This window comes from Nitrincola salilacus, from assembly GCF_046271865.1.
Taxonomy (GTDB): Bacteria; Pseudomonadota; Gammaproteobacteria; order Pseudomonadales; family Balneatricaceae; genus Nitrincola; species Nitrincola salilacus.
This window is the reverse complement of record NZ_CP176580.1, coordinates 2993770-3109112: the sequence shown is the minus strand read 5'-3', so window position 1 is coordinate 3109112 and position 115343 is coordinate 2993770. Positions and strand designations below refer to the sequence as shown.

General features: G+C 52.2%; 99 protein-coding genes and 1 pseudogene (1 of these 100 running past the window's edge). 68 read left to right on the top strand and 32 right to left on the bottom strand.

Annotated elements, in window-relative coordinates:
* Positions 1 to 277 precede the first annotated feature (277 nt).
* From ACK3CJ_RS14480 to ribA, 3 genes are all read right to left on the bottom strand, one after another.
* Positions 278 to 1975: a WD40 repeat domain-containing protein gene (locus tag ACK3CJ_RS14480; protein WP_409522927.1), complete on the bottom strand. Its 1698-nt coding sequence runs from the start codon at positions 1973 to 1975 to the stop codon at positions 278 to 280.
* Positions 1976 to 2195: 220 nt separating this feature from the next.
* Entirely contained in the window at positions 2196 to 3632 is a 1437-nt protein-coding gene (gene tnpC / locus ACK3CJ_RS14475) for an IS66 family transposase (protein ID WP_409522926.1), read from the bottom strand.
* Between the two features lie 238 nt (positions 3633 to 3870).
* Positions 3871 to 4389, bottom strand: a complete 519-nt coding sequence (gene ribA, locus ACK3CJ_RS14470) for a GTP cyclohydrolase II RibA (RefSeq protein ID WP_409522925.1) — start codon at positions 4387 to 4389, stop codon at positions 3871 to 3873.
* A 375-nt stretch (positions 4390 to 4764) separates the two neighbouring features.
* On the opposite strand from ribA, the pseudogene ACK3CJ_RS14465 reads away from it, so the two are divergent.
* A pseudogene (locus ACK3CJ_RS14465) lies at positions 4765 to 6097 on the top strand (IS1380 family transposase).
* Between the two features lie 280 nt (positions 6098 to 6377).
* Here the strand turns inward: ACK3CJ_RS14465 and ACK3CJ_RS14460 are convergent.
* Positions 6378 to 6890, bottom strand: a complete 513-nt coding sequence (locus ACK3CJ_RS14460) for a DinB family protein (RefSeq protein ID WP_409522924.1) — start codon at positions 6888 to 6890, stop codon at positions 6378 to 6380.
* 221 nt (positions 6891 to 7111) lie between these two features.
* On the opposite strand from ACK3CJ_RS14460, the gene ttcA reads away from it, so the two are divergent.
* From ttcA to ACK3CJ_RS14410, 10 genes are all read left to right on the top strand, one after another.
* Positions 7112 to 8113, top strand: coding sequence for a tRNA 2-thiocytidine(32) synthetase TtcA (ttcA, locus tag ACK3CJ_RS14455; RefSeq protein ID WP_409522923.1), 1002 nt, complete (start codon positions 7112 to 7114; stop codon positions 8111 to 8113).
* 108 nt (positions 8114 to 8221) lie between these two features.
* Positions 8222 to 8680: a thiosulfate oxidation carrier protein SoxY gene (gene soxY, locus ACK3CJ_RS14450; protein ID WP_409522922.1), complete on the top strand. Its 459-nt coding sequence runs from the start codon at positions 8222 to 8224 to the stop codon at positions 8678 to 8680.
* A 30-nt stretch (positions 8681 to 8710) separates the two neighbouring features.
* Positions 8711 to 9019, top strand: a complete 309-nt coding sequence (gene soxZ, locus ACK3CJ_RS14445) for a thiosulfate oxidation carrier complex protein SoxZ (RefSeq protein ID WP_409522921.1) — start codon at positions 8711 to 8713, stop codon at positions 9017 to 9019.
* 28 nt (positions 9020 to 9047) lie between these two features.
* Complete coding sequence (locus ACK3CJ_RS14440) at positions 9048 to 9845, top strand: hypothetical protein (protein ID WP_409522920.1); 798 nt, start codon at positions 9048 to 9050, stop codon at positions 9843 to 9845.
* Positions 9845 to 10369: an elongation factor P hydroxylase gene (locus tag ACK3CJ_RS14435; RefSeq protein ID WP_409522918.1), complete on the top strand. Its 525-nt coding sequence runs from the start codon at positions 9845 to 9847 to the stop codon at positions 10367 to 10369. Before ACK3CJ_RS14440 ends, ACK3CJ_RS14435 begins: the two co-directional genes overlap by 1 nt.
* The gene (gene zapE / locus ACK3CJ_RS14430) at positions 10369 to 11523 is read left to right on the top strand and encodes a cell division protein ZapE (protein WP_409522916.1); all 1155 of its coding nucleotides are present in this window, start codon (positions 10369 to 10371) and stop codon (positions 11521 to 11523) included. The genes ACK3CJ_RS14435 and zapE overlap by 1 nt, the downstream gene beginning before the upstream one ends.
* A gap of 311 nt (positions 11524 to 11834) precedes the next feature.
* Positions 11835 to 14015: a type I secretion system permease/ATPase gene (locus ACK3CJ_RS14425; protein ID WP_409522862.1), complete on the top strand. Its 2181-nt coding sequence runs from the start codon at positions 11835 to 11837 to the stop codon at positions 14013 to 14015.
* Positions 14012 to 15370 carry an HlyD family type I secretion periplasmic adaptor subunit gene (locus tag ACK3CJ_RS14420; RefSeq protein WP_409522861.1) on the top strand — a complete coding sequence of 453 codons (1359 nt, stop codon included), beginning with the start codon at positions 14012 to 14014 and terminating at the stop codon, positions 15368 to 15370. The genes ACK3CJ_RS14425 and ACK3CJ_RS14420 overlap by 4 nt, the downstream gene beginning before the upstream one ends.
* A gap of 45 nt (positions 15371 to 15415) precedes the next feature.
* Positions 15416 to 16111, top strand: coding sequence for a hypothetical protein (locus tag ACK3CJ_RS14415; RefSeq protein WP_409522915.1), 696 nt, complete (start codon positions 15416 to 15418; stop codon positions 16109 to 16111).
* A gap of 281 nt (positions 16112 to 16392) precedes the next feature.
* Positions 16393 to 24048 (top strand): calcium-binding protein, encoded by a 7656-nt coding sequence (locus ACK3CJ_RS14410; RefSeq protein WP_409522914.1) that lies wholly within the window; start codon positions 16393 to 16395, stop codon positions 24046 to 24048.
* Positions 24049 to 24138: 90 nt separating this feature from the next.
* Here ACK3CJ_RS14410 and ACK3CJ_RS14405 read toward each other — a convergent pair whose 3' ends face one another.
* Together ACK3CJ_RS14405 and ACK3CJ_RS14400 are read right to left on the bottom strand one after the other, a co-directional pair.
* The gene (locus ACK3CJ_RS14405) at positions 24139 to 24876 is read right to left on the bottom strand and encodes an SIMPL domain-containing protein (RefSeq protein ID WP_409522913.1); all 738 of its coding nucleotides are present in this window, start codon (positions 24874 to 24876) and stop codon (positions 24139 to 24141) included.
* Positions 24877 to 25013: 137 nt separating this feature from the next.
* The gene (locus ACK3CJ_RS14400; protein WP_409522912.1) at positions 25014 to 25760 is read right to left on the bottom strand and encodes a spermidine synthase; all 747 of its coding nucleotides are present in this window, start codon (positions 25758 to 25760) and stop codon (positions 25014 to 25016) included.
* Between the two features lie 145 nt (positions 25761 to 25905).
* Between ACK3CJ_RS14400 and ACK3CJ_RS14395 the strand changes: the two genes are divergently transcribed.
* From ACK3CJ_RS14395 to ACK3CJ_RS14365, 7 genes are all read left to right on the top strand, one after another.
* Positions 25906 to 27546, top strand: a complete 1641-nt coding sequence (locus ACK3CJ_RS14395) for a thiamine pyrophosphate-binding protein (protein ID WP_409522911.1) — start codon at positions 25906 to 25908, stop codon at positions 27544 to 27546.
* 65 nt (positions 27547 to 27611) lie between these two features.
* Entirely contained in the window at positions 27612 to 28913 is a 1302-nt protein-coding gene (locus ACK3CJ_RS14390; RefSeq protein WP_409522910.1) for an NAD(P)/FAD-dependent oxidoreductase, read from the top strand.
* Between the two features lie 110 nt (positions 28914 to 29023).
* A complete protein-coding gene (locus ACK3CJ_RS14385) occupies positions 29024 to 29476 on the top strand; it encodes an excisionase family DNA-binding protein (protein WP_409522909.1) in 453 nt (150 codons plus the stop codon).
* Positions 29476 to 30054, top strand: coding sequence for a PIN domain-containing protein (locus ACK3CJ_RS14380; RefSeq protein ID WP_409522908.1), 579 nt, complete (start codon positions 29476 to 29478; stop codon positions 30052 to 30054). The genes ACK3CJ_RS14385 and ACK3CJ_RS14380 overlap by 1 nt, the downstream gene beginning before the upstream one ends.
* Before the next feature lie 167 nt (positions 30055 to 30221).
* Positions 30222 to 30374: a hypothetical protein gene (locus ACK3CJ_RS14375; RefSeq protein ID WP_409522907.1), complete on the top strand. Its 153-nt coding sequence runs from the start codon at positions 30222 to 30224 to the stop codon at positions 30372 to 30374.
* 317 nt (positions 30375 to 30691) lie between these two features.
* A complete protein-coding gene (locus ACK3CJ_RS14370) occupies positions 30692 to 31243 on the top strand; it encodes a hypothetical protein (protein WP_409522906.1) in 552 nt (183 codons plus the stop codon).
* A 2-nt stretch (positions 31244 to 31245) separates the two neighbouring features.
* Positions 31246 to 31827 (top strand): hypothetical protein, encoded by a 582-nt coding sequence (locus ACK3CJ_RS14365; protein WP_409522905.1) that lies wholly within the window; start codon positions 31246 to 31248, stop codon positions 31825 to 31827.
* A gap of 48 nt (positions 31828 to 31875) precedes the next feature.
* Here the strand turns inward: ACK3CJ_RS14365 and ACK3CJ_RS14360 are convergent, their stop codons facing one another.
* From ACK3CJ_RS14360 to ACK3CJ_RS14350, 3 genes are all read right to left on the bottom strand, one after another.
* Positions 31876 to 32775 carry a DMT family transporter gene (locus ACK3CJ_RS14360; protein WP_409522904.1) on the bottom strand — a complete coding sequence of 300 codons (900 nt, stop codon included), beginning with the start codon at positions 32773 to 32775 and terminating at the stop codon, positions 31876 to 31878.
* 65 nt (positions 32776 to 32840) lie between these two features.
* The gene (locus ACK3CJ_RS14355) at positions 32841 to 33437 is read right to left on the bottom strand and encodes an SCO family protein (protein ID WP_409522903.1); all 597 of its coding nucleotides are present in this window, start codon (positions 33435 to 33437) and stop codon (positions 32841 to 32843) included.
* Between the two features lie 5 nt (positions 33438 to 33442).
* Positions 33443 to 33976, bottom strand: a complete 534-nt coding sequence (locus ACK3CJ_RS14350) for a hypothetical protein (RefSeq protein WP_409522902.1) — start codon at positions 33974 to 33976, stop codon at positions 33443 to 33445.
* A 185-nt stretch (positions 33977 to 34161) separates the two neighbouring features.
* On the opposite strand from ACK3CJ_RS14350, the gene pdxB reads away from it, so the two are divergent.
* Genes pdxB through ACK3CJ_RS14335 form a run of 3 tightly spaced genes read left to right on the top strand, consistent with a single transcriptional unit; the run spans position 34162 to position 37198 of the window.
* Positions 34162 to 35322, top strand: a complete 1161-nt coding sequence (gene pdxB / locus ACK3CJ_RS14345) for a 4-phosphoerythronate dehydrogenase PdxB (protein ID WP_409522901.1) — start codon at positions 34162 to 34164, stop codon at positions 35320 to 35322.
* 24 nt (positions 35323 to 35346) lie between these two features.
* Positions 35347 to 36057 (top strand): flagellar brake protein, encoded by a 711-nt coding sequence (locus tag ACK3CJ_RS14340; protein WP_409522900.1) that lies wholly within the window; start codon positions 35347 to 35349, stop codon positions 36055 to 36057.
* 31 nt (positions 36058 to 36088) lie between these two features.
* Positions 36089 to 37198 (top strand): ATP-NAD kinase family protein, encoded by a 1110-nt coding sequence (locus tag ACK3CJ_RS14335; protein WP_409522899.1) that lies wholly within the window; start codon positions 36089 to 36091, stop codon positions 37196 to 37198.
* A gap of 15 nt (positions 37199 to 37213) precedes the next feature.
* Here ACK3CJ_RS14335 and ACK3CJ_RS14330 read toward each other — a convergent pair whose 3' ends face one another.
* On the bottom strand, positions 37214 to 37696 hold the full coding sequence (locus ACK3CJ_RS14330; RefSeq protein ID WP_409522898.1) for an Lrp/AsnC family transcriptional regulator: 483 nt from the start codon (positions 37694 to 37696) through the stop codon (positions 37214 to 37216).
* Between the two features lie 310 nt (positions 37697 to 38006).
* On the opposite strand from ACK3CJ_RS14330, the gene hppD reads away from it, so the two are divergent.
* The gene (gene hppD / locus ACK3CJ_RS14325) at positions 38007 to 39101 is read left to right on the top strand and encodes a 4-hydroxyphenylpyruvate dioxygenase (RefSeq protein WP_409522897.1); all 1095 of its coding nucleotides are present in this window, start codon (positions 38007 to 38009) and stop codon (positions 39099 to 39101) included.
* Positions 39102 to 39215: 114 nt separating this feature from the next.
* Positions 39216 to 39818, top strand: coding sequence for a DUF938 domain-containing protein (locus ACK3CJ_RS14320; protein WP_409522896.1), 603 nt, complete (start codon positions 39216 to 39218; stop codon positions 39816 to 39818).
* Positions 39819 to 39854: 36 nt separating this feature from the next.
* On the opposite strand, the gene ACK3CJ_RS14315 is transcribed toward ACK3CJ_RS14320, so the two are convergent.
* On the bottom strand, positions 39855 to 41012 hold the full coding sequence (locus ACK3CJ_RS14315) for a benzoate/H(+) symporter BenE family transporter (RefSeq protein ID WP_409522895.1): 1158 nt from the start codon (positions 41010 to 41012) through the stop codon (positions 39855 to 39857).
* Positions 41013 to 41195: 183 nt separating this feature from the next.
* Between ACK3CJ_RS14315 and ACK3CJ_RS14310 the strand changes: the two genes are divergently transcribed.
* Together ACK3CJ_RS14310 and ACK3CJ_RS14305 are read left to right on the top strand one after the other, a co-directional pair.
* Entirely contained in the window at positions 41196 to 41783 is a 588-nt protein-coding gene (locus tag ACK3CJ_RS14310; protein ID WP_409522894.1) for a helix-turn-helix domain-containing protein, read from the top strand.
* Between the two features lie 208 nt (positions 41784 to 41991).
* Complete coding sequence (locus ACK3CJ_RS14305; RefSeq protein ID WP_409522893.1) at positions 41992 to 44037, top strand: methyl-accepting chemotaxis protein; 2046 nt, start codon at positions 41992 to 41994, stop codon at positions 44035 to 44037.
* Positions 44038 to 44090: 53 nt separating this feature from the next.
* Here ACK3CJ_RS14305 and ACK3CJ_RS14300 read toward each other — a convergent pair whose 3' ends face one another.
* The 8 genes from ACK3CJ_RS14300 to ACK3CJ_RS14265 all read right to left on the bottom strand — a co-directional run bounded on the left by ACK3CJ_RS14300 (position 44091) and on the right by ACK3CJ_RS14265 (position 51390).
* Positions 44091 to 46070: a methyl-accepting chemotaxis protein gene (locus ACK3CJ_RS14300; protein WP_409522892.1), complete on the bottom strand. Its 1980-nt coding sequence runs from the start codon at positions 46068 to 46070 to the stop codon at positions 44091 to 44093.
* Positions 46071 to 46222: 152 nt separating this feature from the next.
* Entirely contained in the window at positions 46223 to 46768 is a 546-nt protein-coding gene (locus ACK3CJ_RS14295; RefSeq protein ID WP_409522891.1) for a DUF2231 domain-containing protein, read from the bottom strand.
* Positions 46765 to 48192 carry an ethylbenzene dehydrogenase-related protein gene (locus tag ACK3CJ_RS14290; RefSeq protein ID WP_409522890.1) on the bottom strand — a complete coding sequence of 476 codons (1428 nt, stop codon included), beginning with the start codon at positions 48190 to 48192 and terminating at the stop codon, positions 46765 to 46767. The genes ACK3CJ_RS14295 and ACK3CJ_RS14290 overlap by 4 nt, the downstream gene beginning before the upstream one ends.
* A 106-nt stretch (positions 48193 to 48298) precedes the next feature.
* The gene (locus ACK3CJ_RS14285) at positions 48299 to 48496 is read right to left on the bottom strand and encodes a YgaP family membrane protein (protein ID WP_409522889.1); all 198 of its coding nucleotides are present in this window, start codon (positions 48494 to 48496) and stop codon (positions 48299 to 48301) included.
* On the bottom strand, positions 48493 to 50214 hold the full coding sequence (locus ACK3CJ_RS14280; protein WP_409522888.1) for a SulP family inorganic anion transporter: 1722 nt from the start codon (positions 50212 to 50214) through the stop codon (positions 48493 to 48495). The genes ACK3CJ_RS14285 and ACK3CJ_RS14280 overlap by 4 nt, the downstream gene beginning before the upstream one ends.
* On the bottom strand, positions 50211 to 50633 hold the full coding sequence (locus ACK3CJ_RS14275; RefSeq protein ID WP_409522887.1) for a DUF6691 family protein: 423 nt from the start codon (positions 50631 to 50633) through the stop codon (positions 50211 to 50213). Before ACK3CJ_RS14275 ends, ACK3CJ_RS14280 begins: the two co-directional genes overlap by 4 nt.
* A 2-nt stretch (positions 50634 to 50635) precedes the next feature.
* Complete coding sequence (locus tag ACK3CJ_RS14270) at positions 50636 to 51070, bottom strand: YeeE/YedE family protein (RefSeq protein ID WP_409522886.1); 435 nt, start codon at positions 51068 to 51070, stop codon at positions 50636 to 50638.
* Positions 51067 to 51390: an ArsR/SmtB family transcription factor gene (locus ACK3CJ_RS14265; RefSeq protein ID WP_409522885.1), complete on the bottom strand. Its 324-nt coding sequence runs from the start codon at positions 51388 to 51390 to the stop codon at positions 51067 to 51069. Before ACK3CJ_RS14265 ends, ACK3CJ_RS14270 begins: the two co-directional genes overlap by 4 nt.
* Positions 51391 to 51499: 109 nt before the next feature.
* On the opposite strand from ACK3CJ_RS14265, the gene ACK3CJ_RS14260 reads away from it, so the two are divergent.
* The 4 genes from ACK3CJ_RS14260 (at position 51500) to ACK3CJ_RS14245 (ending at position 56917) form a co-directional block, all read left to right on the top strand.
* Positions 51500 to 52360, top strand: coding sequence for an MBL fold metallo-hydrolase (locus tag ACK3CJ_RS14260; RefSeq protein WP_409522884.1), 861 nt, complete (start codon positions 51500 to 51502; stop codon positions 52358 to 52360).
* A 201-nt stretch (positions 52361 to 52561) separates the two neighbouring features.
* A complete protein-coding gene (locus tag ACK3CJ_RS14255; protein ID WP_409522883.1) occupies positions 52562 to 54640 on the top strand; it encodes a putative bifunctional diguanylate cyclase/phosphodiesterase in 2079 nt (692 codons plus the stop codon).
* A 182-nt stretch (positions 54641 to 54822) separates the two neighbouring features.
* Entirely contained in the window at positions 54823 to 56409 is a 1587-nt protein-coding gene (locus ACK3CJ_RS14250; RefSeq protein WP_409522882.1) for a methyl-accepting chemotaxis protein, read from the top strand.
* 76 nt (positions 56410 to 56485) lie between these two features.
* Positions 56486 to 56917, top strand: a complete 432-nt coding sequence (locus ACK3CJ_RS14245) for a DUF3135 domain-containing protein (protein ID WP_409522881.1) — start codon at positions 56486 to 56488, stop codon at positions 56915 to 56917.
* Positions 56918 to 56970: 53 nt separating this feature from the next.
* On the opposite strand, the gene ACK3CJ_RS14240 is transcribed toward ACK3CJ_RS14245, so the two are convergent.
* From ACK3CJ_RS14240 to ACK3CJ_RS14230, 3 genes are all read right to left on the bottom strand, one after another.
* Positions 56971 to 57279: a hypothetical protein gene (locus tag ACK3CJ_RS14240; protein ID WP_409522880.1), complete on the bottom strand. Its 309-nt coding sequence runs from the start codon at positions 57277 to 57279 to the stop codon at positions 56971 to 56973.
* 176 nt (positions 57280 to 57455) lie between these two features.
* Positions 57456 to 58391: a substrate-binding domain-containing protein gene (locus ACK3CJ_RS14235; protein WP_409522879.1), complete on the bottom strand. Its 936-nt coding sequence runs from the start codon at positions 58389 to 58391 to the stop codon at positions 57456 to 57458.
* Positions 58384 to 59244 carry a formate dehydrogenase accessory sulfurtransferase FdhD gene (locus ACK3CJ_RS14230; RefSeq protein WP_409522878.1) on the bottom strand — a complete coding sequence of 287 codons (861 nt, stop codon included), beginning with the start codon at positions 59242 to 59244 and terminating at the stop codon, positions 58384 to 58386. The genes ACK3CJ_RS14235 and ACK3CJ_RS14230 overlap by 8 nt, the downstream gene beginning before the upstream one ends.
* A 353-nt stretch (positions 59245 to 59597) precedes the next feature.
* On the opposite strand from ACK3CJ_RS14230, the gene ACK3CJ_RS14225 reads away from it, so the two are divergent.
* The 8 genes from ACK3CJ_RS14225 to ACK3CJ_RS14190 all read left to right on the top strand — a co-directional run bounded on the left by ACK3CJ_RS14225 (position 59598) and on the right by ACK3CJ_RS14190 (position 68178).
* Positions 59598 to 60062, top strand: a complete 465-nt coding sequence (locus ACK3CJ_RS14225) for a DUF3305 domain-containing protein (protein ID WP_409522877.1) — start codon at positions 59598 to 59600, stop codon at positions 60060 to 60062.
* The gene (locus ACK3CJ_RS14220; RefSeq protein WP_409522876.1) at positions 60055 to 60690 is read left to right on the top strand and encodes a DUF3306 domain-containing protein; all 636 of its coding nucleotides are present in this window, start codon (positions 60055 to 60057) and stop codon (positions 60688 to 60690) included. The genes ACK3CJ_RS14225 and ACK3CJ_RS14220 overlap by 8 nt, the downstream gene beginning before the upstream one ends.
* A 168-nt stretch (positions 60691 to 60858) precedes the next feature.
* Positions 60859 to 62637 carry a 4Fe-4S binding protein gene (locus ACK3CJ_RS14215; protein ID WP_409522875.1) on the top strand — a complete coding sequence of 593 codons (1779 nt, stop codon included), beginning with the start codon at positions 60859 to 60861 and terminating at the stop codon, positions 62635 to 62637.
* Between the two features lie 17 nt (positions 62638 to 62654).
* Positions 62655 to 63290: a TorD/DmsD family molecular chaperone gene (locus ACK3CJ_RS14210; protein WP_409522874.1), complete on the top strand. Its 636-nt coding sequence runs from the start codon at positions 62655 to 62657 to the stop codon at positions 63288 to 63290.
* A 12-nt stretch (positions 63291 to 63302) separates the two neighbouring features.
* Complete coding sequence (locus ACK3CJ_RS14205; RefSeq protein ID WP_409522873.1) at positions 63303 to 63521, top strand: twin-arginine translocation signal domain-containing protein; 219 nt, start codon at positions 63303 to 63305, stop codon at positions 63519 to 63521.
* 23 nt (positions 63522 to 63544) lie between these two features.
* Complete coding sequence (locus ACK3CJ_RS14200) at positions 63545 to 66403, top strand: molybdopterin-dependent oxidoreductase (protein WP_409522872.1); 2859 nt, start codon at positions 63545 to 63547, stop codon at positions 66401 to 66403.
* A 57-nt stretch (positions 66404 to 66460) separates the two neighbouring features.
* Positions 66461 to 67105, top strand: coding sequence for a formate dehydrogenase FDH3 subunit beta (gene fdh3B, locus ACK3CJ_RS14195; RefSeq protein ID WP_409522871.1), 645 nt, complete (start codon positions 66461 to 66463; stop codon positions 67103 to 67105).
* A gap of 23 nt (positions 67106 to 67128) precedes the next feature.
* Complete coding sequence (locus tag ACK3CJ_RS14190) at positions 67129 to 68178, top strand: formate dehydrogenase subunit gamma (RefSeq protein ID WP_409522870.1); 1050 nt, start codon at positions 67129 to 67131, stop codon at positions 68176 to 68178.
* A gap of 93 nt (positions 68179 to 68271) precedes the next feature.
* Here ACK3CJ_RS14190 and ACK3CJ_RS14185 read toward each other — a convergent pair whose 3' ends face one another.
* Genes ACK3CJ_RS14185 through ACK3CJ_RS14170 form a run of 4 tightly spaced genes read right to left on the bottom strand, consistent with a single transcriptional unit; the run spans position 68272 to position 73008 of the window.
* Positions 68272 to 69729 (bottom strand): ABC transporter ATP-binding protein, encoded by a 1458-nt coding sequence (locus ACK3CJ_RS14185; RefSeq protein WP_409522869.1) that lies wholly within the window; start codon positions 69727 to 69729, stop codon positions 68272 to 68274.
* Positions 69726 to 70523, bottom strand: coding sequence for an ABC transporter permease (locus ACK3CJ_RS14180; protein ID WP_409522868.1), 798 nt, complete (start codon positions 70521 to 70523; stop codon positions 69726 to 69728). Before ACK3CJ_RS14180 ends, ACK3CJ_RS14185 begins: the two co-directional genes overlap by 4 nt.
* Positions 70520 to 71467, bottom strand: a complete 948-nt coding sequence (locus ACK3CJ_RS14175; RefSeq protein ID WP_409522867.1) for an ABC transporter permease — start codon at positions 71465 to 71467, stop codon at positions 70520 to 70522. Before ACK3CJ_RS14175 ends, ACK3CJ_RS14180 begins: the two co-directional genes overlap by 4 nt.
* Positions 71464 to 73008, bottom strand: a complete 1545-nt coding sequence (locus ACK3CJ_RS14170; protein ID WP_409522866.1) for an ABC transporter substrate-binding protein — start codon at positions 73006 to 73008, stop codon at positions 71464 to 71466. The genes ACK3CJ_RS14175 and ACK3CJ_RS14170 overlap by 4 nt, the downstream gene beginning before the upstream one ends.
* Positions 73009 to 73237: 229 nt before the next feature.
* On the opposite strand from ACK3CJ_RS14170, the gene ACK3CJ_RS14165 reads away from it, so the two are divergent.
* From ACK3CJ_RS14165 to ACK3CJ_RS14090, 16 genes are all read left to right on the top strand, one after another.
* The gene (locus ACK3CJ_RS14165; protein ID WP_409522865.1) at positions 73238 to 73561 is read left to right on the top strand and encodes a DUF1244 domain-containing protein; all 324 of its coding nucleotides are present in this window, start codon (positions 73238 to 73240) and stop codon (positions 73559 to 73561) included.
* Positions 73558 to 74079: a molybdenum cofactor biosynthesis protein B gene (gene moaB / locus ACK3CJ_RS14160; RefSeq protein WP_409522864.1), complete on the top strand. Its 522-nt coding sequence runs from the start codon at positions 73558 to 73560 to the stop codon at positions 74077 to 74079. The genes ACK3CJ_RS14165 and moaB overlap by 4 nt, the downstream gene beginning before the upstream one ends.
* Positions 74080 to 74087: 8 nt before the next feature.
* Complete coding sequence (gene glp, locus ACK3CJ_RS14155) at positions 74088 to 75302, top strand: gephyrin-like molybdotransferase Glp (protein ID WP_409522863.1); 1215 nt, start codon at positions 74088 to 74090, stop codon at positions 75300 to 75302.
* 290 nt (positions 75303 to 75592) lie between these two features.
* On the top strand, positions 75593 to 77773 hold the full coding sequence (locus tag ACK3CJ_RS14150; RefSeq protein ID WP_409522862.1) for a type I secretion system permease/ATPase: 2181 nt from the start codon (positions 75593 to 75595) through the stop codon (positions 77771 to 77773).
* A complete protein-coding gene (locus ACK3CJ_RS14145) occupies positions 77770 to 79128 on the top strand; it encodes an HlyD family type I secretion periplasmic adaptor subunit (RefSeq protein ID WP_409522861.1) in 1359 nt (452 codons plus the stop codon). Before ACK3CJ_RS14150 ends, ACK3CJ_RS14145 begins: the two co-directional genes overlap by 4 nt.
* Positions 79128 to 79565, top strand: coding sequence for a hypothetical protein (locus ACK3CJ_RS14140; RefSeq protein WP_409522860.1), 438 nt, complete (start codon positions 79128 to 79130; stop codon positions 79563 to 79565). Before ACK3CJ_RS14145 ends, ACK3CJ_RS14140 begins: the two co-directional genes overlap by 1 nt.
* Entirely contained in the window at positions 79565 to 80104 is a 540-nt protein-coding gene (locus tag ACK3CJ_RS14135; RefSeq protein WP_409522859.1) for a hypothetical protein, read from the top strand. The genes ACK3CJ_RS14140 and ACK3CJ_RS14135 overlap by 1 nt, the downstream gene beginning before the upstream one ends.
* A gap of 89 nt (positions 80105 to 80193) precedes the next feature.
* Positions 80194 to 81444, top strand: a complete 1251-nt coding sequence (locus ACK3CJ_RS14130; protein ID WP_409522858.1) for an IS256 family transposase — start codon at positions 80194 to 80196, stop codon at positions 81442 to 81444.
* Positions 81441 to 82307 (top strand): hypothetical protein, encoded by an 867-nt coding sequence (locus ACK3CJ_RS14125; protein ID WP_409522857.1) that lies wholly within the window; start codon positions 81441 to 81443, stop codon positions 82305 to 82307. Before ACK3CJ_RS14130 ends, ACK3CJ_RS14125 begins: the two co-directional genes overlap by 4 nt.
* Positions 82308 to 82310: 3 nt before the next feature.
* On the top strand, positions 82311 to 83126 hold the full coding sequence (locus tag ACK3CJ_RS14120; protein WP_409522856.1) for a hypothetical protein: 816 nt from the start codon (positions 82311 to 82313) through the stop codon (positions 83124 to 83126).
* Positions 83127 to 83136: 10 nt separating this feature from the next.
* Entirely contained in the window at positions 83137 to 84771 is a 1635-nt protein-coding gene (locus ACK3CJ_RS14115; RefSeq protein WP_409522855.1) for a hypothetical protein, read from the top strand.
* Positions 84772 to 84774: 3 nt separating this feature from the next.
* On the top strand, positions 84775 to 85590 hold the full coding sequence (locus ACK3CJ_RS14110) for a hypothetical protein (RefSeq protein WP_409522854.1): 816 nt from the start codon (positions 84775 to 84777) through the stop codon (positions 85588 to 85590).
* A gap of 82 nt (positions 85591 to 85672) precedes the next feature.
* A complete protein-coding gene (locus ACK3CJ_RS14105; RefSeq protein ID WP_409522853.1) occupies positions 85673 to 92548 on the top strand; it encodes a calcium-binding protein in 6876 nt (2291 codons plus the stop codon).
* A gap of 250 nt (positions 92549 to 92798) precedes the next feature.
* On the top strand, positions 92799 to 93926 hold the full coding sequence (locus tag ACK3CJ_RS14100; protein WP_409522852.1) for a Fic family protein: 1128 nt from the start codon (positions 92799 to 92801) through the stop codon (positions 93924 to 93926).
* Positions 93927 to 94014: 88 nt separating this feature from the next.
* Positions 94015 to 95157 carry a helix-turn-helix domain-containing protein gene (locus tag ACK3CJ_RS14095; RefSeq protein WP_409522851.1) on the top strand — a complete coding sequence of 381 codons (1143 nt, stop codon included), beginning with the start codon at positions 94015 to 94017 and terminating at the stop codon, positions 95155 to 95157.
* Positions 95154 to 95642: a DUF4411 family protein gene (locus ACK3CJ_RS14090; protein ID WP_409522850.1), complete on the top strand. Its 489-nt coding sequence runs from the start codon at positions 95154 to 95156 to the stop codon at positions 95640 to 95642. Before ACK3CJ_RS14095 ends, ACK3CJ_RS14090 begins: the two co-directional genes overlap by 4 nt.
* Positions 95643 to 95690: 48 nt before the next feature.
* On the opposite strand, the gene ACK3CJ_RS14085 is transcribed toward ACK3CJ_RS14090, so the two are convergent.
* Positions 95691 to 97778 carry a sensor histidine kinase gene (locus ACK3CJ_RS14085; RefSeq protein WP_409522849.1) on the bottom strand — a complete coding sequence of 696 codons (2088 nt, stop codon included), beginning with the start codon at positions 97776 to 97778 and terminating at the stop codon, positions 95691 to 95693.
* 1 nt (position 97779) lies between these two features.
* A complete protein-coding gene (locus tag ACK3CJ_RS14080) occupies positions 97780 to 99168 on the bottom strand; it encodes a sigma-54-dependent transcriptional regulator (RefSeq protein WP_409522848.1) in 1389 nt (462 codons plus the stop codon).
* Between the two features lie 241 nt (positions 99169 to 99409).
* On the opposite strand from ACK3CJ_RS14080, the gene ACK3CJ_RS14075 reads away from it, so the two are divergent.
* From ACK3CJ_RS14075 to ACK3CJ_RS14015, 13 genes are all read left to right on the top strand, one after another.
* On the top strand, positions 99410 to 100237 hold the full coding sequence (locus ACK3CJ_RS14075) for a substrate-binding domain-containing protein (protein WP_409522847.1): 828 nt from the start codon (positions 99410 to 99412) through the stop codon (positions 100235 to 100237).
* 146 nt (positions 100238 to 100383) lie between these two features.
* Positions 100384 to 101013, top strand: coding sequence for an ABC transporter permease (locus ACK3CJ_RS14070; protein ID WP_409522846.1), 630 nt, complete (start codon positions 100384 to 100386; stop codon positions 101011 to 101013).
* Positions 101014 to 101023: 10 nt separating this feature from the next.
* Entirely contained in the window at positions 101024 to 101650 is a 627-nt protein-coding gene (locus ACK3CJ_RS14065) for an ABC transporter ATP-binding protein (RefSeq protein ID WP_409522845.1), read from the top strand.
* 15 nt (positions 101651 to 101665) lie between these two features.
* Positions 101666 to 102235: a molybdenum cofactor guanylyltransferase MobA gene (gene mobA, locus ACK3CJ_RS14060; protein ID WP_409522844.1), complete on the top strand. Its 570-nt coding sequence runs from the start codon at positions 101666 to 101668 to the stop codon at positions 102233 to 102235.
* Positions 102236 to 102259: 24 nt separating this feature from the next.
* On the top strand, positions 102260 to 102823 hold the full coding sequence (gene mobB / locus ACK3CJ_RS14055; RefSeq protein WP_409522843.1) for a molybdopterin-guanine dinucleotide biosynthesis protein MobB: 564 nt from the start codon (positions 102260 to 102262) through the stop codon (positions 102821 to 102823).
* Positions 102824 to 102835: 12 nt separating this feature from the next.
* On the top strand, positions 102836 to 104137 hold the full coding sequence (glp, locus tag ACK3CJ_RS14050) for a gephyrin-like molybdotransferase Glp (RefSeq protein ID WP_409522842.1): 1302 nt from the start codon (positions 102836 to 102838) through the stop codon (positions 104135 to 104137).
* A 15-nt stretch (positions 104138 to 104152) separates the two neighbouring features.
* Positions 104153 to 104938, top strand: a complete 786-nt coding sequence (gene moaC, locus ACK3CJ_RS14045; RefSeq protein ID WP_409522841.1) for a cyclic pyranopterin monophosphate synthase MoaC — start codon at positions 104153 to 104155, stop codon at positions 104936 to 104938.
* A 2-nt stretch (positions 104939 to 104940) separates the two neighbouring features.
* A complete protein-coding gene (moaE, locus tag ACK3CJ_RS14040) occupies positions 104941 to 105399 on the top strand; it encodes a molybdopterin synthase catalytic subunit MoaE (RefSeq protein ID WP_409526594.1) in 459 nt (152 codons plus the stop codon).
* Between the two features lie 2 nt (positions 105400 to 105401).
* A complete protein-coding gene (gene moaA, locus ACK3CJ_RS14035; protein WP_409522840.1) occupies positions 105402 to 106409 on the top strand; it encodes a GTP 3',8-cyclase MoaA in 1008 nt (335 codons plus the stop codon).
* A gap of 89 nt (positions 106410 to 106498) precedes the next feature.
* Positions 106499 to 109132 carry a mechanosensitive ion channel domain-containing protein gene (locus tag ACK3CJ_RS14030; protein ID WP_409522839.1) on the top strand — a complete coding sequence of 878 codons (2634 nt, stop codon included), beginning with the start codon at positions 106499 to 106501 and terminating at the stop codon, positions 109130 to 109132.
* A complete protein-coding gene (locus tag ACK3CJ_RS14025; protein WP_409522838.1) occupies positions 109117 to 109749 on the top strand; it encodes a response regulator in 633 nt (210 codons plus the stop codon). The genes ACK3CJ_RS14030 and ACK3CJ_RS14025 overlap by 16 nt, the downstream gene beginning before the upstream one ends.
* Before the next feature lie 236 nt (positions 109750 to 109985).
* Complete coding sequence (locus ACK3CJ_RS14020) at positions 109986 to 110561, top strand: hypothetical protein (RefSeq protein ID WP_409522837.1); 576 nt, start codon at positions 109986 to 109988, stop codon at positions 110559 to 110561.
* 2 nt (positions 110562 to 110563) lie between these two features.
* On the top strand, positions 110564 to 111001 hold the full coding sequence (locus ACK3CJ_RS14015) for a DUF3135 domain-containing protein (RefSeq protein ID WP_409522836.1): 438 nt from the start codon (positions 110564 to 110566) through the stop codon (positions 110999 to 111001).
* A gap of 8 nt (positions 111002 to 111009) precedes the next feature.
* On the opposite strand, the gene ACK3CJ_RS14010 is transcribed toward ACK3CJ_RS14015, so the two are convergent.
* Together ACK3CJ_RS14010 and htpX are read right to left on the bottom strand one after the other, a co-directional pair.
* Positions 111010 to 111804, bottom strand: coding sequence for a substrate-binding periplasmic protein (locus ACK3CJ_RS14010; RefSeq protein ID WP_409522835.1), 795 nt, complete (start codon positions 111802 to 111804; stop codon positions 111010 to 111012).
* Positions 111805 to 111870: 66 nt separating this feature from the next.
* The gene (htpX, locus tag ACK3CJ_RS14005) at positions 111871 to 112761 is read right to left on the bottom strand and encodes a protease HtpX (RefSeq protein WP_409526593.1); all 891 of its coding nucleotides are present in this window, start codon (positions 112759 to 112761) and stop codon (positions 111871 to 111873) included.
* Positions 112762 to 112853: 92 nt separating this feature from the next.
* On the opposite strand from htpX, the gene ACK3CJ_RS14000 reads away from it, so the two are divergent.
* A complete protein-coding gene (locus ACK3CJ_RS14000; protein ID WP_409522834.1) occupies positions 112854 to 113336 on the top strand; it encodes a hypothetical protein in 483 nt (160 codons plus the stop codon).
* Between the two features lie 25 nt (positions 113337 to 113361).
* Here the strand turns inward: ACK3CJ_RS14000 and ACK3CJ_RS13995 are convergent, their stop codons facing one another.
* Together ACK3CJ_RS13995 and ACK3CJ_RS13990 are read right to left on the bottom strand one after the other, a co-directional pair.
* Positions 113362 to 113730 carry a hypothetical protein gene (locus ACK3CJ_RS13995; RefSeq protein WP_409522833.1) on the bottom strand — a complete coding sequence of 123 codons (369 nt, stop codon included), beginning with the start codon at positions 113728 to 113730 and terminating at the stop codon, positions 113362 to 113364.
* A 95-nt stretch (positions 113731 to 113825) separates the two neighbouring features.
* Positions 113826 to 115040 (bottom strand): pyridoxal phosphate-dependent aminotransferase, encoded by a 1215-nt coding sequence (locus tag ACK3CJ_RS13990; protein ID WP_409522832.1) that lies wholly within the window; start codon positions 115038 to 115040, stop codon positions 113826 to 113828.
* A gap of 151 nt (positions 115041 to 115191) precedes the next feature.
* Between ACK3CJ_RS13990 and msrB the strand changes: the two genes are divergently transcribed.
* Positions 115192 to 115343 carry the 5' end (the start) of a peptide-methionine (R)-S-oxide reductase MsrB gene (gene msrB / locus ACK3CJ_RS13985; RefSeq protein ID WP_409522831.1) on the top strand. The gene runs 244 nt beyond the window's last position, so 152 of the gene's 396 nt are visible here — the first part of the coding sequence; its start codon is at positions 115192 to 115194; its stop codon lies beyond the right edge, outside the window.

Here is a 115343-nt window from a genome sequence, read left to right as displayed (position 1 = left end):
GCTTGGTTTGTGACAGCACCAGTACCGGCGTCTCGCCTTTCCGGTTTCATCATCTTCTAGGAAAGACCCTGTGGGTCGGAAGAATAATCTATTCTGATGATTTACGGACTTTTAGCACTGCTGCCGACATCGCGGCAATGTCACTATTCTGGTGGTCTCTCTTGTACGTGCGTACGGTCGCCCGCCTGATCTCATTGCGTGCCTCGGCAGACAAAGTTCTGAGAACTATGTTTTCCATCCGTGAAATCTACCCAAGTCTCGGTATTTTGTTACCAGGTTAATAATTCGGTATCTCTAATCGATATACCTGACCATCATATGAACTAGCCAAAAAACAACGAAAATGCTTACTATAGGTTAGTGATGAAATCCCAGCCGTTGTAAGGCGTTTCTTATTCAACCAACGTCGTGCATGCACGTCAAAAACAGCACATGACCCGTGGTAACTTCCAGTTACGATATAATGGCCATCTTTAGAAGCTGCTACACATTTTATAGAATGTCTGTGTGGAGATGGAAATTCTTCAATATTTCCTTCTGAGTCAATAAGTCTTAGGGACATATCTCTACTAACGGTCGCAACACCAATCCCATTTACGCTTGTACAACCGTTAGCTATTTTCCTATGAGCGGACTCTATTAATTTTATATTATCGAAATCTTTAATACTAATGATTGCGGCTGCACCATTTGCATCAACCGCAAACAAGTAATCATCAAAGACACATATTCCTTTGATCGCATTGTCAAGAATTTTATGAGTGCTGTGGTAATCTAATCGATCGTTTCCAATTGCTTCGAGTAGTATTACTTCACCAGTATAGGTTCCGATCAAAAAAAACCGTTTTTCATCTTGCTTATAGAAAGTTCCACAATTTAGTGGAGATCTATGTTGGTGTATCATTTCCTGGTTTTTAACAGATAAAATCTCTCCTGCCTGACCACCTGTCAGGATAATATTTTCATCAGCAACTAAAAAATTACATAGGCTTCCAAACGCAGCTATTTTTTCCTTGTCCTTATATACAAATCCAGCGTCGCCTACAGAATATATGGAGCCGTTTATTTCTGCTAAACTATTAATGCCGAATGTGGGCTTTACACTACTAGCATCCCATTTATCTTCATTTATGTAGTATGTGGCGTAGCTTGTTCCGAAAGTTCCACAAACTAGACGATTTTGGTCAGCTATAGATACTGAACGAGGCCAAACTACAGGTGGTATATCTGTACTACTAATCAAAGTTAGCATACCATCAGCGCTTGCGTTCCATAGTTTTATGGTTCTATCGTAGCTTAAGCTAACCAGTAACTCATATTCCTTAGAATATGCTATCCGTTTAATTCCGGCTTCATGGGCATTAGTTGAAAGATTCTCATCACCATTAATGGAAATAATTTCGCCCGCATCATTTCCAGCGAATATCACACCGCTTGGGCTAAATGCAATCGTATCTGTTTCAATCCCTCCAAAATTTATATCTCTAATTAAATCACCATTATCTGCGTTCCATATTTTTACAGTTCCATCATCACTACTTGATGCCAATTGCATGCTGTCTCCTAACCAGCTAATAGCTATAACATCATTACAATGACCAGTAATTTTACGCAATAGAGTTCCGTAAATATCAAAGATCCTGATTTCTTTATCCCTGGAGCAAGTTGCAACGAATGGGTGTGTAGGGTGGAACTCAGCCATCTCCACGTCATCTTGATGCCCATTACAAACAGCATGTAACTTCATCTCAGGAACTGTCCATATTCTTGCGGAATAGTCACTTCCTGCACTAACTAAGAATTTCCCACATTTACTGAATGCGCATTGATTAGCAAGGTGATCGTGCCATCCTCGTGCAATTGCATCACCGGTTTTGGCATCCCAGAGAATAACCTGATTATCATATCCGGCAGTTGATACATACTCATCGGAGAAAACAGATACACCACTTATTGGAGATTTATGATAAATCATATAAAAATTCCTTTTTAGACCTAATTAATCACGCATATGATTATTAATCCGTTAAGTTTATATGTTTTGGATCAAAGTCGTGATTTGCAATCTTATATTTTGCTTGAAGATACGCTGCATTATGTTCTGTCACGAAAGCACCAGTCTTTACGGCTTCTACTATCTCAATTCCATACTCTAAAAGTTGCGTAACTATTCAGCCATTATAGACCCAGCAGGTTTATTTATTATCATCGGCAGCATTCATAAAAGGTAACAGCTCTCCTTTAAAAAGTGATGCCATAGCCTGCGAGCCGCTGACTCCTTGCTTGCGTGCAGTCGATAAATAACTCCGGACACGACAGAAGATATGAGCACCTTCCAGCGACCGGAAGCACCCTGATATTTTCTGTTGCACCTTGAGCATCCGAATATCCCGTTCACCTTGGTTGTTGGTAAAGGGTACATTGGGATCCTCTAAAAACCGCAGCACATCGTCTTCGAAGCTCCTCAGCCTTTCAAGTAAATTTCGCGCCGGTGTACGTTTAAGGCGACCGCGTTTACCGTCTCGTTTTGCTTCATCGGGAGGTGGGCATTCGAGATCGGCTTTCTTCAAGCAGTCTCGGTACGCTTTACGCCAACCTTCTGCTTTATCGGCCGGTAAAGACCCACCAGCATTGATGACGGCATCATTCATCGTACAGAGCAATGTCTGCATCCGCTGTGCCCACGCCTGTTTATCCTGCTCCCAGGCACGCTCAAGTTCGCGCAAGTGATGGGCATTGCAGAGTGCATGCTGGCAACCGGTATAACGATAATAAGGTTTCCAGTGATCATGACACAGGACGCCATTAAAATGGGGCAAGATCCCGATCTCATCCATGGCATCATGACCGCGTTGTTGATGAGGCGCCAGCCAGGTGAGTGACTCATTGGATGCACAGTGAAGCCAGTGGCGTTTTCCGCCGATATTGATGCCGGTTTCATCGGCATGAACCAAGTCAGATTGAATCAGATAGTGTTTGACCCAAGCCTCAAAGCCTGCAGCCTTATCGAAGGCCTCTTTATTGAAGTTGAACAAAGAGCCGACGCTTAATGGGATGCCGACTTGATCTTCAAAGTACTCGCGCACGCGATCATACGGCAGTAACTGATACAGGGATAAGTAAACCGCATGAGCCTTTAATACAGGGCCATATTGAACTGACGATTTCACACCCTCTGGAAAGGGCGCGGTGACACGATTACCCTGTTCATCTTCAAGGATTTCAGCACGGTACTCTGTGACGAGACGACTGATATCGATATCAAAGACCTGCCGAGTCTCATAGCCAGCGAACGTGTAAGTGCTCCCCTTGGGCAAGGTGCGACGATCGATTTTAACAACGTTGATCTCATCTGGATCATCCACGGGTTGTAATGTTTTCCCGATACGCCCCTGTTGGCCGCCGGGTTTACGATCACTTTTAGCGCGTTCTTTTTTAACGCGATCAGGATCCTGAGACGGGGGTTTGCTGCTATTGCGACTGTTGGTGTTGACGCGTCCTAGCAGGATTGGAATGATTAACAGGAGTATCTCAAACGTTGATCGTAACGATGGAGAAATAGATGCATCATCTTTAAGTTGCTGCCTTGCATTCGCTATGATCGCGTCGACATCAATATCACTGATCTTCATGAGATAGACCTGAATCCTGCTGTTTGATGGCTTATTATCGCACGCTTTTTTCAGATCGGATTTTTCGCTCTGTGATGCGTTCTAAGCGGTTTTAAGCATTCATCCTCGCAGGGAGTGATATCGTCTGATCTGTAACGACTGCGGGGCTAAATGGTGCGCTTGGTAAGTACATATGATAAAAGCCAGGGCGGCGATGAGATCTGGACGTTTTTAGCCAAAAACACTGTCAAGTACTTTTTTAGTTATTTTGGGCTGAATAGATACAAAGTTGCTTTGATTTTTCTGGATTGTTAGATAATAGTCTAATTTTTTTATACCCTAGAGCTAAAAGCATTTGTGCAGCTGCAGCGTAATTCCTAGCATCACTGGGATGGCCGAGCAAACGATTAGCAGCGAAAGTGTCGAATCCTTCCTTCTGTAGCTTATATGCATCAAGCTTGTTGTAAAGTCCTATACCCCGTCCCTCTTGACGTAAGTATAAAAGCACTCCACCTTCTTGGGCTATCCTAGTTAATGACTCATCCAGCTGTGCTCCGCAGTCACACATTTTAGAGCCGAAGATATCTCCTGTGAGACACTCTGAGTGCAGCCGAACTAAAGGGACTTTTTGTGGGTCATTTCCACTATATAAAAGCGCCACATGCTCTTTAGCGTCACACAAATTATGAAAGCTCACAAATGAAGCAGGTTTACTTCCTCGAACGACAGGAACTTTCACCATATTTCGTATGGTGGCTTCCATTTTTATTTCAAGCATACTTTCCTCCCTAAAGTAAACTTATAATAGGAATATTATCTTTATAATACTCCTATTGATATATTAAATTTATATATCAGAGTGGTTATAGTTTGGCTCATAATTTAGTAACTTACTCATCTTGAGTCCGAATTCACAGCTTTGCAGTTTATTCTAATCTGAGTAAATTTTTACTATTTACTAGATAAAATAATTATATTTTTTTAATTATTCAACAGGATTTTTTCTTAAATACATCTTAAATTTCAGCTATCCGCGAATAGCTGAAGCCTGAATCCGTGACTTCAAAACAACAATCCATACTGTAATCATATGATCTACAATGTCTTTTTGGTAAAATACCCGTCCGACAAAAACTCACTTTCCAGGTGAATCATGCGCAATTTCATGATCGAGCAGTCCACCTCCGAGATCTACACTTCCGCCGCTGGTCTGGCACTGGGCGGGCTCTGCCTGAACAAGCACACCCCACTGGTCAAATCCTCACGCAGCCTCGCCAAGCGCCACGGAATCGCCAACATTGACCTGATCCGTACCTACCTGGGGCTGATATTGACCGGCAAAAGCGATTTCGAAGCCGTTGATCTGGTTCCGCCGCGATCCCTTTTTCAAGGAGGCCATGGGCATCAAGCAGAGCCCGTCCGCCTCTCGCCTGCGTCAACGGTTCGATGAGGATGCCAAGGCGTTGATTCCCCTGATGGATGAAGCCAGCATCGGGTTCCTTCAGTCAGTGAAGGCCCCCATTACGACACTGGCAACCGGTCATGTCCCGCTAGATATGGATGTGTTTCCTCAGGATAACGGGAGAACCAAAAAAGAGGGGGTGTCGCGCACCTACAAGGACAATATCGACGGCTATGCGCCCATCGCCGCCTATCTGGGCAACGAGGGCTGGTGCGTCGCCTGTGAGTTGCGCCCTGGCGCGCAACATTCCCAGAAGGAGTTCGGTTATACTCTGGACCGTGTCCTGCCCCGGGTGAGAGCTCTGACGAGCGCACCGATCCTGATTCGCCTGGACAGTGCTCACGACGCCCAGGACAACCGGGATCGCTTCCGGGTGGAGAAGATGGACTACCTGACCAAGTGGAACCCCCGCAAACAGTCCCCGTTAGAGTGGTATGACCTGGCCAAAGAGCAGGACGCCGACTGGAGTGATCCCCGTCCCGGCAAGCGAGTGGCAGTCTTCAGCGTCACCCGTTACGACGGCAAGCCGGACGAGGAGAAGCGGCCCTACCGCTTGGTGGTACGTCTGATCATCCGGCTGTCTGATCGACACGGACAGCTTTTTCTGGAACCACAATTCGAGCTGGAAGGCTGGACCACCTCGTTGGCGGAACAGGACTATGACAACAAAACGATCATCCAGCTTTACCGGGATCATGCCACCTGCGAACAGTTCCACAGCGAGTTCAAGACCGATCTGGATCTGGAGCGGTTGCCTTCGGGCAAATTCGACACCAATGATCTGGTCATGACCTTCGGCGTGCTGGCCTATAACATCCTGCGCTGGATGGGGATCAAGGCTTTGCTGGGGATGGATTCACCGGTGCGCCATCCGGCCAAGCGTCGAAGATTGCGGACGGTGATGCAGGAGATCATTGGCGTGGCGGGACGAATGATGGAGCGTAGCCGGCGGCTGGTGCTGCGCTTTGGTCAACATTGCCCAGGCTTCAAGGCGTACGGACAGCTCCACCTGTTGTTGAGCTGAGCCGATCAGGCTTGAGCGATTCACCTGAGACCGATGGCGAGAGCAAGCGGGGCTCCCGCTCGGGCAAAACGTGGAAATTGATCAACAAATGATCAGCAACAACTCAAAAGGAGTACTGAATGAACCCTGATCGCGGGTAAAGTCAGCCATTTTAAAGAGCGCAGTCGGAAAATTTAAACAGAGAATTTCCGGTAATACCGTGTGACGGAGTCAGTCACGGATTCGGGTAGTTCCTTATCTGTTGTAGGGGACTGGGTTATAGAAGCCTCCGGTTACCCGATTAGGTTGTATTTCGCTCTACTATTTCAGGAAGCCAAATAAGATCAGTAACGCCTAAATCCTGTCCAAATTGGCTCAGGAGTGTGGTGATCTGGCCTCGATGGTGTGTTTGGTGATTGAAGAAATGCGCAACTGCAATCCACATCTCATACGTGCGTGGAGTCGGATTTACAATGCTTGTATATTCTAGAGTGACAGCCAATTCGGTATCCGTGAGTGCGCTTGCCCATTCTATAATGACTTCATCTGTAGCGGAACGATCCTCCCAAAGCCTTTCAAACTCACCATGTAGCTCTTCATCAAGGCCTGATACCTGTAATGGTTTACCTAAGAAGCGTCCTAACCAGATTTTATCGCCAAGCAGAAGGTGGTTGAGAGTGCCATGAATCGATTTAAAAAAAGCACCACAGTTTTTCTTGCGCTCACTATCAGAAAGCTTTGCACACACGGTATACATTCGCTGATTCATCCAGCGGTTGTATGAAGCCATAGTTTTTGCTTGAGCTGCGAACATGTAATGCTCTCCTTCCAGAGCGCTAAGGGTTGCTCCTGAGCACTGAATCCAATGATTTAACTTATACGCCACAATGATATGTCGATCAACGTCACATGCCAAAACGTGCATCTGCTCCCAATGCGAGAGGATTCGTGACCCTTCATCCAGTGGCTAAAGATGTGTAAACGTCCAGTTTCCGCTATAATCTCACCCCTTTGAACTCCTATCGGCCGGACCAGATGAACGCGCACATTCAGGACATCGCAAACAGCTCGGATCAGCACTCACAAGAGAGTCTTGATCAAAGCTCTGATAACAATAGCCATAACGACAGCCATAACGACAGTCATAACGACAGCCCAGACAAGAAACAGAAGACACGTCTTAACAAGCTGCAAAAGCGGCTGCGTCGTGAGATGGGGCAGGCGATCGAAGCCTTCAATATGATTGAAGATGGCGATCGTGTGATGGTGTGCCTGTCTGGGGGTAAGGACTCCTATGCGATGCTGGATATCCTGATGAATCTGCAGAAGAGCGCGCCGATCCATTTTGAGCTGATAGCCGTAAATCTGGATCAGAAACAGCCCGGTTTTCCGGAGCATGTGTTGCCTGCCTATCTGGAAACGCTGGGCGTGCCTTTCCATATTGTGGAGCGTGATACCTACTCCGTGGTCAAGGAGCTGGTACCGGAGGGTAAGACCACCTGCGCACTCTGTTCGCGCTTGCGCCGTGGTACTCTGTATGGCTTTGCCGAGGAGATAGGGGCCAACAAGATCGCGCTGGGGCATCATCGTGATGATATTCTGGAGACCTTTTTCCTGAATATGTTCTATGGTGGAAAGCTGAAGTCGATGCCACCGAAGCTGGTATCGGATGATGGCCGTAACATGGTGATCAGGCCGCTGGCCTATTCGCGTGAGAAGGATATCGCCGCCTATGCCGAGCTGCGCGAATTTCCGATCATTCCCTGCAACCTGTGTGGCTCGCAGGATAATCTGCAGCGCCAGGTGATCAAGGAGATGCTGCAGTCTTGGGATAAGCAACATCCCGGGCGTATCGAAACCATGTTCCGTTCGCTGTGCAATGTTGTGCCTTCGCATCTGGCGGATCCTGAGCTGTTCGACTTCAAAGGGCTGCAGCGAGGTTACGCACACGGTATTGTACCGGGTTCTGAGTCTGCGCAGGTTGCTGAAGTCGCAGGTGTTCAGATGCAGGACCGTATTGATATCTTGTCGCTCTGATAAACTGTGTCAGACGGCACTCGGAGCCACGGGTGTGGTCCAAATGGCAGCGAACATTCAGTATTGTCAGGTGCCGATGAGTGTAAAGATGAGTTGTGAGGAGAAATGATGAGCTTAACCCGTCGTAGTCTGATCCAATCTCTGGCCGCCACGGCCGGGCTGTTCAGCCTGGCTATGGTGATGCCGCGCGCGGTGCTGGCCTGGGCCGAGAGTGCTTTTCGTGCGACGGCCGAGCCAGATGCGATGCAGGCGCTGTTCGGTGATCTGCCGATCGAAGAGTCGGATCAGGTGACCATCAGAATGGCGGATATTGCCGAGAATGGCGCCGTGGTACCTGTAACGCTGATCTCCACCTTGCCGGGTACTGAGTCCATCTCGTTGTTTGTCGAGAACAACCCCTTGCCGCTGGTGGCTCAGTTCATGATTATGGACGGGACAGAGGCGGATATCTCCACCCGGATACGCATGGAGGAGACTTCTAAGGTGACGGCAGTGGTTAAGGTTGGTGACAAGCTTTACAGCAACAGCCGTGTGGTTTCGGTCACCGTGGGTGGATGCGGTGTGTAACTGGCAGCTGGCTGGCGAGGAGAGGTTGCGATGAGTATTTTTCGGGTACGAGCACAAAGCCGGGGCGGCAAAACGAATGTCCGCCTGCTGGCAGATCATCAGATGGAGTCAGGCTTGCGGGTGGATGAGCAGGGTAATTCGATACCGGCCAATTATCTGCAGGAGATCACGGTAACCCATCAGGGCAAAAAGGTGTTTCATGTCAATATGGGGCCGGCATTGACGCATAATCCCTATCTGGCATTCAGTTTTAATGGTGGCGCAAGGGGTGAAGAGCTGGAAATCAGCTGGAAGTCCAACACCGGTAATGCCGCTACCGAGAGTGCCAAAATCGAGTAAATCAGCGTTTTTAACGTCAGGATGCACCATGAAATCGCATTATACTGCCTTGCCCGTGTTGCTGTTGTCTGTTTTGCTGGTGGGTTGTCAGGATGCCAATGTACAGCCAGCCGCGCCTGCAGCGCCTGCTGAATCTGCCGGCGCTGCATCTGATATACCTGAGTTGCATGAACTGAATCAGGATAATATGCCTGAGCCGATATCCCGTCTTGAAACCGCCGATGGCTCATCCGGGATGTCTGGTTTCGGTGATCAGTCTTCGCAGCCACCATCTGCACCACCATCTATCAGCTCGCAGCTGGATCAACTGACTGGTCGTCTTACTCTGTTGCAGGAGCAGGTGATTCAGGTGCGCTCAGGCACGCAGCAACTGATGGAACAGAATCAGATTCTCCTGTCGCGTTTGCAGATGCTGACAGAAAGCCGTTCGCTGGCGCAGTCGTCGGGCGGGGCTGGAATGGATGAGGATATGGCAGAGCAACTGGTGCAGGATATCGATGCGGCGATCAGTCAGTTGATGCAGGTGGCTAATATGCAGTCGCCTGAAGCGATCGTGTCAGGGCCTTATCGTATTGCGAGCGCCTATACTCGCAGTGGTGACTGGATCGTGCTGCGCTACCACACCGAAAGTGGCGAGAGTTGGCTGGCAGAGCAGGGCGGCTGGGTGTCACTGAAGGAGAGTGGCAACCCGAGCAGCTCATCCTTTGAAATATCGGTGCAGCGTGCCGATCAGGATATGAAAGGTTATGTGGCAACCCGTATTGATCGTCGCAGCGGCAGAAGCTGGTGGCTGAACGGCGATACCTGGCAGGCGTTCGATCTCTGATGCAACACGATTACCATGAGCTGATTGAACTGTTCAATCAGCAGTTTCTGATACCTTTCAATACGGTGCTGGTGGCTGGTGATGACGAGCCGATCTATCTACCAGCCGATGATACGTCGCCGCACAACCGAGTGATCTTTGCGCATGGATTCTATTCCAGTGCGCTGCATGAGATCGCTCACTGGTGTGTGGCGGGGGAAGAGCGGCGCAAGCAGGTGGATTTCGGCTACTGGTATAAGCCGGATGGCCGGACTGAGCTGGAGCAGGAGGAGTTTGAACGTGTGGAGGTTCGGCCTCAGGCGTTCGAATGGCTGCTGGCAGAGGCAGCCGGACATCGCTTCCACTTCAGCGCGGATAATCTCAGCAGTGGACTTGGTGCCAGCGATACCTTCAAGCAGAAGGTGCGGAACACGGTGCTGGAACTGCTGGAAAAGGGTTTTCCGCTACGTGTTGGTCAACTGGTCGAGGCACTTCAACGCCATTATCAAACACCTCCTTTGACACCCGACAGGTTCAGTATCTGATGTCGGGTCTATCCCCGCGTGCCGCTTATGAAAAGGTGCTGCAGCAAGGGCGGTTTGTCCCGGATGCAGCACAGGATCATGCCGTTGATCAGCTTGAAACGTTATATCAGCAGGTGCGGAGCGGGCGTGCTCAGGCTGGCGGTGTCTATCTCTGGGGCCCGGTAGGCCGTGGTAAAACCTGGCTGATGGATCACTTCCATGCCAGCTTGAGTGTTCCGGCACGGCGACAACACTTTCATCACTTCATGCGCTGGGTACATCAGCGCCTGTTCCAACTCAGCGGCACAGCCGACCCCATCAGTAAACTGGCAGCCGAACTGGCTCGTGATACGCGGGTGCTGTGTCTGGACGAGTTTTTTGTCAGCGATATCGGTGATGCGATGCTGCTGGGGCGTCTGGTACAACATCTGTTTGAACACAAGATATTGCTGGTGATGACCTCGAATCAGCCACCCGAGGGGTTGTATGCTGATGGCTTTCATCATGACAGATTTCTGCCGGCCGTGAGAGCGATTCAGCAGCATATGCAGGTGGTTAATCTGGATGGCGAACAGGATCATCGCTTGCACCCCGGTGTGGCGCATCAGCGTTACTGGGTCAGGACGGCAGGTGAAGGGCAACTGCTGGGTGCTGTGTTTGAGCAGCTGTGCCGGGGGCAGGCTCCAACTTATGAGTCAGCCTATGAATCAGTTTGTGAACCAGTCAGTGAACCTGTCGAGCTTGGCCATCGACAGATTCAGGTGGTAAAGCGCTGTGCGGATCTGGTCTGGTTTCGCTATGCCGACCTTTGTGAGCAACCTCTCGCGGCGATGGATTTTATCCATCTCTGTGATCAGTTCGGCACGATCCTGTTGAGTGATGTGCCATGCCTCAGTGCCGAACAGCATGCATCCCGGATTGCGCGCGGCACCGAAGATGCTGCTGAACAGGTCGAGACGGGTGATCGTGAACTGCCTCGACTGTCACGTCAGGATGATGGTGTGCGGCGTTTTATCGCGCTGGTAGATGAGTGCTATGACCGACAGGTGCCACTGTATCTGGAAGCCACAGTACCGCTGGATCAGCTTTATCCGCATGGCCATCTGGCCTTCCCCTTTCGTCGGACACTGAGCCGACTTACTGAGATGCAGCTGGCACGCTTTGGTCAGGGGTGAGTTTTTATTTCTTTAGGGCTCAGTTATCAGATTAACTCTTGATGTATAGCTCAATACATAAACAGTAGCGATTTCTATTTTAAGTAAATTAAACGGGTGTATGAAGTAAGACTATTTATTTAGTTTATCTACGAATTTCAGATAACATAACTCGGAGCTCCAGACCTAAGAGTATCAAACATACGTTTGATATAAAATATATTCAACTTTCCTTATAAAAATGGCATAAATTTATTGCTTGACAGAATAGAAAAGTATTTTATTATTCCCGTGCATAAAATGATGGAATTCATTCTCACTGAGATATCACCATGCAAGGAAGCTGCTTTGGCCCCGAAGCGCTGACGCTGATCGCGCGCTTTCATGGCGTAACCGCCGATGCCAATCAAATCCGCCATGAATCCGGCCTGGGCGAACAGCCTTTTTCAGATGCCGACCTTATTCGGGCTGCCCGGACGCTGGGTCTGAAGTCCCGTTCTGTCAAAGCCTCTGGCGATCGCCTTCAGCATCTTCCATTACCTGCCCTTGCCCGCCATCAGGATGGACACTTTGTGTTGCTGGCCCGTGTGGAGGGTGATTCTGCCCTGCTGCACGATGTCCGCAACGGTCGACCACTGAAGCTGTCACTGGCAGAGCTGGAACAGCATCTGACCGGTGAGCTGATATTGGTGACCCTGAAGGGACGTTTCACCCTCTTTGATACACAGCAGCGCTTCAGTCTGCGCTGGTTTATTCCGGTTATCATCAGGCATAAAAAGCTACTCAGCGAAGTGCTGATAGCCTCTTTGTTTATTCAGCTGTTCGCGCTGATCACCCCGCTGTTTTTTCAGGTCATGATCGATAAGGTGCTGGTGCATGAGGGGCGTACTACGCTGCATGTGCTCGCGATAGGTCTGCTGGCGGTGTCATTCTTTGATGTGATGCTGAATGGCTTGCGTACCTATGTCTTCTCGCACACCACCAGCCGTATTGATGTCGTGCTGGGATCTCAACTGTTCAACCACCTGCTGCATCTGCCGATCAGCTACTTCAAAGCACGGCGGGTCGGGGATACCGTGGCGCGTATTCGCGAACTGGATACTATTCGTGAATTTATCACGGGCTCCTCTGTCACGCTGGTTATCGATCTGCTGTTCACGGTCATCTTCTTTGCGGTGCTGTTTATCTACAACACCACGCTGGCACTCGTGGTGCTGGCCTCAGTGCCCTGCTATATCCTGTTATCCGTGGTTATCACCCCATCATTGCGCGCCCGCATAGAAGAGAAGTTCCGTCGCGGGGCAGAGAATCAGGCATTTATCGTCGAGTCCATCACCGGCATGGACACCCTGAAAAGCATGGCGGTAGAGCCGCAGATGCAGCGTCGTTGGGAGGACTATATTGCCGCCTATGTCACCGCGTCCTTCAAAGCGATGCATCTGGGTAATATTGCCGGTCAGGCCGCATCCTTTATCAATAAGGTCACGACAGTACTGATTCTGTGGATCGGCGCCGGGTTAGTGATGAATGGCGCGATGACTATCGGTATGCTCGTGGCCTTCAATATGATTGCTGGGCGTATCAGTGGCCCGATACTGCGTCTGGTGCAGCTGTGGCAGGATTTTCAGCAAGCGGGTATCTCCCTGCAGCGCCTGGGTGATGTGCTGAACTCACCGGCTGAACCCGGCCATGACCCCAACCGTGCCTCACTGCCGGATCTGAAAGGGGAGATCCGTTTTGATCATGTGAACTTCAGCTACCATCATGACCGCCCACCCGTCTTGCGCAGTGTGGACCTGACCGTGCGGGCCGGTGAAGTGATCGGTATTGTCGGCCGGTCAGGCTCCGGTAAGAGTACCCTGACCCGACTGGTCCAGCGCCTGTATGTGCCGGATGCCGGACGAGTGCTGGTGGATGGTGTCGATCTGGCACTGGTGGATCCCGCCTGGCTGAGGCGTCAGGTGGGGGTGGTGCTGCAGGACAGCTTCCTGTTCAACCGCTCCATCCGCGATAACATCGCGCTGGCCGATCCCGGTGCGCCAATGAATCGGGTCGTGGAAGCCGCTACCCAGGCGGGTGCCCATGATTTCATTCTGGAACTGCCACAAGGGTACGATACCGTCGTCGGCGAACAGGCCAGCCTGCTGTCGGGTGGACAGAAACAGCGCGTCGCCATCGCCAGAGCCCTGCTCAGCAATCCCCGCATTCTGATTCTGGATGAAGCCACGAGTGCACTGGATTATGAGTCCGAGGCGATCATTCAGCGCAACATGGCAGCCATCTGTGAGGGGCGAACCGTGCTGATCATTGCCCATCGTCTGTCAACGGTGCGCCATACGGATCGCATCGTCGTCATGGAGGCCGGGCGTATCGTCGAGTCAGGCCCACATGCTGAGCTACTGAAAGAGCAGGGGATCTATGCCCGTCTGCATAGCCTGCAAAGTGGCGAGGCGATGGCTGACTCAAGAACTGACTCAATCAATCATGGCCCCTCGCGCGAGGTGCAGTCATGACTCAATCCTCTGGTCAGCTTGTCAGCCTCAAGCCTCGTCGTGAAGAGCTCACCATCCGCCGCGAATTCATGCCGGTGGCGATGGAACTCGAAGCCACACCGGCCAGTCCTCTGGGGCGGTTCCTGCTCTGGTTCATCGTCAGCATGTTTGTCTTTGCCGTCGTTTGGGCCAGTATCGGTAAGGTGGATGTGATCGCAGTGGCAGAAGGACATATCCTGCCCAGTGGCAAGGCCCGCACCTTGCAGCCCTCCACGCTGGGAGTGGTGAGCACCATTCAGGTTCGCAATGGTGATCAGGTGGAACAGGGCCAGCCATTGATCGTGCTGGACAATGCCCTGACACGGGCGGAACTGATACGGCTGGAAGAGACCATCAGCAAGCGTGAGAAACGTCTGGCACGGCTGCAGGCCTACAGTGACTGGATAGACGCGCCTGCATCCGCAGACGAACAGACGGATAACCCTCTTCAGCAATTGCAGGACCCACTGCTGAAAAGCCAGGCCGAAGCCTTCCACAGTACCGAGCAGATGTTGCGCGAGCAGCAACGGGCCCGCGAAAGCGAGCGGGCCTATGCCCAGTCCGTGGTCAGTCGTTTGCAGCAGGTGCTGCCCCTGATAGAAGAGCGTGCCAATGCGGTGAAAAGTCTGCAGGACCAACGCATGGCCGCCCGCATGCAGTGGCTGGAACTGGAGCAGCATGCGATAGAGTTGCGGGGGCAATTGCAGGCTGAACATAACCGCGTGATTCAACTGCAGGCAGAAGTGCGGGAACTGGAACAGCGCCGTTTGCAACTGAGGCATGAAACGCTACGCGATACGCTGACCGAAATGGAAGTGTTGCAAAGCGAGCTGGCCGAGTTGGCGCAGGAGTGGGCCAAAGCGCAGGTACTGGAGCAACAGCAGGTGCTTATGTCTCCGGTACGTGGCACGGTGCACGAACTGCAGATCAACAACCCCGGAGCTGTCGTGCAACCGGCGCAGGTGCTGCTGGAGATCATACCCGATGACGAAGAGCTGCTGGTGGAAGCCTGGATCCTCAACCGTGATATCGGCTTTGTCCGCGAAGGACTGAGCGCCTCAGTGAAGGTGCATACCTTCCAGTTCACCAAATACGGCTCGGTGCCTGCCACCTTGATCAGTATTTCGCGCGATGCAGTGGTCGACGAACGCGAAGGTCCCCGCTATCTGGCAAGACTCAAACTGGAACGCGACTGGATGGATATCAATGGGCAACGAATCAATCTGACACCGGGTATGACCGTGAGTACTGAAATCGCTACGGGACAAAGGCGATTGATAGAGTTTTTTGCGGCACCGGTGCTTTCAGCGCTGGATGAGGCGGGGCGGGAGAGGTAAATTTCTTGCTCAAATGTTTATAACGCACAATAAATAGAGGTTTTCATGCAGTTGGTTAAAAAAATTTTTATATTTTTATTTGTTGCTATTCTTATATTTTTTGCGCTGATTATTTTTCTTTACCTGATCAATAGTAAAGGAAAAGATGAGTCTTATTGGATATATGAGCAAACAAGTCATCTAAAAGAAATGCCTGATTCAGATGGGGCTGTTTTTATTGAGTCAGAATTTATGCATCTTTATGTTCCTGCTGCTATGGGTGATATTAAAGATGATGATGTGAAGTTGTTGATGGCTAATTATTGCTATGAAGAGTTGATTGAATGTGTTGAAATTAATTTGATTATGGCGAATATGTTCTTAAGCAATAAGAGTAAAAATGCTAAAAAGAGCGTGGATAGGGCCAAGGATGCTTTAGACTTGGCTTATGCTTTTTATAAGAATAATCCTGATTATAATCCAGTTTTATTTGAGGCGACAGCTTCTTTTTATGAATTATATAAGGCTAGAAATGGTTTTGCCTCGATCGAAGATATTGATTTCTATTTATCATATGTGAGGGATAATTTAAAATTCTCAGATTTGAATATTGGCGGTGGCTTTTTTTATAGTAGTTATCATGAGGATATTTGTCAATTTAGAATGGCGGTTGTGGCTAATATGATGGAGTATAATAGGGATTACTTTGGGTTTATATATTTATTTTCTTTCGTGTTAGATTCAAAATATAAAAACATTTAAATTATAGGGAATTATGTATGGCAAGCACTGAAACTGCTCCATGGACAGCGGATGAAATGCAACGTCAAGCTGATGCTGCAAGAGCTATCATTAAATATACTGCTGAATTTATTGGGCATCTTGAGGATGGAACTCTTGATAAATGGGAAAGAGATGAGTTGTTGCGTAGTAGTATGGATATGATAGCAACTGCTACAATGCCGAAGCAAATTTCTGTTCCATTATCAAGAATAATTGATTTTGTTAGATTTGCTGAGCAGCCAACTTTTAAGCCAGAGGAAATGCAGGAAAGAGAACGTGAGTTCACTAGATATTTGATTGAATTTGTCACCTCTGTAAATATTTTCTTTGGGAAGCTTGGCGTCCCAGGTTTTAATAGTGATCTATATGAAAATACTTTCTTTCAGATTATTTCAAATGAGTGGACTGTATTTAAGGATGGTTTAATTAGTGATTTTAATAACCTGTTTAATAGTGCCCAGCGCCAAGCATCGCCCATCATCCTCGACCTCGATGGCAACGGCGTCAGCACCACGGGTATCACTGAGGGTGTCTATTTCGATCACAATGGCGATGGTTTTGCACAACTGACAGGCTGGGTGGATGCCAACGATGGGTTGCTGGTCTGGGATCGCAACAATAACGGGGTTATTGATAACGGCACTGAGTTGTTCGGCGACAACACCGTCATGCTCAACGGTCAGAATGCCGTGAATGGCTTTGCTGCACTGGCTGAACATGACACCAATGATGATGGCGTGATAGATGCCAACGATGCAATCTGGTCAGAGTTGCGTATCTGGCGTGATCTGTCACAAGACGGCATAACGCGTGAAGGCGAGTTGGTCACTCTGGATGCCTTGGGTATCACATCGATCAATCTTAGTTACACTGATTCAGATCATGTGGATCAGCACGGTAATGCACATAAGCAAGTTGGTAGCTTCACCTGGGCAGATGGAACCACTGGGACGGCCACTGATGTCTGGTTTGCAGTCGATCCCGCACTGACGCAGGAACAGGATCTGGTTGAGGTGCAGGAGACAGTGATGGAACTGCCGGATCTGCAAGGTTTCGGTAATGTTCGCAGCTTGCATCAGGCCATGGCCCGAGATGAAAGTGGCGAGCTACAGGCGTTATTGACGCAGTTTGTGACTGAAACGGATGCGAATGTTCGCAAAGATTTGACTCAGCAGATCATTTTTCATTGGACTGGCAGTGCAGAGGTGTCTGCCGGTAGCCGAGGCGGCTTGATTGATGCCAGAAAGTTGGTAGCGCTGGAAGCATTTATGGGGCAGGCGTTCAGTCAAAGTGGGTCGTCGAGTCCCAGAACTCAGGCTGCAAATCTGCTTAATCAGGCTTTCGATCTACTACAAAAGACTGTTTATGATTATCTGATAGTTCAAACAGACTTTAAACCCTATTTGGATGCTATCACTATCAACTTTGATGAAAATGGACTCGTTTTTGATTTTTCCGATGTTGAGGTGAAACTGGATGAGTTGCGTGATCTGGATAGTCAATCGGCAATAAAATTTCTGATGGAGTTCAATACCTTTACTGGGTCAAATCTCGCTGAATTGGGATGGTCGGGTGCGGATAAGCTGATTTCATGGATAAAAGAAGAGAGTGCTATTGATCCTGAATTGTCTCATCTCAATCATCCGGATATTTTGACTGGCTCAGGTGTGCTGCGCGGAACCAGCGCCAACAACATTATTCTTGGCCGCGAAACTGATGACGATCTGCATGGTGTGGGTGGTGACAATATTCTGATGTCTGGGGGTGGTAATAATCGCTTTTATGGAGGCACAGGCAATAACCTTTTCGTGCTGGGTAGCGGCACGGACCTAGCCTATTCGACCGGTACCGGTTCGAATGACACCTACCGCTTCGGTCGGGGTAACGGCAGTAACACGATCTGGGACCATGGCGGTACTGACCGTATTGAGCTGGGAGAGGGGATTGGTGAAGAGCAGGTGGTACTGCGTCGGGTGACGGGTAATCGCTCGGGTCATTACAGTGGCTTCCGTGACGATCTGCGTCTGACGCTGGACACGGGCGAGAGCCTGCTGATCAAGGATGTGTTCCATTACCAGACAGGTGCGATCTATACGGATCGGATCATCGAGGCGATCCGCTTTGCGGATGGTACGGAGTGGGATGTTGCACGTATCCAGCAAGAACTGGTCCGGATTACCGAAGAGGGTGTGACCCTGAGTGGCAGTAACAGCAGTGACGTGATTGAGGTGATCGGCGGTAATAACGTGCTGTATGGTGGCTCCGGTAATGACACGCTGATCGGTGGTGAGGGGAATGACAAACTGTATGGTCAGTACGGCAGTAATACCCTGATTGCCGGAGGCGGCAACAACCAGTTACACGGCGGTACGGGGCATAACACCTTTATTCTGGGCAGCGGCACAGACCTGGCCTACTCAACCGGCACCAGTTCGAATGACACCTACCGATTCGGTCGGGGTAACGGCAGTAACACGATCTGGGATCATGGCGGTACTGACCGTATTGAGCTGGGAGAGGGGATTGGTGAAGAGCAGGTGGTACTGCGTCGGGTGACGGGTAATCGCTCGGGTCATTACAGTGGCTTCCGTGACGATCTGCGTCTGACGCTGGACACGGGCGAGAGCCTGCTGATCAAGGATGTGTTCCATTACCAGACAGGTGCGATCTATACGGATCGGATCATCGAGGCGATCCGCTTTGCGGATGGTACGGAGTGGGATGTTGCACGTATCCAGCAAGAACTGGTCCGGATTACCGAAGAGGGTGTGACCCTGAGTGGCAGTAACAGCAGTGACGTGATTGAGGTGATCGGCGGTAATAACGTGCTGTATGGTGGCTCCGGTAATGACACGCTGATCGGTGGTGAGGGGAATGACAAACTGTATGGTCAGTACGGCAGTAATACCCTGATTGCCGGAGGCGGCAACAACCAGTTACACGGCGGTACGGGGCATAACACCTTTATTCTGGGCAGCGGCACAGACCTGGCCTACTCAACCGGCACCAGTTCGAATGACACCTACCGCTTCGGTCGGGGTAACGGCAGTAACACGATCTGGGACCACGGCGGTACTGACCGTATTGAGCTGGGAGAGGGGATTGGTGAAGAGCAGGTGGTACTGCGTCGGGTGACGGGTAATCGCTCGGGTCATTACAGTGGCTTCCGTGACGATCTGCGTCTGACGCTGGACACGGGCGAGAGCCTGCTGATCAAGGATGTGTTCCATTACCAGACAGGTGCGATCTATACGGATCGGATCATCGAGGCGATCCGCTTTGCGGATGGTACGGAGTGGGATGTTGCACGTATCCAGCAAGAACTGGTCCGGATTACCGAAGAGGGTGTGACCCTGAGTGGCAGTAACAGCAGTGACGTGATTGAGGTGATCGGCGGTAATAACGTGCTGTATGGTGGCTCCGGTAATGACACGCTGATCGGTGGTGAGGGGAATGACAAACTGTATGGTCAGTACGGCAGTAATACCCTGATTGCCGGAGGCGGCAACAACCAGTTACACGGCGGTACGGGGCATAACACCTTTATTCTGGGCAGCGGCACAGACCTGGCCTACTCAACCGGCACCAGTTCGAATGACACCTACCGATTCGGTCGGGGTAACGGCAGTAACACGATCTGGGATCATGGCGGTACTGACCGTATTGAGCTGGGAGAGGGGATTGGTGAAGAGCAGGTGGTACTGCGTCGGGTGACGGGTAATCGCTCGGGTCATTACAGTGGCTTCCGTGACGATCTGCGTCTGACGCTGGACACGGGCGAGAGCCTGCTGATCAAGGATGTGTTCCATTACCAGACAGGTGCGATCTATACGGATCGGATCATCGAGGCGATCCGCTTTGCGGATGGTACGGAGTGGGATGTTGCACGTATCCAGCAAGAACTGGTCCGGATTACCGAAGAGGGTGTGACCCTGAGTGGCAGTAACAGCAGTGACGTGATTGAGGTGATCGGCGGTAATAACGTGCTGTATGGTGGCTCCGGTAATGACACGCTGATCGGTGGTGAGGGGAATGACAAACTGTATGGTCAGTACGGCAGTAATACCCTGATTGCCGGAGGCGGCAACAACCAGTTACACGGCGGTACGGGGCATAACACCTTTATTCTGGGCAGCGGCACAGACCTGGCCTACTCAACCGGCACCAGTTCGAATGACACCTACCGATTCGGTCGGGGTAACGGCAGTAACACGATCTGGGATCATGGCGGTAGTGACCGTATTGAGCTGGGAGAGGGGATTGGTGAAGAGCAGGTGGTCCTACGTCGGGTGACGGGTAATCGCTCGGGTCATTACAGTGGCTTCCGTGACGATCTGCGTCTGACGCTGGACACGGGCGAGAGCCTGCTGATCAAGGATGTGTTCCATTACCAGACAGGTGCGATCTATACGGATCGGATCATCGAGGCGATCCGCTTTGCGGATGGTACGGAGTGGGATGTTGCACGTATCCAGCAAGAACTGGTCCGGATTACCGAAGAGGGTGTGACCCTGAGTGGCAGTAACAGCAGTGACGTGATTGAGGTGATCGGCGGTAATAACGTGCTGTATGGTGGCTCCGGTAATGACACGCTGATCGGTGGTGAGGGGAATGACAAACTGTATGGTCAGTACGGCAGTAATACCCTGATTGCCGGAGGCGGCAACAACCAGTTACACGGCGGTACGGGGCATAACACCTTTATTCTGGGCAGCGGCACAGACCTGGCCTACTCAACCGGCACCAGTTCGAATGACACCTACCGATTCGGTCGGGGTAACGGCAGTAACACGATCTGGGATCATGGCGGTAGTGACCGTATTGAGCTGGGAGAGGGGATTGGTGAAGAGCAGGTGGTCCTACGTCGGGTGACGGGTAATCGCTCGGGTCATTACAGTGGCTTCCGTGACGATCTGCGTCTGACGCTGGACACGGGCGAGAGCCTGCTGATCAAGGATGTGTTCCATTACCAGACAGGTGCGATCTATACGGATCGGATCATCGAGGCGATCCGCTTTGCGGATGGTACGGAGTGGGATGTTGCACGTATCCAGCAAGAACTGGTCCGGATTACCGAAGAGGGTGTGACCCTGAGTGGCAGTAACAGCAGTGACGTGATTGAGGTGATCGGCGGTAATAACGTGCTGTATGGTGGCTCCGGTAATGACACGCTGATCGGTGGTGAGGGGAATGACAAACTGTATGGTCAGTACGGCAGTAATACCCTGATTGCCGGAGGCGGCAACAACCAGTTACACGGCGGTACGGGGCATAACACCTTTATTCTGGGCAGCGGCACAGACCTGGCCTACTCAACCGGCACCAGTTCGAATGACACCTACCGATTCGGTCGGGGTAACGGCAGTAACACGATCTGGGATCATGGCGGTACTGACCGTATTGAGCTGGGAGAGGGGATTGGTGAAGAGCAGGTGGTCCTACGTCGGGTGACGGGTAATCGCTCGGGTCATTACAGTGGCTTCCGTGACGATCTGCGTCTGACGCTGGACACGGGCGAGAGCCTGCTGATCAAGGATGTGTTCCATTACCAGACAGGTGCGATCTATACGGATCGGATCATCGAGGCGATCCGCTTTGCGGATGGTACGGAGTGGGATGTTGCACGTATCCAGCAAGAACTGGTCCGGATTACCGAAGAGGGTGTGACCCTGAGTGGCAGTAACAGCAGTGACGTGATTGAGGTGATCGGCGGTAATAACGTGCTGTATGGTGGCTCCGGTAATGACACGCTGATCGGTGGTGAGGGGAATGACAAACTGTATGGTCAGTACGGCAGTAATACCCTGATTGCCGGAGGCGGCAACAACCAGTTACACGGCGGTACGGGGCATAACACCTTTATTCTGGGCAGCGGCACAGACCTGGCCTACTCAACCGGCACCAGTTCGAATGACACCTACCGATTCGGTCGGGGTAACGGCAGTAACACGATCTGGGATCATGGCGGTAGTGACCGTATTGAGCTGGGAGAGGGGATTGGTGAAGAGCAGGTGGTCCTACGTCGGGTGACGGGTAATCGCTCGGGTCATTACAGTGGCTTCCGTGACGATCTGCGTCTGACGCTGGACACGGGCGAGAGCCTGCTGATCAAGGATGTGTTCCATTACCAGACAGGTGCGATCTATACGGATCGGATCATCGAGGCGATCCGCTTTGCGGATGGTACGGAGTGGGATGTTGCACGTATCCAGCAAGAACTGGTCCGGATTACCGAAGAGGGTGTGACCCTGAGTGGCAGTAACAGCAGTGACGTGATTGAGGTGATCGGCGGTAATAACGTGCTGTATGGTGGCTCCGGTAATGACACGCTGATCGGTGGTGAGGGGAATGACAAACTGTATGGTCAGTACGGCAGTAATACCCTGATTGCCGGAGGCGGCAACAACCAGTTACACGGCGGTACGGGGCATAACACCTTTATTCTGGGCAGCGGCACAGACCTGGCCTACTCAACCGGCACCAGTTCGAATGACACCTACCGCTTCGGTCGGGGTAACGGCAGTAACACGATCTGGGACCACGGCGGTACTGACCGTATTGAGCTGGGAGAGGGGATTGGTGAAGAGCAGGTGGTACTGCGTCGGGTGACGGGTAATCGCTCGGGTCATTACAGTGGCTTCCGTGACGATCTGCGTCTGACGCTGGACACGGGCGAGAGCCTGCTGATCAAGGATGTGTTCCATTACCAGACAGGTGCGATCTATACGGATCGGATCATCGAGGCGATCCGCTTTGCGGATGGTACGGAGTGGGATGTTGCACGTATCCAGCAAGAACTGGTCCGGATTACCGAAGAGGGTGTGACCCTGAGTGGCAGTAACAGCAGTGACGTGATTGAGGTGATCGGCGGTAATAACGTGCTGTATGGTGGCTCCGGTAATGACACGCTGATCGGTGGTGAGGGGAATGACAAACTGTATGGTCAGTACGGCAGTAATACCCTGATTGCCGGAGGCGGCAACAACCAGTTACACGGCGGTACGGGGCATAACACCTTTATTCTGGGCAGCGGCACAGACCTGGCCTACTCAACCGGCACCAGTTCGAATGACACCTACCGCTTCGGTCGGGGTAACGGCAGTAACACGATCTGGGACCACGGCGGTACTGACCGTATTGAGCTGGGAGAGGGGATTGGTGAAGAGCAGGTGGTCCTACGTCGGGTGACGGGTAATCGCTCGGGTCATTACAGTGGCTTCCGTGACGATCTGCGTCTGACGCTGGACACGGGCGAGAGCCTGCTGATCAAGGATGTGTTCCATTACCAGACAGGTGCGATCTATACGGATCGGATCATCGAGGCGATCCGCTTTGCGGATGGTACCGAGTGGGGGCTGGAGCAGATCAAGGAAGAGCTGGTAAAAATTAAGACTCCTGTAGCACCAGTCAATGAGGACTCTGAAAATGGTGTTTCTGAAACTGTAGTTGAAGCAGAGGCAGAGACAGAGGCTGCTGCGGATGATGTAAGTGCCGAGTCTAGCAGTGAGGAGCCTGAGAGTGCAGTTGTCACTGACAGCATCAACACAGGTGACGATACCTATGCCGCTGGATTGAATACCGGCAATCTCTCAATTGAGGATCATGGAGGAGAGGATACGCTCGAATTCAGTGACAATATTGTCAGTGATGGACTCTGGTTCAGCCGCTCGGGAGAGGATCTTCTGGTGGATGTGTTGGCGTCCGATACCAGAATTACTATTCAAAACTGGTATAAAGATGAGCAATATCAGATTGAAGAGTTCAAAGCGGCTGATGGTAAGGTGCTTATGAACAATCAGGTAGAAGCGTTGGTGTCGGCCATGGCTGAATTCTCACCACCATCTGAACACTCTGCGACGATACCCGATAGCTATCGGGACTCACTTTCCTCTGTTATCACGGCCAGTTGGCAGTAGTAGCTGGAGGACATTGGAGCGGGAACTCCTCCGACAGCACACCCAGTCATACCGGGTGTGCTGTCCTTTTTGCGGATGCCAGTCAAGCCCTTACTCCAACCGAAACGCAACACTGGTCACCACTCTGACTCGTTTAATCTCAGGTGTGTAATTGTCCAGATCTTCGATGCTGAACAGCCCTTGTGTGGCTTGCAGGATGGCACCGACCTGGCTGTCTGAATCCTCGGCAAACTGCTCTGCAGCCCGGCGCGCGTCGCGTGTAGCTTCGGCGACCATCTCCGGTTTGATCGATTCGAGCTCAGTGAACAGGAAGCGTGGCATATGCTCGTAGCTCTGAGCCAGGCTGATACCTGCGCGCACCAGTTCATCGGTCGAGTTCATGGCCAGTTTGACTTGTGATGCATTATCGCTGCGCACCAGCATGACAACATCGGCGCCGTAGCGGAATGCAGGGCGCTGTTCACCATAGACATGCTGTTCGCGGTCGTTGATCTGTGTGGGGACAGGTTGTATCTGCTCAGGTGTGAAACCCTGCAGCAGCAAAAAGGCATTTACCTGTTCACGCTGCTGATCTATCTGCTCCTGCAAGCTGCCCAGATCCTGCGCCTGTACTTGAAACACCAGAGGCCAGAGCACTTGATTGGCGGCAACTTCGCGCTCAGCCAGTCCGCGCACTGTCACTTTACGATCTGCACTGGTGATCACACCCGCCGAACCGGTCAGGCCATCCCGAATATGTGTACCCAGTAGGGAGGGGCCAAGAATAATGGCGCTGAAGATAAAGAGTATACCCAGCAGAGAAACCAGTAGCAGTTGACGCTCTTTCATCGGTCGAATCCTTTGTCAGATGTGGGCAATATGCCCATGAACTCATCAATTCTAGCTCAATTCAGCTTAATATAAGCTGATCAACCAGAAGTGATTCAACAGAAGTGATTCAACTACGTACTGATATCCGATGCCTATCACATCTCAACCGTTTTCATCCGAGCCAGATAGGGTGTCATGGCAAAGCCGAACTTCTGGCTCAGTTGTTGCGCGTTGACCTTGAGTTGCTTGTTGCTGAAACGGCTGGGTGTTTTGCCGGCAAAGATGATCCAGTTGCCATCCTGCGTGGTACAGGTACGGATATCAGCAAAAAGCTGACGCAGCGTATTGAGTGAGCCACTCTCGCGATGTTCACGCCAGCAGTTAAGCACCAGCCAGCCCTCGGGCTTGAGCAAATCATGGCAGCGGCGCAGATACTCAGGTTGCAACTGCTGCTCATCCAGACCATCCACCGTATAGATATCACTGAACAGCACGTCCGCCTTCTTGCCTGTTGGTGCCTGCAGATAATCCACTGCGTTCAGATTCTGCACCTCAAGACGCTTACTGCGCGGTAACTGAAAATAACGGTAGGCTACCTCGATTACGGCAGGGCGCAGTTCAATGATCTGCTGCTTCAGTTCAGGAAAATGAAAGTGCAGGCAGGAGTTGAGACTGCCACCGCCCAACCCCAGGCAGATGCTCTGCTTCGGGTTGCAGAACAGCAGCACCAGCAACATGGTGCGCACATAATCGTGCTGAGGCAGAAAAGGATCGTGCTTGAACCAGCAGCTCTGCTCATCATGGTCCCCGAATGCCAGGTAGCGCTTGTTGCCGTCGTCCAGTACACGGACGGCACCAAACTCATCATATGAGCGATAGATCTCTTTGCCTTGCAGGGACATGGGGGCTCCAGTGGATTAGGCTGCGTAAAAACCGCGCGATCATACCAGAGATACCTCTTTTGATCCCGTCTGATTAAGTTGCATTTGATATGTATCAATACTGTCGACTGCCGTTATCAGGATACTGGTGCAAACGGAGGTAGTTATGCAATTAGTCGACCTGTTACTGAAAGAGCTTGAAGCGGTAGGTGTTAACCAGTTATTTGGTATTCCCGGTGATTTCGTGTTGCCCCTGTTCGAGCAGTTGGAGCAGCGTCAGCAGATGCCGATCACCTATCTCAGCCATGAACCCTCGGCCGCCTTCGCGGCAGATGCCGCGGCACGGGTGCTTAACAAACCTGCCACTGTGATTTTGACCTATGGCGCTGGTGCGCTGAATGCCGTCAATGCGGTTGCGCAGGCCTATGTTGAACATGTGCCGCTGATCATTATTGCGGGTTACCCTTCGGCAGCAGAGAAGGCCAGAAACCTGATGATCCACCATCAGGCCAGGCATTATGATTCACAACAGGCAATCTATCGTGAGATCACCGCCTGTCAGGTTCGTCTGGATGATCCGAGCACTGCCGCCCAACAGCTACGTGATGCCCTCGACTGCTGTGTTGAGCAGTCGCTCCCGGTGCTGATCGAGCTGCCCAGAGATGCTGTTTCATTTGATCTGCAGCCCCTGCCGCCGAGCCAGCCAGCCTCGCTGGATCTCGATCTGTTAAACCACTGCACCCTCGCCATGACTGAACGGTTGAAGCAGGCAAAGCGCCCTGTGGTGCTGGTGGATGTCGATGTGCGGCGCTTTGATGCAGTTACTGCACTGGAAGCGATGTCGGAGGCTTTGCGCATTCCGCTGATCAGCACGTTTCTAGGTCGTGGCACGCTGAGTAGTGGGCATCCGCAGTATGCTGGGTTGTTTCTGGATCAATCAGACAGTTGCGCGACCGAACTGCTGGCAGAATCGGACCTGATCATTCTGGCGGGCGTGATTCAGACCGACAGTAATTTTGCGGCCAATCTGGCGCTATTCCCTGAAGATAGAGTGATTGATCTGCAGCAGGGCAGGTGCCAGGTCGGTACCGAGCAGTTTATCGGTTTGCCGCTCTCAGCCATCTTCATGGCGCTGTCAAAGGATTCAGGGCTGGAGCCTTTTGAACAACAGACGCTGATACATCGACACCATGCCGAGCATAAGTCTGTCGATGCCAGCGACAATGAACTGACTCCAGCAGGTGTCGTGAAGCATATCCATCAATTGCTGTCGCAGCAGGATGAAAAGGTACCCTTTATCTCTGATGTGGGCGACTGCCTGTTCGCATCACTTGAAGCAGATCCGACTCTGCTGTTGGCACCGGCGTTCTACGCCTCTATGGGGTATGCCGTGCCCGCTGCGCTGGGTGTGCAACTGGCCACAGGATTGCGTCCGGTAGTGCTGGTGGGGGATGGTGCATTCAGGATGACCGGTCTGGAGCTGGGGCACTGTTCACGTTACGGCCTGAGCCCGATCGTTATTCTGTTCAATAACGGTTGCTGGGAGATGATCCGTGCTTTTGCCCCCAGTCTACAGTGCAGTGGCATGGGCGAATGGCAGTATGCCGAGCTGGCACGAGCCATGGGTGGCGAGGGCATCGTGGTGCGGGATGCCGACGCTTTTGCAGATGCCTTCGCGATGGCTCGCAACACACCGGACAAGATGGTGCTGATTGAGGTGCAATACGAAGTGGGCAAGCGGACTGATCGTCTGTCACACTTTGCTGAGGGGTTTCTGGGGGCAGGGAAGGTGAGTCCATCTACCTGAGACTGGTAAATATCTGGAGGCAGCTGCCATACTGGCCTGATATCCACGTCAGTAAGGAATACAGCATGAAACAACAGCAGACGATTGCCGGGCGTGTGACCTCCTACTATAGCGCAACGATGAATCAGTCGCTCGATTACCCGATGCTGCAAGATACTATCGATACCGATGTCGTGATTATCGGCGGAGGTTTTACCGGTGTGGCATCAGCGGTCGAATTGGCCGAGCGGGGCTTTCGGGTGGCGCTGGTGGAAGCCAGCAGAATTGGTTGGGGCGCTTCCGGGCGCAATGGCGGCCAGGTGACGGGTAGCCTGTCGGGCGATGAGGCGATGCGCCGGGAGATGCGAAAGACTCTGGGCGGCGAAGTAGATGATTTCATCTGGCATCTGCGCTGGCGTGGGCATGAGATCATCAAAAGCCGTGTTGAAAAATACGGTATCCAGTGCGATCTGCGTCATGGGCATCTGCATGCTGCTTGCAAACCTGCACATATGAAAGAGTTGGAATCCAGCTATCAGGAAGCGCAGCAGCACGGGATGGGTGAGGAGGTATCTCTACTGGATGCGGCTGGCGTGCGTGAGCTGCTGGACACTGATTTCTACTGCGGCGCGATCCGCAATAACCGTAATATGCATCTGCACCCGCTGAATCTCTGTGTAGGCGAAGCGAAAGCGGCGGCCGGTCTGGGTGTGCAGATCTTCGAGCAGACAAGGGTTGAGGAGATCCTGCATGGCGAGCAGCCAGCGGTGATCACCTCTCAGGGGCGTATTAATGCTCGTCATGTATTGCTGGCAGGGGATGTGTATCACCGTCTGGAGCAGAAAAAACTCAAGGGAATGATCTTTCCGGCGATGGGCGGGATCGTGACGACAGAGCCTCTGGGCGAACTGGCACAGCAGATCAATCCGCACAATCTGGCGGTTTATGATTGCCGCTTCGTGCTGGATTATTACCGTATGACGGCGGATCAACGTTTGCTCTTCGGTGGGGGCTGCAACTACTCGGGGCGTGACTCGCGTGATATAGCAGCCGAACTACGGCCAGCGATCGAACGCACTTTTCCGCGCCTGAAAGGGGTCGAGATCGAGTTCGAGTGGAGCTGTGCGATGGGGATCGTGATCAACCGCATCCCTCAGCTGGGACGCCTGTCACCCAATGTCTGGTTCTGCCAGGGCTATTCCGGGCATGGTATCGCCAGCAGTCATATCATGGGCGAGATCATGGCAGATGCGATCAGCGGGCATCTGGAACAGTTTGATACCTTTGCAGCCTGCAAACAGATCCGTGTGCCACTGGGCGGCCTGCTCGGCAATCCGATGCTGGCCGCCGGAATGTGGTATTACCAGTTGCGGGAGAGGTTACGTTGACAGTTACTGCTGAAGTGCAGCTTCGGCTTGACAGGATAGGTAATGGTTGTCTGTTTCGTTTATTTCGTTTAGGCTTGTAGAAGCTGGAAATAAACGTGCGAGGTAGCTTTATGTCGGTTGAAAGTGTAGTCCGACTTCCCACAGCAGACGAGGTTGAGGTGGCTCGCAGTTCGAGTCGTACTCTGGCGAAGTATGCGCATGAGGAGCGAGTGACTCTGACAATCAATGGGCGGCAAGGGCGGGATGAGGTGATCCTGCCGGGTGCTGCGATGGATCTGTTACTCAATATCCTTTCAGAGCTATCACAGGGAAATGCAATCAGTGTTATGCCGATTCATGCAGAGCTCAGTACTCAGGAGGCTGCAAATTTACTGAATGTCAGTCGACCCTATCTTGTGAAATTACTTGAGACGGGTGTTATGGCGTTTAAAAAAGTAGGGACGCATAGACGTATTCTTGCCAAGGACTTGCTGGCGTATAAATCCCGTATCGACGCAGAGCGATCAGTGGCGCTGGATGAGTTAGCGGAGCTGTCTCAGTTGCACGATATGGGATATGACTGATGGCAAGATTTACGGTTGTGCTTGATGCCTGTGTGCTGTATCCGGCTGTCGTTCGTGATGCCGCTTTGCGGCTCTCAATGACTGGGCTGTTCAAGGCTCATTGGACAGATGCTATTCATGATGAGTGGACGACTGCCTTGAAGAAAGAGCGGTTGCCGGATGGAAGACAGCGATACTCTGATGAACTGTTATACCGAACTCGAGCGTTGATGGATCAAGCGACAGGGGATGCCAAAGTGGATGGATATGAGTCACTGATTGAAAGCCTGGTTTTACCTGATCCCCAGGACCGGCATGTGGTTGCTGCAGCCATAAAAGTGAATGCAGACGCAATAGTGACCTATAACCTTAAAGACTTTCCTGCAGAGTACCTGGCTGTTAATTTCGGTTTGGAAGTCATACATCCGGATGATTTCTTTCGCTATCAGTTCGATCTGAACCCTGGGTTAGCGGTAAGAGCATTTCATAATCAACTCAGTGCCCTTAAGAGACCCCCTTTGACCAAAGCTGAGTTTTTGATTCGATTGAAACGTTGCCAACTGATTCAGACGGCCCATTTTCTTGAGAGCTTCCTTTGAATCTCATGGTTTTTCAGATGTGTGCCGTTGTGTCCCTAGTCGATAGCTACTATAACTGATCAACCCCAATGCGTTACGGTGCAGAGCATGCTGAGACCTGCAGCGCCGCTCGGGCGTCCGCCCAATTCCAGCCAGTCACTGAGACACCGACTGCTGGGACGAGCAGGATGGATAAACCGGCCAGACCTGCGGGTACGCTGGAGCAGTTTGATACCTTCGCTGCTTGCAAACAGATCCGAGTGCCCTTGGTCGATCTATTCGGCAATCCGATGCCGGCGGCCGGGATGTGGTATTACCAGTTGCGGGAGAAGTTACGTTGAGGTGTGTGAGGAATATTGGGTGAGATCGTATATTTAAAGAGCGTGACCAGTTTCAGCGTAAATGAGCAGTATTGGCTGATGACGTCACTGATTCAAATGATAAACCATATCAACTTGACTTCCCGTTTTTTTCTAGGCTAGCATTGCACGCGAAGTACGGAATATGGCTCGTGCAGGAGTTTGAGCCTTAGAATTGTCATAAGGAATTTGACCAGACATGTCTAACACTATTATCTCTTGTGCCCAGGAGCGCCAACGTCAACGCTCGCCTCAGAACTCTTGTCAAAGGTACGCGTTACTTAGCGAACAACCCTCTGGTGATTCAATTAGGAATCTCAGCACCTGCAGAAATGCTCAAAGGTGCAGTCCGTTCTAATGCCTATATTACTCTGATCATTTCTGGCGGTGGTAATGGTATTAAATGGATTTTCCTTGAAGAGTATCTCTGGACAAATTTACTTTCTGATATTTCGATAGATTTACTCAAGGTCGGTCTTGCCGTTTTGGCCGGAGCGGCGGCGACTTACTTTTCTGCAAAGTTCTTCACTAGTGTTATAGTGGCTAAAGCCGCTGGGTTGTTTATAGGGATTTCTACAGGTGTTGGGTTGGCATTTTTGCCCAATGATGATGTTTCAAAGGGTTTCAGCAATATGGCACAAGAAATGGCGCTGGTTTATTTTACTGTTTATGATGCGGCATTAAATCCTCTGGGGTTTGTTAATGAAAAAGGTGAGCAAGCCAAAGATTTAATGATATGCACCACCACTGGCGCTGCTGGCTGGGCTGTCATTAAAATCGAAGCGATCATTCGCGACAATGTCAATCGTAAACTCCGACAGCTTCTTAACCCACCCAGTCGGCTATATTAGTTATGACAACGCATCGCTTAATTAATGGAATGTCTGTCACTAAATATATATTATATTTTATTGTCATCACTCTTGTTTCTTTTGGTTTGAGCTATTGGTCGTTTAAAATATTCATGAATCAGAATCAGGTGGTTCAGAAAAATATTGAGCAGTTGGGGTCAGTTTTTATTTTTCCTATTATGCACTATGCATTTTTGATTTGTGCAATAGGTATATTCATCTGCGCACTTTTTTTTGTCAGCGCGGGTCTGCAAAAATTATTTACTATTAGGCTCAATAGCTTTATATTGATTCTTGATAAAGTGCTAATAAAATCTATGTTGTTTTTTGTTTTTATGATTGCTCCTTTTATAATTTTTGGTCAATCTTATACAAATTATAAATTTAGCCAAGCAGGTTATACTCAATGCAATGCGCTAATGGTTAAAGATCGTTTCGATAGGGCTTGGGTCTTGAACTCTGAGGATTGTTACGATAGAAAACTGCGATCAATTCTTCTTCAGCGCGGAAAGAAGAAGGCAGTTGCTTTACAGGAGGCATACGCTTATTTACATGATAAGCATCAGATCATCGATGAAGAGTAGTCAAAGAGTTAGTCCAAGAAAAATGTACCAGTGATACGAGTAGCTTGCTCACATCTTTGGTTTTCTTGCTCTCGCTTTATAACTACTGTAACTGATCAACCCCAGTGCGGTAACGGTGCAGAGCATGCCGAGGCCTTCGGCACCGCTTGGGCGTTCGCCCAGTTCTATCCAGCCGCTGATGGCACCGATGGCGGGTACCAAAAGGGTGGAAAAGCCAGCCAGACCGGTCGGCAAGTGCCCGAGAATGAACAACCATAGCAGCCACGCCAGACCTGTTGCCAGAATCGCGTTATAAGCCAGAGCACCATAGAAGTAGGGCGTCAGTTGCGGTGGTTCCGAGGGGAGTATTCCGGCTAGAATACACAGTGCGATTGCACCCAGCAGCATCTGCCAGGCGGTCAGAGAGAGCAGATCCACCCCTTCACCGATACGCATCTTTTTCGCGACAACGGCACTGATCGCCCAGGCCAGCGCAGCACCTAAACCAAGGATAGTGCTGAAGGCATCTGGCTGTGCGTGCCAGGGTTCGATGATCAGCAGCAGCCCACCCATGGCAACGGTGATCGCAATCCATTGCATGCGCGTGACGGCTTCTTTCAGAAAAAACAGGGATAACGGCAGCAGCCAGAAGGGCATGGTGTAAACCAGTACGGCGGTTTTGCCGGCACCGCCCTGAACCAGTGCCCACTGAATCATCGCTGTGAACAGGGCCGTTTGCAGCAGACCCAGCATCAGTGTCGGGCCAAAGGCGTGAATGCGCAGTGAGCGACGGCGCAGAATGATCACGATAAAGAGTGCTATCGCGCCGAACAGAGTACGCAGTGCCGAGAAATCAAAGGGATCAACATAGCGCATCACCTCCTTCATCACGACCCAGTTGTAGCCCCAGATCAGTGACAGGAAAAACAAGGCGATAATTGCCAGATGTGTTTTGCTGAGAGTTGGCATCATGCCTTCTTGTTAGCTGTGTCTGGATCTGCACATATCTGTGTACAGGTGCGGTTTATGCGCACTTAAATCTGCGCCTTGATTGCTGTGGCCAGCTCATCCGGTGACAGGGTGTGCTGCAGCGCGGCTGCCATTTTACCCTGCTTGTCAATCAGATAGATTCTGGCGGTATGGTCTACGGTGTAGCTCATGGCCGAATTGGGTGTCTCCACTATGCGATAGAAGGCACCATATTGGCGAACGACCTTGTCGAGCTCCTCTTTGCTGCCGGTGATGCCGGTGATACGAGGCGAGAAATGAGCGACATATTCAGCCAGATGCTCAGGCGTGTCTCTTTCAGGGTCCACGCTGATAAACAGCCCCTGCACCTGATCGGCCTCGGCCTCACTCATATTGTCGAGTGCTTGCGTCATCACGGCCAATGAGGTCGGGCAGATATCCGGGCAGTGGGTGAAGCCCATGAAGAGCAAAACCACTTTACCTTCATAATCAGACAGTGACACAGGGCCTGTGGCGGCGTGCAGGGTGAAGTCACCGCCCAGTGAGCTGCTGGTCAATGTTGACAGGCGGCTAGGCTCATCCTTTTGGTTGATCAGAAGAGTGCCGCCAATGGCAAGAGCCAGCAGGCATACAAAGAATATTATCTGTTTTACGTTCATCATAAACCTCAATGTGCGCTGAAATCGAACCAGGTAGTATAGGTTGTCGTGTCGTCGTTGATGATCAATTGAGCCCGCCAGAACATCTCACCGGTGGTACAGACGGCAAGCTCAGTCTTTCCATTCCAATTATCATGTCCGTTACTGATCTCGTTACTGCTTTTGTTACTGCTCTCGTTACTGAAAGTCTGGACAGGGGATTGTAGCTGTGTCTGATTGATCCCCATGTACATATCCCGTCCCTGTATATCCAGCAGTACAGCCTGAGCGTTGATCCCGTCCAGTTGCACCATCACCTGAAGCGGCTTCATTGAGTGCAATGGGCCGGGGGTGATGCTCAGTCTTACCCGCTTGTCGTCCAATATCCCTTCGCAGACCCCAGTATGCAGATCACAGGGTTGTGGCGTCAGTTCAACAGCGGCACTGTTTTGCTGCAGATACTCTGGCAGCAGCATCAGTGCAGCCAGTCCTGCCAGTAGCAATACAATGATCATCACCGCACGACGCTTCAGGCCCGGGATGATTGGTTTATCAGGAGTCATGGGATATTACGGCATCCGCTGCAACTGCTTGCTGTAGTTGGCTGTAGTTGGCTGATTCGGGCAGATAGCCGACATAATTGCCGTGCCGCTTGCGCGCTGATCAGACGATGACGATATAATGGTGTCAGATTGAGCCTGACTTTTCCTTTATTGTAAAGTCCTTAAGTACTGCTGCGGAGCCCTGAGTGATCAAGTCTGGATTGACAATTTTTGCTGATGAAAACATGCCGGCGCTGGAGCCTCTGTTCGGCCATCTGGGATCGCTGATCCGGTTGCCGGGGCGTTCGATGACGCCTGCAGACCTGAAGCAGGCGGATATTTTGCTGGTGCGTTCTGTGACTCAGGTTGGTGAGGAGTTGCTGCGAGACAGTAAGGTTAAATTTGTCGGCACGGCGACGATTGGCACGGACCATATTGACCAAAACTGGTTGCAGCAGGCAGGTGTTGGCTTTGCCAGTGCCCCCGGCTGCAATGCAGAGGCGGTGGTGGATTATGTGCTGAGTGTTTGTTTTCATCTGGCGGGTGAGCAGGGTTTTGATCTGCGCGATAAGACGGTGGGTGTGGTCGGCGAGGGAAATGTCGGCGGTCGGCTCGTGCGAAGGTTACGCGCCCTTGGCGTGCAGGTGCTGGTGTGTGATCCGTCGAAGGCGCGAGAGCAGGGCGCAAAGGTCGTTAACAGCGTTGAGCTGCAAACACTACTGGCGCAGGCCGATATCATCAGCTTGCATACGCCGCTGACACATGACGGGGCGGATCCCACCTGGCATCTGCTGGGTGCTGATCAACTGGCTGGCCTGAAAGCCGACACGATACTGATTAATACCGCACGTGGACCCGTTATCGATAATCAGGCGCTGTTGCAGATTGCCCGGCAGCGGCGTGATCTGACACTGATACTGGATGTCTGGGAGCAGGAGCCGGTCGTGGATCCCGAGCTGGCGGCGCTGTGCCGCATCGCGACTCCGCATATTGCCGGTTATAGCCTGGACGGAAAGATTCGTGGCAGTTGGATGCTGTATCAGGCTGTCAGTCAGTGGTTGGGTACCGAACCTGAGGTCAGTCTGAAATCTGTGCTGCCTGCGTCGGCTTTCAGTGAGGTGAAACTGGGGCAGGGGGCTGATACGCTGCCATTGATGCAATTGCTGTATGATCCGCATCGGGATGATCGGGCGCTGCGTGCGACATTGCACCTGTCGCCGGATGAGCGCGCAAAAGCATTCGATCAATTGCGCAAGTCCTATCCCGAAAGACGTGAATTTGCTACCTTGAGCCTGAGTGGTGATATCTCATCGGCACAGCGCACGGAGCTGTCGGCTGTCGGATTCAGCCTGAATATGGATAGGTAATGTGTTAATCCTGGATGTGGCCTGATGCCTGACTCTGCAGTTCAACTAACGATCAAACCCTCCTTGACCCTGGCACAACTGAAGCCAGTGCCGGGTGAACGGGTTCGTCTGGAAACCCGCATACCGAGAGCGCGCTACAGTGTCCGGTTTATCGGTTTGCATGAAGGCGGTGGGGTGCTGGTCACATCACCCAAACCGGGTGCAGGCAGGACGCTGCCGAATGAGGGCGCGAGCCTGACCGTGAAGCTGGCAGCAGGTAATCATATCTGTGCGTTTCAGGCACGGCTGCTGAAAATTCAGTATCTTCCTTTCCCGCATTGGGTGCTAGAGTATCCCGCCCAGATAGATGTGCGCAAACTCAGGGCGCATACCCGAGTGCCGGTAAATCTGATGGTCACGGTGGATAATGAAACCTCCGACAACGGTTTCCCGATGAGTGTGTTCTGCAATGATATCTGCCTGAAGGGTGCCAGTCTGGAAGCCGGGCGTATGCTGGGCAATCCGGGGGAAAAACTGTTTATCACGACTCGTGTATCGGTCGCAGGGCTGGATCATGTGATGCTGATTCCAGCGGTGCTGCGCAGCGTTTATCAGCGCGAATCGGGTCCGGTTGGTGTGTTTCGTCATGGAGTTGAATTCTTTGATCTCGAAGAGGAAACGCGACTGGTGCTGGCTGGATTCGTCTATCAGCAGTGTCTGTATGAGAGTGGCTATCTGGAAGAGTATGAGTCTTGAAGAATATGAGTCTTGAGGAGTAGAAGTCGATATGAGTTTTCGTCTGGGTCTGATCATCAACCCGGTTGCCGGTCTGGGTGGCAGTGTTGCACTAAAAGGCAGCGACGGTCCTGAAACCACCGCGCGTGCGCTTGAACTGGGCGCACAGCCTCGTGCAGCGATCAGAACCGGACAGGCACTTGAGCTGTTGCAGGGGCAAGATATCCGGCTGCTGACCTGGAGTGGCGAAATGGGCGAAAATCTGGCCAGATCTCTCGGGTTTGAGCCTGAAGTGCTGGGTACTACCGCAGAGATCACGACACCCGAAGATACGATTCAGGCCGCCAAGACACTGGCTCAGGCGGGAGTCGATCTGCTGCTGTTTGCCGGTGGTGATGGCACGGCCCGCAATATCTGCGATGCTTTGGAGGATCGCTATCCGGTGCTGGGGATTCCGGCTGGGGTAAAGATCCACTCAGGTGTCTATGCGATCACTCCACAGGCTGCCGGGCAGATAGTGCTCAGCCTGGTGCGGGGTGAACTGGTGACCCTGCAGGATCGTGAAGTTCGGGATATAGATGAAGAGGCTTTTCGTGCCGGTAAGGTGCGGGCACGTTATTACGGTGAGCTCAAGGTGCCGAGTGAGCATCGTTACCTGCAGAGCGTCAAGAATGGCACCCGTGAAGATGAATCGCTGGTGCTGGCTGATATCGCAGCTGATTTCATTGAGCAGATGGATCCGGATATTCGTTATATCATGGGCTCCGGCAGTACTGTGGCAGTGATTATGGAAGAGTTGGGGTTGCCCAATACGCTGCTGGGTGTGGATGTGATTGAAAACGGCAAGCTGGTCGCTTCGGACTGTACCGCCCGGCAACTGCTCGAACTGACTGATGGGCATGCCAGTCAACTGGTGATCACTCTGATCGGCGGGCAGGGGCATATTATCGGGCGAGGTAATCAGCAGATCAGCCCGGAGTTGCTGCAGCGACTTGGACGTGATGCGCTGTATATCGTGGCCACCAAAACCAAACTGAATCAACTCGAAGGACGCCCGATGATCAGCGATAGCGGCGAGCCGGAAGTGGACAAAATGCTGGCAGGCTTGATGCCGGTGCATACCGGCTACCATGATGCGGTACTGTATCGCGTGGGTTACTGAGTCCGCATCACTCGTTTATTTATCCGCTTTGTTCAGTGGCAGGTTAGTGCTGGATTTGATGCGATCCAGCACCACGGTCGACTTTACATGACTGACGCCGCGAATCGCCACCAGTTGATCCATCAAAAAATCGGAAAAGGTTTTCAGATCGGTCAGTACGACCCGCAGTAGATAATCGGCATCACCCGTGACGGAGTAGCATTCCAGAATATTGGGGATGGCGGCAATCGCCTCATGGAAATCCTTGGCCGGATTCTCACCATGCTTCTCCAGTGTGACACTGACAAACGCCATCACCCCAAACCCCATCTGCGCATGATTCAGAATCGTGGCGTAGTGCTCGATCAGTCCGCTCTGTTCAAGGCGTTGCAGGCGTCTTGAGCACTGTGAGGGAGACAGATTGACATACTCCGACAGCGCGACGTTGGATATCCGTGCATTTTCCTGCAGTGCCTGAATCATGCGCCAGTCGTAGCTGTCGAGTTCCAGAGCGGTCATCTGTTATCTCCTTTCTTATTGTGATGAAAAGTTGTCATGAAAAGTTGTCATGAAAAGCTGTGCTGCAACTGCCTGTCATATGCTGGTCCTCTATCCAGAGGATAAGACGGGTTATCATCTCTATTGCTGATATTATGCAATAATCCTTCAGATAAAAAGTCTACATGCAATTTTCATTCATATTGGCAGGTCTGGCTGGTTTAATATGCGAGGATATTTCCTGCCTCAGCTCCTATACTTTACCTATAGATGTTTAATCATACCGTCGGCCATCAGCGGCCGTTCAGAATAACAAATGAGGAGCTGTCCCATGAACCACCCAGCACGCGCATCGCGCATTACCGATACCAACCCGATGGGCACGGATGGATTCGAATTCGTTGAATATACCGCTGAAGACACCCAGCAGTTGGAAGCTCTGTTTCTGTCACTTGGCTTTACCGCTGTTGCCCGTCATCGCTCCAAGGATGTCACCCTGTATCGCCAGGGCGATGTCAATTTCATCATCAATGCAGAGCCAGACAGCTTTGCGCAGAAATTTGCCCGTCAGCATGGTCCGAGCGCCTGTGCCATGGCATTTCGCGTGGCGGATGCTGCCTATGCCTTCAAACGTGCCGTTGAGCTGGGCGCAACACCTGCGACCAACAAGATCGGTCCGATGGAGCTGAATATCCCTGTTATCGAAGGCATTGGAGGCAGTCTGATCTATCTGGTGGATCGCTATGGTGATACCGGTTCGATCTATGATGTCGATTTTGTGCCGATCGAAGGTGTAGATCAGAACCCTGTCGGTGCCGGCATGTCCTATATCGACCATCTGACCCATAACGTTTTCCGTGGCAATATGGATGTCTGGGCTGAGTTCTACACCCGTCTGTTCAATTTCCAGGAGATCCGCTACTTCGATATCGAAGGCAAACTGACGGGCCTGAAATCCAAGGCGATGACCAGTCCCTGTGGCAAAATCCGCATTCCGATCAATGAGTCTGCCGATGACAAGAGCCAGATTGAAGAGTATCTGAAGCAGTATCAGGGCGAAGGGATTCAGCATATCGCCATGGGTTGCACTGATATCTTCAACACTGTGGAGCAGTTGCGTGAAATCGGCGTGACGTTCATGACACCACCACCGGCCGCCTATTATGAGATGCTGGATGAGCGCCTGCCAGGTCATGGTGAAGATCTTGAGCGCCTGCAGCGCAACGCGATTTTGATGGATGGTGCGCCGACTCAGGATGGTGGACGTCTGTTGCAGATCTTCACTGAAACCGTGATCGGCCCGATCTTCTTCGAACTGATTCAGCGCAAAGGTGATGAAGGTTTCGGCGAAGGCAACTTCCGCGCCTTGTTCGAAAGCATGGAACGCGACCAGGTGCGTCGTGGCGTCCTGGAAGATAATGCATAAGATCGCGTTGTAAGATAGCGATGTAGATCGCGATGTAAGAACGATGTAATTGAGACACACGTCCGGCCCGGGTAGACTGCACTGATTCACTATCAGACTCAGCCGGAGAACCGTGTGTCTCAACAGAAGCCGTTTTCGCAAGCTTGCGAGAACAATAAGGGTCCAATACTCGCCATTCTCCAGCCATTGCTGACAGAGCCGATGACAGTGCTGGAGATAGGCTGTGGCACTGGCCAGCATGCGGTGCACTTCGCGGCCCATCTACCGCATATCACCTGGCAGCCAAGTGATCAGGCCGTCTACCTGCCGGGTAGTCGACTCTGGATCAGGGACGCCGATCTACCCAATATGAACGATCCACTGGAGCTGGATGTGATGGCCGATCCCTGGACGATCACCGAAGCTGGTGCTGTTTACTCGGCCAATACCGCCCATATCATGCACTGGCCCGCTGTGGTGGCGATGTTTGAAGGGGTAGGGCGATTGCTGCAACCGGGTGGTCGGTTTGTTCTTTACGGACCTTTTCGCTATTCAGGTCGCTATACCAGCGACAGTAATATTCAGTTTGATCAGTATCTGCAGCGCAATGACCCGGGCATGGGGTTACGGGATCTGGATGATCTGACTGCCTTGGCACAGCTGAATGGCTTGATGCTGGAAGCAGATCATGCGATGCCGGCGAATAACCAGACACTGATCTGGACTCGCTCGACATAGCTCACTGATCACGTCCTGTTTATCAAAAGGTGTGTCTCAGCGTTTACTGAGGTTCCAGGCGATAAATCCGGCCACTAATCCCCAGAAGGCACTGCCGACACTGAATAGCGTCATGCCAGAGGCGGTGATCAGAAAGGTGATCAGAGCCGCCTCACGTGCGGGCTCATCCTTGACGGCTACGGCCAGACTGTTACCGATGGTTGCCAGCAATGCCAGACCCGCCACGCTGAGCACCAGCTCAGCAGGAAAGGCAAACATCAGCGCAGCCACAGAGGCGGCCATCACGCCTGTCAGCAGATAGAAAAAACCCGCCGCAAGAGCTGCCGTATAGCGCTTGTTCTTATTCGGGTGTGCCTCTTCACTCATGCAGATGGCGGCGGTGATGGCGGCCAGATTAAGTGCATAAGCCCCCAGAGGAGCCAGCAGCAGCGTGGCGATGCCGGTCCAACTGATCAGTGGTGAGATGGGTGTCTGGTAGCCGGAAGCCCGTATAACGGCGATACCTGGCATATTCTGAGACGCCATGGTGACAATAAACAGCGGTATCCCGATGCTGATGATCGCTGTCAGTGAGAAAGTCGGCAGCGTCAGTACGGGTTGTGTCAGCTGCCATTCAAAGCCATTGAAATCGAGCATCCCCCTGAACCCTGCCAATACAATACCCAGCAGCAGTACCGCCAGGATCGCATAGCGTGGAAACAGGCGCTTACCGATCAGGTAGGCAGCGAACATGGCGCACACCAGCAACAACTCGGTTTGCATGGATTGGAAGATCGATAAGCCGAACTGCAACAACACGCCCGCAAGCATCGCCGCCGCCAGCGATTGAGGGATATATTTCATCAGTCGCTCAAACCAGCCGGTGACACCCGACAGCGTGATCAGCAGAGCACTGAACAGAAAGGCACATACGGCCTCAGGCATGCTGACATCCGGCAGGCTGGTGACCAGCAGCGCTGCGCCCGGCGTAGACCAGGCCGTCAGAATCGGAGCCTGATAGCGTAATGACAGGCCGATGGTAGTGATGCCCATACCGATACCCAGTGCAAAGAACCAGGAGGCAACTTCAGCGGGGCTGGCGCCGGCAGCGGCAGCAGCCTGAAAGATAATCACGGCCGAACTGGTGTAGCCGACCAGTACGGCGACAAAACCTGCCGTGATGGAGGAGAGTGAAAAATCCTTGAGCAATGACACGGCTGACTCCCTACCGGTGCTGGTTTGACGCTAGCCCGATGCTGGATAAGAAAAATAATTACTGGTATCGTGCGTTATAGCGCACATCTATAAATTACCACCGTGCGCTATAACGCACAAGTGGTTTTAACCGCTGTCAATCGGCACGCGGTACTCGTCAAGTGTAAAGATACAAGGGCATCGATGGAGCAGATATCAGAGCAGTTGGGTCAAAACCTTCGCCTGCTAAGACAGGAGAAGCAGTGGAGTCTGGATGAGGCGGCACGGCGTACTGGGGTCAGCAAGGCAATGCTGGGTCAGATTGAACGGGGGGAGTCGAGCCCAACCATCGCCACCTTGTGGCGCATTGCCACCGGATTCCATATCTCTTATTCCAGCCTGTTGACCGGGCTGACAACTCAGGCTCAAGGCGCGCTGACTGAACCGTGTGTAACTCTGCTATCGGACGATCCCGGTATCCGGGTCATGGCGCTTTTTCCCTACAATCCTGCAACTGGGTTTGAAGTGATGCAGCTGCAACTTGAGCCTGGCAGTATCACCTTATCGGACCCGCATGAAGTCGGGGTAACTGAGCATCTGATCGTGACCGAAGGGTGTATCGAATTGTGGCTTGAGGGTGAGTGGCGCCGTCTGGAGAAAGGAGCGGCATTCAGGTTCTCGGCCGATCAGCCTCATGGTTATCGAAACAACAGTTCATTGTCAGCAGAGTTTCACGACATCATCCACTATGCAGGTCAGATAAGGCCTGCGCAGTCTTCGACTGACACTTAGCGTCAGTCGAATTCAAACACTGACCTTTTCCGTCATAGCTCACCGGGCAGGGGTTCGCTAACATCTTTGGTACTCATAAGTGCCATATTTGTTGGAGTAGGTTGGCTGATTCTCAATCCCTCCTGTTCGGCAGATTGCGCACACCACAATAATAAAAAGACGCTGTTTCATCGGTAGTTATGCCGTTGAATCACGTTTGGAGCGTGCCGTGAAGAGCTTTCTATACCCTGCTGTTTACCTGATGAACCAGCTCAGATATATCTATAAATTCGGCTTGATCAGTCTGCTTTTTTTGCTGCCATTATCGGTCATGAGTTATGCGCTGATCAGCCAGGCTTATCAGAGTATACGTGTCACTGAACTGGAGAGAGAGGGGGTTGAGTTGCTGCAGCAGACTTCCCGACTGATTCAGTCTGCTGAACGTTTCCGGGATCTGCGAGCGGTCGAGCACTATCGTGAAGTGGCTGATCTGGGAGCAGAGATCGTCCGGCAGCGCACTGATGTGGTTCAGCATCTGCAAGCACTGCAGTCCTCCACATCTCCTTTGATTGCACAAGACCAGATACAGTCCAATCTGGACACGGCAGCCAGGCATTGGCAACGGCTTGAAAGTGAGGGGGCCAGTAATCAGGGCTTAGTTGATGCACAATTCAATGTTTATCATGATTTTGTCAGTGACTTGTTGCGTCTGCAGCGCTCAATTGCTCAGGTAAGTGGTTTGACCAAGGATCGGAGTGAAGAGGTCCTGAATCTGGTTGATCTGGTGGTGCGAGAGCTTTCTCCCGGGCTTGAATTGATGGGAAGAAGTCGCAGCTTTGGGGTGTATGCTCTGAATGGCGATTTTCTGGAGTCCAGTCTCAGTGATCGTCTTAATCTGATTTTTGATGGTCTGACAGACGCGCAGCATAATCTGCAACAGTTGATGATGCTGGCGATAGAGCCAGTTTCTGCCGGTGCTCCCGTCGGTGATTCCGAGCTTCAGCAACTGGCGAGCAGGGCGGGAACATCCTTGCTGAATGTGCGTGACACGCTGGATGAGGAGGTGATTATAGCGATGTCGCTGGAGTTGCCCTGGCAGGAGTATTTCAGCTCCGTCAGCAAAGATATTGACGCGCTGCATCAACTGAGTCAGTCGCTTCTTCCGCAGGTCGATCGACTGCTTGAGCAGCGTCTGGCCGCCGACAGTCGGCAGCTATACTTCTTGATCGCAGCGCTGGCTTTGGTGCTGTTACTGATCGCCTATCTCTATTCAGGTTTCTATCTGTCGGTACAGTCCTCGATCAATCGCATCTGGCATGCCAGCCGCTCGATCGCCGAAGGGGATATGACTGTACGGGTGAAGTCCGGCACTCGTGATGAGATGTCAGCGCTTACGCTGGAGTTCAATCGCATGACTGAACGAGTACATAATCTGATCACTGAAGTGCATGTTACGGCACAGCAGGTATTTGAAAAAGCGGGGCAGGTGGAAAATATCTCGATTGAAAGCAGTGCCGCGATTCAGGGGCAGCGTGATGAAACGGAACAGGTGGCTGTTGCGATGAATGAGATGACCCTCTCTGTGGAGGAGGTGTCGCGTTTTGGTACAGAAGCACTGGAAGCAGCGGTTCAGGCAGATGAACATACGCGACAGGGGCATCAGCAGGTCAGTACAGTGCTGACCGGTATTCAGGCTCTGGCTGATGAGATAGAGAAGTCGGTCGCGGTGATTAATCGTCTCGAAGCCGATAGCCATAACATCACCAAAGTGCTTGAAGTGATCAAAAGCGTGGCCGAACAGACCAACCTGCTGGCGCTTAATGCAGCCATTGAAGCCGCTCGCGCTGGCGAGCAGGGCAGGGGTTTTGCTGTAGTGGCCGATGAGGTACGGATATTGGCGCAGCGTACACATCAATCCGCTGAGGATATCGATAAAATGGTGGCGGGACTGCATCAGGGGGTCAGTGAGTCGGTTCGAGCGATGCAAAGCAGCCAACAGCTGGCACGAAGCACCGTGGAGGAGTCCAGCAAGGTGGGCACTGCATTGCAGAGTATTGCATCGTCCGTGCATACGATTGTCCAGATGAATGAACAGATCTCCAGCTCGTCAGGTGAGCAGGCGGGTGTAGCCAGTGCGATTGACAGAAACATCCTGACGATCAGCGGGGTGAGTGAGCAGACAGCACAGGGAGCGGATCAGGTTGTGGCAGCGAGTAAGGAGATGGCTGCAATGACAGAGCAGTTGAAGCGCCTGTTGGGGACATTCAAGATTTAAAAGGATCAGATTTAGAGCGATTGAGCGCCATCCCTGGCGCTTATGGTCAATGATTAGATGGTAAAACGCTTCAGAATGACCTGCTGCTCCTTGGCATAATCCAGCAGATCATTGCTGCTGGACGCGGCCTGCTCGGCACCCTGGGCAGTCTGAGCTGCCGCACTGTTGATGCCGTTCAACGTCATACTGACTTCATCCACTGCAGAGGTCTGTTGCTGTGCAGCTTCTGCTATCTGGGTGTTCAGGGAGCGGATATGGGAGATGGAGTTGTTCATCTCCTCCAGTGATGATTTGGATGTGGTGGCATGACCGACACACTGCTGCGACTGATCGTAGCTCTCTTTCATCACCTGCTCAACTCGCAGGATCTGCTGCTGCATGTTCTCAACCATCTCCTGGATGCGTCCGGTAGAGTTCTGGGTGCGGCTGGCAAGATCTCGTACCTCATCGGCCACCACGGCAAAACCTCTGCCTTGTTCACCTGCGCGGGCCGCCTCAATCGCTGCGTTGAGGGCCAGCAGATTAGTCTGCTCAGCAATGGCGTGGATAGTCGACAGAATCGACTCCACATCATTTCCGGCCTTGGCCAGCTCTGTACTGACAGTTACGGCTTCGGTGATCTCCTTGGCCTGGCGCTCGATGCTTTTCAGCGTTTCCTCGACATTACGGGTAACATCCACACTGAGCTCTTCACATTGCCCTACGGCATCCAGTGTCGTATGGCTGTGGTTGGCTACTTCGGAGATGCTGCTGGAAATCTCGGTGGCCGCAGAGGCGGTCATCTCCAGTTGTTGGCTCTGCTCCTGCATGGCACGGGTGGTCTGCATGCTGATAGCGGAGTTCTGAGTGGCCATTTCGGAAAGACGAACTGAGCCTTCAGCAATCTGGCCCAACACTTCTTTCAGGCTGCTGATCACCGCATTCAGAGACTCTGCCAGATCGCCGAACTCATCCTTGCGTGACTGATCAAAGGTGACGCGCAGATTACCATTTCGGACTTCCAGCAGCGCTTCGCGGAACTTGGATAAAGGCTGGCGAATAGCTGAGATGGTCAGGAAGGCGACGATCACTGCAAAGAGTACGGTGGCCGCCGACAGCGAAAACATTACCAGCGTACTGACACTGGCGGCATCATTTGCCTGAACCCGCGCCCCTTCAGCCTGATTGTTAGCGGCCTGTATCAGCTGATTGGCCGTTGCCAGTGAGCGCTGAACCAGAGCAGAGACTTCGCTGAGCTGTTCATCAATCTCAAGGTTAAGGTCGTACATTTCGCTCAGCAGTCTCACCATCCCCTCTTCACCATAGAGTGCGGAGATGATCTCGTTGGTGACCAGTTCGGCTCCTGCTGCGTCCTGGTCCACTTTCAGGAAGTCGTCATAGGCTTTTCGCAGTTCATTGCTGTTATTGGCAAAGTCGGCGCGAAAACGCTCGATATCGGCTGAACGCATGTAGTTGAAGTAGTGAAAGCGGTGAGTGTTCATGGCACGGTTGAGGTTACGTACGGCGATAACACTGTTGATATCCGTTACGCGGGAGGAGTAGGCACGCGCCCAGTTGGCCAGCGCATCGCCCTGTATCAGGAAGTTAAGCTCCGCGCGCGTAGCTTGCTCCTTCATTATGATCTGACTCTGCCGATTGGTCAGAATAGCCTGGGCAATCTGTCCGAGCTGATCGCTGTACCCGTTTAGCTGTCGAGCCAATCCGGCGAGTTCCGGCGCCTGCTCAAACTGGGTCTGGAGTTCTCCGAGTGACTGACGAAGTGTGCTCATCTGCTGTGTCAGATTACTGCGCTGCTGTTCGAGCAGCTCTTCATCATTAGCTGATAATCCCTCATACAGTGTCTGGATGGTACTTTGCAGGCGTACCATCTGTCTGTAGCTGCCATCGAGAGCCGGAATGGCTTCATCCATTACGTTTTCTAGGCTACCGGAAATGCTGCGGTTGCCGTATTGGCCACCGAGGCTGACGACGATGATAAACAGAACAAGGATCGCAAAACCGAGGGTGATGCGCTGAGTGATATTCAGGCTCATGGTGCTCCCGTTGTTTTTTATGGAATTATCGGGTGAAGATAAAGTTGAGTATAAGGGAAACCACTGGGGGGTCAATACAGGATGCGACTGAAAACTATCTTAATGTGTTTAATTGCCCGGCTGTATCAACCGACAGTCGGGCAATGGAGTAATTATTGCTGTTTCGTTTTCCAGCCCACCAGCAGGCAGCCGATCCCGATCAGGATAACGGCTATCAGAGTCCAGTCCGGAACGTAGAGCGTTGAGTAGACATTCCAACCCAGGAGTCCCAATAAGGTCGAGACGAGTGTTGGTGCACCGGCGAGGTGCCCACCGAGTGTGCCGCTGATTGCAAACAGCACTGATCCGATCAGTGCCAATATAACCAGTACCCAACGCTTGCAGCCACTGAAGGCGCTGGAGCCGCCACGCCAGATGAGTATGGTCAGCAGGGTATAGATGGCGACTGACCAGTAGGAGATCAGAATATGGTTACGGGTCATCGGGCTATGGGTGTTGGCTTCTATCGGCCAGACCAGCAGACCGCTGACAATTGCCGCTGCTGCACCCAGCAGGCTCAGGATCAGCAAGGGCAGTAATGCTTTTCGGCTTAATTCAGCCCAGTATCCGCTGCTGAGTGATGCAACCAGGGTCAGCAGAGTCGCCAGCGCCCAGAAAGCCAGTGGGAAATGAACGAGCATATGGTGCAGACCAGTCATGACTTATCTCCTTGTGCCGGGGTGAACTGCCTGAACAGACCGATACCTGCCAGCAATATCAGAGCAATACCGGCAAACAGCGTCAGATACCACTGCCGGATGATCTCCTGATTGAACTCCATCTCGACGCCATAGACCGCGAGCTGCTCCTCACTGTGGCGAGGTTTGACGGGCTTACCCTCGGCGATATCCGGTGCTCCTGCATGCGCCTTGCTCAGCAGCGTCGGCCAGTCCACCTGACCGGGATAGAAGAGAGTCACATCAAACCATCGATCCTCATGCCAGACAGGTTCATCACCAGAAAAGAGATGTGATTGGATATCCGATTCTCGACCCAGGCCCAGCGTAAAGGGGTGAGATACGTAGTGCCAGCGGCTACCGGTGGCATCGCGATGCACAGCAAAGGCGATATCATAGATACCCTGAGCTTTGAACTGCTTGTCATCCAGTGGGTTGCCCGTATCCAGTGCACGGCTCAGCGTGACATCCCAGATACCCTGTGACCAACGCCCTTTACCCTGTACGCCAATATCACCACGAGAACTGGAGGGCTCGCGCAACAGTCGGCGTGGGATTACATCTCCGTTCTGCCAGTTGGCATCTGGATCGAAAGGCATCGCAATCTCTTCAGAGATATAGTAAACAGAATCAAAATCCACCTGACCGGACGTCACATCGCTCCATTGCAGGCGGTCGGCACCCGCTTTGGCAGGGTCAATCATGAACAGAGGCTGTTTCGCATCGCCATCCCAGTTGGTCGAGAAAGGCCCGCGACCCTCATCACCAAAACGATGCTCGGCAACGAACTGATCATCTGATACCCCTATGGGGTTAGAGCGGCCTGCGCGCCAGTGCCACAGATCCAGGAAATAACCTGCCTCACGCTGTTCACGCAGCTCATCAGCACTGACAACAGTACGCCAGTCACTGATATCACGGCGGGTATCGGGCAGGTGCTTCTGCACTTCATCTGTTCCCAATTGACCGATGTGCGGATGTGCAGCTACTTCCGCTTTATCAGCCATATTGGTAAAGAAGCGCATGTTTGAACCAACGGTGATATAGCCACCATAGCGTCCAAACTCAGGTACGCTGCCATCATCCACCAGCATGGTGACACGATCTTCATAGGTACCATCGGGATCAGGCCCGACGACGGAAGCCCCATGTCTGATCCACTGACCATCTTCATAGCGCAGCATATCGTGATAGACGTGTGGCTTGTCGGATGCCCAGCGATAGCGGAAGAAGATGGTTTCGTCATTGTGGCTGACCTGTACGCTCAGTGGCATGGTCAGTTCGGTGGGAATCCAGATGTTTCGATCCGGGTCATTATGGATCAATCCTGTGCCCTGGCTGAACCAGATCAGCAGCAGGGCCAGAATCAAACCAGCCAGAATCGCTGGAAGTCGTAGTAAGCCCATTTTCATCTCCATGACATTCAGATGCTTATGCGTAAAGCGCATATCATCTAAGCATAGACGCTTTAGCCCTGAAAACCATGTAAGAATAAGGGTTTATTGAGATAGATCAGTCTTTTCTGTTAATTGAGCAGGTATTGATACCCAGTAAAGGGTAAGCAGGGCAGAAGCGGAACACTCCGGTTGCCAGCGGCAGAATGCCGATCCACCCCCAGATACCGATGGTGCCGGTGACAGCCAGCAGAATCAGCACAAGACCGGCTACAATGCGTAATACTCGATCAACTGTTCCAACATTGGTTTTCATTTTGTCTCTCCAGTGGTGTGGGCGTCCTCTTCAAGAGCGCCGATAGTATTGAATGCATCATGTGTACTCAGAAAAACAGCAGATACCTGATCCTTGTACCAATGGGTGTCTTTCAGCTTATCCATCAAGGGTCCCTTGACCTCGGCCAGATGGATCGCTATTCCTTTTTCTTCCAGCCCTTCGGCCAGTTCGCTGAGCATCTCCAGCCCTGTACTGTCTATCTGATTCACAGCCGACAGAATTAACAGCAGTGCATGGGTGTCCGGCTGAGCGCTCAAGGCCCGATTGATCGCCTGCTCTATCGCTTTGGTGTTGGCAAAGAAGATGTTTTCATCAATGCGGATGGCGACCAGTCCAGAGATTGTTTCGACATCGTAACGGCTGATATTGCGAAAATGTTCGCTGTGCGGGATACGCCCGACCACGGCAACATGGGGTTTACTGCCTCGCCAGAGCTGGGTAGCGATGGAAAGGCACAAGCCAATCAGAATACCGCCCTCCACGCCCAGCCATATGACGGCAATGGCAGTTGCCAGCAGTGTGATGCCATCGGCGCGGTCATAACGCCAGGCATTTTTCAGGCTGGAAATATCGATCAGGGGAGTCACCGCGACGATGATGGTGACAGCCAGCAGTGCGAGCGGCATAAAGGCAAACATGTCGGCAATGCTGACCAGCATTAACGCAATGATGGCGGCGGATACGATACCAGCCAGGGGGGTATTGGCACCTGCTGCCTGATTGACAGCCGAGCGCGAAAAACCGCCGCAGACAGCAAGGCCACCTGAAATACCGCTGGCGATGTTGGCAGCGCCCAGGCCCAGCAGCTCACGATTGGGGCTGATGCTTTCACGCTTGCGCCGCCCAAGGGACTGCGCGACAGACACGCTCTCGACAAACCCCACCAGACTGATCAGCAAAGCGGGTATCAGCAGAAGCTTCAACTGCTCCAGTTGAGGTGTCGACCAGACCAACGCTGGCAACCCTGATGGCAGATGGCCGACAACCGGTACATTATGTTGATTGCTCAGATCCAGCCACCAGGTGAAGCCTATCGCAGCAATGACAGCCAGCATGGGAGCCATTTTTGACAGCACCCCGGCAGTGCCAACACCGATACCTGCCGCCTTGAGGTGATCCGACATTCGGATACGCGCATAGATCATCCATATCAGCGAAGCCAGGCTCATCCCAATGACGACAGGGTTGCTTTCAGAAAGGTGAGTGAGCAAACCGCCGATAGAAGTGGCCTCCGAGCCCAGCCCGAACAGGTGGCGAATCTGGCTGAACAGAATCAGCACAGCAGCACCGGAGATAAAACCACTGATGACAGGGTGGCTGAGAAAATTAGCCAGAAACCCCAGCCTTAACAGGCCGAAAACAAACAACATGACTCCAGAGATCACAGCCAGCCAGATGGCCAACTGGATATACTCGGCAGAGCCTGCCTCGGCAAAAGGCGATAGCAGCTCAAGGGTCATCAGTGCGGTAATGGCGACGGGGCCAACGGACAGCGTCATACTGCTGCCGAACAGTGCATATCCCAGTAAAGGCAACAGGCTGGCATAGAGTCCCATCTCAACGGGCAGACCAGCCAGATAGGCATAGGCGATGGCCTGGGGTACCAGCATGACACTGACGATCAGACCCGCACTCAGGTCACCGCCGAGGAGCGATTGCCGATAGTTCTGAAGCCAGGGAAGCAGTGCCCGTTTCATGCGTGTTTAAGCCCTTTATCCATCAGGGTGAAAAGTCCCATTCCCGCCAGCATTGCGACGACAAACAGCATGGCCAGCGGCATACCTGCACCTGCTGCGACCAGAGCCGGGCCCGGGCAGAAACCTGCAATGCCCCATCCCGTTCCGAAAATCAGGCTGCCGATCAGCAGGCGTTTATCGATCTGCTTAGAGGTTGGCAGCTGTGGTGTTGTTTCAAGCAGTGTACGCTGACGCTTCATCACCCACTGGAAAGGGATTATGGCAGTGGCGATGGCGCCAACCATGACCAATGCCAGTGATGGGTCCCACTGACCGGCCAGATCCAGAAAGCCCAGTACCTTGACCGGGTTGGACATGCCGGAGAGGATCAAACCAAACCCGAAGATCAGACCGCTGCACAGTGCAATAAGAATACGCATGATCAAGCTCCCAACAGATGGCGCAATACATAAACAGTAATGAAGCCTGCCGCCATGAACGTCAGGGTGGCTGCCAGTGAGCGAACAGACAATCGGGCAAGACCACATACACCATGTCCGCTGGTGCAGCCAGAGCCCAGTCGGGAACCGAAACCAACCAGCAGGCCAGCCAGAATGATTGCCGGCACACCACTCTCAATCTGAACAGTCGGGCGCTCGATCATCACCCAGATCAGCATCGGCGCAATAACCAGACCGCCAATAAATGCGATGCGTTCGGCCAGTTCACTCCTGTTTTTTGACAAGATGCTGCCTACCACACCACTGATGCCTGCAATACGACCGTTCCAGAGCAACAAAACGCTGACAGAAATGCCGATCAGAATACCCCCGGTTAACGAACTCCAGGGCGTAAACTGGCTCCAGTCGATACTCATACTGATTCCTCTTCATAACAGAATAGTTGATAAAGTGTTTCCAGAACGGCCAAGGCTTTGGGGTTGGCTATACTGTAGTAAATCTGCTTACCATTGCGACGAGTTGCCACCATCCCTTCTCGGCGCAAAACAGCCAGTTGCTGGGAAAGGGTGGGTTGCGTGATGCCCAGTTCCTCTTCCAATTCACCAACGTTGCGCTCCTGCTCGGCAATCTGGCATAGCAACAACAGCCGATCCCGGTTGGCCAGGGTTTTAAGCAGGAGGTGTGCCTTGTCGGCAGCATCGCGCATCTGTTCGATTCTGGGTGGTGATTGGGTCATATTCAAAGAATCACCTCAAGATCCAAAAATTAGAATAAAATAATTTATTGACTAATAATATATATAAAAATATAGTGTGTGCAAGTGTTATTTCGGGAGATTGTTCATCATGCAAATCGAGATCCAGCCTTTTTTCGATCAAGCCACCTCGACCTTTACCTATGTGGTCCATCAGGGGCAGGGGTCCATCGCAGCCATCATAGACTCAGTGCTCGACTACGATCCCAAGTCGGGGCGCACCACGACACACTCGGCTGATAAGGTTGTCAGCTTTATCAAGGAACATGAACTGAACGTTGAATGGATACTGGAGACTCATGCTCATGCTGATCATCTGTCTGCAGCGCCATATCTGCGCAAGCAAGTCGGGGGCAAGATCGCGATAGGTGAGCGCATCACCCAGGTGCAGGGAGCATTCAAGAAGCTGTTTAACCTGGAACCTGAGTTTGCTCTGGATGGCTCACAGTTCGATCACCTGTTCAAGGATGGGGAAACCTTCCGTTTCGGAGATCTGGAGGCGACTGCCATTAATGTGCCCGGCCACACGCCGGCGGATATGGCCTATCAGATAGGAGAGCATCTGTTTGTCGGCGATACCCTGTTCCTGCCGGATGTCGGGACTGCGCGTTGTGATTTTCCGGGAGGTGATGCACGGACACTCTATCGGTCGATCAAAAAGCTGCTCACTCTGCCGGACCATACCGCGCTCTATATGTGTCATGACTATCCACCTGATGAGCGCCCGGTGAGCCATTTGAGCACTATCGCTGAACAGCGAGCGTATAACATTCATGTACATGATGGTGTGACCGAGGACGAATTTGTGGCCTTGCGAGAAGCGCGCGATGCCACGCTGGAAATGCCGGTGCTGATACTGCCGTCTGTGCAGATCAATATCCGTGCCGGGCAGTTTCCACCGGCTGAAGACAATGGTACCGCCTATCTGAAAATTCCGCTGAATCAGCTCTGAACAGAATTTGATACCACTACTCACCTTGCCCATGTCACCTCTGATGTGGGCATTTTGCTGTCTTTTTTCCTTCCCCTGATCCAGATCAAGTATCCATTGCGCATCCATTTAAATTAGAAAATTTTCATGTTAATACATGTTATGTTGTTGTGGTTATTGGGCTACTGAACAAACGGGCAACGGGAAAGGATGCTGAACACCATGCGAGAGCAACTGACAAGCAGTGTAATACCTGACACAGCATCCGATCTGAATGAGATGTTCAATCAGGAGATTCTGAGTCACTTTCTGGATGGCGTCATCACCATTGATGGGCAGGGTATCATTCATTCAGTCAATCGGGCAGTGGAGCAGATTTTCGGCTACACCTCAGTGCAACTGCTCGGCGCTAATGTCAGCCTGCTGATGCCTCAACCCTTTCGTTCCCATCATGATGAGTACATTCGTCAGTACCAGCATACTGGTCAGGCCAGCATCATAGGCAAGGGGCAGCGCGAGGTCAGGGGGCAGCGGGCTGATGGAACAGTATTTCCAATGGATCTGGCTGTGTTCGAATTCACAGTGGGTGATCAGATTCACTACTGTGGCATCCTCAGAGATATCAGCGCACGCAAACAGATCGAGACGGACCTGCGCATTGCATCCTATGCATTCGAGGCACCTATCGGGATGGTGGTCACCGATGCTCGTACTCGCATTCTCAAGGTCAATCACGCCTTTACCCGTATCACCGGTTACACCGAGCGAGAGGCTATCGGCAACCCAGCCAGTCTGCTGCGTTCTGATCACCATCCTGCGGAATTCTGGACAGACATGTGGGACTGTCTGTATCAGAATCATATATGGGAGGGTGAAGTCTGGAGTCGTCGCAAGAATGGTGAGATGTTTCCAAAATGGCTGACGGTTACCGCAATACGTGATGAGGCGGGGTCGATCAGTCACTATATTGCCACAATGAACGATCTGTCTGAGCAGAAGGCATCAGAAGAGGCAATTCGTCAGCTTGCACTCTATGACCCACTGACAGGTCTGCCCAATCGCAGGTTGCTGATGGATCGACTGAGGCAGGCGATGTCTGTGGGTGCACGCAATGCGCTTTATGGTGCCTTGCTGTTTATCGATCTGGATCACTTCAAGACACTCAACGATACACTCGGCCACTCCTGTGGCGATCAACTCTTGAAGCAGGTAGCTGACAGCCTTTCAGGCTGTATCAGGCAGAGTGATACCGTTGCACGGTTGGGGGGGGATGAGTTTGTCATCATGCTGGTGGAACTATCCAGTGACCCAATCAGTGCAGCAGAAAGGACAAAGCTGGTCGTTAACTCCATTATTGATAAATTCAAAGAGCCATTCCTCCTGAATGAAGAGCATTTTCACACCACGCCCAGCATCGGTGCGACACTTTTCGTCGGGCACCGGGAGAGTATTGATGACCTGCTGATTCAGGCCGATCTGGCAATGTATAAAGCCAAGAGTACAGGGCGTAACGGTTACTGCTTCTTTGATCCGGAGATGCAGTCGGCAGCACTGAAGCGTTCGACTCTGGAGATGGATATACGCCAGGGCATCCAGCAGGAGCAGTTTGTTGTCTACTATCAGCCGCAGGTTAATGTTAAAGAGCAGATAAAAGCATTTGAAGCACTGCTTCGCTGGCAGCATCCGCTGCGAGGTTTCGTGTCGCCATCAGAGTTTATTCCCTTGGCGGAGGAAACGGGTTTGATCATTCCACTGGGTTTGTGGGTGATCGAGTCTGCCTGCAGGCAGTTGGTAGCCTGGTCGCAGGATGAGCAACGGCGTGAGCACAGTATTGCCGTCAATGTCAGCGCAAAGCAGATCTACCATTCAGATTTTGTGGCTGAGGTTAAAGATATTATCGATAGAACAGGTGCAGATCCGCACCTGCTGAAAATGGAGCTGACTGAGAGCCTGCTGCTGGCCAATGTGGACGAGAGTATCATCAAGATGAAACAGCTCAGGGACCTGGGGATCCGGTTCTCTCTGGATGACTTCGGCACAGGCTACTCATCGTTAAATCACCTCAAACGCCTGCCTCTGGATCAGTTGAAAATTGACCAGTCTTTTGTGCGGGATGTGCTGCTGGATGAGCATGATGCCACTATCGCCCGCACGATTATCGCTCTCGGTGAAAGCATGAGCTTGAATGTGATCGCAGAAGGTGTCGAGAGCAGTGAGCAGAAAGAGTTCCTGATCAGATGCGGTTGCCGCTGTTTTCAAGGCTATCTGTTTGGTTACCCGGATCTGCCGGAAAGGTACTGACTATAAGTGATTCAAGTGACCCAATCAGCACGGCTGTGCGTATCAAGGTTCAGTGTTCGGATAACCGGACCTGCCCAACATCTGCTGAGAATAATAATCCAAGGCTCAAACGGTTTGTTTGAGTCGCAACGCCAAGAGGGAGGAGTTAAACATCAACTATTGATTATCAGATTAGAGCAACCATGAAGAAAAACTACCCCATCTCCGGCCGTGAAATCGATTATCCGCACAGTGCTAATATCCTGTCGACCACCAGTCTGAAAGGCGCCATCAGCTATGTGAATGATGACTTTATCAGGATCTCGGGTTTCACCAACGAAGAGCTGATAGGCAAGAATCATAATATTGTCAGGCACCCTGATATGCCCCCTGAAGCCTTCGCCGACCTGTGGGGATCGGTCAAGTCAGGACGTTCCTGGATGGGGATGGTCAAGAATCGCTGCAAAAATGGTGATCACTACTGGGTCAGTGCCTTTGTCACGCCAATAGTCCATAACGGTGAAGTGACCGAGTATCAGTCTGTTCGCACTAAACCACAGCGTGTGCAGATAGAGCGGGCAGAGAAAGTCTATGCACAGCTGAATGCAGGTAAGAAGCCCAGAGAGCTCAGGGGCATCAGAATCAGTCTGACGAACAAGCTTCTGGGGGCCGTGGGCATCGGTGCACTGGCTTCCTTTGTACTGGCGTTGCTGGGTAATGTGCAGTGGACCTCTGCCTTGATGATGGCAGTATCTATGCTACTGATCAGCGGTCTGTTGCTGTTGGCTTTTCTGAGCCCTCTCAATAGAACCATTAAGCGGGCTAAAGTCATTGCTGACAGTCCGTTGGCTCAGGTGATCTATACAGGCCGAACGGATGAGGTGGGTGCTCTGGAGTACATACTTAAGATTCAGGAAGCAGAAGCCGGTGGCATACTGGGGCGAATTGGCGACTCTGCGCGCAAGCTTTCAGAGCAGGCCAGTCAGCTTGCAGCTGCCGTTGCTCAGAGTAGTGCCGGTAGTCGTCAGCAGCAAGAGGAAACTGAACAGGTATCGACAGCAATCGAACAGATGTCTGCCAGTATTCGTGAAGTCGCCGCTAACTCTCAGAATACAGCTCAGGCTGCCCATCAGGCGCGTACTCATGCCAGTCAGGGGCATGGTGTTGTGTCCGATGCCAGCAGTGCCATGCGTGTGTTGGCGGCTGACATTAAACAGACCGCGAGTGTTGTGCAGAGTGTACATACCAGTAGCTATGAGATTTCGAAGATCCTTGATGTGATACGCAGTATTGCCGAGCAGACCAATTTGCTTGCACTCAATGCTGCCATTGAAGCCGCTCGCGCCTCTGAGCATGGGCGAGGATTTTCTGTTGTGGCTGATGAGGTGAGATCGCTGGCAGGCCGAAGTCACAAAGCCACAGAAGATATTAATCAAATGATTGATATTCTTCAGAAAGGTGTCAAAGGTGCTGTGGCGGCAATGGAGAATAGCCTTATTGAAGTTGATAAGGGTGTTGTCCGTTCTGAAAAAGCAGCACAGGTTCTTGAGGATATTGCATCAGGAATTGCTACTATTACAGATATGAGTACGCAAATCGCCAGCGCAGTTGAAGAGCAAAGTGCAGTTTGCGATGAGGTGAACCGTAGTATCTCATCGATCAGAAGCGGTACGGATAATAATGTACAGGCCGGGCATCTGGTAGAGCAGGCAGCTCATAGTGTTTCTGAACTGTCACACAGTCTCAGATTGCTGTCTGATCAGTTCTGGAGCAAGCGACAGGTTAGTTGAGGAGTGAGTGATCTCTAAGGGCCGAAATTATTGCTGGACAGCAGGCCCTTAATAACCCGGAAAACGGGAGGGTAGTATGAGTCGATCAGATTTACCCTGTTTTGACGAGTTGATAAAAATGAACCGTCAGGACCCAGACAAGCTGGAGGCTTTAAGGCTACGGCTGACAGATGAGCTGTTGCGTGATAAACCACCTGAACAGCGTCGCTCACTGGAGCAACTGGCATTCAGAATTGAAGCTGAGCGCAAGCGGTGTCAGCACCCGATGGGCTTGTGTATCCGTTTTTCCAATATGATGCATGAGCGCTTCTGGAATATGGCTGGCTTGTTACAACGGCTACAGTCAGGGCCTGGAATCAAGGAGCTGGAGGCGGGTATCCGCGGGGCTGTTGTGACAGGTGGTGAGATAGAGAGCAAGGATGAGGAAAAGGCTGATAAAAAGGATAGTACGCAGCAAAGTGCTTCTGTGGTATCGCTGGACGAATACAGGCGACAGAAGCAGAAATGAAAAACCCCGGTTACCGAAGTAACCAGGGTTCTGGGTGTTCATCAGCGAGCTGATTACTTACCAAATTTCTGCATTTCAGCCATAAAGGTCTTGCTGGAATCAGTTGCGAGTGAAGTGAAAGCTTCACCCTGGCCTTTCATCAGGTTGAAAAGTGCAGTGTTGGATTCAACATTGAACTTCATTACGTCCTGAGGAGTTTTCAGTTCTTTAGCTTTTTCAGCTTCAGACTTGAAGAAAGAAACCAGCTCTTCGCCAGCTTTTTTCTGCAGTTCAACTGTTTTGCTGATCGCTTCTGCCTGAGTAGCCAGAAGAGTTTTTACTGCTTCAACAGGCTTCTGGAAATCTATGTTTGCTGTGGTCATGGTGTCTCTCCTGATTTTTGATGGTATGCAGTACTTATGTTGCACTGCACAATGAAGTCTATTATAGAGATGGTGAATTAATAGTCAACACAATTTTGTTGCACTGCACAAAATATTTTTCATCAGCTCTATATCTGGCAATTCAATGTAAACCATCATTATTACAGGTGGGTGAATCAGCTGCGTTCCTCGCCATTCCAGACCAGCTTGCCGCATTGACTCAGGTCGTAGCCGGAAAACTGCTGTGACATGCGATGTCCTTCATTGGTTTGCAGCCATTCGAACAGCTGTTGAATCAGTGTCCGAAAATAGACGGCTCTTGGCACCACCAGTTCAAACGATTCCTGATAGACAGGAATGAAGCTTAAACCGAACTCTTCTGCCGCCGCCTGCGTGCCGGGGCCTATTTCTGCCTGTCCACGTGCAATGGCAGAAGCGGTTTCCCGCTCGGTCAGGGCGTGGCAGGCAAGGTTCAGATGTTCAAAGGCAACCTTCTGCTCGCTCAACCACTCCTTTAAAAAGCGCTGCGAACCAGCGCCTTCCTGGCGGATTACCCAGCGATAGCGTTCCAGCTGTCGGGCTGTCAGATCCAGAGAATCACTGATTTGCCGGTTTGCGATCAAACCCTGCTGGCGCTTGAACAGATGCACCAGTACCCAATGGCGCGATCCGGCATATTGTCTGATCAGAGCAGGGTGACGTAACTGGCTTTCGTCTGAGCGCCCCCAGTGTATGGCGCAGCAGTCCACCAGACCCTGCGACAGTAATGACAGACCAGCCTGCGTGCCGGTCGGCATGTAGCTGTACAGTGCACGATGTTGCTGTGCTTTCATTACTCTCAGCAGTGCGGCCTGCAACAGGGGGTCATCGCTGCCTGACAGCAGCAAACGATCGGTCAGCACACCATGATGGCTGGACTCCAGCAACCACTGATCGATCAGCTTGCGCGGAAATAGCCACTTGCCTGTGACCTTGGTGGCAGGCAGATGTCCGTTACTGGCCAGCTGATACACCTTCTTCTCATTCAGATGAAGGTAGCTGGCGACATCCTTGACCGTCATGTAGGGGGAGGGAGGAGAGGAAGGGGATGATGGCGGCGAGTGCTCAGTCATCTGCCCGGCCTCGTTTCTCAGAGCGGCCTCGTTCCTCAGGTTTTGCGTCCAGCTCCAGACGCTGGTGGCCGCTGAAGGCCAGAAAGTGTTTTCCCTTGGCGCGGGCGAGCATCAGAATATTCAGCCTGTCAGCAATCTCAAGCCCCATCTGTGTGGCGCCGGATCGAGACAGCAGTACACTCATGCCCATCTGAGCCGACTTGATCACCATTTCCGACGTTAATCGACCCGTTGTGTAGAAGATCTTATCCTCTGCCGTGACATGCTCCAGCCAGAGCCGGCCGGCCAGGGTGTCGACAGCATTGTGGCGGCCGATATCTTCACAGAAGGCGATCACCTCACCATCACGGGTACAGATAGCGCAGCCATGAACCGCACCGGCATTACGATAGGTTTCATTATGGTTGCTCAGGCTGTCGAGCAGATGGTAAATCTGAGACTGCTTCAGCGACCATTGCGACAGCTCCAGGTGTTCAAGTTTTGCCATCTGATCGCCGAATACCGTACCCTGGCCACAACCGGTGGTGACGGTACGCTTTGACAGCATCTCATCCAGATTATCCGGTGTGCGACGGGTGACCACGGCAGCTGATTCCACCTCCCAGTCCACCTGAATTGCAATGACATCCTCCAGTGATTCAACCAGATTCTGATTACGCAGGTAGCCGAGCACGAGAGCTTCGGGATCTTCGCCCAGTGTCATCAGTGTCACGATTTCGCGCTTATCCAGATAGATCGTCAGCGGTCGTTCGCAGGCCAGTGCCTGCTCACGCCAGTTACCCTGCTCATCCATGACCTGTGTTATCAGTGTCAGCGGAGCGCGGGCTTCTGACAGCTGTGGGCGGTAAGCCATACAGAATCCTTTTTTCAGTTTCTTTTTTGTGCAGCAACAAGCATACCAGTTGGGAATAGCACAGGCATATCCTCCTTCGACACGCTGCATGCAGGATCAAACCTGGTGTTTGGAGCAGCGGGAGCTAGATTTGTTGCCTGATGGGGCGATATCAGATTGGGTCAAAATGTCTCATCTGTGCAGGTGCGTTGTATCCAAATGGCGCTGTTTTGCGTTTCAGCAGCCCCGCTGAAAAAATTGAGCTGTGGCTGTGATGGCATATCCCTTGGGCTTTTCAGGCCGAATAGATCTACCAAAAAGAGGCGGCATATAAATTGCGTGCCATATTAAGTAGGTAAAAGGGAGAGCGATTGATGTCTGACGAAAAACCATCACTGAACAGCTGGCCACTTTGGGTGAGACTGGAACGACAGATCACCATATCTCGAGGTTGGGAGTCCGAAAACTGGCGCGTTGCCGAAGTGGCCATGGATCCTGACGCAAATGAATCTTTTCATCGCCTCTGGTTGCAGCTCTATCGTGACGAGCGCGTAGCCTATCGATTCAATCTGGATTCCGGCTCACCCCGTTTGTTCGTTGTCTGTGAAGCACTGGAGACAGGTTGGGTGCCACGCAAGCTGACCATCTGCCAGGATGTGGCTGCTGACTATATGGATGGCAGCCAGCCAGTGCTGAGTATCCCTATGCCCGAAGCGATCATGCTCTGGGCGGAGCGTTTTATTGCGGGACACGGCGACTTGCCGGATCCCTCAAGCCATAAACGTCGCATGCGCCAGCAGAAGAAAGCTGCAGAGCAGGGAGTGAATGGGAATGAGTGAGGCTTTTCTTTCCCGCTGGTCTCGCCTGAAACGAGTACTGGATGAAAAAGGTGAAGCAGGAACAGATCACTCTGTCCCGGAGGCGGCGATATCTGACCAGGCGCAATCGATAACCCCTTCACAATCGACAACCCCTTCACAATCGATTGATCACTCTCAATCAGTAGAGCAAGAACCATCAGAAATAGATCTTTCTTCGAGCACTGAAAAGGATGGTGGCAGTGTTGAAGATCAATCTATCACTGAGCCTGCTCCGCTGACCGATGAAGATATGCCTGATCTCGAATCAATCAATGGGCGCAGTGATGTGTCGATGTTTTTCTCATCGGCAGTCAGCCCCGAGTTGCGTAGCCAAGCGCTGAAAAAACTGTTTCATCAGCCTGAGTTCAACTTCCGTGATCCTCTCGATGAGTATGCCGATGATTACTCCAATATGCCGCTGCTGGATAGAAAGGTGGCTGCCACTTTGAAGGGCTGGGTCGGTCAGCAGGTCAGAGAGGCCTTGCTGGCTGAGGAGAATGCTGCGGAAGAGAAGGCTGATTCGCTAGCGCAACAACGTGAGCAACAAAACGATCAACAACCTGAGCCAGAGTATCCCAATGAAGAGGAGGATGATCAGACAAAATGACGCATCAATCGGAATTCCATCCATTTTGAATGGATCCTCGGGAGTCATGACGCCTTATCTGGGTTGTTACTCTTGGCTTCAGAATTGCAATCAATAACAACAAAGCGCTGAACACTGCCAGATCCATAAATAAAAAAGTTCAGCCATAGCGTGTCAATGAGAGTGTGAATGAAATCAAATCACTGCCAGGAAGATTTGCAGGCGTCTGATGCTGGGCTGATGCCGGTTCCGACGCTGATTACCCATCGGGCAATGACTGCCACTGATGATATCAATCGTCAGGCACGCCAGATCGCGTTGCAGTCGATGCCACCCGTTTTGCTGCAGCAAAACGACGCCATTCAATACCGCAGCAAAGGTCATCTGCTGATTATCGGCCCGGAGGACCAGTCGCGGCTGGCTGCAGCTCAGGTGAAGGGCTTAAGCAGCATCACGCTGCTGGCGCTCGGCGATATCAGCTCACAGGAGGATGAGCATCTGGAGCGCGCCATGGCCAGTGCTCCCGATGCTCCTTGTCTTTATCTGCCACTGATCAGCCTCGATGGCTGGTTGGGTGAGTTCACGCTGTTGCTCAAAGCGCCGGATGGGCAGGAATTTAACCCAGCTGAGCCGCTGATCCGGCAGCAGGGCTTTGATCTGGTGCTGGATCTGACGCCGCAAGGTGTGATTGAGCAGGAGCTGACACCACCGGGCTATTATCATATCGCACCGGATTCCACGCACCTGCATGAGGCGCTGGATGAGCTGAGCGGGATGGTCGGGGAGTTTGAGAAGCCTCAGTATATCCAGGTCAATCATGATATCTGTGCGCACTCCACTCGCGGCAAGATCGGGTGCACCCGCTGCCTTGATGTCTGCCCGGCGGATGCGATCAGCCATCATAATGAAACCTTTGACCACGACTATCAGATCGAGATCAATACCCATCTGTGCCATGGCGCCGGTAGCTGCGCCACGGCTTGCCCGACAGGCGCACTGAGCTTCATGACACCGGCACCTGCGACGCACCTTGAGCATCTGCGCCGTCTGCTGGATAACTATCATGCCGCAGGGGGGGAGGGTGCGGTGCTGCTGATCCACAGTGAGATAGCGGCACCGGACATGAACACCTTGCCGGGCCAGATTTTACCGATCGCACTTGAGGAAGCCGCCGGTATCGGGGCTGAGTTGTGGCTGTCACTGCTGGCACAAGGTGCCACACTGGTGGCGATTCAGGTCGATAGCGATACACCGCCATCTCTGCGCACACTGCTGCAAAAAGAGACTGCTCTGGTCGGCCAGTTGCTCCGGGCACTGGGTCATCCTGCTGCACGTATCAGTCTGGTTGAGGCCGATACGCTTACCGCTCAATTACCTGAACTGATTGATCAGCTCTCCCATTGGCAGAATCTGCCAGCCAGTGAGACCTTTGCCTATTCCGGAAAGCGACAGACGCTGAATGAAGCGCTGGATCGTCTGTATCAGCAGGGGCAGGGCAGTGATGATCCGGTCAGTCTCCCGGTTGGCAGCCCTTATGGTCAGGTGCTTATCAATGAGAGTGCCTGCACCCTCTGCATGAGTTGCGTGGCGGTCTGCCCGACACAGGCACTTCGCGGTGGCACTGCAGAGCAGCCACAGCTGGCGTTCATGGAGGGTGATTGTGTGCAGTGTGGCCTGTGTGAGCGCAGCTGTCCTGAGCAGGTGATCACGCTGGAGCCGCGTTTTCTGCCAGCTACTGGTGATCGTTGTGAAGTCAGTGTGCTGAAACAGGAAGATCCTTTTCATTGTGTCAGTTGCGGCAAGGCGTTTGCGACCAGCAGCACCATCACACACATCATGAAAAAACTTGAAGCACACCCCTATTTTCAGGGTGATGCGGTCAAGCGCTTACAGATGTGTGAAGACTGTCGGGTCAAGGACAGTTATCGCGAGCTGGTGATGGATCCCGAAGCGCAGTTGCGCCTTTAACCTGCAGGAGTCATGGCATGAACAGTGTTTTACACGCCACCCCGGAGATCAGCGAAGAGGATAGCCTCAGAGCCGATATCTATGCACTGCTGGCATCCCTGTTGCGTCAGGCACCTAATTCTGAGCTGTTGAGCTTTCTCGGTGAGCTGGAGCTGGACGCAGACTCGCCGGGTGAGATGGCACAGGCTTGGCAACTGCTGAAACTGGCAGCACAGCACAGCGATGCGAACGCTTTGGAAAGTGAGTGTCTGAAGCTGTTCATTGGGATCACGCAGGGTGAGTTGACCCCTTTTGCCTCCTGGTATCTGACCGGATCTTTAATGGAGGCCCCTTTGATTGAGCTGCGCAAAGACCTGGATCTGCTGGGCTTTGCCAGAGCAGAGCCCTACTGCGAGCCCGAGGATCATATCGCCGCGCTGTGTGAAGTGATGAGCCTGCTGATTCAACAGGGGGCCAGTCATGAGCGTCAGGCGGTGTTTTATCAACGCCATCTTGCCAGTTGGGGACAGACTTTTTTTACCGACCTGGTCAAAGCGCCCAGTGCGGTGTTTTACAACGCGGTGGCCCTGTTGGGTCAGGCTTTTTTCAAAACAGAAACGATCTACCTGCAGAAACAGCCGGATGCCGTTCAAAGCGTCCGTTTGAGTGGATAAAGGAGCGAAGTGATGCAAAACAACAAGAATGAGTCCGACGATACAACTCAAGTGGGACGACGCCAGTTCCTGAAAGGTGCAGTGGCGGTGTCGGCAGCAGCGGGTGTTGCTGCCGTCTCCGGCCAGACTCTGGCAGCAACGGAACCACTGGAACCCAAAGGCATGCCGGATACGGCTGAAGGCTACCATGAAACGGATCATATCCGGGCCTATTACGCCAGTTGTCGCTAACACTGGATTGAGAGGGAATCACGATGCGTTTAAATAAAAAATCCAGTGAACAGACACTGGCTCCGGGTCAGAACCGTTTCGGCATCAGTCGCCGCGGCTTTCTGAAAGGGACGACGCTGGCGGCAGGCGGTATCGCTGCGACCGGTATGCTGGGCCCGAATATGATTCGCAAGGCGGAAGCTCAGACACAGACAGTCGATCTGGCAACCGAGATCAAGCGCACTATCTGTACACACTGCTCTGTTGGCTGCGGTATTTATGCCCATGTGCAACAGGGTGTCTGGACCGAACAGGAAGCGGCGTTTGACCATCCGATCAACCGTGGTGCGCACTGTGCCAAAGGGGCTGCGGTTCGCTACCACGGTCATAGTACCCGACGTCTGAAATACCCGATGAAGCTTGAAGGCGGAGAGTGGAAACGTCTCTCCTGGGAGCAGGCGATCGATGAGATCGGCGACAAGATGCAGTCGATTCGTGATGAGTCTGGCCCGGATTCGATCTTCTGGCTCGGCTCAGCCAAGTTCAACAATGAGCAGGCCTATCTGTTCCGTAAAATGGGCTCACTCTGGGGTACCAATAACGTTGAGCACCAGGCGCGTATCTGCCACTCCACCACGGTAGCCGGTGTTGCCAACACCTGGGGCTACGGCGCCATGACCAACAGTTACAACGATATGCAGAACAGCCGCTCCATGCTGTTCATCGGCTCCAACGCTGCCGAAGCGCATCCGGTGTCGATGCAGCATGTTCTGATCGCCAAAGAGCGTAACCGTTGCAAGGTGATTGTGGCGGACCCTCGCTACACCCGTACCGCAGCTAAAGCGAATGAATATGTGCGCATCCGTCCCGGTTCTGATGTGGCGTTCATCTGGGGTCTGCTGTGGCATATCTTTGAAAACCGCTGGGAAGATCAGGAGTACATCAACCAGCGCGTCTATGGCATGGATGAGATCCGTGAAGAGGTGCGTCAGTTCCCACCTGAGGTAGTACAAGATATCACGGGCGTCAGTGGGGAACAGATGTACAAGGTGGCCAAACTGCTGTCGGATCATCGTCCCGGCTGTATCGTCTGGTGCATGGGCGGTACTCAGCACACCACCGGCAACAACAACACCCGTGCTTACTGCATTCTGGAGCTGGCGCTGGGTAATATCGGTAAAGAGGGCGGCGGTGCCAACATCTTCCGTGGCCACGACAACGTTCAGGGCGCCACCGATTTCGGTGTGCTGTCGGATTCACTGCCAGGCTACTACGGTCTGGCTGAAGGCTCATGGCGCCATTGGGCGGGTGTCTGGGGTCTGGATTTCGAATGGATACAGAACCGTTTCGACCAGAATGAGTACCGTGGTGGCAAACCGATGCACACCAACGGCATCACTGTTTCCCGTTGGGTTGATGGTGTGCTGGAAGATAAGGAGAAAATGGCGCAGAACGACAATCTCCGTGCCATGTTCTACTGGGGGCATGCCGTCAACTCGCAAACTCGCGGACCTGAAATGCGCGAGGCGATGAAAAAGCTCGACATGATGGTGATTGTCGATCCCTATCCGACCGTTGCCGCCGTCATGAATGACAGAACCGATGGCGTCTATCTGCTGCCGGCCTGCACTCAGTTTGAAACCTACGGTTCTGTGACCGCATCCAACCGCTCCATTCAGTGGCGCAGCAAGGTGATCGAACCGCACTTCGAGTCCAAGCCGGATCACACCATCATGTATCTGCTGGCGAAGAAGCTCGGCTATGCTGATGAACTGTTCAAGAACATTCAGATCAATGGTGATGAACCTCTGATCGAAGATATTGTGCGCGAATACAACAGTGGTATGTGGACCATCGGCTACACGGGTCAAAGCCCTGAGCGTCTCAAATATCATCAGGAAAACTGGCATGCGTTTGATTTTGTCAGCCTGAGAGCAGTGGGAACTGACGCCCATGGTGACTTCTATGGACTGCCCTGGCCCTGCTGGGGGACAGCTGAGATGAAGCATCCCGGCACGCATGTTCTCTATAACACCAGTCTGGCGGTCAAGGATGGCGGTCTGGGCTTTCGTGCCAACTTTGGTGTCGAGCGTGATGGCGTGACACTGCTGGCGGAAGGCTCCGCGCCGGTTGGCAACGAGATAGGTGACGGCCATCCGGAATTCACCGCAGATCTGCTGAAACAACTGGGTTGGTGGGATGACCTGACACCCGAGGAGCAGACCGCTGCCGAAGGGCGTAACTGGAAGACTGACCTGTCTGGCGGTATTCAGCGAGTGGCCATTGCTCATGGCTGTGCGCCTTTCGGTAATGGTAAGGCCAGAACCGTGGTCTGGACCTTCCCGGATGCGATACCCAAACACCGTGAGCCGCTCTACACCACACGGCGTGATCTGGTTGAAAAATATCCGACATGGGACGATTTCGAATCGCTCTATCGTATGCCGACTCTGTACAAATCGATTCAGGCGCGTGACACCAGTGCCGAATACCCGATCATTCTGACCTCCGGTCGACTGGTTGAGTACGAAGGGGGTGGTGATGAAACACGCTCCAACCCTTGGCTGGCGGAGCTGCAGCAGGAGATGTTTGTCGAGATCAACCCCTTCAATGCCAACACACTGCGCATTGCAGATGGTGACACAGTCTGGGTCTATGGGCCGGAAGGTGGCAAGGTCAGAGTCAAGGCGATGGTCACTAATCGTGTCGATCGCAACGTTGCCTTCATGCCTTTCCACTTCGGTGGCGAGTTCCAGGGTGAAGATCTGCGCAGTCGCTATCCCGCGGGCAGCGATCCCTACGTGCTGGGTGAATCGGTCAATACGGTCACAACCTATGGTTATGACCCGGTGACCATCATGCAGGAAACCAAATGTACGGTCTGCCGCATCGAGAAGGCGTGATAGGACATAAATGCGATACGCCCGTCCTGGCGGCGGGCGTTGCTGAGGAGAAGTTCCATGGCTCGAATGAAATTTTTGTGTGACTCAGAGCGCTGCATCGAGTGTGAAGGCTGTGTCACGGCGTGCAAAAACGCCAACGAAACCGAGTGGGGGATTCAACGTCGCCGTGTGGTGACGCTGGATGATGGCGAGATCGGCAAGGAGGTTTCGATCTCCGTAGCCTGCATGCACTGCTCGGATGCGCCGTGCATGTCCGTCTGCCCGACTGACTGCTTCTATCCGACCGAAGATGGCCTGATCCTGCACAACAAGGATGCCTGCATCGGTTGCGGTTATTGCCTCTATGCCTGTCCGTTCGGGGCACCGCAGTTCCCGAAACAGGGATCCTTCGGGGCGCGTGGCAAGATGGACAAGTGTACTTTTTGCGCGGGCGGCCCAGAAGCCGACCCTCAGGTGGAGCAGCAGAAATATGGTGCCAACCGCCTGCGCGAAGGTAAGTTGCCACTGTGTGCCGAGATGTGCTCAACCAAGGCACTGTTGGCGGGTGATGCGGCCGATGTGGCTGATATCTTCCGCGAGCGTGTGGTTTATCGTGGCCATCGCAACAGTGCCTGGGGTTCACTGGAGCAGGGGGCTCAGGAGACTGAACTGGCGGCTGCCAGGCAGGCGGATCTGGCCTATGATGCTACCCGTGGTGTTTAACTGCAGCATAGCGAGAGCTGATGATGAGAAAGCCATTGCCTGATCAACTCAGTGCCTGGCTGGTGTGGTTGCTGCTGGTGGGCTGCTTGATCAGCCTGCCAGTCGCTGCACAACAGGGAGCTGATGCACGCCGTGAGGCGATGCAGACCATGCCCGGCGTCACATCCGAATATTGGAGAGATGTCGTCTCGGGAAACAAAGGATCGACGCAGTCGCGAAGTCCTGGAGCAGATAGTCTGATCATGATTGAGGGTGAGCGCTGGCGTGAGTTGCGTAACACCTGGGTATCTCCGGGAGGAGCTATCGCACTGGGAGGGAGTCTGGCAGCGATAACCTTCTTCTATCTGTTGGTTGGTCGGATCAAACTGGTCAATCCCAGAACCGGTCGTGTGGTCGAGCGCTGGAGTCGTTGGGATAGAACGATCCACTGGTATACCGCCAGCCTGTTCATCATTCTGGCGCTGACCGGTCTGTCGATCCTCTATGCCAAGTGGTTCCTGATGCCTTTGCTGCCGGCCTCTGTCTGGGGTGGATTGATGCTGGCGGCCAAGAACATCCACAACTATCTGGGGCCTTTGTTTGCACTCGGTGTGTTGGCGATGATCGTGAAATGGATCCGACATAATCTCTTCAATCTGACAGACCTGAAATGGTTTCTCAAAGGCGGTGGATTGGTGGGTAAGGGGCACCCTTCTGCCGGTTTTCTGAATGGAGGAGAAAAAATCTGGTTCTGGATGATCGTTTTTGTCGGACTCACCGTAGTAGGTTCAGGACTGGTAGTAGATTTTCCAAATTTCGGCCAGAGCCGTGAAACCATGCAGATCAGCTTGCTGATTCATGCCGGTGCGTCATTGCTGCTGATGGCTGCTGCTTTCGGGCATATCTATATCGGTACTCTCGGCACTGAAGGGGCGCTTGAGGGGATGAAAACCGGTTATGTGGATGAAGCCTGGGCCAAGCAGCACCATGACCTGTGGTATGAGCAGGTCAAGGATCAGGCTGTGCCGGCTGAACAGGTATTGAGTCAATCCGAGCAGAGTGCTGCACCGACCCGACAGGCCGGTAGCAGCTGATCTAACTTTTCGTTCATTCTTTCCTTCCCTGGAAAGATGTTTTTGATGCCCCAGCCAATGGGGCTTTTTTTGGTTCATCGTACTTTACCTGTTTTACAGACTTATCACTCCATCACAGACCTTATCAACCAGTACCGGATCATGGCTGACCAGCAGCAGCGCGCAGTGGTATTCGCGTGCGACTTCGGCCAGCAGCTCGGTGATCGATTGGGTTGTGATCGGATCCAGTCGTGATGTCGGCTCGTCGGCAAACAGCATCACCGGATTGGGCAGCAGGGCTCTGAGCAGGGCGATGCGCTGCAACTCTCCGCCAGACACATTATCGCTGGTGCGTTGCAGTAGACCGGGATCCAACTGTAACCTTTCCAGCAGAGGCGGTATGCGCGACTCATCCAGCTTATGTAACCGGACCAGCTCCTTGAGCAGGGTTCCGAGCTTTACATTGGGTGCAAAGGCTGCGGGTGGATCCTGATAGAGCTTGAGCATCTGATGACGTGGAATCTTATGGCTGTAGCGAATCTGACCGGCATCCGGCCGGGTCAGGCCCAGCAGCAGGTCGCCCAGTGTACTCTTGCCGGCGCCACTGTCTCCGGTGATGCCGAGAATTTCACCGCGGTTGAGCGTTAAAGAGAGATCCTTGAACAGCTCGGCCCCGCCGCGACTGACGCTGATCTTTTCTGCACTGAGTATTCTGTCCGAATCACTGCCTTTGCGCCTGGCAGGCAGTGGTTTCCACTGTGTCGGTGCAGCGGCAATCAGCTGCTTGGCGTAGTCTGACTGCGGGTTGGCAAGAATATCCGGGGCTTTTCCTCGCTCCACCACTTGCCCCTTGCGCATCACGATCATATCGCCCCCGAGCTGGCGTGCCACCTCAACATCGTGGGTGATGGTCAACACGCTGCCCTGTTCCAGTCGCTGCTGTAACAGGCGCACGATATCGTCCCGGCGTCGGTAATCGAGCCCTTTTGTTGGCTCATCGGCAATCACGATACTGGCACCAGCGGCAGTGGCGGCAGCAAAGGCAAGTCTCTGTGCCATTCCACCAGACAGCTGTGTCGGAATCTTCTGTCCGGCTGCTGATAATCCCATCTGTTGTAACTGCTTGTCGGCGGCGACACCAGCGCTGGCGGTATCAACGCCATGTACCACCTCATGCACCTCTGCCACCTGCTGCCGGGTCTTCATGACCGGGTCCAGTGAGTGCCAGGGCTCCTGCGGCAGCATGGTGATGCTGCGCCCCCACAGGCGCTGCAGCGTTTTACGATCCATCTGCAACAGCTCCTGATCACCGAGGCGGATACTGCCTGTCACGCTCAGTCCGTCAGGTAATAAACCCATGATCGCCTGAGCGAGCAGGCTCTTGCCCGACCCGGTTTCACCCAGAATGGTCAGAGGCATTCTCGGTTTGAGTGTCATGGACAAGCTATCGACAATAACGACCTCGCCGGCATGAATGCGGAGGTCTTTGACTTGAATAGAGAGGTCTTTGACTTGAATAGAGAGTTCTTTACTTTGAATAGAGAGGTCTTTGATCTGGATAGCCTGATTCATGATGATTTTCCTGCCAGCAGATTAAATCCCAACACCAGCAGGAAGATGGCTGCCAGTGGTTGTGCGATCACCCAGGGGGCTTCGCTGTAGTAGGGCAACAGCTCCACGACCATCAGCCCCAGTTCTGCTACAGGTGGCTTGAGGCCGACATATACGAAACCGATGGATGCCAAGGCCAGTATCGAGTTGGCCGCACCGAATGCAGCAAGTGTCAGCACCGAGGGTTTGACGGCCGGCCAGATATGGCGTCTGAACAGATACACGCGACCAAACCCCAACAGCATGGATGACTGCAGCTGTGGGCCAGTGACAACCGTGAGGGTGACAGCGCGCACCACGCGATAATATTCGACCCAGAGCACCAGCGAGATCGCCAGATAAAGCATCAGGAAAGAGCCGGGGGCAATGGCCGCAAACAGCAGAATCAGGACCAGTCCGGGCAGTGCCAGCAGCGTATTGACCAGAAAGCCCAGGCTTCGATCGACCCAGCCACCACGCCATGCCGCCAGGACTCCCAGTAACGTACCGAGAGTTGCCGAAGTCAGCACGCAGATAAAGCTGAGAGTGAACGACAGGCGGATTGCTGAACCCATTCTGGCCAGCATGCTGCGTCCGTATTGATCAGTGCCGAACCATGCCTCCCAGTTGGGCGGGGTGAGGTACAGAGACAGATTCTGCTTTACGCTGCTGCCCTGATGAAACAGAGCTTCCAGCACGGCAAAGAGCAGCAGTGCCAACAGAACAAACGCACCAATACGCTGTGAGTGGCTGCTTTGCATAAGGGTTTTCTTCATTGCAGGCGTCCTCTTGGATCAGCCAGGTAACAGGCGACATCCACCAGCGCGTTCAGGATCACGAAGATCAGTCCCATCATCAGCGCAGTGCCCTGTATCATCGGGATATCCCGTGAGAAGATGGCGTGAGCCAGCCCGTGCCCGACTCCCGGCCAGGAGAATAACGACTCGATCATCACGATACCTTCTATCAGGCCAACCAACTGAATTCCCATGTAAGCAATGACTGGCACGGAGAGGTTGCGCAGGCCATGCCTCATGAAAGTATCCATGGCAGGGAGTCCCTTAACGCGCGAAAACAGGTAAAAGGGTGAGTTGACCACACGCTGAGTACTGTTGCGCACGACACGGTTGGAGACGGCAGCCAGACACAGTGCCAGTGCGAGCGATGGCAGTACCAGGTGGTACAGGCTGCCGAAGCCGGCAACCGGGAACCATTGCCAGTTGACCGAGAACAGCAGGATAAGGATCAGGCCAACCACAAAAACCGGTTGTGCGCGAAAGGCAGACGATATCACCATCACCAGTTTATCCAGCCGTCCTCCGGCCCTGAACCCGGTCAGGATACCCAGTGGCAATGCCAGCAGGGCCGCCACCGCAATTGCCGTGACTGCTAGAAGAAGTGAATGACCCAGTTGATGCTGGATCTCTGTTATTACCGGCGCGCCAGTGATCAGCGAGTTGCCCAGGTTGAGTTGCAGAAGATCCATCAGCCAATGCAGGTAGGCCTGCAGTGCAGGCTTTTCCAGTCCCAGTTCGGCACGCACCAGTTCGGCAGCACTGGCAGAGACATTATCCTGACCATAACGACCGGCGGCGATGCGGTAGGCCATATCTCCCGGCAGAGAACGCATCAGAATAAAGGTCAGCGTGCCGACCCCCCAGGCGACCATAAAGGCCTGAATCAAACGGCGCATCAGGCTATTCAACAACGTGTGCTTCATTTTGATGAAAGTTCCATTTCACTCAGAAAGTAGCTGCGCTCAAAGGGGTCAAAACGGAAGTTCTGAACACGCTGATTCACCGCTGTCTGCTGGGTATAGAAGGCGATGGGGATGAGTGGCAGTTCCTCGGCTATCTGTCGGGCTATCGACTGAGCTGTCTGACGGTAGATCTCGGCACTTGTTTCTGTTTTCAACTGCTCAATGGCGGTAGGCACGTAAGCGTTGGCCCAGTTCATGGCACCCCAGTCACCGCCTTGCTCGGAGCCGAAATCAGCGATCATCACACCCAGTGGATCCGCGATAAAGCCGTAGTTACGGGCAATCAAGGCCATCTCCAGTGAACCATCCTGATGGCCGGCTGGAATGGCGCTGGAATTGGTGATCGATACATTGACCTCAATACCTATCTCGGCAAGCTGCGCCTGAATCGCAGTTGCCACCACGGTCAGTTCCGGGCGGTCCGCGTAGGTGATCAGGGTCAGTGCAAAGCGTTCGTCATTGCGTGTCAGGACACCATCCGGGCCGGGAGTCCACGCCAGTGAGGCCAGCAGTTCAAGTGCCAGTTGCTGATCCTGAGTGGTCGCAGGCAGGTCGTCCAGATACCAGTCACCCAGAGAGGAGGGGACCAACTGGTTGGCTTCTGAGCCTGGCACCCTCAGAACAGCGCGGGCGATACCGCTTCTATCCAATGCCAGACTCAGGGCCTGACGTGCCTCTACCGGCTCCAGAAACGGATGGCCGCTGTTGATCTTGAGCAGAATCGTGCGTGGTATCAGATCAGAGTGGACTGCCACATGCTGTTCCCGATTGAGCATATTGAGGCTGGCCGGATCAAGGGTAAAGGCGATGTCAGCTTGCCCGCTTCTGGCCTGGAGCACACGGCTCTCACCTCTGTGACCGGTCAGATACTCGGCATGGCTGATGGCAGCTTTGCCACCCCAATATTGATCAAAACGGCTGACACCCAGCTTGTGTGGTGGCTGAAATGAGCTCAACTGATAGGGGCCGGTTCCCAGTAGCTGCTCCACCGAGCCATCTGCGAGGTAGGCTGCGGGGGAGAGTATGACATTAGCATAGTTGGCCAGTACGGCCGGGAGCAGGTTGTAAGGCTGCTGTAATCGTATAACCACTTGATCAGCATCAGTCTGTATCGATTCGATCGGCGCATTGCTCAATGGGCCATGCTTTTCCAGCGCGCGTGTCAGGCTATTCGCAACGCTGGCGGCATCCATCAGTTGGCCATCATGAAACAACACCTGCTCGCGCAGTTGAAAGCGCCACTCCAGCAGATCATCACTGATCTCCCAGGCAGTGGCCAAGCCTGCTTTCAGCGTGCCGTCCGCCTCAACATCCACCAGAGTCTCAACGATTTGCATGCGGGTATAGATGTAACCGCTCTGAGAGGGATCAAGATTGGTGAACTCAAAGGGGCCACTGATAGACAGGGTATCATTTGATGGCTGAGCCGGAAGCATTGCAGAAAACAGCAGGCAACTGGAGCAGGTCAGTGCCAGCAGCAGTTTTGAGCGGATCTTTTTCATAGATCTATTCCTTGTAGAAAGTTTTCCAGGCGGTGATGGTAAGAAGTTGCAGATGGGAGGGGATTATAAATGAGAACCATCCTTGCTTGTTATGTTATAACAAAATATTTTCGTATAAGTTAATTCAATACGGATGCTGCATCGCCTTATTAAAGGGTGTGAAACCCTGTAGCCCCGAACCGCATATCAGGTTATGCTTTTTGTCTGATATGCCTTTGGAGCCAACAAGATGAAAGAGTTTGACACTGACACCCGGACAGAGCTCGAAGCGGCGGCCTTTCGTCGTTTACTGCAGCATCTGGATGACAACAAGGATGTGCAGAATATCGATCTGATGGTGCTGGCCGATTTCTGCCGCAATTGTCTGGCCAAGTGGTTGGTTGCTGCGGCTGAAGAGCGTGGTCATACGCTGGATTATGAAGTGGCGCGTGAATATATCTATGGCATGCCCTACGGCGAGTGGAAAACGCTGTATCAGCAGCCCACGACACCGGAACAGATGGCAGCTTTCAACGCCAGAGAAGCACGTAAGAAGGCGGAAAAGTCATCATGAGTCAGGAGCAGATACCGCTGAATATTGCCGTATTGACGCTGTCGGATACCCGCACGCTGGAGCAGGACCGTTCGGGCGATACTCTGGTTCAATTGTTGGAGGCGGCCGGCCATACACTGGTGGCGCGTGAATTGATACCGGATGATGTGTATCGCATGCGGGCTGTTGTCAGTGGCTGGATCGCTGATCCTGACGTGCAGGTGGTGCTGACGACCGGGGGAACCGGCTATGCCGGGCGCGACTCCACGCCAGAAGCGATGCGGCCACTGTTTGATACCGAGATTGAGGGCTTCGGAGAGCTGTTCCGTCAGCTATCACATGCCGAGATCGGCTCTTCAACTGTGCAATCCCGAGCTCTGGCTGGACTTGCCAATCGGACTGCCATCTTCTGCCTGCCGGGATCAACCGGTGCCTGCAAAACAGGCTGGAGCAAGATTCTGGCTGAACAACTGGATAGCCGACACAAGCCCTGTAATTTTGTCGGCATACTGCTACACGGCAAACAACTGCATAGTTGAACAGTGAGATGATGTTGAAACCCGATCTGATACCGGTTGAAGAAGCGCTGAGTGCGATGCTGCAAGCGATAGCACCAGTGACAGAAAGTGAAGTGATCGCACTGGCAGATGCGCTGGGGCGTGTCCTGGTTGAACCGGCCGTGGCGCAGGTGGATGTGCCGCCGGCAGATAACAGCGCAATGGATGGTTATGCATTGAACCTGCAGGATTTGCCTGCAACTCTGCCGATCAGTCAACGTATTCCGGCAGGCCAGTCTCCGCTGTTTCTGACTCCCGGAACCTGTGCCCGAATCTTTACCGGCGCAGAAGTGCCACACGGCGCAAACTGCGTGGTGATGCAGGAGAAAGTGGTCCTGACGGATGATGGAGAGATCGCCTTTCCAGAAGATCTCGGGCTGGAACTGGGCGAGAATATTCGCCCACGAGGGCAGGATGTCCGCGTTGGTCAACAGATTGTGGAGGCGGGCCAGCGGCTCGATTATCGCCATCTAGGTTTACTGGCGAGTGTCGGTGTGGCACAGGTCAGGGTTTATCGACAGCTTACAGTCGCAATTCTCTGTACCGGTAGTGAACTGGTACAACCGGGTCAACCTCTGCAGCCCGGGCAGATCTATAATTCCAACCGCTTTCTGCTCAAAGGCTTCTTGCAGCAAAGGGACGTTCAGGTGATGGATCTGGGCTCGGTAGAAGACACTCTTGAAGCAACTCTGGAAGCACTCAAGCAGGCATCCGCCGCAGATCTGATCATCTCTACCGGTGGTGTTTCGGTAGGTGAGGAGGATCATATACGCCCTGCGATTGAGATCCTCGGCGAGATCAGCCTCTGGCGACTGGCGATCAAGCCGGGTAAACCCCTGGCTTTCGGTCAGGTGCAGGGTACGCCGTTTATCGGCCTGCCGGGCAACCCCGTATCCACTTTTGTCGGGCTGCAACTCTTTGTACAGCCTGTCCTGCGTAAGCGTGCGGGAGAAAGTGGTGCTTTGCAGCAGAGCCTGCTCAGTGGTGTGGCTGAGTTCAGTGCAAAAACACAGATTCGTCAGGAGTACCTGCGAGCCAAACGCACCTGGCGTGATGGCCGCTGGCATCTGGAGACCTACCCGAACCAGAACTCCGGTGTGCTGACCTCAGCCGTCTGGGCCGACTCGCTGGTGGTGATGCCGCCCAATACTCAGGTACAGCCGGGGGATGAGGTGAGTTTCTTTTGTTATGCTCTGGAGGGGTGAGCTGGCATACACTCACCCAAGACCTCCGGAATATACCGCGAGTCACGGATTCAGGTTCAAGTAAATTAAACGGGTGTATGAAGTAAGACTATTTATTTAGTTTATCTACGCGCTTCAGATGGGATAACTCGGAGTTTCAGATCCAAGTATATTCAAACATATGTTTGATTAAAATATATTCAAATTTCCTTATAAAAACGGCATAAATTTATTGCTTGACAGAATATAAAAGTGATTTATTATCCCAGTGCATTAAAGATGATAGAATTCATTCTCACTGAGATATCACCATGCAAGGAAGCTGCTTTGGCCCCGAAGCGCTGACGCTGATCGCGCGCTTTCATGGCGTAACCGCCGATGCCAATCAAATCCGCCATGAATCCGGCCTGGGCGAACAGCCTTTTTCAGATGCCGACCTTATTCGGGCTGCCCGGACGCTGGGTCTGAAGTCCCGTTCTGTCAAAGCCTCTGGCGATCGCCTTCAGCATCTTCCATTACCTGCCCTTGCCCGCCATCAGGATGGACACTTTGTGTTGCTGGCCCGTGTGGAGGGTGATTCTGCCCTGCTGCACGATGTCCGCAACGGTCGACCACTGAAGCTGTCACTGGCAGAGCTGGAACAGCATCTGACCGGTGAGCTGATATTGGTGACCCTGAAGGGACGTTTCACCCTCTTTGATACACAGCAGCGCTTCAGTCTGCGCTGGTTTATTCCGGTTATCATCAGGCATAAAAAGCTACTCAGCGAAGTGCTGATAGCCTCTTTGTTTATTCAGCTGTTCGCGCTGATCACCCCGCTGTTTTTTCAGGTCATGATCGATAAGGTGCTGGTGCATGAGGGGCGTACTACGCTGCATGTGCTCGCGATAGGTCTGCTGGCGGTGTCATTCTTTGATGTGATGCTGAATGGCTTGCGTACCTATGTCTTCTCGCACACCACCAGCCGTATTGATGTCGTGCTGGGATCTCAACTGTTCAACCACCTGCTGCATCTGCCGATCAGCTACTTCAAAGCACGGCGGGTCGGGGATACCGTGGCGCGTATTCGCGAACTGGATACTATTCGTGAATTTATCACGGGCTCCTCTGTCACGCTGGTTATCGATCTGCTGTTCACGGTCATCTTCTTTGCGGTGCTGTTTATCTACAACACCACGCTGGCACTCGTGGTGCTGGCCTCAGTGCCCTGCTATATCCTGTTATCCGTGGTTATCACCCCATCATTGCGCGCCCGCATAGAAGAGAAGTTCCGTCGCGGGGCAGAGAATCAGGCATTTATCGTCGAGTCCATCACCGGCATGGACACCCTGAAAAGCATGGCGGTAGAGCCGCAGATGCAGCGTCGTTGGGAGGACTATATTGCCGCCTATGTCACCGCGTCCTTCAAAGCGATGCATCTGGGTAATATTGCCGGTCAGGCCGCATCCTTTATCAATAAGGTCACGACAGTACTGATTCTGTGGATCGGCGCCGGGTTAGTGATGAATGGCGCGATGACTATCGGTATGCTCGTGGCCTTCAATATGATTGCTGGGCGTATCAGTGGCCCGATACTGCGTCTGGTGCAGCTGTGGCAGGATTTTCAGCAAGCGGGTATCTCCCTGCAGCGCCTGGGTGATGTGCTGAACTCACCGGCTGAACCCGGCCATGACCCCAACCGTGCCTCACTGCCGGATCTGAAAGGGGAGATCCGTTTTGATCATGTGAACTTCAGCTACCATCATGACCGCCCACCCGTCTTGCGCAGTGTGGACCTGACCGTGCGGGCCGGTGAAGTGATCGGTATTGTCGGCCGGTCAGGCTCCGGTAAGAGTACCCTGACCCGACTGGTCCAGCGCCTGTATGTGCCGGATGCCGGACGAGTGCTGGTGGATGGTGTCGATCTGGCACTGGTGGATCCCGCCTGGCTGAGGCGTCAGGTGGGGGTGGTGCTGCAGGACAGCTTCCTGTTCAACCGCTCCATCCGCGATAACATCGCGCTGGCCGATCCCGGTGCGCCAATGAATCGGGTCGTGGAAGCCGCTACCCAGGCGGGTGCCCATGATTTCATTCTGGAACTGCCACAAGGGTACGATACCGTCGTCGGCGAACAGGCCAGCCTGCTGTCGGGTGGACAGAAACAGCGCGTCGCCATCGCCAGAGCCCTGCTCAGCAATCCCCGCATTCTGATTCTGGATGAAGCCACGAGTGCACTGGATTATGAGTCCGAGGCGATCATTCAGCGCAACATGGCAGCCATCTGTGAGGGGCGAACCGTGCTGATCATTGCCCATCGTCTGTCAACGGTGCGCCATACGGATCGCATCGTCGTCATGGAGGCCGGGCGTATCGTCGAGTCAGGCCCACATGCTGAGCTACTGAAAGAGCAGGGGATCTATGCCCGTCTGCATAGCCTGCAAAGTGGCGAGGCGATGGCTGACTCAAGAACTGACTCAATCAATCATGGCCCCTCGCGCGAGGTGCAGTCATGACTCAATCCTCTGGTCAGCTTGTCAGCCTCAAGCCTCGTCGTGAAGAGCTCACCATCCGCCGCGAATTCATGCCGGTGGCGATGGAACTCGAAGCCACACCGGCCAGTCCTCTGGGGCGGTTCCTGCTCTGGTTCATCGTCAGCATGTTTGTCTTTGCCGTCGTTTGGGCCAGTATCGGTAAGGTGGATGTGATCGCAGTGGCAGAAGGACATATCCTGCCCAGTGGCAAGGCCCGCACCTTGCAGCCCTCCACGCTGGGAGTGGTGAGCACCATTCAGGTTCGCAATGGTGATCAGGTGGAACAGGGCCAGCCATTGATCGTGCTGGACAATGCCCTGACACGGGCGGAACTGATACGGCTGGAAGAGACCATCAGCAAGCGTGAGAAACGTCTGGCACGGCTGCAGGCCTACAGTGACTGGATAGACGCGCCTGCATCCGCAGACGAACAGACGGATAACCCTCTTCAGCAATTGCAGGACCCACTGCTGAAAAGCCAGGCCGAAGCCTTCCACAGTACCGAGCAGATGTTGCGCGAGCAGCAACGGGCCCGCGAAAGCGAGCGGGCCTATGCCCAGTCCGTGGTCAGTCGTTTGCAGCAGGTGCTGCCCCTGATAGAAGAGCGTGCCAATGCGGTGAAAAGTCTGCAGGACCAACGCATGGCCGCCCGCATGCAGTGGCTGGAACTGGAGCAGCATGCGATAGAGTTGCGGGGGCAATTGCAGGCTGAACATAACCGCGTGATTCAACTGCAGGCAGAAGTGCGGGAACTGGAACAGCGCCGTTTGCAACTGAGGCATGAAACGCTACGCGATACGCTGACCGAAATGGAAGTGTTGCAAAGCGAGCTGGCCGAGTTGGCGCAGGAGTGGGCCAAAGCGCAGGTACTGGAGCAACAGCAGGTGCTTATGTCTCCGGTACGTGGCACGGTGCACGAACTGCAGATCAACAACCCCGGAGCTGTCGTGCAACCGGCGCAGGTGCTGCTGGAGATCATACCCGATGACGAAGAGCTGCTGGTGGAAGCCTGGATCCTCAACCGTGATATCGGCTTTGTCCGCGAAGGACTGAGCGCCTCAGTGAAGGTGCATACCTTCCAGTTCACCAAATACGGCTCGGTGCCTGCCACCTTGATCAGTATTTCGCGCGATGCAGTGGTCGACGAACGCGAAGGTCCCCGCTATCTGGCAAGACTCAAACTGGAACGCGACTGGATGGATATTAATGGGCAGCGGATCAATCTGACACCCGGTATGACCGTGAGTACTGAAATCGCTACGGGACAAAGGCGATTGATAGAGTTTTTTGCAGCGCCGGTGTTATCGGCGCTGGATGAGGCGGGGCGGGAGCGGTGATGGTGAAATTGATAAATAAAGTTGGTGTTCTCATGCTATTAAAGCCTTTGGTTGTTATTTTTTCTTTATTGGTTGCTGTTGACTCATTTGCTATGAAATACCCATATTCAGATGTCGGAGTCAAGCTGGTAAAAGAAATTGATGATTTGCTGGTTGCTTATGAAATATGTAGTGATAGAAGTGACTGCAGAAGAAAAGAGTTTGTGTTTCGTGGCGGTGGTCCGCCGGAAAAAGTTGTTATAAGGGTTTTTAAAACTCATAAACTTAATGAAGGCATGATTGAAGAAATTATAAAGACTTGTATGCGTTCTTTTTATAGTAATGGAATGGAAATTACGGTTGAGGTGAAGTTCTATGTTGAAGAAAGAGCTGATGTTGTAAGGTTGATTTCGCGCGCTAAGCCGGTTATATATTTTTCTATGGAAAGGAGACGGTGATGTATACAGTGGAAATTTTTGTGGGTGTTTTTACTGATAATGTTAATGCCCATACTTGGATAGGTGTTACAGATTCTGATGGTAATACAGATTATTGGGGTTTTCACCCGGCTGATCCACTTCCATCAGGGTTGAATGGTGCTGGTGTTGTTAAAGACGATTATGGTTTAACTCATACTAATAGCAGTGGCCCACTTTCTATTACAAGTCAACAATATGATGCCTTGGTGGAGTATATTAATCGAACACGTGAGTTTCCTCCTCCGTACGCATTGATCTTCGGTTCAAACTGCACGCATTGGGCATTAGCGGGCCTTGCTGAAGCTGGAGTTATTCCACAAGTTATTGGGCCAGCTATGGAGCCTGATAATATTGTTGTGGATTTTTTACAAACGCTTATATTTAATCCAATATTGCAGAACATAGGGTTTAATATTTATCACTCAATAAATAGTATCAAGAATGTATTTAACAGTGCTCAACAGCAAGCCTCCCCCATCATCTTCGATCTCGACGGCAACGGCGTGAGTTATAACTGAATCTGGTGTTCGGAAGAGTTGAAAAAAAGCGGCGTATCTGGTTGATTTGTAATCGCCAAAAAACGAATCAACAGAAGAGATACACCGCCATGAACAAGAATACCCTTGTTGAGTTTGCCCGTCGAGATCAGACAAGAGATCCGTTATCTGATCTGTTGCGCCAAGGAGCGCGGGATCTGATCCATCAAGCGATTGAGGCAGAGCTAGCTGTCTTCATGGAGGCGTACCAGGATCGCCGATTGGATGATGGTAGAGCCTCCATCGTCCGTAATGGCTACTTGCCTGAGCGCGAGATCCAAACCGGCATTGGCCCGGTTACAGTGAAAGTGCCCAAGGTTCGCAGCAAGGATGGTGAAGCGGTGACCTTTCGGTCTGCACTGGTGCCGCCGTATGTTCGCAAGACCCGGAGTCTGGAGGCTGCCCTGCCTTGGTTGTACCTGAAAGGAATATCGACTGGTGAGATGGAGGAGGCGCTGTCAGCTCTGGTAGGGCCTGAAGCAAAGGGGCTATCTGCCAACACGGTGTCACGACTGAAGCGCCAGTGGGCCGATGAGTATGAGGCGTGGCGCAAGCGATCGCTGGATAAGGACCGCTGGGTCTACATCTGGGCTGATGGCATCTACAGTGGTCTGCGATCAGAGGAGAGTAAGCTATGCGCGCTGGTAGTGATGGGCGTCAATGAGCGTGGCGAGAAGCACTTCCTGGCCATTGAGGATGGTGCACGCGAGTCGACACTAAGCTGGAAAGCCGTGCTGGAAAGTCTCAAGGGACGCGGGATGAATGCACCCGAGTTGGCCGTAGGCGATGGCGCGATGGGGTTCTGGGCAGCGCTGGAGGACGTGTACCCATCGACACGTCAGCAGCGCTGCTGGGTGCACAAAACGGCCAATGTCTTGAATCGACTGCCGAAGTCAAGTCAGCCTAAAGCCAAGCAGGCGCTGCATGATATCTGGCAGGCTGAGACACGAGCCGATGCTGAAAAGGCGTTCGATACCTTCATCAGAACGTATCAGGCAAAGTACCCTAAGGTGGCTGAGTGTCTGCTAAAGGATCATGAAGAGCTGTTGAGCTTCTTCGACTTCCCGGCCCCGCACTGGCAAAGCATAAGGACGACGAACCCGATTGAGTCAACGTTCGGTACGATACGCCACCGGACCAAGCGCTCAAAAGGTTGCCTGTCGAGAGCGGGCATGCTGCATATGATGTTCAAGCTGGGCATGTGTGCTGAAGGAAAATGGAGAAAACTACGGGGCTTTGACTATCTTGCCAAAGTCATTACCGGAGTAAAGTTCAGGGATGGAGAAGAGGTGCCAACATCCGACCAGAGGAGCGCCGCTTGATCAGGCTGCTGAACACCAGATTTGACAATAACTCCAACGGCGTCACCACCACCGGTATCACTGAGGGTGTCTATTTCGATCACAACGGCGATGGCATTGCACAATTGACTGGTTGGGTTGATGCCAATGATGGGCTGTTGGTCTGGGATCGCAACAATAACGGGGTTATTGATAACGGCACCGAGTTGTTCGGCGACAACACCGCCATGCTTAACGGGCAAAATGCCGTGCATGGCTTTGCAGCGCTGGCTGAACATGACAGCAATGGTGACGGAGTCATTGATGCCAATGATGCGATCTGGTCAGAGTTGCGTATCTGGCGTGACCAGTCACAAGACGGCGTAACGCGTGAAGGTGAGTTGGTCACGCTGGATGCCTTGGGTATCACATCGATCAATCTTAGTTACACCGACTCAGATCATGTGGATCAGCACGGTAATGCACATAAGCAAGTTGGCAGCTTCACTTGGGCAGATGGAACCACTGGGACGGCCACTGATGTCTGGTTTGCAGTCGATCCCGCACTGACGCAGGAACAGGATCTGGTTGAGGTGCAGGACACAGTGGTTGAACTGCCGGATCTGCAAGGTTTCGGTAACGTCCGCAGCCTGCATCAGGCCATGGCCCGAGATGAAAACGGCGAGCTGCAGACGTTATTGACGCAGTTTACGACTGAAACGAATGCGAATGCCCGTAAAGGCTTGATGCAGCAGATCATCTATCATTGGGCTGGCAGTGCAGAGGTGTCTGCCGGTAGTCGAGGTGGCCTAGTTGATGCCAGAAAACTGGTGGTTATGTATACAATCTGGATGGCGCTGAACACTTTGGTGCTGATGTATTTTAAACATGCTGTAAGGAGATAGAGTATGAAAGCTCTATTGAGTATGATCTTAGTATGCTTGGCTTTACTACCTAGTGGCCTTGCATACTCGGACAATATGGTTTTTGATTGTCCGGATGATAAATTTAATCGAGTTGTGGTTGAACTGTATGAAAATATTAAGGATGACGATAAGTTTGATAGTGAGTCATTGTGTATACCGGATGGAGTTAATAAGAAGGCTTATCTTATTGAAAGGTTAATTGAGATAAAGTCTGTTGACATGCTATTTGATTTATATGAATCTGATTTTTTTTCTAATGTTATTGACTATAGAGGAAATTATATCAATTCTGATGCATGGATTGTTATGCGGCTGGCGCTTGATCTTAAATTTTCAACCTATAAGAAGATGTATCGTGATTATAATTATGATAAAGAAATAGTGTCACAAATTGTTAAATTTATAAATAATGGCGTGAACTTAAATCACATTTATTATGACTATAGTGCTCTAGGGTCTAATTATAAGTTGAATGGATTTTATTATGGTGGGTATGAGTATACTATAGATGAGATAGAGCGCCTTATAGGTGACCCTTATGGGGTTGTAGAGAATCATAAGAAGAGTTTATTTGAGCTTATAGTTGATGCTGTGTGCGATGATAATACGTTTAACAAGGCTATATTGGGTGTCGTGGAAAAGCTTCATGATATAGATCTTGATGTGTCATCTTTATCACGTTACTCCTTGGTTTATGATTCAAGCTTCTTTATGGGGGCGAACTATATAGCAAAATCCATGGGAGGGTTCTCATATTCAGAAGAATGCGTTAGATTTTTTTATGGAAAAATAATATAAGGGAGTTTTTATGGGTAACAGTACTGGAAGTGTTGGATCTTTAGGTAATCATTATTTAAACGGATTTATGGATTATGATGCAATGGGTAGCGCTTTTGCTGCCCATATGACCGGTTACAGCAAAACAGGGATCAATTGGATAGACCAGTTAAGGCCGGTTGGAGAAGCAGTATCTGAAATCAACTTTATTGGTGGATCTGGTTTTAGCCTGTCACCTACGGCATCAGGTAGCTTATCAGCCCTGCCTTCGTTGTATGATAATGTTGAAGGTAATATTGTTACAAATATCATGCTGGGGCAAATGCATAATGCAGCTACCACTGCGGTTGCTGCCGAAGAAAATTTTCGTCAAAAAAATGATTTGCCCCCTCTCACAGCTGAAGAAGCCAATGCCATCAAAGATCAGGTATGGGGAGAGTTTCAGAAAGGAGTTGAAGGATATGTCCAAAGGCACTGGCCTAAAGAAGAGAAGAGTGCTAGCCAGAGTCTATTTGAGCGTATTCAGCTTATCGAAGACAGCCTGAATCAGCTCCTTGAGTCATATGACAAACTTCTGGAGAGTATTGAAGCGGGTCATGAGCTTGGATTGGATTCGGATCATCTTGATAAGATGAAAACTGAAGCAGAGCTGTTTGGAAAGGATCTGGAAAAATATAGATTAGACCTGCAAGAGAAGATTTCAATATGGGAAAGCCATGCATGGAGTCTTTGGCAAGGTGAAATGCTCGCGCCTTTTATTGATCTGTTTGGAAATATTAAGACACAGTTTCTTCTTGCTGCTCAACAATCCTCCCCCATCATCCTCGACCTTGATGGCAACGGCGTCAGTACCACGGGTATCACTGAGGGTGTCTATTTCGATCACAACGGCGATGGTTTTGCACAACTGACAGGATGGGTTGATGCCAATGATGGGCTGCTGGTCTGGGATCGCAACAATAACGGTAGTATTGATAACGGCACTGAGTTATTTGGTGACAACACCGTCATGCTCAATGGACAGCGGGCGGTGAATGGCTTTGCCGCACTGGCTGAACATGACACCAATGGTGATGGAGTCATTGATGCCAACGATGCGATCTGGTCAGACCTGCGGATCTGGCGTGACCAGTCACAAGACGGCGTAACGCGTGAAGGTGAGTTGGTCACGCTGGATGCCTTGGGTATCACATCGATCAATCTTAGTTACACCGACTCAGATCATGTGGATCAGCATGGTAATGCACATAAGCAAGTTGGCAGCTTCACTTGGGCAGATGGAACCACTGGGACGGCCACTGATGTCTGGTTTGCAGTCGATCCCGCACTGACGCAGGAACAGGATCTGGTTGAGGTGCAGGAGACAGTGGTGGAACTGCCGGATCTGCAAGGTTTCGGTAATGTTCGCAGCCTGCATCAAGCGATGACCCGTGATGAAAGTGGTGAGCTGCAGGCATTGTTGACACAGTTTGTGGCTGAAACGAATGCGAATGTTCGCAAAGGCTTGATGCAGCAGATCATCTATCATTGGGCTGGCAGTACAGAGGTGGCTACTGGTAGTCGGGGTGGTGAGATTGATGCCAGAAAACTGGTGGCTATGTATACAATCTGGATGGCGCTGAACACTTTGGTGCTGATGTATTTTAAACATGCTGTAAGGAGATAGAGTATGAAAGCTCTATTGAGTATGATCTTAGTATGCTTGGCTTTACTACCTAGTGGCCTTGCATACTCGGACAATATGGTTTTTGATTGTCCGGATGATAAATTTAATCGAGTTGTGGTTGAACTGTATGAAAATATTAAGGATGACGATAAATTTGACAGTGAGTCACTGTGCATACCGGATAGTGTCAATAAGATAAATTTTCTTGTCATTAGGCTGATTGAAATAAAATCCATAGATGCACTGTATGATTTATATCGCTCCGGATTTTTTCCAGATACGATTACCTATAGGGGTGAGGATTTTGCTTCTGGTGCGTACATAGTTATGCAGTTGATTATTAAATTTAATTCTGATCGATATAAAAGATTTTATCATGATTATGACTACAATAAAAATATCGCCTCATCGATTGTTGATTTTATAAATAGTGGGGTGGTTTTGAATTATGTTTATTATGATTTTGGTGTGTTGGGGCCTGGCTCTAAGTTGCTTGGATCTTATTCTGGTAAGTATGAATATACCATAGATGAAATAGAAAGGGTTATAGGTAGTCCGGATGAGGTTATGGAAAATTATAAGCAAGTTCTGTTTGAGCTTATGATTTCTTCAATATGCAATGATAATAAATTTAACGAAAGTATATTGGATGTTGTAAAAAATATCCAGCATATTGATATTGATACGTCACTTTTGTCGCGCTATTCTCTGGTATATGACTCAAGTTTCTTTATGGGGGCGAACTATATAGCTAGGTCTATGGGAGGTTTCTCGTATTCTGAGGAATGTGTCAGGTTGTTTTATGGAAAAATCAAATAAGGAGTTTTTTATGGATAGTAGTGCTGGAAGTGTTGGGTCTTTAAATAATCATTATTTAAACGGATTTATGGATTATGATGCAATGGGTAGCGCTTTTGCTGCCCATATGACCGGTTACAGCAAAACAGGGATCAATTGGATAGATCAGTTAAGGCCGGTTGGAGAAACAGTATCTGAAATCAACTTTGTTGGTGGACCAGGGTTTAGCCTGTCACCTACACAGTCAGGCAGCTTATCGGCCCTGCCTTCATTGTATAACAATGTTGAAGGCAATATTGTTACGAATATCATGCTGGGACAAATGCACACTGCGGCTGAGTCTGCTGTTAGAAGCGAACAAGATTATCGTTCTGATAATGATCTACCCTTATTAACAGCTGAAGAAGCCAATGCCATCAAAGATCAGGTATGGGGAGAGTTTCAGAAAGGAGTTGAAGGATATGTCCAAAGGCACTGGCCTAAAGAAGAGAAGAGTGCTAGCCAGAGTCTATTTGAGCGTATTCAGCTTATCGAAGACAGCCTGAATCAGCTCCTTGAGTCATATGACAAACTTCTGGAGAGTATTGAAGCGGGTCATGAGCTTGGATTGGATTCGGATCATCTTGATAAGATGAAAACTGAAGCAGAGCTGTTTGGAAAGGATCTGGAAAAATATAGATTAGACCTGCAAGAGAAGATTTCAATATGGGAAAGCCATGCATGGAGTCTTTGGCAAGGTGAAATGCTCGCGCCTTTTATTGATCTGTTTGGAAATATTAAGACACAGTTTCTTCTTGCTGCTCAGCAATCCTCCCCCATCATCCTCGACCTCGATGGCAACGGCGTCAGCACCACGGGTATCACTGAGGGTGTCTATTTCGATCACAATGGCGATGGCTTTGCACAATTGACTGGCTGGGTTGACGCCAGCGATGGGCTGCTGGTCTGGGATCGCAACAGTAACGGTGTTGTCGATAACGGCACTGAATTATTTGGTGACAACACCGTCATGCTCAATGGACAGCGGGCGGTGAATGGCTTTGCCGCACTGGCTGAACATGACACCAATGGTGATGGAGTCATTGATGCCAACGATGCGATCTGGTCAGACCTGCGGATCTGGCGTGACCAGTCACAAGACGGCGTAACGCGTGAAGGTGAGTTGGTCACGCTGGATGCCTTGGGTATCACATCGATCAATCTTAGTTACACCGACTCAGATCATGTGGATCAGCATGGTAATGCACATAAGCAAGTTGGCAGCTTCACTTGGGCAGATGGAACCACTGGGACGGCCACTGATGTCTGGTTTGCAGTCGATCCCGCACTGACGCAGGAACAGGATCTGGTTGAGGTGCAGGAGACAGTGGTGGAACTGCCGGATCTGCAAGGTTTCGGTAATGTTCGCAGCCTGCATCAGGCCATGGCCCGAGATGAAAGCGGGGATCTACAGGCGTTATTGACGCAGTTTGTGACTGAAACGGATGCGAATGTTCGCAAAGGCTTGATGCAGCAGATCATCTATCATTGGACTGGCAGTGCAGATGTGTCTGCTGGAAGTCGAGGCGGCCTGATTGATGCCAGAAAACTGGTGGCGTTGGAAGCATTTATGGGACAGTCGTTCCGTCAACATGGGTCGCCGAATCCCAGGCATCAGGCTGCAGGATTACTGGAACAGGCGTTTAGCCTGCTGGAAAAGACGGTATATGACTATCTGATGACCCAGACACACTTCAAGTCCTATTACGATGCAATCGATATTCGTTTTGATGAGAATGGGATAGCGTTTGACTTTTCTGAAGTGGAGGCAAAACTGGATGAGCTGCGTGAGTTGGATGGTCAGGCAGCGCTGGACACTCTTTCCGAGTTAATTACCTTCAGCAAAGGAAGTTTGAGCGCACTGGGCTGGTCTGGCACTGATAAGTTGATTAACTGGCTTAGAGAGGAGGGCTTGTCAGATCCGGATTTATCACATATCAGTAATCCTGATGTTTTGACTGGTTCGGGTGTGTTGCGCGGAACCAGCGCTAACAACATTATTATTGGTCGTGAAACTGATGACGACCTGCATGGTGAGGGTGGCGATAATATTCTGATGTCTGGAGGCGGTAATAATCGCTTTTATGGAGGCACTGGTAATAATCTCTTCGTGCTGGGCAGCGGTACGGACCAGGTCACGTCGGCGGGCACCGGCTCGAACGATATCTACCGCTTCGGTCGAGGTGATGGCAACAACATCATCCAGGATTACGGTGGCAACGACCGTATTGAGCTGGGTGAAGGGATCAGTGAAGAGCAGGTGACCCTGCGCCGGGTAACGGGTAATCGCTCGGGCCGGTACACTTCCTACCGCGATGATCTGCTGCTGACCCTGGACACAGGCGAGAGCCTGCTGATCAAGGATGTATTCAATTACCAGACCGGCTCGATCTACAGTGACCGGATCATCGAGACGATCCGCTTTGCAGATGGAACCGAGTGGGATGTGGCACGTATTCGTCAGGAACTGGTGCGGATCACCGAAGAGGGTGTGACGCTGCATGGCAGTAGCAGCAGCGACGTGATCGAGGCGATCGGCGGGAATAACGTGCTGTATGGCGGTGCGGGTGATGACACGCTGATCGGCGGTGAAGGTAACGACAAACTGTATGGTGAGTATGGCAGCAACACCCTGATTGCGGGTGGTGGTAATAACCAGCTGCATGGTGGTACAGGGCACAACACCTTTATCCTGGGCAGCGGCACGGACCTGGCCTATTCGACGGGCACCAGTTCAAACGATATCTACCGCTTCGGTCGCGGGAATGGTAGCAACACCCTCCGGGATTATGGTGGCAGTGATCGCATTGAACTGGGTGAAGGGATCAGTGAGGAGCAGGTGACCCTACGCCGGGTAACGGGTAATCGCTCGGGCCGGTACACTTCCTACCGCGATGATCTGCTGCTGACACTGGACACAGGCGAGAGCCTGCTGATCAAGGATGTATTCAATTACCAGACCGGCTCGATCTACAGTGACCGGATCATCGAGACGATCCGCTTTGCAGATGGAACCGAGTGGGATGTGGCACGTATTCGTCAGGAACTGGTGCGGATCACCGAAGAGGGTGTGACGCTGCATGGCAGTAGCAGCAGCGACGTGATCGAGGCGATCGGCGGGAATAACGTGCTGTATGGCGGTGCGGGTGATGACACGCTGATCGGTGGTGAAGGTAACGACAAACTGTATGGTGAGTATGGCAGCAACACCCTGATTGCGGGTGGTGGTAATAACCAGCTGCATGGTGGTACGGGACATAATACCTTCGTGCTGGGCAGCGGTACGGACCAGGTCACGTCGGCGGGCACCGGCTCGAACGATATCTACCGCTTCGGTCGAGGTGATGGCAACAACATCATCCAGGATTACGGTGGCAACGACCGTATTGAGCTGGGTGAAGGGATCAGTGAAGAGCAGGTGACCCTGCGCCGGGTAACGGGTAATCGCTCGGGCCGGTACACTTCCTACCGCGATGATCTGCTGCTGACCCTGGACACAGGCGAGAGCCTGCTGATCAAGGATGTATTCAATTACCAGACCGGCTCGATCTACAGTGACCGGATCATCGAGACGATCCGCTTTGCAGATGGAACCGAGTGGGATGTGGCACGTATTCGTCAGGAACTGGTGCGGATCACCGAAGAGGGTGTGACGCTGCATGGCAGTAGCAGCAGCGACGTGATCGAGGCGATCGGCGGGAATAACGTGCTGTATGGCGGTGCGGGTGATGACACGCTGATCGGCGGTGAAGGTAACGACAAACTGTATGGTGAGTATGGCAGCAACACCCTGATTGCGGGTGGTGGTAATAACCAGCTGCATGGTGGTACAGGGCACAACACCTTTATCCTGGGCAGCGGCACGGACCTGGCCTATTCGACGGGCACCAGTTCAAACGATATCTACCGCTTCGGTCGCGGGAATGGTAGCAACACCCTCCGGGATTATGGTGGCAGTGATCGCATTGAACTGGGTGAAGGGATCAGTGAGGAGCAGGTGACCCTACGCCGGGTAACGGGTAATCGCTCGGGCCGGTACACTTCCTACCGCGATGATCTGCTGCTGACACTGGACACAGGCGAGAGCCTGCTGATCAAGGATGTATTCAATTACCAGACCGGCTCGATCTACAGTGACCGGATCATCGAGACGATCCGCTTTGCAGATGGAACCGAGTGGGATGTGGCACGTATTCGTCAGGAACTGGTGCGGATCACCGAAGAGGGTGTGACGCTGCATGGCAGTAGCAGCAGCGACGTGATCGAGGCGATCGGCGGGAATAACGTGCTGTATGGCGGTGCGGGTGATGACACGCTGATCGGTGGTGAAGGTAACGACAAACTGTATGGTGAGTATGGCAGCAACACCCTGATTGCGGGTGGTGGTAATAACCAGCTGCATGGTGGTACAGGGCACAACACCTTTATCCTGGGCAGCGGCACGGACCTGGCCTATTCGACGGGCACCAGTTCAAACGATATCTACCGCTTCGGTCGCGGGAATGGTAGCAACACCCTCCGGGATTATGGTGGCAGTGATCGCATTGAACTGGGTGAAGGGATCAGTGAGGAGCAGGTGACCCTACGCCGGGTAACGGGTAATCGCTCGGGCCGGTACACTTCCTACCGCGATGATCTGCTGCTGACACTGGACACAGGCGAGAGCCTGCTGATCAAGGATGTATTCAATTACCAGACCGGCTCGATCTACAGTGACCGGATCATCGAGACGATCCGCTTTGCAGATGGAACCGAGTGGGATGTGGCACGTATTCGTCAGGAACTGGTGCGGATCACCGAAGAGGGTGTGACGCTGCATGGCAGTAGCAGCAGCGACGTGATCGAGGCGATCGGCGGGAATAACGTGCTGTATGGCGGTGCGGGTGATGACACGCTGATCGGTGGTGAAGGTAACGACAAACTGTATGGTGAGTATGGCAGCAACACCCTGATTGCGGGTGGTGGTAATAACCAGCTGCATGGTGGTACGGGACATAATACCTTCGTGCTGGGCAGCGGTACGGACCAAGCGACTTCAGCTGGCACCAGTTCAAACGATATCTACCGCTTCGGTCGCGGGAATGGTAGCAACACCCTCCGGGATTATGGTGGCAGTGATCGCATTGAACTGGGTGAAGGGATCAGTGAGGAGCAGGTGACCCTGCGCCGGGTAACGGGTAATCGCTCGGGCCGGTACACTTCCTACCGCGATGATCTGCTGCTGACACTGGACACAGGCGAGAGCCTGCTGATCAAGGATGTATTCAATTACCAGACCGGCTCGATCTACAGTGACCGGATCATCGAGACGATCCGCTTTGCAGATGGAACCGAGTGGGATGTGGCACGTATTCGTCAGGAACTGGTGCGGATCACCGAAGAGGGTGTGACGCTGCATGGCAGTAGCAGCAGCGACGTGATCGAGGCGATCGGCGGGAATAACGTGCTGTATGGCGGTGCGGGTGATGACACGCTGATCGGTGGTGAAGGTAACGACAAACTGTATGGTGAGTATGGCAGCAACACCCTGATTGCGGGTGGTGGTAATAACCAGCTGCATGGTGGTACGGGACATAATACCTTCGTGCTGGGCAGCGGTACGGACCAAGCGACTTCAGCTGGCACCAGTTCAAACGATATCTACCGCTTCGGTCGCGGGAATGGTAGCAACACCCTCCGGGATTATGGTGGCAGTGATCGCATTGAACTGGGTGAAGGGATCAGTGAGGAGCAGGTGACCCTGCGCCGGGTAACGGGTAATCGTTCGGGCCGGTACACTTCCTACCGCGATGATCTGCTGCTGACACTGGACACAGGCGAGATCCTGCTGATCAAGGATGTATTCAATTACCAGACCGGCTCGATCTACAGTGACCGGATCATCGAGACGATCCGCTTTGCAGATGGAACCGAGTGGGATGTGGCACGTATTCGTCAGGAACTGGTGCGGATCACCGAAGAGGGTGTGACGCTGCATGGCAGTAGCAGCAGCGACGTGATCGAGGCGATCGGCGGGAATAACGTGCTGTATGGCGGTGCGGGTGATGACACGCTGATCGGTGGTGAAGGTAACGACAAACTGTATGGTGAGTATGGCAGCAACACCCTGATTGCCGGTGGTGGTAATAACCAGCTGCATGGTGGTACGGGACATAATACCTTCGTGCTGGGCAGCGGTACGGACCAAGCGACTTCAGCTGGCACCAGTTCAAACGATATCTACCGCTTCGGTCGCGGGAATGGTAGCAACACCCTCCGGGATTATGGTGGCAATGATCGCATTGAACTGGGTGAAGGGATCAGTGAGGAGCAGGTGACCCTGCGCCGGGTAACGGGTAATCGTTCGGGCCGGTACACTTCCTACCGCGATGATCTGCTGCTGACACTGGACACGGGTGAGAGTCTGCTGATCAAGGATGTGTTCCATTACCAGACGGGTGCGATCTATGCCGATCGGATCATTGAGACGATCCGCTTTGCAGACGGCACGGAGTGGGGGCTGGAGCAGATCAAGGAAGAGCTGGTAAAAATCAAGACCCCCGCAGCCACAGTCACTGACAGCATCAACCCTGGTGATGATACCTATACTGCTGGGCTGAATACCAGCAATCTCTCAATTGACGATCATGGAGGAGAGGATACGCTTGAATTCAATGACAATATTGCCAGTGATGGACTCTGGTTCAGTCGCTCGGGAGCGGATCTTCTGGTGGATGTGCTGGCGTCCGATACCAGAATCACTATTCAAAACTGGTATAAGGATGAGCAATATCAGATTGAAGAGTTCAAAGCGGCTGATGGTAAGGTGCTGATGAACAATCAGGTGGAAGCGTTGGTGTCGGCCATGGCTGAATTCTCACCACCATCAGAACACTCCGCGACGATACCCGAAAGCTATCGGGACTCACTCTCCTCAGTTATCACGGCCAGTTGGCAGTAGTTGGAGCTCATTGAAGCGGGTATTGTTGTCTAATGGTTCCTTTATAGAGCGAACTGGCCATCAACACCCGCTTCAATCCTGCAAAGTACACCAGGCCTGCAAGCTGTACTATCCCATTTTCTTTACTGGACGTGGAGACGTGATTTGGGTCCGCAATGTTGATTAGGTGAGAAGAGCCAGCTACCCATTGAGCCGAATATTTGTCATAATCGGCTCATAATTTGATCTGATTAGGTGAGGTATTCGGCTCATGTACATCTGGGAACAACCCGACTGGCCACACTTTCTCTGGGATGAGGTAATTCTTAAACCTAAACTGGATACTGTACGACTGTTGCAGGGTCGGTTGTTGGGTCGTACAGAAGTCGTCCCTGAGCAGGCAGGACTGGACGTGGAGATGGATGCGCTGATCCAGAACGCAATCCGCACCAGTGAAATTGAGGGTGAGCACTTGGATGTGGGCTCTGTACGTTCGTCGGTTGCGCGTCACTTGGGTCTGGAGCGGGCTGGAGTATCGGGCAGAACCACGCCAGAGTCCGAGTCGTTGGTCAGATTGTTACTGGAATCTACGCACCAACCAGATGAGCCTCTGTCTTGCGAACAGCTTTGCCAGTGGCAATCCATGCTTTTCCCTCATGGCCCCGGTCTGTTGCTCAAAATCCGTGTTGGAGAGCTACGTGGCGAACAGCCCATGCAGGTGGTTTCCGGTCGATTGGATCGGCCCAAAGTGCACTTTGAGGCACCTCCCCGGCATGGCCTTGATAATGAGGTGAATGCGTTTATTGAGTGGTTCAATCATCCTCCTGCAGGGTTGGACTCGCTGCTTCGTGCCGGTATTGCCCATCTCTGGCTGATTACGCTGCACCCTTTTGATGACGGCAATGGCCGTGTTACTCGTGCTGTGACGGACCGGGCACTGGCACAGGCTGAACGGCAGTCTGTACGCTTTTACTCCTTGAGTGCTGCCATTATGGCTCGTCGCCATGCCTACTACGATCATCTTGAGCAGGTTCAGAGTGGCGGTCTGGATATTACTCGATGGCTTGCCTGGTTTCTGGATACATTGGAAGAGGCCTTGCAGGATGCACTGTTACGAGTGGCGCGGGTATTGGTCAAAGCACGGTTCTGGCAGCGCCACGCCACTACAGTACTGAACGAGCGGCAGATTAAAGCACTGAACCGGTTACTGGATACTGCTAGTGAGGTGTTTGAGCAGGGGATCAATGCCCGTAAGTATCAGTCTCTGGCCAAGGTCAGTAAGGCCACTGCGACAAGGGATCTGGCAGAGCTTTTGGACAAGGGTTGTTTGTGTAAACTGCCTGGAGGCGGGCGCAGTACTCGTTATGCTGTTGCGATTGAAAGCATGGAAAATGAGTAAGTGATGAAGGTACGAACTCAGGTACCATTATTATGGTGGCAGGGTGTCCTGACCTATATAATTGAAAGGCTGATAGGGAGTGGTTTTCATGGCAACAACAGCACAGATAAACAACAGAATGCTGACTTGGTCGCGTGAGCGCTCAGGGACTTCTGTGGCTGAGTTTGCTGCAAAATGCGGGATCAGTGCAGAGCGCCTTTATCTGTGGGAAGCTGGCAAGCAAGCACTGACGTTTAATCAGGCACAGAAATTTGCGGATAAGGCCCATGTTCCTTTTGGCTATCTTTTTCTCAGTCAACCACCAATTGATGTGCTGCCAATACCAGATCTCAGAACCGTCGGCAATCGCGGTGTGAATCGCCCCAGCGCCGAATTGCTTGACCTGCTCAAACTGACTTTGCAACGCCAACAGTGGTATAGGGAGTATCTGACTAATGAGCTGGCAGGCCCCTGTGTGGCTGTTGGACGTGTCAGGCCGCAAGCCGCTGTTCAAGATATTGTAATCGATATGAGACAGCTTCTGGATGTGCCAGCTCACCCTGAGCGTGGCACTTGGGATGATTATTATCGAGACTTGGTTGTGCGTATAGAAGCGGTTGGTGTGCTTGTCATGCGCGAGTCCAGCCTTGGTCACCCTACCAGACCGCTACTTGTTGAGGAGTTTCGTGGCTTCGCTATAGCAGATGAATTTGCTCCGACCATTTTCGTTAATCATGCTGATTCGCCGGGAGCCAGACTTTTTACACTTATCCATGAGCTTTGCCATATCTGGATGGGTATTTCCGGCATCTCTGATGGCAGTGAGTCCTCTGATCATGAAAGCGAGGTGAAGTGTAACGCTGTTGCCGCCGAATTTCTTGTCCCCGAAGCTGAGTTTCAACCCTTGTGGAATGACCTGGATGATTGGAGGGACAATCTTGCTCCTCTTGAAACACACTTTCACGTGAGCCAATGGGTACTTGCTCGCCGAGCGCTCACCCTCGGTTTGATCGATATAGATCAATACCGTCAGTTTATTTCAGAGCAAAAAACTCTTTGGGATGCTCGTGAAAAGAAAGGAAATGGGGGGCCAAATTATCACAGAACCAAAAATGCCCAAATCAGTAAACGCTTTTCCAAAGCAGTGCTATCTCAGGCTTTTAACGGGCAGATATTATTACGTGAGGCAGGGCAGTTATTAGGGATAAATCCTGCTAAGTTAAAAAAGTTTGCTGATGAGGTGCGCCTTTGAAGTATTTGTTGGATGCGAATACCTATATCCAGGCAAAGAACCAATACTACGGAATGGATTTTTGTCCAGGATACTGGGACTTGCTGGATGCCAAGTTTGATGCAGGCGAGGTTTGCAGCATTGAATTCATTGGTAAAGAACTCAAAGATGGCAATGACGATCTCGCAAAATGGGCGAAAGAGCGCACCGGCCACTTTATCAAACATCAAGATGAAGAGACCCAAGCAGCGTTTACCGAGATCGTCAACTTCGTTATGACTCAGGACTATGCTCCGGCTCAACGGGATGCTTTTCTGGCCAAGGGTGATCCATGGCTGATTGCAAAGGCAAAGACACTGGGGGCTACCTTGGTAACTCATGAGTCAACTGTTTCACCAGCGACTAAAAAAGTTAAAATTCCTAATGTCTGCCAGCAATTTGATGTTCGCTGTATCAGTAGGTTTGATCTCTTAAGCGAGCTCAAACCACGATTTGTTCTGGAATAACCGGATCATCATCCAATACCCTCCGAAGCTCATCACTCACATTTTCGCTCAAGCCACCCCCAGCCCTGCCAGCAACTGCTGCATGGTGGCTTCATCATCGTGGCGGATCAGCGCTTTTGCTCTGAGCAGCACGGTGAAGGTGCTGCCATGGCCCGGCGTGGATTTGACACGTAGATCGCCACCATAACGGCGGGTCAGGCTGCGACTGATCGACAATCCCAGGCCATTGCCGCCCTCGCGTGTGGTAAAGAAGGGATCGAAGATCTTGTCCAGCACCGCCTCGCTTATCCCCTGGCCACGATCCTCAACATGAATGCAGACACCCTCGGCACCATCCGGTGCATGCCAGGGGCGGGTGCGAACGAGGATGTTACCTTTGTTTTCCATGGCATTGGCGGCATTCAGCAGCAGATTGATCAACACCTGCTGTATCTGCTGGCGGTTACCTTCAACATCGCAGATCTCGGTAAAGTCTAACGTTATGCCGATCCCTTTCTTGTCCAGGGCATGTCGTACCAGGGCTTGAGTATCCTCAATGGTGCGGTTGATATCGATCACCTGCAGTTGATCAATCACCTGATCTGGGCGGCTGTATTGCAGCAGATTATTGATGATCGCCTGGATACGGTAAACCTGTTCGATAACGGTATCGATCTCCTCCTGCACATCGGCTGCATCTGGTCCGAGTTCCGCCTGGAGCAGGTCCATATGACCCAGAATCACGGCTGCTGGATTGTTGATCTCATGGGCGATGCCAGCGGTCAGCTCGCCCAGTACAGCCAGTTTCTCTTTGGTGAAAAGCTCTTCGCGGGTCGCTTTGAGCAGTTCAATATGCTCCACCAACTCCAGTGTCTTGCGTGTCAGGCTCAGCGTGCGTTCCTCGACCAGATGCTCCAGGCGCTCTGCGGACTGACGGATGGTGGTCTGGCGCGCATCCAGCTCATTCAGCATCGCATCGAAGTGGTGAGCGAGGTCGGCCATCTCATCCCCTGTGTCCAAACGTCCAATGCGTGCCTGATTATTTCCGGCTCGGACTTCCATGACAGACTGATGTATCCGCTTAACCGGGGCGAAGAGTTGGCTGGCACTACGCCAGACCAGTAAAGCGGAAATCAGCAAAATAATCGCCAGTATGGCGCCCAGTTCCAGAAGTGTGCGCAGGTAGGCGCGGATAAAGGGGCCTTCCGAAAAACCTGCATAGAGCACGCCGATCAACTGGTTGTGCAGATCATAGATCGGTTCATAGGCGCTGACATACCAGTCGCTGACAACAAAGGCGCGATCCAGCCACATCAACTCCTCGTCCAGCACTCGGTTGTATACCTCTTCGGATATGCGGGTACCGATGGCGCGCTCCTGCAGCGTGTCCGTCAATTGTGAACCGGGTGCCGGTACATTAGTCGTGATACGGATGTCATCCAGAAACAGGGTCACGGTTCCGATACCGCCTTCAGGCAGTGTGTCCGGGCCATAGACCAGTTCGCGGATGGTATCCACGAACTGCAGATTGTGATTCAGCATCACGCCGCCATCCAGTAGAAAAGCCGGTTCGCCATCGGCATCAAAAACAGGATAGAGGGTACGGACAAACATGGCTCGTGTTTCACGAGACTTATCAGATGGGCGAGCACGTGGTGTCGGAACAACCTGTATGGTGGCCAGCTCGGCCAGATCCGGATGAATATGCCGCATCTCTTCCAGTTCAATGACGGACAGCCCTTTGATACCTTTACCTTCCATAGCCTGAGCGATGAGTGGTGCAAGACTGGGTTCGTTCTGCCGTGCCTGCTCCAGTTGCTGCATATCCAGCAGGCGCAGAAAATCAAAATCATGGCGATCACGAATCTGGTTTACCAGTGCATTCAACAGGGAACGCTGATCATCTGTCATATTTCGATGGATATGCCAGGCGTTACTCAACTGTTGCAGCCGCTCAAGCTGCCGATCCTGCATCATCTGCAGGGTACTTCTGGCTACCGACAGGTCTGCCGCCACTTTCATGTAGAGTTGGCGATTGACATAGCTGCTGGTCCAGTAAGCGGTCAAACCGATCAAGGCCAGCAGCGTCAGCACTATGGGAATCAGCGTCAGCGTCAGCAGCTTACCCTTGACGGACTGATGAAGTGGCAGAGACATTTCAGCTCTGCTCGGTGGATTCAATCAGCGGCTCATCCTGCCAGGCGATCAGCTTGCGCTCCAGCGTCTTGCGGGCAATACCCAACTGACGGGCAGTGGCTGACTTGTTCCCTTCGCAGGCCTCCAGCACACGCAGAATATGACGTCGCTCCACCTCATCCAGAGGCCAGCAGCTTGGGTAGCCAGGCATTCGTCCGTTGAGGGCATCCTGGCCGCTCAGCTCATGCAGCGGCAAGTGTCCGAGCAGAATGCAGCGCTCGATGAAATTTTTCAACTCACGGATGTTGCCGGTCCAATGGTGAGACTGCATCGCCATCAGGTCTTCGTGCGAGAAGGGCACGGCAGGCAAGCCAAGCTCCTGCGAGAGTTTGCGCGAAAAATAGTGTGCGAGCTGTGGAATATCCTCAGCTCGTTCACGCAGGGGAGGCAGCGTCAGTGTCAGCACATTGAGGCGATAGAAGAGATCCTCACGAAAACGACTGGCCTGAACCTCATCGGCAAGCGAGCGGTTGGTGGCCGCGAGAATGCGCACATCAATGCGTATCTCCTGCTCACTTCCCACCGGTCTGACCGTTTTGGATTCCAGCGCGCGCAGCAGTTTGGCCTGCATGCTCAGGGGCAGTTCGCCTATCTCATCCAGAAACAGCGTGCCACCGCTGGCAAAGCTGAACAGCCCTTCACGAGCTCTGTCTGCACCGGTGAATGCACCCTTGGTGTGGCCGAACAGCTCTGCTTCCAATAACTCAGGTGCTATGGCGCCGCAATTGACCGGTACATACGGGCCATCCCGGCCGGACTGCTGATGCAGCGCTCTTGCAACCAACTCCTTGCCGGTACCGGATTCACCCTCGATCAATACGGCCGAAGGGGTAGGTGCAACTCGTTGAATCACTGCCTCGAGGCGTTTGATGCCGGGGCTGTCGCCGAGCATGGGGCTGTCGGTTTCTACCAGTTGAGTCATTTCACGGCGCAGCAGGAAATTCTCTCTGGCCAGTTGTCGCCTCTGCAGCACGCGTCTGACCGCATTCATCATCTGCTCAAGGCGAAAGGGCTTCAGAATGAAGTCGGCGGCACCAACGCGCAGTGCCTGTATGGCTGTATCCAGCTCTGCATAGGCGGTCATGAAGATCACATCACTGTGACGGTTGGGGTCTTCAAGGGCTTCATACCACTCGATGCCGGATCGGCCAGGCAGTTTGACATCCAGAATGATCAGGTCAAAATGGCAACGCTTGCGCAGCTCCTCGGCCAACTCAATACTGCCGGCCACCTCTACCAGACCAAAGTGCTTTTGCAGGGCTTTCTGCAAAAATGAGCGCATACCCGCTTCATCATCAACCACCAGAACGGATGCTGACCGACAAAGATTGAAATCCTGCAGAATTGACATGGGCAGACTCGATTATTGTTATGCTGTGAAAAATGGGACTTATTGTCTCTATTGGATATGTCGCTGGGTAATTCTGACCCATCTTTCCTTCCAGCGTCCAGTAAAATAGCTATCACTTTAGGCTAATATCCGGTGAAACGCCTGCACAGATCAAGGCCTTGGCGGACTGATGGAGATTAACTGGCCTTTAAATTGCTATCACATGTGAATATACCCAATCACACAGGAAAGAGATCACATCATGATGAAAAGAGTTGCCGTCACCAGACAGCTTGCTGGTTTGATGCTGCTGTTCATCTTGCTGAGTGTTGCGGTCACTGCTCAGGCTCGGGAGATGTTACGCCTGGCTACAACAACCAGTACATACAATTCAGGCCTGTTGGATTATCTGTTGCCGCACTTTGAGGCGGAGCATGATATCACCGTGCACGTGATATCAGTTGGCACGGGTAAGGCTCTCAGATTGGGACAGGATGGTGATGTTGATCTGGTCATGACACATGCTCCCGAGGCTGAAGCGCGTTTCGTCGCTGGTGGCTACGGTATTGAGCCTCGCTCGTTGATGTACAATGATTTTGTTATTGTTGGCCCACAGGCTGATCCGGCTGGGATCAGCAAGCAGGATTCGGTGGTTGAAGTGTTCCGTGCCATCGCTGCTGAGCGGGCCATATTTGTATCCAGAGGTGATGAGTCAGGTACGCACATCAAAGAGCTTGAGCTCTGGCAACAGGCAGCTGTCGAACTTCCATTTGCAGGATATCGTGCAGTTGGTCAGGGCATGGGGCAGGTATTGTCGATTGCCGATGAGATGGAAGGTTATACGCTGACCGACCGCGGCACCTGGCTGGCAATGCGCGCCAGACTGGATGCATCGCTGCTGTTTCAGGGGGATGAGCTACTGTTCAATCCCTATCAGGTGATTCTGGTGAATCCCGCGCGTCATCTGGATGTAAATCATGCCATGGCTCGAAAACTGTCGGACTGGCTTGTGTCTGAAGAGGGTCAGGCACTGATAAACAGCTTCAAGGTTGAAGGAGAGCAACTATTTTTTGCCAATCAACAGCCATGAACTCTATGATCCCCATAGATTTTTCAGGTACCCATTCATAAGTCGTCATCTGAGATAAGCAGTCGTTAATGGATTCTTTGATACAGGCAACATGTGCAGCTCTTAAGCTTCTGTTTTCTGGAGATGCAGTTCTCTGGGAGATCATCATGGTCTCCTTTCGTGTATCGCTGACGGCGCTGTTCATCTCCCTGCCAGTGGCATTGCTGGCAGGGTTTGCGTTGAGCTTCTGGCGTTTTCCCGGCCACTGGATCGTGGTCACGCTGAACAATACCCTGCTGGCAATCCCTACGGTGGTGATCGGATTGATACTGGTGCTGCTGTTATCGCGCAGCGGGCCGTTTGGTGATCTGAGGCTGCTGTTCACTCAGCCCGCCATGATCATCGGACAGATACTGATCTGTTTTCCGCTGCTGGTCGCCATGCTGCATGCTGCCTACCAGGGCGTGTCGCGCCATGCCTGGGAAACAGCCCGCTCACTCGGGTGCTCGCGCCTGTATACCCTGTGGCTGATCACTCTTGAGGTGCGTTTTGCGGTACTGGCCGCGGTGGTGATGGCCTTTGGCCGCATTGTGGCCGAAGTGGGGTGCGCCATGATGGTCGGTGGAAATATCGCCGGTTACACACGCACCATCACCACCTCAATCGCACTGGAAACCACTAAAGGTGAATATGTCCAGGGCATTGCACTGGGTATTGTCCTTTTGACGCTGGCGCTGGTATTGAATGTGATCGTGGGCGTCAGTCGTGGCCGCAGTATTCAGAGTGTCACGCAATGAGGCAGTTTTCATGAGTCATCTGCTGGAGGCCTGGAAGCTCGAACAACAGTTCGATGGTAAACGCTTGTGGCAGATTGAGCAGCTTACCTGGCTGCAGGGGGAGTCTATCCACCTGGTTGGGGTTAACGGCAGTGGCAAGACTACCCTGATGAAGGTACTCTCGGGGCTGATTCAGCCCACACACGGAAAATTGTTGCTGGATAACCGACAACTGAAAGCCGGTACCTGTTGTTATCTGCATCAGCATCCCTATATGTTTGATAAGCGGGTTGAGGATAATCTGCGCCTGGTTGCCATTAAGGGTGTCAGTCGTCAGGCACGCGAAGAGCGGATCAAAGAGGCGCTGAACTGGGCGGGTCTTGAGCACAAGGCGCATCAGCAGGCGAGAACGCTGTCAGGAGGTGAGCGGCAGCGGCTGGCGATGGCGAGAGCCTGGCTATTGCGGCCAGCCTTCTGGTTACTGGATGAGCCGGCTGCTAATCTGGATACCGATGCAGTGGAACAGTTGGTGACACTGATTCGCAGCCTGCAGGAGCAGGGGGCCGGTATACTGCTGAGCTCGCATCAGACAACAGCACTCAGTGCAATCTGCGAGCAGCGCTGGGTACTGAGTAATGGACAATTGCTGCATTACTGAAACTCAGAGGGAACTATGACATCGGCAAAAGAAAAAATAACGGCAGTTGTGCTCGCTGGCGGCAGAGGTCAGCGAATGGGTGGGGAAGATAAAGGTTGGGTGCTCTATCAGGAAAAACCCTTGATCGAGCATATTATTGAGCGGCTGTCGCCTCAGGTGGGTGAGCTGATCATCAATGCTAATCGTAATATTGATCGCTACTCATCACTGGGATATTCAGTGTTCAAGGATCTGGATGAAGGTTTTCAGGGGCCGTTGATGGGGATCGCTACCGGGCTGACGCATGCCACCGGAGATTGGGTTGTATTCGTGCCCTGTGATGGCCCTTTCATACCGCTGGATCTGATTGCCAAGCTCAGTGCCGAAGCGATTCGAAGTGAACAACCGATCGTAGTGGCCAGTGATGGTGAGTGGTTGCAGCCAATGGTGGTGATGATGCGACGCACAGTGTTACCTGAGCTGATGAAAGCTCTGGCAGCGAACGAGCGCAAACCGGATCGCTGGTATGCTTCGGTGGGGATGTCGGAGGTCATTTTTCCGCCGGAAGCGCTGCATAACTTCAATCGTCCGGAAGATATCAAGTGAAAGTGCGACAGAGTTGGATGGCTGATGAACGAAAATAAAGCGCTGCCCCTGATCGGTTTTGCTGCTTGGAGTGGCACCGGCAAGACAACCTTGCTCAAAGCCCTGTTGCCCAGATTGAAGCAGCGCGGCATTCGAGTCGGCTGTATCAAGCATGCGCATCATGAGTTTGATGTCGATAAACCCGGCAAAGACAGCTATGAAATTCGACACGCTGGTGCCAGTCAGATGCTTATCGCATCGCAAAAGCGCTGGGCCTTGATGGTGGAGGATATGCGTGAGACAGACCCCTCTCTGCAGGATCTGCTGCAGCATCTGGATCACAGGAACCTGGATCTGATACTGGTTGAAGGGTTCAAGGCAGAGGCTTACCCGAAAATTGAGTTGTACCGTGCTGATGTCGGTAAAACCTGGCGTTACCATGAAGATGAACATATCGTGGCAGTGGCCTGTGATGAGCCGGATCAGATACCAGCCGATTGCACACTGCCCAGATTGAACCTGAACGACCTGGATGAGATCGAAACCTTTGTACTGAGTTATTGTGGTTTGATTATCCAACCCCAGAATCAGAACCAGACTGAACAGTAGAAGAGGTACTGAATGACTGAAATTGCTGCCCCTTCCTGTTTCGACTATATCACCCCGGGTAATCGCCATCTCACGCTGGAGGAGGGGGTTGAGCTGATTCTTTCTGCGGTGACAGCCAGGCCAGCGATTGAATCGATTGAGTTGCAGCAGGCCTCAGGGCGCCTACTGGTAAGTGATATTGTGGCACCCATGAATGTGCCGCAGCGAATCAATTCAGCGATGGATGGTTTTGCGTTGAAGGGTGCAGAGCTGAAAACCCTTGATCAGTGGCAGGTACTGGGTGAGCAACTGGCGGGGCAGGATCACTCATTTCAGGCAGAGGCCGGTCAGGCGGTGCGGATTACTACCGGTGCGCCGATGCCGAGTGGCACTGATACGGTTGTCATGAAAGAGATGACACAGCAGCAGGGTAATCTGCTGCAGATTAAAGATGCGGATCGTATCAAGATCGGGTCCAATGTTCGTCGGGCCGGTGAAGATATCCGACAGGGCAGTAGCGTATTGAAGGCAGGCCAGTCCCTGGGGCCGGTTGAGATAGGATTGCTGGCATCACTGGGATTTGCTCGGATAGAGGTGTTCAATAGAGTGTCAGTGGCGATCTTCTCGACCGGTGATGAGGTCACACTACCCGGCCAACCTCTCGGGAGTAGTGGTATTTACGATACCAATCGCTTCACTCTGCATGCACTGTTGCAGGCACTCGGTTGTGACGTACAGGATCTGGGTATTATACCGGATGATCCTGATGCGGTTTACGAGGCACTGGATAGCATTCGGGGAAAAGTAGATCTGGTGGTCACATCTGGTGGTGTTTCTGTGGGTGAAGCGGATTTCATCAAACAGGCACTTGCCAGTCTGGGGTCGACAGGTTTCTGGCAACTGGCTATCAGGCCGGGGCGCCCTCTGGCGTTCGGGCAATTGGGCCAGGATGAAGATGAGCGGCGCAGTCTGTTCATGGGGTTGCCGGGTAATCCCGTGGCCGTCATGGTAACCGCCATGCTGCTGGTACAACCCCTGATTCGCCGACTTCAAGGGCAGACAGGTTGGAGTCCGACTATCCTTAAGGCTGTCTCTGATGAGAAAATGGTCAGTAGAAGAGGGCGCAGTGACTTTCATCGTGGTGTCTTTTACAACGATGAGCAGGGATTACTGAGAGTCAGAACAACCGGCTCGCAGGGGTCAGGTATTCTGACCTCCATGCAGCGAGGGAACTGTCTGATCAGAATAGCGGATGATCAGGCAGAGATTGAACCTGGAGCGGTTGCCGAGATCTATCCATTTTACAGCTGGCTTCCCGGTTTTACCGGAGCCTGAAAATAAGGTTCTGATATGAATAAGCTGACACATCTGGATGCCCGCGGGCAGGCAAGGATGGTTGATGTTTCCGAGAAAAAGGTGACAGCCCGCACCGCGACAGCCTCTGCGCGAGTGCGTATGAGTGCTGCAACATTGCAGCATATCGTGGAGGGGACTCACGCCAAGGGCGATGTGCTGGCCACGGCTCGCATAGCCGGAATTCAGGCGGCCAAGCGCACACCGGATCTGATTCCGCTGTGTCATCCCCTGATGCTGAGCAAGGTCACTGTTGATCTGATCCCGGATGCATCGTTACCGGGCGTATTGGTCGAAGCAACCTGCAAACTGGCCGGTCAGACAGGCGTGGAGATGGAAGCCCTGACTGCGGCATCTGTTGCGGCTCTGACGCTCTATGACATGTGCAAGGCCGTCGATAAGGGTATGGTGATAGAAGATATCAAGGTGCTGGAAAAGACCGGAGGCAAATCGGGTGACTGGACCTATGAATCGCTGCAGCATGCTGACTCGAATCCAGTAGTAGAGGCCCAGACGGCGGCAGGATCTCAGTTACAGGTGCGCTTCTTTGCCGAGCTGCGTGAAGCTCTGTCGGTTGATGAACTGGCGGTTGAGTTGGGTGAAGGGGAGGAGACAACGGTTGCTGTCCTGATCGCGCAAATCAAGGCAAAAGGTGAGCCCTGGGCAACGGTCCTGAATCGGCCTAATTTACTGGTTGCAGTAAACCGCGAAATGAGTCATCCTGACTCTGTGGTCAGGTTTGGTGATGAGGTAGCTTTCTTTCCTCCCGTCACAGGTGGTTGATGATGAATCAAGTGCGTGTACAGACAGAAAACTTTGATCTGGGGAAGGAGGTCGATAGCCTGACGGCTGGACGAACCGATATCGGTGCCGTCACCAGTTTTGTCGGCTATGTGCGAGACTTCAATGAGCGGCCAGAAGTAGAAGCGCTGACGCTGGAGCATTACCCGGGCATGACTGAAGCGCAACTGCTGCAGATCGCAGACGAGGCGGATCAGCGCTGGCCACTCCAGGGTATGAGAATTGTACATCGTGTCGGCCGGTTGGAGCCGGGCGATCAGATCGTGTTGGTGGTGGTGGCCTCCGCACACAGACAGGCAGCATTTGAAGCATGTCACTTCGTTATGGACTATCTTAAAACGCGTGCACCCTTCTGGAAAAAGGAGCACACGGCAAGCGGTGACTACTGGGTCAGCGCACGCGACAGTGACAGCGATGCAGCCAGGCGTTGGGAGAAAAAATAAGCATGAACTCACTCATCACACCCGCAACACAGCTGGTTGACCGTTTCGGTCGACAGGTCAGGTATGTGCGCCTGTCCGTTACGGACCGTTGTGACTTCCGTTGCGTCTACTGCATGAGTGAAAAAATGACCTTTCTGCCCAGAGATCAAATACTGACTCTGGAGGAGATAGGGCGCATTGCGCACGTCTTCACTGAACTGGGGGTCGAGAAGATCCGACTTACCGGGGGGGAGCCACTGGTCCGACGAGGTGTACTGGAGCTGGTGGACTATATCGGCTCGCTGGGCCTCAAAGATTTCGCCATGACCACCAATGGCAGTCAGTTACCCCACATGGCAAAAGCCCTGAAAGCAGCAGGTCTGAAGCGGCTCAATGTCAGTCTGGACTCTCTTGATGCGGATAAATTCAGACGTATCACCCGTATCGGTGATCTCACTAAAGTGCTTGAAGGCATAGACGCCGCACGCGAGGCAGGTTTTGAGCGGATCAAGCTCAATGCCGTCGTCATGCGGGGGCGTAATGATGATGAAGTGCTGGATCTGGTGGAGCTGGCGCGAGCGCGCAATCTGGATATCAGCTTTATCGAAGAGATGCCACTGGGGCACATCTCGGATCATACCCGTGACGAAACCTACTGCTCCAGTGATGATGTGCGTGACATCATCGAAACCCGCTATTCGCTGACTCCCACCTCAACGCAGACAGCTGGCCCTTCGCGTTATTATGCGATGACCGACAGTGACAGTCAGATAGGCTTTATTTCACCTCACAGCCATAACTTCTGTGGTGACTGTAACCGGGTGCGTGTCACGGTAGAGGGCAGGCTGCTGCTCTGTCTCGGTAATGAGCACTCGGTTGATCTGAAAGAGGTCCTGAGGCAATACCCAAAAGATAATGAACCTCTTCGCCAGACCATCATCGATGCGATGGATCTGAAACCCGAGAAACACCACTTCACCACCGATGGTGATGTGCAGATCGTACGCTTCATGAATACAACGGGTGGATAATCCGCTGGCAGTCACTATGATGGGGAACAGCCCTCGATCTGCCAGGAAGGGTGTCTCTTCATAACCAGGTATGGGTGTTCTGCAATATCATGAAAGTGCTTTTACCTTCTGTTTCAATCCGCTGGACTCTTCATCTGACACTGCTGGTGTTACTGAGCCTTAGCCTGCCGTTCGGCTTTGCTCAGACAGATCCTGTTCGCCAGTTTGAGCCAGATGCCCGAGAGTTGTTACAGCAAAGGGTCTCGGAGCTGACAGCTAAGCATCAGGAATTGACAGAGCGTCTGCAAGAGGTTAGAGCTCAGCAGCACCGGTTGAGCACCAGTGAAGAAACCCTCAACGAATACCTTTCCGCCTTGCAGGGCAGTTTTTTGATCTACCGTGTGCTGCAGGAGCAGCGCCTCGGACTGCCTCAGCCGATCAGGGATCCTGAGTTATCTGATTTTATTGCAGGGCTGCGACTGCAGCAATTTGAAGTGGCACAGCAGCGGCGCACCAATCGTGAATCTCGTACCCGCGACTCTGCTGAGCTTTTGCAGTTGCAAGAGGTCATCGACCGAACGCTGAGCACCTCCGTTGAGTTGCAGCAGGAACAGCGCGACCTGATCATCTCCAGTGAGCGCGTACGCATGCGGCTGGATGAAAGCCTGTTCTGGATTCCCAGCAATCGACCATTGAATCTGAGCTGGTTTCTCTTACTTCCCAAGAGCGCTGCTATACAGGTCAAAGAGTTGGTGACACAGATCAGTGTCCGGCCTGACTTGAAGCATCCCCTGGAGCAGGTGGCTGGAGCCACGCTGTTATTGTTGTTGGCATTTTTCTGCTGGTTCGGGCGGGAACGATTGCGTTACCGTATCTCAGAGATAGATCAGCTGTTCAGGAACTATACCCAACAACGCTATTACAGCTTTATTGCCATAGCAGAGGCAGTCCCGCTCCCGCCACCGAACCCCTGGTTGACCCCTCAGGCGCTTATGGCTGTTGCTGCCCGCGTGCTGCCGGGACCACTGCTGCTCAGTGCCGCCGGGGTGTTGATGTTTCAATCGGCAGATTCGGGTGTGCCGGGGCTGGGGCAAGGCTTGATCGCCATAGCCTTGAGCTGGTTTGTGGTGCGCTTTATGGGTCAGATAGTGGGAGGCAGTCGCATTGCAGAACATCACTTCGGATGGTCTGATCAGCAAAGGCGAGAATTGATCTGGTTTTTGAAGAAGTTCATCTGGGTTTTGTTGCCCACCAGCTTTGTTCTGGCACTCGCCGAACAGCAAACCCTGTCGCTGAACCGGGATGTGATCGGTATGCTGGTGTTGATCGTCAGTTTTACGACCATCTCGTGGCTGTTCTTCCGTCTGCTAAGACGCTTGCCCCTGATCTATAACTCACAGGGCATCCACTGGCTGGTGATGATTGTGCTGGTGCTGCTGCCACTGGCGCTGGTGATAATGACGCTGATGGGCTACTACTATACCAGCCTTAAGCTGACTGGACGCGTGCTGGCAACCTTCTATCTCTTGACTGGCTGGGTGATTGCCGAGGCTGTAATCATGCGGGGCATAGAGTTAGGCACGGAGCGATTGCGCCATCAAAGCATGATGAAGGCGCGTGAGATGGCCCAGAAACAGGCTGCTGCCAGTGAGGGTGAGAGTAACAACGATCCTGATTTGGAAGCGCTTCCACATCTGGATATTGAGCAGGTACGCAATCAGACATTACGCCTGGGACGATTTGCGCTGCTGTTGGCGTTCGGAGTTGTCACTTATTCAGTCTGGTACGATCTGCTGAGCACTTTCCATTATCTTGATAATATGGTGCTGTGGGAATATGGCAGTAGCGATTCTCCCTTGCCGATCAGCCTGAGTGATTTTCTGACCTTTCTGTTCATCATTGGTTTTACCATTTTTCTGGCCGGTAACCTTCCGGGATTGCTTGAGATGCTTATTCTGTCGCGGCTCAACCTGCAGCAAGGAAGTGCCTATGCGATCACAACGCTGATGAACTACACCATCACAGCGATCGGGCTGGTGTTTGCACTTTCGTCGCTTGGGGTCAGTTGGGATAAGCTGCAGTGGCTGGTGGCGGCGCTCAGTGTGGGGTTGGGTTTCGGTTTGCAGGAGATCTTTGCCAATTTTGTATCAGGCCTGATTATCCTTTTCGAGCGTCCTATCAGAATCGGTGATGTGGTCACACTGGATAATTTCTCGGGGCGTGTACGACAGATTCGTATCCGAGCCACCACCATCACAGACTTTGACCGCAAGGATATCATTGTTCCCAACAAGACGTTTGTCACTGGGCAATTGATCAACTGGTCATTGACCGACACGGTGACACGTGTTGTGGTCAAAGTTGGTGTTGCCTACGGTTCTGACCTTGAGCGCACCCGTGAGATACTGCTTGAAGCGGCGCGGATCAATGATCGCGTGCTGAGTGATCCGGAACCTCAGGTGCTGTTTCTGAGCTTTGGTGACAGCACATTGGATCATGAGCTGCGTATTCACGTGAAGGAGCTATATGATCGCAACCCGGCGATTGATGAGATCAACCGATATATCGATAGTGAGTTCAATAAGGCTGGAATCGAGATCTCCTTCAAGCAGTTGGATATCCATCTGCGTAATTCAGAGGGGCTTGAAAAGCTGGTATGCAGGCAGTCAGATTCAGTGACAGGTTCATCTGATATACGCAAACCCGTCGACCAAGTAGGGAGTGAAGAATGGTCAGATTGCTGATCGCTGATGATCATATGATTGTGCGTGAAGGGCTGAAGCAGCTGTTTGGTGATACCGATGATATTGTTGTTGCTGGTGAGGCATCTTCTGGTGGCGAGGTTATACGGATATTGCATGAGAAGGAGTTTGATCTTTTGCTGCTGGATGTGTCCATGCCGGGGTTGAGTGGAGAGGCGCTGGTTCGTAGAGTCCACGATCGCTATCCCGATCTGCCGATATTGGTGCTCAGCATGCATAATGAGCCACAGATCGCCCGCCGAAAGTTGAAAGCCGGTGCAGCCGGGTACCTCACAAAGGACAGTGATCCTGATGTACTGTTGCATGCAGTGCGAAAAGTGGCTTCCGGTGGGCGCTTTCTCAATCCTGATATGGCCGAGCGGATTGCCTTTACATCTCTGGGTGATGCTGACACAGATCCGCATCATCTTCTCAGCAGTCGCGAAATGCAGATTCTACGCTTACTGGCCAATGGGTTAAGTATAAACGATATTGGCGAAAAGCTGGCCATCAGCAGCAAAACGGTCAGTACCCACAAGGCAAGGTTGATGAAAAAAATGGAGTTGGGTAGTACTGCTGATCTGATTCATTATGCTATTGAGAAAGGGCTTTCGGTCTGATCTGATCAGTACGATTTATATGCCAGTTGATATTGTACCAGAAGGCAGACCAGGCATCGGACGACATGATTAAGTAAATGCCTGTAGGGATATCCTTACAGTGCTTTCAGTGGATTCTGGATAGCGGCGAGCAATTGTTCCTTATATATTAAGAGTCAATATATCTGTCGGCATTAAGCTGTGCCGCCTGGCTCACTTTGTGTACTTTTAATACTGTATGGAAGAAGAGCTTTCAAATGGAAGGTATCGATAATAGACAGTATTCTGGACTCGCCTCCTATCAAGAGTATCAGTTTTCCTATTATCGTGAAAATAGTATTTTCACAACGCTGATTATTGCAGATTTTGGTGTTTCCATATGGATATTGGATTATGTCTGGGGCTCTGCTGGTGCCGAAAAAGTACTATGGTGGCCTATTGCTATTCTTGCTATGACGTTACCTTATTTAATAGCTCTGAAGTGTAAGTGGAACTACAGTGTCACATTTTTTTGTGCGGCAATAACAATTTTGAGCTGGGAAGTTGGCTATATTAACGTTCTTAATCAGCTTGACGTGAATGTGGAGTATGGTTTAGTAGGATTTATATTATTTGTTCTGATGCCGCCTCTTATGATGATGGGGTTCAGTCTTACGACTAATATTAATATGATGGCTATCATAGTTGGCTTGCCTGTCGTTTATGCATCATTAGGATATGCACATCAGTTAGACTTGATGCGGTATTTGGTGCTGATTATTCCACTATCCATTATTAGTGTTGTTGCTAATTATATATTAATAAAATTGTATTATATTCGTCGGGAATATTAAGTGTGTCTGATCATATGAGTCCGGAAGAAGGTAGTGGTATACATTGTCATACACCTTTACCCTGTTTTGATGAAATGCGGGATATGCATCGCAACCATCCAGAAAAGCTGGAGGCCTTGAGACTGCAATTGACAGATGAAGTGATGCGTAGAACAGCACCGGCGCGAAAGCCTGTTCTGGAACGACTGGTGTTCCGGATTGATGCAGAGCGTGTGCGTTGTAAAAACTCGCTTGGTTTATGTATCCGCTTTTCCAATATGATGCATGAACGGTTCTGGATGATGTCTGATTTGCTGAAAAGTTTTTCAAAGGTGGCCACGTCGAGTACTGGCCTGGATGGTGAGGCTGTCACGTCGCCAGACTCTCACACGGGAGGTGCAACTGTTGTCTCTCTGTCAGACTACAGACAGCAAAAACTATCCTGCTCACCTTGTAGGTAAGTATGTCTTTATTCCGCATACTGCTGAAGATAATCATGCTCTATGAGCTGAAACTCCTCGGATTCTCGTATCTCGGCCATTGTTTTCCAGATTTTTTGCGAGAACTCAGGGAAAGTATCCAGCATCCCGAAAGATAGCATCAGATAGTATGGCTTTTCTTCCAGTGGGATGGCTGTTTTTTCAACGTATCTGGCTATGTCGGGATTGGATGATAAAAGATTGTCTCCACGAAATGTCTGTAAGGCTGCAGCCTGGGTGCGGCCGGTAGCCAGTTTAAAGAGTACTGCCTCAGGGTTATTGGAGCCGGCATCAATGCTCAGGCCATGTTGGTTGAGCAGGTCGATAATTGAAAAGCCGGATTGAGTATCTATGGATCCATTGAGGCCAATGAACTGCTCTCCATCCCAGTCCACATCAGTACCTTTTCTGCGATAGAGTGAGTAGCCCGAGATATGTAGTCGGAGTGAGCTGTCTAGCTCGCCCTCAGAGGTAACAGGGTAGCGCCCAACTGTCAGACGCTCGGGACGAAAGCTCGACGCAAAGGCACCGTCGATATTGGGATTGCTCTGCAGAAATGACATACACCTTGGCCATGGCAAGGCAACAAGATGAATCCGTATCTCCAGCTCTCTTTCAAGCAGTCTCATCATTTCCAGATTAAGCCCGGTTCCATCCTTCATGACCCAGGGAAACGAATCCTGATCCTCGTGACAGAATGTAAGCTCTTCAGGTTGGGCTGCCTGAAGAGCACTGCTGAATCCCCAGATGATTAAATGGAAGATAGCCTGTCTGAAAAAATGCATATAACCATCCGTTATTTATTTTAAGAGTCCGGATGTACTGTATCACTTACAGTATAGCGTTCTGAGCTACTTTCTGAACTGCTGCAGCGCAGCAATACGATCATCCAGTGGAGGGTGAGTCGCGATCAGCTTCATGAAGCCTTGCTTGATACCACTGTTGATACCGAAGGCAGTCAACTGATCCGGCATCTGATCTGGCATACCGGCCTCGGCCTTGAGGCGTTGCAGGGCACCGATCATGGCGGCAGGGCTGGCCAGTAGTGCGCCGGCTTCATCGGCACGATACTCACGCTTGCGTGAGAACCAGGCAACGATGGTTGAGGCTGCTATACCGAAGATGATCTCGAATACAAACACCGTGATGTAGTAGCTGAACCCACGTCCACCACTACCTTCGCCACGGCGCAGGAAGTTGTCCACCGCATAGGCGGCAATACGGGCAAAGAACATGACAAAGGTGTTCACCACACCCTGAATCAGGGCCAGAGTAACCATGTCGCCATTGGCAACGTGGCCGATCTCATGCGCAAGTACCGCTTTGACCTCTTCAGGGCGAAAGCGCTGCAGCAGGCCGGAGCTTACAGCTACCAGCGCGTCATTCCTGTTCCAGCCGGTGGCGAAGGCGTTGGACTGCTGGGCAGGGAAAATGCCCACCTCAGGCATCTTGATACCAGCTTTCTGTGACAGCTCAGCGACTGTATCGAGCAGCCAGCGCTCATCTGCATTACGTGGTTTTTCGATGATCTGGGTTTTTGTTGCCATCTTTGCCATGGTCTTTGACAGCAGCAGAGAGATCAGGGAGCCAGCAAAGCCGAATACGCCGCAGAAAATCAACAAAGAGCCCAGATTCAGACCAGTACCAGCCAAGTAGTTCTCTACACCCAGTATTCTGAGGGTTATACTGGCGACCAGAATAACAGCCAGGTTGGTGGCAAGAAAAAGCAGTATTCTCATGATTGTCGATTCTTTCCAGTTAGGTTGGAGTTGGTGATTAGATGAGGGTAATGTTGTTTGGTTTCAAGGGGAAGAATAATGTTTTGGAGTGCTGAGTGAATCTGGTTTTCATGGATCTGGAGGCGAGTGGACTGGGTGAGGCTTCTTACCCGATCGAGGCTGCATGGATCGCGGCTGATGGTGAACGGCAGGATAACTTTCTGATCAATCCGAAAAGTGTCGCGAGTTGGCGCTACTGGGATGAACATGCAGAAGAGGTGCATGGCATTGATCATGATGACCTGGTGCGTGAGGGGATCAGTGCCCAGGCTGCCTGTAAACGCCTTAATCAGCATCTGCAGGGGTGTATCGTTGTCACGGATGCGCCGAGTTATGACCGCTTCTGGCTGGACAGGTTGTATGTAGCTTGTCGATGCGAGCCATCCTTTCGAGTTGAAGGTCTGGATGCCATTCTGGATGCCACACAGATAGCGCGTTTTACACATGAGGCAGAAGGTGCAATGCGCCGCCACCGCGCGCTTGCGGATGCTGAGGACCTGTATCGGTTGGTAATGAAAATACTCAGATCAGACACCTGACCAGGTGCCTGATCTGCAGGCGGCCTCAGAGATTGGCCACCTGAGTTTCGATTACTCCCCGCAGTTCCTCATAAGCTCCGATGTTTTCAGGCTTGAAGAATAGCTTGTAATACTGGCGCTCAGCCATGCGCCCCTGTTTGCCATTTTTGTTTTCAGTGTAGAAGGCATACATGTAGCTCATCTGCAGATGGACAACGCTGGTATGTTCATCCAGAACCACTCGGTGACCATCCAGATCCAGACGCGTTTTTTCCTCTTTCAACGTGTAGAAAGACGCCTCAGCTACCTGATCCAGATTGAGCAGAAAGTTAGATGTAACCGGAACGATGTGGCGCTTATCGATTCCGTTGTGCTCCATTAAGATACCGCAGTTCTTCTTGATTTTTATAAACATATTCAATCCGTTCCCAGTAATGTTGTTACACAGATTCAGTGTAGGCTACAACGATGTCGCTTGCCTTACAACGATGATTCAAAAGCGATAAGCAATTACTGCTCATAGCTTTTCAGGAAAGTTGCAATCCTTTCGATCGCCTCGGTCAACAGATCGGTAGAGGGCAGGGTGACCAGTCTGAAGTGCTGCATGTCGTCCAGATTGAACCCGCTGCCCTGAACGATCAATACCTTCTGCTGCTGCAACAGATCCAGCGCCATCTTTTCATCGTTCTTGATGGGATAGATCTCCGGATCCAGCTTCGGGAAGAGGTAGAGTGCTCCCTGAGGTTTTACGCAGCTGACGCCGGGAATCTCATTAAGCATCTGCCAGGCCAGTTCACGCTGATCATAAAGGCGCCCGCCCGGAACGATCAGCTCATTGATGCTCTGATAGCCACCCAGTGCTGTCTGTATGGCATGCTGAGCCGGGACGTTGGCACACAGGCGCATGTTCGCCAGCATATCCAGCCCTTCGACATAATCACGCGCCTTATGCTTGGGGCCGCTGACGATCAGCCAGCCGGAACGAAATCCCGCCGCGCGATAGGATTTGGACAGACCATTGAAGGTGATGCACAGCACATCATCTGCCAGCGCTGCCAGCGATGTGTGTTCAGCCTCGTCATATATGATCTTGTCATAGATCTCATCAGCAAAGATAATCAACTGATGCTCGCGTGCCAGATCGATGATCTGCTGCAGTAGCTCGACCGGGTAAACAGCGCCAGTGGGGTTGTTCGGGTTGATCACGACTATTCCGCGCGTGCGTTCCGTGATCTTGCTGCGAATATCCTCAATATCAGGGAACCAGCCTGCCTGCTCGTCACAGACATAGTGCACAGGATTGCCCCCAGCCAGGCTGACAGCGGCTGTCCACAAGGGATAGTCGGGGGAGGGGATCAGCATCTCGTCATTATCGTTGAGCAGGCCCTGCATCGACATCACGATCAGTTCAGACACGCCGTTGCCGATATAGATATCCTCCAGCGCGACGTTGCGGATCGATTTGCGCTGGCACTCCTGCATCACCGCCTTGCGGGCCGAGAAGAGGCCTTTCGAATCGCAGTAGCCTTGTGACTCCGGCAGGTTGTGGATCACATCCTGAATGATCTCTTCCGGGGCGTTGAAGCCCCAGGGCGCCGGGTTACCGATATTGAGCTTGAGGATTCGGTGGCCCTCTTCTTCCAGCCGTCTGGCTTCCTGAAGGACCGGGCCACGAATGTCATAGCAGACATTGATCAGTTTGTTCGATTTGCGGATGACAGACATGGTTCTGTTCCTGAGCTCCAGGTGGTCGATAACGGCGTATAGAGCTGCAGATCGGCCGAGTGCCGAACTTGCAGTGTAAAAGGGCGTTATAATACGCTCTGCGCCGAAGGGAATTCAATTGTTGCAACGCTTAATAGATCAGGTGAATGAAATGGACAAGAAAACAACTCGGACTGATGAGGAGTGGCAGGCCTTACTCAGCCCTGAGCAGTATCAGATCTGTCGGCAGAAAGGGACGGAAAGGCCCTTCACCGGCAAGTATTATCATCATGATGAGGCTGGCATATACACCTGCGCTTGTTG

Bases quoted from the DNA above. Each gene is read 5' to 3' on its own strand.
- ACK3CJ_RS14310 (WP_409522894.1), top strand. From the start codon at position 41,196: ATGGAGCAGATATCAGAGCAGTTGGGTCAAAACCTTCGCCTGCTAAGA.
- ACK3CJ_RS14255 (WP_409522883.1), top strand. From the start codon at position 52,562: ATGCGAGAGCAACTGACAAGCAGTGTAATACCTGACACAGCATCCGAT.
- ACK3CJ_RS14350 (WP_409522902.1), bottom strand. From the start codon at position 33,976: ATGACTCCTGATAAACCAATCATCCCGGGCCTGAAGCGTCGTGCGGTG.
- ACK3CJ_RS14295 (WP_409522891.1), bottom strand. From the start codon at position 46,768: ATGACTGGTCTGCACCATATGCTCGTTCATTTCCCACTGGCTTTCTGG.
- ACK3CJ_RS14280 (WP_409522888.1), bottom strand. From the start codon at position 50,214: ATGAAACGGGCACTGCTTCCCTGGCTTCAGAACTATCGGCAATCGCTC.
- ACK3CJ_RS14360 (WP_409522904.1), bottom strand. From the start codon at position 32,775: ATGCCAACTCTCAGCAAAACACATCTGGCAATTATCGCCTTGTTTTTC.
- ACK3CJ_RS14480 (WP_409522927.1), bottom strand. From the start codon at position 1,975: ATGATTTATCATAAATCTCCAATAAGTGGTGTATCTGTTTTCTCCGAT.
- fdh3B (WP_409522871.1), top strand. From the start codon at position 66,461: ATGGCTCGAATGAAATTTTTGTGTGACTCAGAGCGCTGCATCGAGTGT.
- ACK3CJ_RS14170 (WP_409522866.1), bottom strand. From the start codon at position 73,008: ATGAAAAAGATCCGCTCAAAACTGCTGCTGGCACTGACCTGCTCCAGT.
- ACK3CJ_RS14240 (WP_409522880.1), bottom strand. From the start codon at position 57,279: ATGACCACAGCAAACATAGATTTCCAGAAGCCTGTTGAAGCAGTAAAA.
- ACK3CJ_RS14340 (WP_409522900.1), top strand. From the start codon at position 35,347: ATGCCTGACTCTGCAGTTCAACTAACGATCAAACCCTCCTTGACCCTG.
- ACK3CJ_RS14135 (WP_409522859.1), top strand. From the start codon at position 79,565: ATGTATACAGTGGAAATTTTTGTGGGTGTTTTTACTGATAATGTTAAT.
- ACK3CJ_RS13990 (WP_409522832.1), bottom strand. From the start codon at position 115,040: ATGTCTGTCATCCGCAAATCGAACAAACTGATCAATGTCTGCTATGAC.
- ACK3CJ_RS14460 (WP_409522924.1), bottom strand. From the start codon at position 6,890: ATGTTCGCAGCTCAAGCAAAAACTATGGCTTCATACAACCGCTGGATG.
- ACK3CJ_RS14405 (WP_409522913.1), bottom strand. From the start codon at position 24,876: ATGAAAGAGCGTCAACTGCTACTGGTTTCTCTGCTGGGTATACTCTTT.
- mobB (WP_409522843.1), top strand. From the start codon at position 102,260: ATGAACGAAAATAAAGCGCTGCCCCTGATCGGTTTTGCTGCTTGGAGT.
- ACK3CJ_RS14275 (WP_409522887.1), bottom strand. From the start codon at position 50,633: ATGCGTATTCTTATTGCACTGTGCAGCGGTCTGATCTTCGGGTTTGGT.
- mobA (WP_409522844.1), top strand. From the start codon at position 101,666: ATGACATCGGCAAAAGAAAAAATAACGGCAGTTGTGCTCGCTGGCGGC.
- ACK3CJ_RS14230 (WP_409522878.1), bottom strand. From the start codon at position 59,244: ATGGCTTACCGCCCACAGCTGTCAGAAGCCCGCGCTCCGCTGACACTG.
- moaA (WP_409522840.1), top strand. From the start codon at position 105,402: ATGAACTCACTCATCACACCCGCAACACAGCTGGTTGACCGTTTCGGT.
- ACK3CJ_RS14290 (WP_409522890.1), bottom strand. From the start codon at position 48,192: ATGGGCTTACTACGACTTCCAGCGATTCTGGCTGGTTTGATTCTGGCC.
- ACK3CJ_RS14395 (WP_409522911.1), top strand. From the start codon at position 25,906: ATGCAATTAGTCGACCTGTTACTGAAAGAGCTTGAAGCGGTAGGTGTT.
- ACK3CJ_RS14110 (WP_409522854.1), top strand. From the start codon at position 84,775: ATGAAAGCTCTATTGAGTATGATCTTAGTATGCTTGGCTTTACTACCT.
- ACK3CJ_RS14115 (WP_409522855.1), top strand. From the start codon at position 83,137: ATGGGTAACAGTACTGGAAGTGTTGGATCTTTAGGTAATCATTATTTA.
- ACK3CJ_RS14375 (WP_409522907.1), top strand. From the start codon at position 30,222: ATGGATAAACCGGCCAGACCTGCGGGTACGCTGGAGCAGTTTGATACC.
- ACK3CJ_RS14140 (WP_409522860.1), top strand. From the start codon at position 79,128: ATGGTGAAATTGATAAATAAAGTTGGTGTTCTCATGCTATTAAAGCCT.
- ACK3CJ_RS14235 (WP_409522879.1), bottom strand. From the start codon at position 58,391: ATGACTGAGCACTCGCCGCCATCATCCCCTTCCTCTCCTCCCTCCCCC.
- ACK3CJ_RS14355 (WP_409522903.1), bottom strand. From the start codon at position 33,437: ATGATGAACGTAAAACAGATAATATTCTTTGTATGCCTGCTGGCTCTT.
- moaE (WP_409526594.1), top strand. From the start codon at position 104,941: ATGAATCAAGTGCGTGTACAGACAGAAAACTTTGATCTGGGGAAGGAG.
- glp (WP_409522863.1), top strand. From the start codon at position 74,088: ATGATGTTGAAACCCGATCTGATACCGGTTGAAGAAGCGCTGAGTGCG.
- ACK3CJ_RS14190 (WP_409522870.1), top strand. From the start codon at position 67,129: ATGAGAAAGCCATTGCCTGATCAACTCAGTGCCTGGCTGGTGTGGTTG.
- soxZ (WP_409522921.1), top strand. From the start codon at position 8,711: ATGAGTATTTTTCGGGTACGAGCACAAAGCCGGGGCGGCAAAACGAAT.
- ACK3CJ_RS14095 (WP_409522851.1), top strand. From the start codon at position 94,015: ATGGCAACAACAGCACAGATAAACAACAGAATGCTGACTTGGTCGCGT.
- moaB (WP_409522864.1), top strand. From the start codon at position 73,558: ATGAGTCAGGAGCAGATACCGCTGAATATTGCCGTATTGACGCTGTCG.
- ACK3CJ_RS14365 (WP_409522905.1), top strand. From the start codon at position 31,246: ATGACAACGCATCGCTTAATTAATGGAATGTCTGTCACTAAATATATA.
- ACK3CJ_RS13995 (WP_409522833.1), bottom strand. From the start codon at position 113,730: ATGTTTATAAAAATCAAGAAGAACTGCGGTATCTTAATGGAGCACAAC.
- ACK3CJ_RS14100 (WP_409522852.1), top strand. From the start codon at position 92,799: ATGTACATCTGGGAACAACCCGACTGGCCACACTTTCTCTGGGATGAG.
- glp (WP_409522842.1), top strand. From the start codon at position 102,836: ATGACTGAAATTGCTGCCCCTTCCTGTTTCGACTATATCACCCCGGGT.
- tnpC (WP_409522926.1), bottom strand. From the start codon at position 3,632: ATGAAGATCAGTGATATTGATGTCGACGCGATCATAGCGAATGCAAGG.
- ACK3CJ_RS14390 (WP_409522910.1), top strand. From the start codon at position 27,612: ATGAAACAACAGCAGACGATTGCCGGGCGTGTGACCTCCTACTATAGC.
- zapE (WP_409522916.1), top strand. From the start codon at position 10,369: ATGTCGGGTCTATCCCCGCGTGCCGCTTATGAAAAGGTGCTGCAGCAA.
- ACK3CJ_RS14150 (WP_409522862.1), top strand. From the start codon at position 75,593: ATGCAAGGAAGCTGCTTTGGCCCCGAAGCGCTGACGCTGATCGCGCGC.
- ACK3CJ_RS14070 (WP_409522846.1), top strand. From the start codon at position 100,384: ATGGTCTCCTTTCGTGTATCGCTGACGGCGCTGTTCATCTCCCTGCCA.
- ACK3CJ_RS14265 (WP_409522885.1), bottom strand. From the start codon at position 51,390: ATGACCCAATCACCACCCAGAATCGAACAGATGCGCGATGCTGCCGAC.
- ACK3CJ_RS14080 (WP_409522848.1), bottom strand. From the start codon at position 99,168: ATGTCAATTCTGCAGGATTTCAATCTTTGTCGGTCAGCATCCGTTCTG.
- ttcA (WP_409522923.1), top strand. From the start codon at position 7,112: ATGAACGCGCACATTCAGGACATCGCAAACAGCTCGGATCAGCACTCA.
- ACK3CJ_RS14185 (WP_409522869.1), bottom strand. From the start codon at position 69,729: ATGAATCAGGCTATCCAGATCAAAGACCTCTCTATTCAAAGTAAAGAA.
- ACK3CJ_RS14020 (WP_409522837.1), top strand. From the start codon at position 109,986: ATGGAAGGTATCGATAATAGACAGTATTCTGGACTCGCCTCCTATCAA.
- ACK3CJ_RS14085 (WP_409522849.1), bottom strand. From the start codon at position 97,778: ATGTCTCTGCCACTTCATCAGTCCGTCAAGGGTAAGCTGCTGACGCTG.
- ACK3CJ_RS14400 (WP_409522912.1), bottom strand. From the start codon at position 25,760: ATGTCCCTGCAAGGCAAAGAGATCTATCGCTCATATGATGAGTTTGGT.
- ACK3CJ_RS14025 (WP_409522838.1), top strand. From the start codon at position 109,117: ATGGTCAGATTGCTGATCGCTGATGATCATATGATTGTGCGTGAAGGG.
- ACK3CJ_RS14200 (WP_409522872.1), top strand. From the start codon at position 63,545: ATGCGTTTAAATAAAAAATCCAGTGAACAGACACTGGCTCCGGGTCAG.
- ACK3CJ_RS14435 (WP_409522918.1), top strand. From the start codon at position 9,845: ATGCAACACGATTACCATGAGCTGATTGAACTGTTCAATCAGCAGTTT.
- ACK3CJ_RS14285 (WP_409522889.1), bottom strand. From the start codon at position 48,496: ATGAAAACCAATGTTGGAACAGTTGATCGAGTATTACGCATTGTAGCC.
- ACK3CJ_RS14425 (WP_409522862.1), top strand. From the start codon at position 11,835: ATGCAAGGAAGCTGCTTTGGCCCCGAAGCGCTGACGCTGATCGCGCGC.
- ACK3CJ_RS14175 (WP_409522867.1), bottom strand. From the start codon at position 71,467: ATGAAGCACACGTTGTTGAATAGCCTGATGCGCCGTTTGATTCAGGCC.
- soxY (WP_409522922.1), top strand. From the start codon at position 8,222: ATGAGCTTAACCCGTCGTAGTCTGATCCAATCTCTGGCCGCCACGGCC.
- ACK3CJ_RS14010 (WP_409522835.1), bottom strand. From the start codon at position 111,804: ATGCATTTTTTCAGACAGGCTATCTTCCATTTAATCATCTGGGGATTC.
- ACK3CJ_RS14250 (WP_409522882.1), top strand. From the start codon at position 54,823: ATGAAGAAAAACTACCCCATCTCCGGCCGTGAAATCGATTATCCGCAC.
- ACK3CJ_RS14415 (WP_409522915.1), top strand. From the start codon at position 15,416: ATGCAGTTGGTTAAAAAAATTTTTATATTTTTATTTGTTGCTATTCTT.
- ACK3CJ_RS14410 (WP_409522914.1), top strand. From the start codon at position 16,393: ATGCAGGAAAGAGAACGTGAGTTCACTAGATATTTGATTGAATTTGTC.
- ACK3CJ_RS14105 (WP_409522853.1), top strand. From the start codon at position 85,673: ATGGGTAGCGCTTTTGCTGCCCATATGACCGGTTACAGCAAAACAGGG.
- ACK3CJ_RS14260 (WP_409522884.1), top strand. From the start codon at position 51,500: ATGCAAATCGAGATCCAGCCTTTTTTCGATCAAGCCACCTCGACCTTT.
- ACK3CJ_RS14330 (WP_409522898.1), bottom strand. From the start codon at position 37,696: ATGACCGCTCTGGAACTCGACAGCTACGACTGGCGCATGATTCAGGCA.
- ACK3CJ_RS14205 (WP_409522873.1), top strand. From the start codon at position 63,303: ATGCAAAACAACAAGAATGAGTCCGACGATACAACTCAAGTGGGACGA.
- moaC (WP_409522841.1), top strand. From the start codon at position 104,153: ATGAATAAGCTGACACATCTGGATGCCCGCGGGCAGGCAAGGATGGTT.
- ACK3CJ_RS14225 (WP_409522877.1), top strand. From the start codon at position 59,598: ATGTCTGACGAAAAACCATCACTGAACAGCTGGCCACTTTGGGTGAGA.
- ACK3CJ_RS14245 (WP_409522881.1), top strand. From the start codon at position 56,486: ATGAGTCGATCAGATTTACCCTGTTTTGACGAGTTGATAAAAATGAAC.
- ACK3CJ_RS14145 (WP_409522861.1), top strand. From the start codon at position 77,770: ATGACTCAATCCTCTGGTCAGCTTGTCAGCCTCAAGCCTCGTCGTGAA.
- ACK3CJ_RS14440 (WP_409522920.1), top strand. From the start codon at position 9,048: ATGAAATCGCATTATACTGCCTTGCCCGTGTTGCTGTTGTCTGTTTTG.
- ACK3CJ_RS14215 (WP_409522875.1), top strand. From the start codon at position 60,859: ATGAAATCAAATCACTGCCAGGAAGATTTGCAGGCGTCTGATGCTGGG.
- ACK3CJ_RS14210 (WP_409522874.1), top strand. From the start codon at position 62,655: ATGAACAGTGTTTTACACGCCACCCCGGAGATCAGCGAAGAGGATAGC.
- ACK3CJ_RS14180 (WP_409522868.1), bottom strand. From the start codon at position 70,523: ATGAAGAAAACCCTTATGCAAAGCAGCCACTCACAGCGTATTGGTGCG.
- ribA (WP_409522925.1), bottom strand. From the start codon at position 4,389: ATGCTTGAAATAAAAATGGAAGCCACCATACGAAATATGGTGAAAGTT.
- ACK3CJ_RS14385 (WP_409522909.1), top strand. From the start codon at position 29,024: ATGTCGGTTGAAAGTGTAGTCCGACTTCCCACAGCAGACGAGGTTGAG.
- ACK3CJ_RS14130 (WP_409522858.1), top strand. From the start codon at position 80,194: ATGAACAAGAATACCCTTGTTGAGTTTGCCCGTCGAGATCAGACAAGA.
- ACK3CJ_RS14300 (WP_409522892.1), bottom strand. From the start codon at position 46,070: ATGAGCCTGAATATCACTCAGCGCATCACCCTCGGTTTTGCGATCCTT.
- ACK3CJ_RS14075 (WP_409522847.1), top strand. From the start codon at position 99,410: ATGATGAAAAGAGTTGCCGTCACCAGACAGCTTGCTGGTTTGATGCTG.
- ACK3CJ_RS14065 (WP_409522845.1), top strand. From the start codon at position 101,024: ATGAGTCATCTGCTGGAGGCCTGGAAGCTCGAACAACAGTTCGATGGT.
- ACK3CJ_RS14335 (WP_409522899.1), top strand. From the start codon at position 36,089: ATGAGTTTTCGTCTGGGTCTGATCATCAACCCGGTTGCCGGTCTGGGT.
- hppD (WP_409522897.1), top strand. From the start codon at position 38,007: ATGAACCACCCAGCACGCGCATCGCGCATTACCGATACCAACCCGATG.
- ACK3CJ_RS14030 (WP_409522839.1), top strand. From the start codon at position 106,499: ATGAAAGTGCTTTTACCTTCTGTTTCAATCCGCTGGACTCTTCATCTG.
- ACK3CJ_RS14420 (WP_409522861.1), top strand. From the start codon at position 14,012: ATGACTCAATCCTCTGGTCAGCTTGTCAGCCTCAAGCCTCGTCGTGAA.
- ACK3CJ_RS14165 (WP_409522865.1), top strand. From the start codon at position 73,238: ATGAAAGAGTTTGACACTGACACCCGGACAGAGCTCGAAGCGGCGGCC.
- ACK3CJ_RS14380 (WP_409522908.1), top strand. From the start codon at position 29,476: ATGGCAAGATTTACGGTTGTGCTTGATGCCTGTGTGCTGTATCCGGCT.
- ACK3CJ_RS14220 (WP_409522876.1), top strand. From the start codon at position 60,055: ATGAGTGAGGCTTTTCTTTCCCGCTGGTCTCGCCTGAAACGAGTACTG.
- ACK3CJ_RS14120 (WP_409522856.1), top strand. From the start codon at position 82,311: ATGAAAGCTCTATTGAGTATGATCTTAGTATGCTTGGCTTTACTACCT.
- ACK3CJ_RS14270 (WP_409522886.1), bottom strand. From the start codon at position 51,070: ATGAGTATCGACTGGAGCCAGTTTACGCCCTGGAGTTCGTTAACCGGG.